77 protein-coding genes, 2 tRNA genes and 1 pseudogene (1 of these 80 only partly in view) are annotated in these 115,343 nt (G+C 33.9%); 37 read left to right on the top strand and 43 right to left on the bottom strand.

Annotation, left to right across the window (positions count from 1 at the left end):
* Both ACJJV4_RS05245 and ACJJV4_RS05240 read right to left on the bottom strand, forming a co-directional pair.
* A protein-coding gene (locus ACJJV4_RS05245) for a PQQ-dependent sugar dehydrogenase (protein WP_405292415.1) crosses the window boundary here: on the bottom strand, positions 1-332 show its beginning. The gene continues 793 nt to the left of window position 1, outside the view; 332 of the gene's 1,125 nt are visible here — the first part of the coding sequence; its start codon is at positions 330-332; its stop codon lies off the left edge, out of view.
* A gap of 25 nt (positions 333-357) precedes the next feature.
* A complete protein-coding gene (locus tag ACJJV4_RS05240; protein ID WP_405292414.1) occupies positions 358-2,601 on the bottom strand; it encodes a TonB-dependent receptor domain-containing protein in 2,244 nt (747 codons plus the stop codon).
* Between the two features lie 218 nt (positions 2,602-2,819).
* Here ACJJV4_RS05240 and ACJJV4_RS05235 point away from each other — a divergent pair.
* A tRNA-Pro gene (locus tag ACJJV4_RS05235) sits at positions 2,820-2,894 on the top strand.
* Positions 2,895-3,107: 213 nt separating this feature from the next.
* On the top strand, positions 3,108-4,907 hold the full coding sequence (locus tag ACJJV4_RS05230; RefSeq protein WP_405292413.1) for a lectin-like domain-containing protein: 1,800 nt from the start codon (positions 3,108-3,110) through the stop codon (positions 4,905-4,907).
* Positions 4,908-5,067: 160 nt separating this feature from the next.
* Here ACJJV4_RS05230 and ACJJV4_RS05225 read toward each other — a convergent pair whose 3' ends face one another.
* The 16 genes and pseudogenes from ACJJV4_RS05225 to ACJJV4_RS05150 form a co-directional block, all read right to left on the bottom strand.
* Positions 5,068-7,437 carry a GumC family protein gene (locus ACJJV4_RS05225; protein ID WP_405292412.1) on the bottom strand — a complete coding sequence of 790 codons (2,370 nt, stop codon included), beginning with the start codon at positions 7,435-7,437 and terminating at the stop codon, positions 5,068-5,070.
* A 7-nt stretch (positions 7,438-7,444) separates the two neighbouring features.
* Positions 7,445-8,212: a polysaccharide biosynthesis/export family protein gene (locus ACJJV4_RS05220; protein ID WP_405292411.1), complete on the bottom strand. Its 768-nt coding sequence runs from the start codon at positions 8,210-8,212 to the stop codon at positions 7,445-7,447.
* Between the two features lie 14 nt (positions 8,213-8,226).
* Positions 8,227-9,315 (bottom strand): MraY family glycosyltransferase, encoded by a 1,089-nt coding sequence (locus tag ACJJV4_RS05215; protein ID WP_405292410.1) that lies wholly within the window; start codon positions 9,313-9,315, stop codon positions 8,227-8,229.
* Positions 9,316-9,351: 36 nt separating this feature from the next.
* Positions 9,352-10,113: a glycosyltransferase family 2 protein gene (locus tag ACJJV4_RS05210; RefSeq protein ID WP_405292409.1), complete on the bottom strand. Its 762-nt coding sequence runs from the start codon at positions 10,111-10,113 to the stop codon at positions 9,352-9,354.
* Between the two features lie 69 nt (positions 10,114-10,182).
* Entirely contained in the window at positions 10,183-11,013 is an 831-nt protein-coding gene (locus ACJJV4_RS05205; protein WP_405292408.1) for a glycosyltransferase family 2 protein, read from the bottom strand.
* A 7-nt stretch (positions 11,014-11,020) separates the two neighbouring features.
* A pseudogene (locus ACJJV4_RS05200) lies at positions 11,021-11,188 on the bottom strand (DapH/DapD/GlmU-related protein); the annotation flags it as partial.
* A 390-nt stretch (positions 11,189-11,578) separates the two neighbouring features.
* The gene (locus ACJJV4_RS05195; RefSeq protein ID WP_405292407.1) at positions 11,579-12,691 is read right to left on the bottom strand and encodes a glycosyltransferase family 4 protein; all 1,113 of its coding nucleotides are present in this window, start codon (positions 12,689-12,691) and stop codon (positions 11,579-11,581) included.
* Positions 12,692-12,700: 9 nt separating this feature from the next.
* The gene (locus ACJJV4_RS05190; RefSeq protein WP_405292406.1) at positions 12,701-13,846 is read right to left on the bottom strand and encodes a glycosyltransferase; all 1,146 of its coding nucleotides are present in this window, start codon (positions 13,844-13,846) and stop codon (positions 12,701-12,703) included.
* On the bottom strand, positions 13,836-14,822 hold the full coding sequence (locus ACJJV4_RS05185; protein WP_405292405.1) for a glycosyltransferase: 987 nt from the start codon (positions 14,820-14,822) through the stop codon (positions 13,836-13,838). The genes ACJJV4_RS05190 and ACJJV4_RS05185 overlap by 11 nt, the downstream gene beginning before the upstream one ends.
* A complete protein-coding gene (locus tag ACJJV4_RS05180; RefSeq protein WP_405292404.1) occupies positions 14,812-15,990 on the bottom strand; it encodes a hypothetical protein in 1,179 nt (392 codons plus the stop codon). Before ACJJV4_RS05180 ends, ACJJV4_RS05185 begins: the two co-directional genes overlap by 11 nt.
* Positions 15,991-16,397: 407 nt before the next feature.
* Positions 16,398-17,405 (bottom strand): glycosyltransferase, encoded by a 1,008-nt coding sequence (locus ACJJV4_RS05175; protein ID WP_405292403.1) that lies wholly within the window; start codon positions 17,403-17,405, stop codon positions 16,398-16,400.
* Positions 17,406-17,435: 30 nt separating this feature from the next.
* Positions 17,436-18,656, bottom strand: a complete 1,221-nt coding sequence (locus ACJJV4_RS05170; protein ID WP_405292402.1) for a polysaccharide biosynthesis C-terminal domain-containing protein — start codon at positions 18,654-18,656, stop codon at positions 17,436-17,438.
* Between the two features lie 54 nt (positions 18,657-18,710).
* Positions 18,711-20,147, bottom strand: coding sequence for a UDP-glucose 6-dehydrogenase (locus ACJJV4_RS05165; RefSeq protein ID WP_405292401.1), 1,437 nt, complete (start codon positions 20,145-20,147; stop codon positions 18,711-18,713).
* Between the two features lie 18 nt (positions 20,148-20,165).
* Positions 20,166-21,116: a GDP-L-fucose synthase family protein gene (locus ACJJV4_RS05160; protein WP_405292400.1), complete on the bottom strand. Its 951-nt coding sequence runs from the start codon at positions 21,114-21,116 to the stop codon at positions 20,166-20,168.
* Position 21,117: 1 nt separating this feature from the next.
* Positions 21,118-22,236, bottom strand: coding sequence for a GDP-mannose 4,6-dehydratase (gene gmd, locus ACJJV4_RS05155; RefSeq protein ID WP_405292399.1), 1,119 nt, complete (start codon positions 22,234-22,236; stop codon positions 21,118-21,120).
* A 129-nt stretch (positions 22,237-22,365) separates the two neighbouring features.
* On the bottom strand, positions 22,366-22,830 hold the full coding sequence (locus ACJJV4_RS05150; protein WP_405292398.1) for a UpxY family transcription antiterminator: 465 nt from the start codon (positions 22,828-22,830) through the stop codon (positions 22,366-22,368).
* Between the two features lie 861 nt (positions 22,831-23,691).
* Here ACJJV4_RS05150 and ACJJV4_RS05145 point away from each other — a divergent pair.
* Positions 23,692-24,291, top strand: coding sequence for a DUF3575 domain-containing protein (locus ACJJV4_RS05145; protein WP_405292397.1), 600 nt, complete (start codon positions 23,692-23,694; stop codon positions 24,289-24,291).
* Between the two features lie 6 nt (positions 24,292-24,297).
* Here the strand turns inward: ACJJV4_RS05145 and ACJJV4_RS05140 are convergent, their stop codons facing one another.
* The 5 genes from ACJJV4_RS05140 to pepE form a co-directional block, all read right to left on the bottom strand.
* Entirely contained in the window at positions 24,298-25,494 is a 1,197-nt protein-coding gene (locus tag ACJJV4_RS05140; protein WP_405292396.1) for an ABC transporter permease, read from the bottom strand.
* Entirely contained in the window at positions 25,485-26,636 is a 1,152-nt protein-coding gene (locus ACJJV4_RS05135; protein WP_405292395.1) for an ABC transporter permease, read from the bottom strand. Before ACJJV4_RS05135 ends, ACJJV4_RS05140 begins: the two co-directional genes overlap by 10 nt.
* 46 nt (positions 26,637-26,682) lie before the next feature.
* Positions 26,683-27,657, bottom strand: a complete 975-nt coding sequence (locus tag ACJJV4_RS05130; protein ID WP_405292394.1) for an HlyD family secretion protein — start codon at positions 27,655-27,657, stop codon at positions 26,683-26,685.
* Positions 27,658-27,665: 8 nt separating this feature from the next.
* Positions 27,666-29,144 carry a TolC family protein gene (locus ACJJV4_RS05125; RefSeq protein WP_405292393.1) on the bottom strand — a complete coding sequence of 493 codons (1,479 nt, stop codon included), beginning with the start codon at positions 29,142-29,144 and terminating at the stop codon, positions 27,666-27,668.
* Positions 29,145-29,484: 340 nt separating this feature from the next.
* Entirely contained in the window at positions 29,485-30,192 is a 708-nt protein-coding gene (gene pepE, locus ACJJV4_RS05120; protein ID WP_405292392.1) for a dipeptidase PepE, read from the bottom strand.
* A 112-nt stretch (positions 30,193-30,304) separates the two neighbouring features.
* On the opposite strand from pepE, the gene ACJJV4_RS05115 reads away from it, so the two are divergent.
* From ACJJV4_RS05115 to ACJJV4_RS05095, 5 genes are all read left to right on the top strand, one after another.
* Positions 30,305-31,102: a hypothetical protein gene (locus tag ACJJV4_RS05115; RefSeq protein WP_405292391.1), complete on the top strand. Its 798-nt coding sequence runs from the start codon at positions 30,305-30,307 to the stop codon at positions 31,100-31,102.
* Between the two features lie 95 nt (positions 31,103-31,197).
* Complete coding sequence (locus tag ACJJV4_RS05110) at positions 31,198-31,986, top strand: hypothetical protein (protein ID WP_405292390.1); 789 nt, start codon at positions 31,198-31,200, stop codon at positions 31,984-31,986.
* A 106-nt stretch (positions 31,987-32,092) separates the two neighbouring features.
* Positions 32,093-32,596, top strand: a complete 504-nt coding sequence (locus tag ACJJV4_RS05105) for a DUF6702 family protein (protein ID WP_405292389.1) — start codon at positions 32,093-32,095, stop codon at positions 32,594-32,596.
* Between the two features lie 110 nt (positions 32,597-32,706).
* On the top strand, positions 32,707-34,965 hold the full coding sequence (locus ACJJV4_RS05100; protein WP_405292388.1) for a M1 family metallopeptidase: 2,259 nt from the start codon (positions 32,707-32,709) through the stop codon (positions 34,963-34,965).
* Positions 34,966-35,094: 129 nt separating this feature from the next.
* Positions 35,095-35,382: a twin-arginine translocase TatA/TatE family subunit gene (locus tag ACJJV4_RS05095; RefSeq protein ID WP_042497928.1), complete on the top strand. Its 288-nt coding sequence runs from the start codon at positions 35,095-35,097 to the stop codon at positions 35,380-35,382.
* A gap of 2 nt (positions 35,383-35,384) precedes the next feature.
* Here the strand turns inward: ACJJV4_RS05095 and ACJJV4_RS05090 are convergent, their stop codons facing one another.
* From ACJJV4_RS05090 to ACJJV4_RS05080, 3 genes are all read right to left on the bottom strand, one after another.
* Positions 35,385-36,059: a DUF2490 domain-containing protein gene (locus ACJJV4_RS05090; RefSeq protein ID WP_405292387.1), complete on the bottom strand. Its 675-nt coding sequence runs from the start codon at positions 36,057-36,059 to the stop codon at positions 35,385-35,387.
* A gap of 148 nt (positions 36,060-36,207) precedes the next feature.
* Positions 36,208-37,839, bottom strand: coding sequence for a phosphoenolpyruvate carboxykinase (ATP) (pckA, locus tag ACJJV4_RS05085; RefSeq protein ID WP_405292386.1), 1,632 nt, complete (start codon positions 37,837-37,839; stop codon positions 36,208-36,210).
* 37 nt (positions 37,840-37,876) lie between these two features.
* Positions 37,877-39,721 carry an SLC13 family permease gene (locus ACJJV4_RS05080; RefSeq protein ID WP_405292385.1) on the bottom strand — a complete coding sequence of 615 codons (1,845 nt, stop codon included), beginning with the start codon at positions 39,719-39,721 and terminating at the stop codon, positions 37,877-37,879.
* 274 nt (positions 39,722-39,995) lie between these two features.
* Between ACJJV4_RS05080 and bshB1 the strand changes: the two genes are divergently transcribed.
* Positions 39,996-40,715, top strand: a complete 720-nt coding sequence (gene bshB1, locus ACJJV4_RS05075; RefSeq protein ID WP_405292384.1) for a bacillithiol biosynthesis deacetylase BshB1 — start codon at positions 39,996-39,998, stop codon at positions 40,713-40,715.
* Positions 40,716-40,830: 115 nt separating this feature from the next.
* Positions 40,831-40,906, top strand: a tRNA-His gene (locus ACJJV4_RS05070).
* Between the two features lie 62 nt (positions 40,907-40,968).
* Here the strand turns inward: ACJJV4_RS05070 and ACJJV4_RS05065 are convergent.
* From ACJJV4_RS05065 to ACJJV4_RS05055, 3 genes are all read right to left on the bottom strand, one after another.
* Positions 40,969-41,973, bottom strand: a complete 1,005-nt coding sequence (locus ACJJV4_RS05065) for a M28 family metallopeptidase (protein ID WP_405292383.1) — start codon at positions 41,971-41,973, stop codon at positions 40,969-40,971.
* 124 nt (positions 41,974-42,097) lie between these two features.
* Entirely contained in the window at positions 42,098-42,613 is a 516-nt protein-coding gene (locus ACJJV4_RS05060) for a hypothetical protein (protein WP_405292382.1), read from the bottom strand.
* A gap of 59 nt (positions 42,614-42,672) precedes the next feature.
* Positions 42,673-43,437, bottom strand: coding sequence for a DUF3108 domain-containing protein (locus ACJJV4_RS05055; RefSeq protein WP_405292381.1), 765 nt, complete (start codon positions 43,435-43,437; stop codon positions 42,673-42,675).
* A 169-nt stretch (positions 43,438-43,606) separates the two neighbouring features.
* Between ACJJV4_RS05055 and ACJJV4_RS05050 the strand changes: the two genes are divergently transcribed.
* The 4 genes from ACJJV4_RS05050 (at position 43,607) to ACJJV4_RS05035 (ending at position 48,846) form a co-directional block, all read left to right on the top strand.
* On the top strand, positions 43,607-43,945 hold the full coding sequence (locus ACJJV4_RS05050) for a DUF4870 domain-containing protein (protein ID WP_405292380.1): 339 nt from the start codon (positions 43,607-43,609) through the stop codon (positions 43,943-43,945).
* A gap of 388 nt (positions 43,946-44,333) precedes the next feature.
* Complete coding sequence (locus tag ACJJV4_RS05045; RefSeq protein ID WP_405292379.1) at positions 44,334-46,289, top strand: protein-disulfide reductase DsbD family protein; 1,956 nt, start codon at positions 44,334-44,336, stop codon at positions 46,287-46,289.
* Positions 46,290-46,292: 3 nt separating this feature from the next.
* Positions 46,293-47,294, top strand: a complete 1,002-nt coding sequence (locus ACJJV4_RS05040; protein ID WP_405292378.1) for a TlpA family protein disulfide reductase — start codon at positions 46,293-46,295, stop codon at positions 47,292-47,294.
* A gap of 49 nt (positions 47,295-47,343) precedes the next feature.
* Positions 47,344-48,846: an aminotransferase class V-fold PLP-dependent enzyme gene (locus tag ACJJV4_RS05035; RefSeq protein WP_405292377.1), complete on the top strand. Its 1,503-nt coding sequence runs from the start codon at positions 47,344-47,346 to the stop codon at positions 48,844-48,846.
* Between the two features lie 83 nt (positions 48,847-48,929).
* Here the strand turns inward: ACJJV4_RS05035 and ACJJV4_RS05030 are convergent, their stop codons facing one another.
* The 5 genes from ACJJV4_RS05030 to ACJJV4_RS05010 form a co-directional block, all read right to left on the bottom strand.
* Positions 48,930-50,453, bottom strand: a complete 1,524-nt coding sequence (locus tag ACJJV4_RS05030; RefSeq protein ID WP_405292376.1) for a hypothetical protein — start codon at positions 50,451-50,453, stop codon at positions 48,930-48,932.
* A 7-nt stretch (positions 50,454-50,460) separates the two neighbouring features.
* A complete protein-coding gene (locus ACJJV4_RS05025; protein WP_405292375.1) occupies positions 50,461-52,299 on the bottom strand; it encodes an alpha-L-rhamnosidase C-terminal domain-containing protein in 1,839 nt (612 codons plus the stop codon).
* A complete protein-coding gene (locus ACJJV4_RS05020; RefSeq protein ID WP_405292374.1) occupies positions 52,292-53,494 on the bottom strand; it encodes a Gfo/Idh/MocA family protein in 1,203 nt (400 codons plus the stop codon). The genes ACJJV4_RS05025 and ACJJV4_RS05020 overlap by 8 nt, the downstream gene beginning before the upstream one ends.
* 90 nt (positions 53,495-53,584) lie before the next feature.
* Positions 53,585-54,934: a Gfo/Idh/MocA family protein gene (locus tag ACJJV4_RS05015; RefSeq protein WP_405292373.1), complete on the bottom strand. Its 1,350-nt coding sequence runs from the start codon at positions 54,932-54,934 to the stop codon at positions 53,585-53,587.
* A 26-nt stretch (positions 54,935-54,960) separates the two neighbouring features.
* Positions 54,961-56,337: a DUF1080 domain-containing protein gene (locus tag ACJJV4_RS05010; protein ID WP_405292372.1), complete on the bottom strand. Its 1,377-nt coding sequence runs from the start codon at positions 56,335-56,337 to the stop codon at positions 54,961-54,963.
* 247 nt (positions 56,338-56,584) lie between these two features.
* On the opposite strand from ACJJV4_RS05010, the gene ACJJV4_RS05005 reads away from it, so the two are divergent.
* From ACJJV4_RS05005 to ACJJV4_RS04945, 13 genes are all read left to right on the top strand, one after another.
* Complete coding sequence (locus tag ACJJV4_RS05005) at positions 56,585-59,650, top strand: SusC/RagA family TonB-linked outer membrane protein (protein WP_405292371.1); 3,066 nt, start codon at positions 56,585-56,587, stop codon at positions 59,648-59,650.
* Positions 59,651-59,668: 18 nt separating this feature from the next.
* Positions 59,669-61,312 (top strand): RagB/SusD family nutrient uptake outer membrane protein, encoded by a 1,644-nt coding sequence (locus ACJJV4_RS05000; RefSeq protein WP_405292370.1) that lies wholly within the window; start codon positions 59,669-59,671, stop codon positions 61,310-61,312.
* A gap of 176 nt (positions 61,313-61,488) precedes the next feature.
* Positions 61,489-63,522 (top strand): glycosyl hydrolase 115 family protein, encoded by a 2,034-nt coding sequence (locus ACJJV4_RS04995; RefSeq protein ID WP_405292369.1) that lies wholly within the window; start codon positions 61,489-61,491, stop codon positions 63,520-63,522.
* 12 nt (positions 63,523-63,534) lie between these two features.
* Positions 63,535-65,859, top strand: a complete 2,325-nt coding sequence (locus ACJJV4_RS04990; RefSeq protein WP_405292368.1) for a GH92 family glycosyl hydrolase — start codon at positions 63,535-63,537, stop codon at positions 65,857-65,859.
* Between the two features lie 14 nt (positions 65,860-65,873).
* A complete protein-coding gene (locus ACJJV4_RS04985) occupies positions 65,874-67,175 on the top strand; it encodes an alpha-L-fucosidase (protein WP_405292367.1) in 1,302 nt (433 codons plus the stop codon).
* Between the two features lie 35 nt (positions 67,176-67,210).
* Entirely contained in the window at positions 67,211-68,629 is a 1,419-nt protein-coding gene (locus tag ACJJV4_RS04980; RefSeq protein ID WP_405292366.1) for an alpha-L-fucosidase, read from the top strand.
* Positions 68,630-68,657: 28 nt separating this feature from the next.
* A complete protein-coding gene (locus ACJJV4_RS04975) occupies positions 68,658-71,219 on the top strand; it encodes a glycoside hydrolase family 3 C-terminal domain-containing protein (RefSeq protein ID WP_405292365.1) in 2,562 nt (853 codons plus the stop codon).
* A gap of 15 nt (positions 71,220-71,234) precedes the next feature.
* The gene (locus ACJJV4_RS04970) at positions 71,235-72,857 is read left to right on the top strand and encodes a sialate O-acetylesterase (protein WP_405292364.1); all 1,623 of its coding nucleotides are present in this window, start codon (positions 71,235-71,237) and stop codon (positions 72,855-72,857) included.
* Between the two features lie 106 nt (positions 72,858-72,963).
* Positions 72,964-75,960, top strand: coding sequence for a glycosyl hydrolase 115 family protein (locus tag ACJJV4_RS04965; RefSeq protein WP_405292363.1), 2,997 nt, complete (start codon positions 72,964-72,966; stop codon positions 75,958-75,960).
* An 8-nt stretch (positions 75,961-75,968) separates the two neighbouring features.
* Complete coding sequence (locus ACJJV4_RS04960) at positions 75,969-77,810, top strand: metallophosphoesterase (protein WP_405292362.1); 1,842 nt, start codon at positions 75,969-75,971, stop codon at positions 77,808-77,810.
* Positions 77,811-77,833: 23 nt separating this feature from the next.
* Positions 77,834-81,868 (top strand): two-component regulator propeller domain-containing protein, encoded by a 4,035-nt coding sequence (locus ACJJV4_RS04955; RefSeq protein WP_405292361.1) that lies wholly within the window; start codon positions 77,834-77,836, stop codon positions 81,866-81,868.
* 106 nt (positions 81,869-81,974) lie between these two features.
* Positions 81,975-82,853: an inositol oxygenase family protein gene (locus tag ACJJV4_RS04950; RefSeq protein ID WP_405292360.1), complete on the top strand. Its 879-nt coding sequence runs from the start codon at positions 81,975-81,977 to the stop codon at positions 82,851-82,853.
* Positions 82,854-83,010: 157 nt separating this feature from the next.
* Positions 83,011-84,591, top strand: coding sequence for a solute:sodium symporter family transporter (locus ACJJV4_RS04945; RefSeq protein ID WP_405292359.1), 1,581 nt, complete (start codon positions 83,011-83,013; stop codon positions 84,589-84,591).
* A gap of 79 nt (positions 84,592-84,670) precedes the next feature.
* Here the strand turns inward: ACJJV4_RS04945 and ACJJV4_RS04940 are convergent, their stop codons facing one another.
* The 3 genes from ACJJV4_RS04940 to kduI are packed head-to-tail and all read right to left on the bottom strand — an operon-like array spanning position 84,671 to position 87,505.
* On the bottom strand, positions 84,671-85,846 hold the full coding sequence (locus tag ACJJV4_RS04940) for a DUF4861 family protein (protein ID WP_405292358.1): 1,176 nt from the start codon (positions 85,844-85,846) through the stop codon (positions 84,671-84,673).
* 16 nt (positions 85,847-85,862) lie between these two features.
* The gene (locus ACJJV4_RS04935) at positions 85,863-86,657 is read right to left on the bottom strand and encodes a gluconate 5-dehydrogenase (RefSeq protein ID WP_405292357.1); all 795 of its coding nucleotides are present in this window, start codon (positions 86,655-86,657) and stop codon (positions 85,863-85,865) included.
* Between the two features lie 5 nt (positions 86,658-86,662).
* The gene (gene kduI / locus ACJJV4_RS04930; RefSeq protein WP_405292356.1) at positions 86,663-87,505 is read right to left on the bottom strand and encodes a 5-dehydro-4-deoxy-D-glucuronate isomerase; all 843 of its coding nucleotides are present in this window, start codon (positions 87,503-87,505) and stop codon (positions 86,663-86,665) included.
* A 128-nt stretch (positions 87,506-87,633) separates the two neighbouring features.
* Here kduI and ACJJV4_RS04925 point away from each other — a divergent pair, with 128 nt between their 5' ends.
* The 10 genes from ACJJV4_RS04925 to ACJJV4_RS04880 all read left to right on the top strand — a co-directional run bounded on the left by ACJJV4_RS04925 (position 87,634) and on the right by ACJJV4_RS04880 (position 109,740).
* A complete protein-coding gene (locus tag ACJJV4_RS04925) occupies positions 87,634-88,650 on the top strand; it encodes a LacI family DNA-binding transcriptional regulator (RefSeq protein ID WP_405292355.1) in 1,017 nt (338 codons plus the stop codon).
* An 18-nt stretch (positions 88,651-88,668) separates the two neighbouring features.
* A complete protein-coding gene (locus tag ACJJV4_RS04920) occupies positions 88,669-89,640 on the top strand; it encodes a type I phosphomannose isomerase catalytic subunit (protein ID WP_405292354.1) in 972 nt (323 codons plus the stop codon).
* Between the two features lie 285 nt (positions 89,641-89,925).
* Positions 89,926-94,122, top strand: a complete 4,197-nt coding sequence (locus tag ACJJV4_RS04915; RefSeq protein ID WP_405292353.1) for a two-component regulator propeller domain-containing protein — start codon at positions 89,926-89,928, stop codon at positions 94,120-94,122.
* Between the two features lie 543 nt (positions 94,123-94,665).
* Positions 94,666-96,969, top strand: coding sequence for a fasciclin domain-containing protein (locus tag ACJJV4_RS04910; RefSeq protein WP_405292352.1), 2,304 nt, complete (start codon positions 94,666-94,668; stop codon positions 96,967-96,969).
* A gap of 21 nt (positions 96,970-96,990) precedes the next feature.
* Complete coding sequence (locus ACJJV4_RS04905) at positions 96,991-100,245, top strand: SusC/RagA family TonB-linked outer membrane protein (RefSeq protein WP_405292351.1); 3,255 nt, start codon at positions 96,991-96,993, stop codon at positions 100,243-100,245.
* Positions 100,246-100,268: 23 nt separating this feature from the next.
* Complete coding sequence (locus ACJJV4_RS04900) at positions 100,269-101,723, top strand: RagB/SusD family nutrient uptake outer membrane protein (RefSeq protein WP_405292350.1); 1,455 nt, start codon at positions 100,269-100,271, stop codon at positions 101,721-101,723.
* 10 nt (positions 101,724-101,733) lie between these two features.
* Positions 101,734-103,386, top strand: a complete 1,653-nt coding sequence (locus ACJJV4_RS04895) for a fasciclin domain-containing protein (protein WP_405292349.1) — start codon at positions 101,734-101,736, stop codon at positions 103,384-103,386.
* A 26-nt stretch (positions 103,387-103,412) separates the two neighbouring features.
* Positions 103,413-104,936, top strand: coding sequence for a fasciclin domain-containing protein (locus ACJJV4_RS04890; RefSeq protein ID WP_405292348.1), 1,524 nt, complete (start codon positions 103,413-103,415; stop codon positions 104,934-104,936).
* 37 nt (positions 104,937-104,973) lie between these two features.
* Positions 104,974-108,090: a SusC/RagA family TonB-linked outer membrane protein gene (locus ACJJV4_RS04885; protein ID WP_405292347.1), complete on the top strand. Its 3,117-nt coding sequence runs from the start codon at positions 104,974-104,976 to the stop codon at positions 108,088-108,090.
* Positions 108,091-108,129: 39 nt separating this feature from the next.
* Positions 108,130-109,740: a RagB/SusD family nutrient uptake outer membrane protein gene (locus tag ACJJV4_RS04880; RefSeq protein ID WP_405292346.1), complete on the top strand. Its 1,611-nt coding sequence runs from the start codon at positions 108,130-108,132 to the stop codon at positions 109,738-109,740.
* 222 nt (positions 109,741-109,962) lie between these two features.
* Here the strand turns inward: ACJJV4_RS04880 and groL are convergent, their stop codons facing one another.
* The 6 genes from groL to ACJJV4_RS04850 all read right to left on the bottom strand — a co-directional run bounded on the left by groL (position 109,963) and on the right by ACJJV4_RS04850 (position 115,323).
* Entirely contained in the window at positions 109,963-111,594 is a 1,632-nt protein-coding gene (gene groL, locus ACJJV4_RS04875; protein ID WP_405292345.1) for a chaperonin GroEL, read from the bottom strand.
* A gap of 105 nt (positions 111,595-111,699) precedes the next feature.
* A complete protein-coding gene (gene groES, locus ACJJV4_RS04870; RefSeq protein WP_042498021.1) occupies positions 111,700-111,975 on the bottom strand; it encodes a co-chaperone GroES in 276 nt (91 codons plus the stop codon).
* A gap of 150 nt (positions 111,976-112,125) precedes the next feature.
* Positions 112,126-112,476, bottom strand: coding sequence for a preprotein translocase subunit SecG (secG, locus tag ACJJV4_RS04865; RefSeq protein WP_405292344.1), 351 nt, complete (start codon positions 112,474-112,476; stop codon positions 112,126-112,128).
* Complete coding sequence (locus ACJJV4_RS04860) at positions 112,476-113,423, bottom strand: hypothetical protein (protein WP_405292343.1); 948 nt, start codon at positions 113,421-113,423, stop codon at positions 112,476-112,478. The genes secG and ACJJV4_RS04860 overlap by 1 nt, the downstream gene beginning before the upstream one ends.
* Before the next feature lie 66 nt (positions 113,424-113,489).
* Positions 113,490-113,996, bottom strand: coding sequence for an LptE family protein (locus tag ACJJV4_RS04855; protein WP_405292342.1), 507 nt, complete (start codon positions 113,994-113,996; stop codon positions 113,490-113,492).
* A gap of 58 nt (positions 113,997-114,054) precedes the next feature.
* On the bottom strand, positions 114,055-115,323 hold the full coding sequence (locus tag ACJJV4_RS04850; RefSeq protein ID WP_405292341.1) for a sigma 54-interacting transcriptional regulator: 1,269 nt from the start codon (positions 115,321-115,323) through the stop codon (positions 114,055-114,057).
* Positions 115,324-115,343 lie beyond the last annotated feature (20 nt).

Raw genomic sequence — 115,343 nt, 5'->3', positions numbered from 1 at the left:
GTTATATAAATCCAACCATTGTTAGTATAATCAGGATGGATTTTAATATCTAATAAACCACCTTGACCACGAAGATAAACCTTTGGCATGCCTTCAATAGCTGTTTTTGTACCGTTTTTAAAATGAATAAGTTCACCAGTTTTTTCTGTAATAAGCATGCTTCCGTCAGGCAAAAAATCCATGCCCCAAGGAATGTTTAACTCAGGCACAACAACTTCCGTTGTGTAATTTAAAACCGTAGGCGGTTGGGCCTTTACTTTAGATTCGCTTTGTTGCGCGCAAGCACTTAATGAAAGCGCCAAAATTATAAATAGGATATGAAAATGTTTCATTTTTCTGTTTTTGTTATAAATTTAGTTAAAACATATAACTTAATTTTAATCCAGCGTAATAATTTAATGGTTGCCCCGGATAAAAGTATCTCGGTGCGGCACCACCAAAACCTGTGGCATTAATAAGTATCTGTGAGGCGTATTGGGTATTAAAAATATTATCTAGACCAAAATATAAATTGAATTTAAGATGCGCATTAAACTCATGTTTAAACCCCATTTTTACATTTGTTAAGCTATAATGATCGGAAAATAGGGTATTGGCATCAGTCATGGGTATGCGTCCCACGTATTGGTAATTTACAGTGGAGTATAGGCCTAAAGCGGTATCAAAATCTATACCCGTGTTCAATATATTAGACGGGACACCGGTTAGTTTATTACCCGAAAAATCACTTCCGTCATCCACAAAATCTTTAAATTTAAAATCATTTAGGGTATAGGTCGCGTATTGATGCAGTGCCATTTTATCTTGTTTTATCCACTGGTATTTTATCACGGTTTCTAAACCATTATGCAACGTTCTCCCTGCATTAACCCCAATAAATTGATCGTTTCCTGTTCTTCTAGCCACTAAAAGGTTACGCACATCTAAGCTATATAGTGCAAGGTTCAGTTGTAAGCGATTATTAAAAAATGCACTTCGTGTTCCTACTTCAAAATTCCAACCTGTTTCAGGTTTTATATCGGTGTTTATTAAACCATCGGGTAATAAGGTTTCTTGAGTAGACGGCGGAGAGAATCCATGACTTATATTGGAATATAGACTTATATGATCTGTGAATTGATGCGATATACCAAACTTTGGAGATAACATGGGTTTAAAACTGTAGTCGCCTGATTGATCGGGATTTTCATCTGAAATAAAACGGTCTGCTATAGTGTAAGCTGTTTTGTTGATATTTAAACCAAAAGACAGTAGGGTACTTGCTGAAGCTTGAAAATTAGTCTCAAAAAAGAGGTTGTAATAGGTTCTGTTTTCTTTAAAATCGGAAAATTTATCGCCTTCCACACTTCCTGCTCCTTCGGGAGCATCTTGATACAAGTTTTCGTAGTTTTTTGAGATGTATCGGTCTTTAAAGAATTCACCACCCAAAGTGTAATTAAATTTTTTCCATTGGCCCAAAACACGACTTCTTACTCCAAAAGCCAATGTGTTTTCAGTTAGAATATCAAAAGGTCTCGGTTCGTAAGCTTTTCTAAAGGATGTAAAAATACTAGTGGTTTGTTTTAAGTTGTCATGATATTGATGGTTCCACGCGGCTCCAAATATTCCACGTTGCGTATCTTCATAACCTTGCGCTTGTGCCCAAGTAAATGCTGCAGATGTGGGATTATTGTTGTATGCATCTTCATTTAAAGAACTCGGTATAAAAGCATTCAAATCAACATAACTAGCTAAAATGTTGAGGTCGTCTTTTTTACTTAAAAAATGATTGGTGTTAATGGTAAAAGTTTGTCTTTGGTAAGCATTATTATCTCGGTATCCATCACTTTCCGTATCACTGTAAACAAGGTTGTAGCTGTTTTTTTTAGTTCCATGCTTTAAGTGTATAGCACTTTTTACTAAACCAAAAGATCCTATCGTGATGTCACTTTCTGCTGAAGTTTTATTGAGGTAAGCCTGTTCTGGAACTAGGTGTATAGTGCCACCCAAACCTGCACCGTAAATGCTAGAACCTGCACCTTTTACTATTTCAAAACGAGATAAAGCACTTAGTTCGAAGTCTTCAATAGTAGTTTCTCCATTGCCCGAGGTTAGCGGAATATCTTGAAAATAAGCCCGTATTTTAGAAGTTCCATATAAATTACGAGAACCAATACCACGTATTGAAATTTTGTTGGTGTTTAAAGCGCCAGATTGCATAAAAACTCCCGGTACGCGATTCAATGCTTGTATGGGCGAGGTGGAATTGCTTCGCTCTAAATCTTTAGGTGAAATAACGGCAATGGTTGTATTTGCTTTTTTCAGTTCTAAAGGCAATTGGTGAGCATTAACAACAACGGCGTTTAATACATCTGGGTTTAGCTCCAGTTGAATTATGAGATTTTCAGATTTTACACCTTCTGTTTTTGTTTGATAACCCGGTTTTATAAATTGATATACTCCCGAATTTGGTACTTTAAAATAACCCAAATCATCAGAAATTGAAACAATAGTACCATCCTGGTTTTTAATAGTTACATTTTGAAGGGCTGACCCATTATCTTTCTCAAGAACGCGCCCTGTAATTATTTGCTGTGCATTTGCAAGCGTAGTGCTGAACAATAAAACAAGTATTAAGCTTATTTTGAGGGTAATAAAGTTCTTGTCCTTGGGGTTAATAAACTTTAGAGACAATATAGATTGAAGCCGTTTGAGCATGTAAAAAAGATGGCGTTTTAGTGCTTTAGAAGTTAAAAGTAATTTTTTTTAAAATTACTAAAAAAAATAGTGTCTATGTTATAGAAAAATGTATATTTGCATCCGATTAGAGATAACCAATTCGGGGTGTAGCGTAGCCCGGTTATCGCGCCGCGTTTGGGACGCGGAGGTCGCAGGTTCGAATCCTGCCACCCCGACAAAAAGTAAGCCTTATAAATGATATCATTTATAAGGCTTTTTTAGTTGTGATATTTTAATTTTTTCGTAGGTATTTTTAAGGATTTACTATTAATTAAAATACATAAGCAGCCAATATTAAATTAATGATATTAATGCCCTGTTTTGTAGGAAAAAATAAGTAGTTCCTATGTAAAACTTGTATCTTTCGGGCAGTAATTAAACCAAGTAGAATGGCTTTTTTAAACAGCTCCATAAAAAAAGTATTCTTTATAACCCTTCTTGTTTTTTGTTGCCAACTCGCTAAAGCGCAGTTGAAAGCGACTACAGTTGGTAGTGCTTCAGATTTAGGTGATAATTGTTTTGAAATTACGCCAGATTTAAGGGGGCAAGCCGGAGGCGTTTGGTTTGATCATCCCATTGATTTTTCAAGTGATTTTATTATTTCATATCAAAATTATTTTGGGAAGAATAATGGTGGAGCCGATGGTATGGCACTTGTTTTTAAAACTACAACAGATTTTGAAATTAGACCCAATGGAGGAGATTTAGGATACGAAGGTATTCCGAATTCTTTAATTGTAGAGTTCGATACTTATCAAAATATTAATAAAGGAGATCCTGGGTCTGATCATATAGCGCTTGTTACAAATGGGGTTTCAGATCATAGCTTAGTATCAAATTTGGTGGGACCTATTAGTACTGATAATATTGAAGATGATACTTGGCATAATGTTAAGATTGAATGGGTTGCTAGTTCTCAAATCTTTTATGTCTATTTCGATTGTGAATTGATATTATCAAAAACACAAGATTTTAAAACTACCATTTTTAATAATGAGAATGCTGTATATTTTGGTTTTGTTGGAGCCACCGGAGGAGCTTCTAATTTACATGAAGTTTGCCTCAATCGGGTGTCATTTATAGATAATTTAATAGCGAGTAATGAAGTAATTTGTTCGGGTGAAACTATAGAAAAAGATGTTAGTATTTCGAGTGGCGTTACCTATTCTTGGTCACCAAATCAAGGAGTTAGTGATCCTGCTAGCGCTAAGCCAATATTATCACCGAAGATTACCACAGAATATAGCGTGACTATTACAGACGAATGTGGTGATGTTTTTGTGGAATTTCTTACAGTAACGGTTCTACCTATTGTTACGCCTACTTTCGATGATATAGAAAATGTGTGTTTAGGTAATCCGTTTTATAATTTGCCTACGAAATCCAATGAAGGAATTATCGGTTTTTGGTCACCAGAGATAAATTTAAGTAAAACAACAACTTATACGTTCATCCCGAATAGCGAGGAATGTGCGGAGTCTATTAGTTTAACCGTAACGATACCTACCTTTGATATCGTAAATAATTTGTGTGAAGGAGATGCAATCACTCCTTTACCAAGCATATCGAATGAAGGGATTGAAGGTGTCTGGTCGCCAAAATTAAATAATAGGTTGTCTACAACGTATACGTTTACACCTAATAGTGATGAATGTGCGCAATCTATAACCAAGTATATAGAGGTTTTCTCGATAACGCCACTGGCATTGTTGACAGTCTTAGAACCTGATAGTTTTAGTGAAAATCAAAGAATTGAAATTGGAGTAACAGGAGGTAGTGGCTTTTATGAATATCAATTAGATGATGGTGATTGGCAAAATGATGCTGTTTTCGAAAGTGTATCTCGCTGCATTCAACATGAAGTTGGCGTTCGTGATGTTTATGGCTGTGCCGCTGAGATTAGAGAATCAGTAGATCTTATTTTTCATCCCAAATTCTTTACACCCAATGGCGATGGTTATCATGAGTTATGGAATATTAAATGCTTAGAAGCACACCCTGAGGCTGTTATCTTTATTTATAATCGCCATGGCGGATTATTACAACAAATCAAGCCTAATCAAAGCGGTTGGGATGGGACGTACAAAGGTTCTAAATTGCCTGCGGGAGGCTATTGGTTTGTAGCTTATTATTTAGATGAAAATAATGTCAACAAACAGAAACGTGGCTATTTTACACTTAAGCGCTAAACCTTAATTCGTTATTATTAAATCAAAGCGCTTAAACTAATAGAAAAAGAACCTTCAAAACTCAATTGTTAAAAATGGATAATAAAAAAAAACTATGAAGTGTGGCTTCATAGGTTTTTCTTATTAAATGTAGTGCTCAAAACAGAGCGTGATAATTGCTTTAACTACGGTTTTTTAATCTATTAAACCAAGATTTCTTTTCTTGTTCGTGTCCATAACCATAGCCGTAACCGTTACCATAGCCGTAACCTTTTTTAATATCGGTTCCGTTAATTACAACCGTCATATTTGGTATTCTTTTCTCGTTGTATAATTTTTTAGGAATTTCTAACAAACGTTTGTCTAAATAATTTGCACGTACCAAATAGATAAATAGATCGGCTTTCGAGGCAATTTGTAAGGTGTCGGTCACCATATTTACTGGTGCGGTATCTACAATAACATAGTCGTAATGTACTTTTCCATAATTGAGTACCTCATCAAATCGGCCGTTAATCAATAACTCCGATGGGTTCGGCGGTACCATTCCTGATTGAATGAGGTCGAATTCGCCATTATTTGCAGTTTCTATAATTTCATTGATAGCAATGCTTTTATCAGCCAAAAACACAGTCAAGCCTTTATCTGCTGTGCTCATATCTAGATACTCAGCCACCTTGGGTTTTCTCACATCTGCCCCAATAAGCAGTACTTTTTTGTTAGACATAGCCAGTACCGTTGCTAAATTAATAGCAACAAAGGTTTTGCCTTCGCCTGGAACTGTAGAAGTAATATAAATCGCTTTAGATTGGTCTTTCAGATTACCAAGCATAAAGTTCATGTTGGTTCTTAACATTCTAAAGGCTTCTGCAACATTACCTCGATCCGCTTTTGATAGTATTTTGTTATCATCTAAAGTCTTTGGTATATTTCCGATAATAGGTGTTTTTAATGCGTCTTCTAAATCTTCTTGGTTGTGTATTTTATTATCTAATAAAAACGATAAAAATATAATACCAAAAGGAACAAGTAAGCCTAAAAGTAAAGCCATGCCATAAACCATTTTTCGTTTTGGACTCACTGCTATATTACTACCATCTGCCGCATCAATAAGTTTAGCATTCGGTACGGTTACGGCAAGAGAAATTGAATTTTCTTCTCGTTTCTTTAATAAAAACAAATAGAGGGTTTCTATAATTTGTTGTTGACGTTGTATATCTCTAAATTCGCGTTCTTTTCGTGGCGCTGAGGTTATTCTGCTATCAATAGAGCGTTCCTGAGATTTGGCCTGGTCTAAAGAAACGGATAAACTACGTTTTAAATTGGCTAAACCTTGAGACATACTGCTTCTTAACTGCGTTAGTTGTGCGTCTAAGTTTAACAAAACCGGATTGTTTTTTCCAGAACTTTGTGCAATTCTATTACGCTCCAAAAGTATGGTGTTGTATTGGGTACTGTTTGAATTTACCTCATTCGAGTTAATGCCTAAATTTTCTGGAATTAAGTTATGTGTACCAGAACTCATGTGTTCCGTAACATAATTTACTAGTTTTAATTGGGTGTTTAGGTCAATAATTTCTTTTTCAACGATCGAGTTTGTTTCTAAGACGATACCTGTTTCTAAAGGAATATCGGTGAGCTGATTGGTTGTTTTAAAGATTTCGGCTGTTTTATCTACTTTTTTGAGGTCTTCCTCAATCAACTCTAATCTTTCATTAATAAATTTATCAGTGTTATTACCTATTAAACTTTTATACTCGATAGCATCCTTATTATATTGACGGATGAGTTCATCTAAAATACGTTGAGCTTTTAATTTTACGGGGCTTTTTAATTTTAGCTCTAAAATGCTCGCTTTCTTATACAATAAACTAACATCAATGCTATTTCTATATTTATTTGTTACAGATTTTAGAGGGTTTATATTTAGTATATAGGTCGTGTTAATTTCTCTAGAAGACATATTGAGAGGAGTAACCATCATGTCTGCATTAGAGATTTGAACTTTGTCACCATATTTAAGCAAAGCCCCAGAGTTATCTTCAGAATTAGCGAGTTCAAATGTTGAATCGGAAATAATTTTTATGGTAAATGTGGTGTCACGTTCAAAAAAAATAGAATCTTTTACAAAAAAAGAAACTTTGAAAGGAAGTTCATCTTTATAAACCTCAGTATCTCTGATACTTCCTTCTTTAAAGTAAGAAATATTAAGGTCTAGCTTTTTAACAACACGAGTCATTAAACTTCTAGACTTTAAAATACCCATTTCATTTTCAATGTTTTTTTTGCTGCCACCACCGATACCTAATTCTTCAAAAGCAGCTAATTCAGAAGGTATCCCACCGTTCGATTCATCATCGATCAAAATAGTCGTGGATACCTCATAAGTATTTGGGGTATATTGTAAATATGCATAAGCAGCTATTAACGATAAAATTGCGCATAAAGCGAACCATTTCCAATAAAAGGCATATTTTTCAATTTCCTGACGAATATTAATACTTTCTTCCTCAACAAGCATATAATCTTGAGATTTATCTTTATTCTGCATGTTCTTTTTATTTTATTATTAAAGCTAAAACAGTTATTAGTAAAGAGGCTGAGGAAATAATCACGCCTGTGTTCGGCCCAACAGCGGAAGAATTTACTTTAGTCTTATTTGGTGAGATGTAAATAATATCATTTTGCTTTAAATTATAGTAAGGCGAATTAAAGAGATCTTTATTTGTTAAATCTAGTGTTGTAAATGTTTTTTCTCCATTTTCTATACGCACCAATAATATGTTATCTCTTTGACCGTAAATGGTAAGATCTCCAGCTAAACTGATGGCTTCCATTACAGAAATACGCTCATTAAGTACTTGGTAAGATCCTGGTTTGGCTACTTCTCCCAATACAGATACCCTAAAGTTGGCGAAACGAATGTTTATGGTGGGTTTGGTTATATATTCTACCAAATCAACTTCTAGTTTTTTAATCAGTTGTTTAGTGGTGAGTCCAGCAATCTTTAATTTACCTAAAACAGGGAAGTTTATATTGCCATCATCATCTACTAAGTAAGGAATAGGTTTGGCTCCTGATACAGCTGTTTGAAGCATAGGTGTTTCATAAAGATTAAATGGTAAAGCGGCTTCGGCATTAATAGCCGATACGTTTATGAATAAAAGATCTCCACTTTGTATTTTGGCTCCAAAGGCTGAAGTTGAATCTTTTAAAACACCGTCTTCTACATTCTGGAAGTACTGAATGTCTTTTGAAGAGGCGCAACTGTTTAAAAGGAACAAGGTTATAATCGCTATAATTAGAACTTGGTTAAATTTTTTCATATTTGAGAGGTTCATTAATTTTTTATTTTTTTTAAAGAGAGCAATTTAAGTTTATGAAATAATGCCAATAATAAAATAAAGATTAATGGCAATATAAACATCATTTGAAAAGAGTTAAAAATTGACGCGAAAAAAATAAGAATAATCGCTAAGGTGTAATTTAATAAGCCTAAAAGTATGGCTATTTTATAATGCTCTAAGCCTAAGTCGGATAATATGTGATGAATGTGGTTTCGGTCTGCCATAAATGGGCTTTGTTTTTTTAATAGCCTTACCCCAATAACACGCATCATATCAAACAACGGGACTGCTAAAATAGCGGCAACAATGAGCAGTTTGTTTTGTGGCGCAAAGGTGAAGCGTTTAAATAGTGCCGTGTCTAGGGTTAAAAACTTTAAAGTTAATATGGCAATGCAAAAACCAATCACCAATGAGCCTGTATCGCCCATAAAGATTTTTTTCTCATGAGAAAAATTATAACGCATAAAAGCCATCAATGTAAATATTAGGCTGGTACATATTAAGAAATAATAATTTAAACCCATAGTTAAAAATATAAGTCCGAACATTGAGAAAATCGATATGCCTAAGGTCGAGGCTAAACCATCGACACCATCAATTAAATTGTATGCGTTAATTATCGTTAAAGCAATAAGAACATGGAATACATCTAAAATTACTGTTGGCACTTCATGAATACCCATAAAACCAGCTAGGGAAGCCGTATGGAAATCAGAATGCAAAAATACAATGCAAATAGCGAAAATTTCAACAATAACGCGCGCTTTAGGTGTCGATACGGCTAAATCATCTTTTAAGCCTACAATAAATATAATAGTGAATGCGGCGGCTAAATTTAATCCAATATACTCTGTGTCTAAAGGTTTAAACAAGAATAAGTTGAGTACCAAAGTTACAAAAAAGGCGAGCCCACCCATAGTGGGTGTTGCTCTCGTATGCGAACTGCGTTCGCCTGGCACTTCGTTTAAATTATGGAAATTGACCATAAAAATAATTTTCGGAATAATATAACTTACCAAGCCAAATGAAAATATGGCGCTTATAACGGCGAGAAATATTAAGCTTGAGAGGGGATCTTGCATGTGTTTATGTTTTGGTTAGCAGGTTTGGAAAATGGATTAGCCTTTTTTATAAAACTGATTCAGTTTAGAGACGTTTTTTTGTATAATAGTCCCCAACGAACCAACATTGTTAGAGGTAATCGCTTTATAATCTTCCTTCGATTTTATAATGATGTTTTTTAAACTCCGGTTACTGGCTCCACCAGCTCTCATTTTTGTAATTACTTCGGGTAAGTAAGCAAAACTTAAAGATTCATCTTTAAAAACGCGTAAAATAAAATCGTAGTCCGCAGCAATTTTATAGGTTAAATTAAAACCTATGTGTTTGTTATAGACCTCACGGGTTAAAAACAAGGTTGGGTGTGCTGGCATCCAACCTTTCTTTAGTAGTTTTTTATTAAAGGCACAGCTTTCCCAATGGCGAATTACTTTACTTGGGTCAATTTTGTTCACATATTGTAAATCACCATACACACCGTCGGTTTTTTCGACTTTAAAGGTGTTTACCAAGTGTTCAATTGTCGTAGTTTGTGCCAACATATCATCGGAATGTACAAAACCAATAACATCGCCTGTAGCGCGATTAACACCTTTGTTTAAGGCATCGTAAATCCCTTTATCTGGTTCCGAAAGTATACTGACTTCGATATTCGGGAATTCGGTTTGTAATTGCTTTACAACATCTAAAGTGCCATCGCTAGAGTTACCATCGATAATCACATATTCAATGGATGTGTAGCTTTGTTCTATTACAGAACGCATGCAACTTGCAATGGTGGCTTCGCTATTATATGTGGCGGTTATTATTGATACTTTCATGATTTTATAAAAAAAATATTGTGATTAGGACTTTAAAATGATCCTTGTATACTAATTATTTTTGGTTGGCTAAGCTTGTTTAAGTGCTTTACGTTGTTGCCTTTTAAATTCTTTAAACTTGATATCAATCATCGTTTCATACATATACCTCAGCTTACAGAATGTATAGCCCGCTTTTCCGTTAAGAAAACCAAGTTTTAAGATGTAAAACGCTGTAAAAACAAAAAGAGGTCTAAATGGTAATTTATAGCTCAGTCTTTTTTGGGTTTTACGTTTAAGTACGGGGTCGTTAGAAAAAAGATCGGATAAAACCAGTTTATCATTAACTTCCTGTAACATTTTTTGAGCTTCCATTTCAGAATACTTGTTGTGTTTGTCAAACCACCAAGTTAAGCCCTTGTTAAAAGGGTAATGTATTAAATGTTCTTGCAATACACCTTCTGCACCGGTTGTATTGTATTCTTCATTTATTTCTCGTTCAACTGTAACACAGCCATTTTTAAACAGTCTCGGAAACCAAGTCGGGTAGCCACTACTTTGTTTAATCCATTTATCCTGAAACATGTCTTTACGCCTAACGCGATACATAGTTATATCATTGTTAGCATGAGTTGCTTCAGTTATTTCATTTTTTAAGGGCTCAGTAATTATTTCATCTGCATCCACCATTAATATCCAATCGTAATCTTTAGAAATACTTTCCAAAGCCGCATTACGTTGTGCGGCGTAATTATCAAATGTTCTTTGAATAATTTTTGCATCATGTTTTTTTGCGATTTCAAGCGTGTTGTCGGTGCTAAAAGAATCAAAAACAATAATTTGGTCAACAAAATTTAAAGCGGATAAACATTGATCTAAAATGTTTTCTTCGTTATATGTTAGTATGATCGCACTAGTCATTTAAAACTCTTTTTTTTATGAATTTAGCAGGGTTACCTCCAACAACATCATAAGGGTTAACGTCTTTTGTTACTACAGAACAGGCTCCAATAATGGCAAAATCACCAATAGAAATACCTGGTAAAATAAATGCTTTAGCACCAATAAATGCGCTCTCGCCAATGACAATGTCACCTATGGTTAAAGGCAAATTTGGTTTTGCGAAATCATGAGAGCCATTACATATATATGCGTATTGCGAAACGGTTGCATGTGCATTTATGTGTACAGGTCCTAAATTATAAACTTCACTAAAAGGCCCTAGGCAAGCTTTGTTTTCCATAGTTAATAACCATGGTACATATACTTTTGCTGATGAGTATATAAACACATTTTTATCTAGTTTTGCTCCAAAAAGCCTTAATAAAAACAGCCTCCAAAAGTTGAGTTTTTTAGGGGAATATCTAAAAAATAGAACCCATACTATATGCCATAACCTAATAAATATGGTTTCTTTAATGCTCCACGACGATGTAAAAGCATCTTTTTGGTGTTCTATTTTGTATCGTAATTTACCCACGGTATGTTAATTTAATAGTTCTTGAAAATCAGATAAATAAAGATTAGAAATTTTTTGTACACTAAAGCCTAAGGCAGTGTCTGCACCGTTTTCGGCAAGATTATCTCTAAATGTTTTATCTTCAATTAATAATTTTAGTTTTTCAACCAAAGCATGTTCTGGGTGTTCTTGCCTATGGTTAAAGATGAGACCATTTCGGTTGTCTACAACAAAATCTTTAAAACACTCCAAGTTAGATACAATGGTTGCTCTACCTGCAGCCATAGCTTCTAGAGGAGCAACACCAAAGGTTTCGCCTTTTTCAGCAATTGATGGGTAACAAAAAATATCTGATTTTTTTAGTTGCTCACTAAGCTTTAAATTGTCTGATACTGGAGGGTGCCATTGAATTTTAAAATTTTCAGCTAAGGCATTTAGCTTTTTTTTATACTTATCACCACCTCCACCTTGCGCCGTTGTATAAGGTCCTAATAAATGAAGTTCTATAGGGGCTTCCTTTTTTATTAAAGATTGTGTTGCTTTTATTAAAATATCTAAGCCTTTTTCAGGATGAATCCGTCCAAAATATAGAATTTTTATGATGCCATCGTCTTTTCTAGGCGGATTAAATTGATAACAACTGGTGTTAACAGGGTTGCTTATGCAAGTTATTTTAGATTTTAAATGCGGTAACTCTTTTTCTAAAAGTGATACTACAGCACTTGAAACGCAATAAAAACGATCTAAGTTTTTGTACAATTTAAAATGACCTTTAGGAGCTCTAGCTACATTGTATACCACTTTTTTACTTTTCCAAAAGAAGAGTTTCATTAAAATTGGAGACCAAAATGTGTTTAACATTAAAATGTCCGATTTGTCAACCTTTAACAAAGTCTTAAAGGAATAAATTAAATCTAAAATTAAATCGAGATAGATGCTTTTAGTTCTCTCGTAACCAGAAACAGGTTTTATGTTTAAAGCCGTGTTGGTTGGATGTAGCTTGCTTTTTTTAGCAATTATAGTTAAGTCATGTTTTTGACTAGCTAATTCTACAGCAATATCATACCATAACTTTTCTACAGCACCATAACCTTCAGGAGGTAATAAGCCAAAAGGACTTGTAATAATAGTGATTTTCATAAATTAGGTCTATAAATGGATAAAGCTTGGTGTTTCGGTATCGTTCAATATCCAATCATAGAGTTCTAGCATTTGTTGTGCTACAGCTTGCATGCTATACTTATGTTCAATTAAGCGTCTACCATTAGCACCCATTTCAATAAGTACGTCTGGTTGCTTAGTCATTAAGTTACTTAGGGATTTAACTAAAGGCTCTACTCCAATGTCAATCCAGTCGCCACAATTATAACTTTCTAAATCTTCCCATGGTGCTCCTTTTGTTGTGATTACAGGTGTGTAGCTCGCTAATGCTTCGGCAACTACAATACCAAAGTTTTCACTAAAAGTAGGAAGTACAAATAAACTAGCATCTCTAAAAACTTTAAGTTTTTCCTTTCCAAACACGGGCGTTTTAATATGTATTTGTTGGTCTAGATTTAGCGTTTTTATGGTTGTTTTTAATTGGTTTATATAGGCGGCATCTCCATTGCCATAAATATCAATAACCCAATTTTGTTTTGTGTTGAGATCAAGTTGTTGCCATGCCGTAATTAAATTTTCTATACCTTTTTTGGGATGTATACGAGATAAAAAAAGCATGCGTCTTGGTTGGTTTGGTTTTACTGGAATAGTATCTGGGAAACTAGCTAAATTAACTCCGTTAGGTATCATAGCTATAGGGTTTTTAAAGCCTAATGCTCTAATACTCTCAACTTCCATAGGTGCAGTAGCATGTAAACAAGTTGCGTTTTTTAAGTCTTTACGTTGAAATAAACTTAAAGCTACTTTCTTTTTAAGTGGTCTTTGGGTTAGTGACCAAGGCTCTAGCATACCTCTGGGTGTTATAATATATGGTATGTTTTTTTGTTGGGCTACTTTTGCCATTTGGTGTACAGGCATTTGCCACAAACCATGACCATGTAACAAATCAATATTCGAGTTTTTTAAACTGTTTTTTAGACTTTTAGAAAGGCCTAGTTGTTCGAATTCATGAAAATTAAGACCACCATTTGCTGTCTTAAAGGAGTTTATTATAGGGTTTTGACTTTTTAATGTGTCTAAGCAAATATTTATACCATTATTTAAGTATAACATTTCTTCAATCAAATGTGTTACGCTTCTTGCTGGGCCTCCTGTTGAAATATCTATGGAAGTAATTACGTGATTAATACTCATTTAATAGTTGTTTGTAAATAGTTAAATATTGATTTGAAATGTTATTAATATCAAAGCGTTTTACATTTTCTAGCCCTTTGTTTATTAATAGATTTCTGTACTGGTTGTGGTTAATTATTTTTGTGAAAGCCGCATTAATGTCTTGAATATCTAATGGGTCTACATAATGTACAGAGTCTTGTGCTATTTCTGGTATTGCAGCCATTTTTGTTGTTATTACAACTCGACCTACTTTTTGTGCTTCAATGATTGGCATTCCAAAACCTTCGTAAAGTGAAATAAAAGATACTATATCACAGTTTTCGTAAAGGGTTTTAATTTTATTGAAAGATACATTTGTGTAGTTTGCATATTCCGTTTCACAAATATTTAATAACTCTATATGTTTTGAGCTTAATGGCCCTACAATAATTAATTTAGAGTCTATATCTTGTAATCCTTTAATGGTGTTTTCTAAGTTTTTATTGTTTTTAGTGCCTAAATGTAAAACAACAGGTTTATTATTTAATAGTGGTTTTAACTGTGTTTTTAAAGCAGGATTAACAGGGTTGTATACCACTTCTATTTTAGAGGATGCCCAAGGTATAATATTTAATACTTGTTGTTTTGTGAAATTTGATATAACCGTTATTTTTTTTACAAAAAGGGCTGGTAACCAAAACCATATTATTTTTTTTGCAAATTTACTTAGCTTACCTCCTTTTATAATGGAGTTAACATCGTGTATGGTTAATATGGTTTTTTTAAATGGAATTATAGAAACATAATGGACATCGCCCGTAATATGAATGATACCGCGTTTTTTTAAAACAAACTTAAGGTTAGAAATAGCACTTTTTATGCTTAGGTTGGAGTATGGAAGTTCGTAAAACTTTATATCTGTTTTATTTATTAATATGCTTCCAATGCTATTGAACAATTCCTCAATACTGAAACCGCCTTTATCTTTATTTCGAAAAATATAATTAATTAACATTTTTTATAACTTTTAGTTTAATTAAAAAGGCTTTTTTAAAAAGGAAAACAATAAAAAGAAGCTGAAGAATTGAGTTTATTCTAAAATAAATATCCGATTCTATTTTAATCATACTTGTTAATAGTATTGTATATGTTACTACACCAACTAGGTTCGTTAGATATAACTTGCGTTCTAAAGCACATATTATTAATGCGTAAATAAGAAAAGACATAAAAAGCGGAATATAGCCTCCTTCCAAATAGCTCCAACCATATGTTGTTGGTGTTATTGAAACATTATCTACGTCTGTATCTCTAACTATTCTATATAATTCAGTCCCAGCTGTACTTGTAGGTTTTCCTGGGAGAATAAATCTAGGAGCAAACCAAGCAAAGGGTAAGTAAATATAGCGATTTAAGTATTTGAACGATTTCCATTCTTCTTCAATCGATGCTCCATATAAAAATGGTAAAAAACCTTGAAACCGACCTGTCAAAGAATGTTCATCCTCTTTTTTGTCAAAAATTTCACTAGAAAAAGTTTGGTTCACTGCGGCATAAAATGCTGCAGGTTTACTATTATATATACTTAGAGCTGTTCTGTAATTATTATTTAAAGGATATAAAAAAACTAAAAGCACAATGGGTATTAATATTTGCTTTAATTTAGGTTTGTTTCCTGCCAAGAAATAGGGGACTAATACAAGTATGATAGGTACAATAACATTCTCTTTCATTCCTGATAAAAAGCCAAGAAAAAGACTAATTGAGAGGCATATATATGTAAGAAAATTTATGTTTTTTTTCGGATAAACTTTAAAAAATTTAAAATAAGCTATGCTGACTAAAAAGATGTCAGACAAAATGTTTATTATTTGTACTAAAAAGCTAGCATTGAGGTTAACTCCATCATTACCAAAACCAGTTAAATTACCTAATACCAATGTTAAGTTTATCAATATTACCAACAAAGAGGTTATAAAGAAAATGGAGTAATTTTTTAGTTTGTAAAATGATTGTTTCTTTTTCTTAACCTTATAAGGGTAATATTTAATTATCAATTCAGCAGAAGAAATGGATAGTAAGCCTGTTAAAACTATTAAGATGCAGTCTAAAGCATAAATATTTAAGATAGGAATTGTTTCAAAAACAATGGTAGTTTCTGTTGAATCTAAGATTAAAAGCATGCTCAAAAAAGGTAACACTATGGATAACAACGTGGCTAAACGAAACCAATCTACTAATTTAGGATAACTAATTTTTTGTATTTTGTTTATAAATTCAATGGCTGTTAGTCTTATAATTGGAAAACATAAAATAAGAGCTAATTTTAGATAAGTTTTGTCTAAAACAAGTAAGCAATATAAAGCATAACACACGAATATAAACCAAATTATAGATTTAGTATAGAGATATGTTTTATTAGTTAGTTTCAATTTTATTTTGTGATTTGTTTTAGATTGATGAATTATTTATACTATTAACCAACACCAAAAATAGCTTTGATTATACTTAAATTATTTTAGCATCATTTTCTTATTTTTTGATACTAATTAAGGGGCTACCTTTGGTATTTAAAATATTTTCATCTTCTCTATATTTGATTAAATTCGAGAACTAATTTTTTAGCTAAATCTTGATAGGAATAACCGCTTACCTTACATCTGTTAAGTGCGTTTTTTACTATTTCACTTCTTAGAGTGTCATTTTCTAAAAGATTTTGAATTTTTTGAAGTAGTTCTGGGTCGCTCTCAAAATACATGGCTTCTTTGTTTTCTTCAAATAAAGACAAATGCTCAACTGTTCTTTCCGCAAGCATACAGCCTCCGCATGCAGGGATTTCAATACTTCTACTCGTTTGTAAATCTCTATTGATTTTTCTCAAAAAACAAAGAGTTATTTTAGAGTTAGTAATAGCTTCGGCATATTCTTTGCCAAAAAGGCCGCCTTTATGAATTATTAGGTTTTTATGATGTTTAGCAAATTTAGAATCGTTAAAAGAGTTTGTGTAAATATTAACGACAATACCTTTTTTAGCTAAATAATTCATAGATTCAAACCTTTCTGTTTCTAGTGTGCCTATAAATACAACATCATGAGAATATTTGCTTTTTAAATTATGTACGGGAAAATGTATGTGTTGGGAGTAAGCTTTATTGTGAAAATAAATTTTTTTTGCTCCTAATTTTTTTAGTTCTTTTATATTATATGTTTTAGTTGTTGTTACCAAATCGTAATGTTTTAATCCTAAAGTGTAATAAATACTTCTATTATGCCAAGCATACATGTCATCTTGGGACCAACTTATAATCTTTAAATTTGGGTATTTATTTTTAAGTTTTTTAAGTGTTTTTGATTTTAGAGCGATACCTTTTACAATGAAGACAATGTTAAATTCCGATAAGTCGACATCAATTAATAATTGATTATAAGAGTATAAATCTGTTGGTAACTTTAGCTTAAACCTAATTTTGTCTAAAAATGAAAATTGTTTACCTTTTTCAATTGAGAGTAGTTTTATCTTACAATTAATGTTTTTTTTAAATGCTTTAAATAGTTCGTATGCGTTTCCTTCTGGTGGATGTACGAAAAGTATATTCATTTTTAGTTTATCTTAATTAGTACGGATTTTTTAAAGTCTATGGAATTTAATATTGATGTATATAAGGTGTAATAAAAAAGCACTTAATGTTGCTAAAAATGCTCCAGTTAAACCTAATAAAGGAATTAGAATAATATTAAGAATAATATTAAGAGATGCAGAAAGAATATTTCCGTAGAGTATCACTTTCGTTTTTCCTTCCGCATAAAATATAGATTCGTATATATAAGTTAAAGTAATTATAAAAAAAGCTAGTGCTATCCAAAAAATGAGATAAAACCCATTACTGTATAGATCTGACAATAGTAAACTACCAATTATATCTTTAAATATATATATAAAACTTAATAAAAGAAGACCAATTGCAATGTAGTATTTAACATATTTTATTATTATCGTTTTTTTTATCTGTATTTTTTTAACATCATAAATTAGTGGTCTTATTATAATCATGAATACTGGACTTAACATTAAAAAAAATTTAGATCCTAAACCATAATTGGCGTTATAAACACCGACATTGTCTGTTGACATATAATAATCAATGGCATATCTGTCAAAAAAATTATTAATCCACGACCAAAAGGCTAGTATCATTAATGGCCATGCAAACTTAAAATACTTTTTGTAGAAGGTCCCATAATTAATTACGAACCGTTTTCTGAATATTTTGTATGTTCTAAAAAAGAAAATAAAACTAAAAAGTAAACCAATTAATTGCATAAACCACAGTGATTCAGGCTGAGTTAAAAAAGTAAAACCAACAACAAAAAATATTATTATAAAGCAAAGGCTAGTTATGCTCTTTAAAACGCTCATTTTTAAAAAGGACTGTATTTGGTTGTTGATATTCAAAAAGTCAGAAATCGAACTATTAATGGCTGTTAATGGTATGAAAATCAAGAATATAAAGATTAAGCTGAGGTTAAGATAGCCTGAGAGAAAATAAATTGACAATAGTATAACTAAGGTTGCAATTAGAAGTATGGGAATGAAGGCAATTAAATATATTTTTGTGCCCAATCTAGGGAGTAATGTTTTGTTTGTTGATTTTAAATATTGTAAAAATGGAGTAATTAATAATGAAGAAGCAAAGGTAAATGTAGCGAACTGAATATTATATATTCCAAACTCTTCTGGTGCGACATACGTAGCTATGACTTTTCCTGAAATTATTCCAATAAAAGCATTAATAATTTGTGTAATTATTACGTGAATTTTATTTTTATTTTTTAATAAATTTTTAATCAAAATAATGCTTTATAAAACTAACTATACTATTCTTTGCTTCCCGATTTTATTAAATTACTTACCAATACTTTGCACTCTAAACCCAATAGATTCTAAAGCCGTTTTATCCAAAACATTTCGACCATCGAAAACGAAAGCCGGTTTGCTCATACTGCCGTAAATACGTTGCCAGTTGTAGGTTTTAAACTCATCCCATTCTGTAAGCACAGCAATAGCGTGAGCGCCTTCTAAAGCTTTGTATGCATCGGTTTCTGTCTTTACATAGTTTTTATTTTCAGCTTCCGATCTGGTATTTAAATAATTTAAATCGGCCTGCATTTGTACTGCGGTTACTTTAGGATCGTAAACGCTAATTTGTGCTTGCTCGTCAATTAATTTATCGGCGACGTAAATGGCAGCAGATTCGCGCGTATCGTTGGTGTCTTTTTTAAAGGCCCAACCTAAAAAGGCTATTTTTTTACCCGATACGGTATTGTAAAGTGTAGATACAATATTTTTTGCAAAGCGATCGCGTTGGTGGTTATTCAGGATAATAACCTGCTCCCAATAATCGGCTACTTCATTTAAACCTAAAGATTTAGAAATATATACGAGGTTTAAAATATCTTTTTGGAAACAAGAGCCTCCAAAGCCCACAGAGGCTTTTAAGAATTTAGGACCAATACGTGAGTCCATACCAATAGCTCTAGCCACTTCTTCTACATTAGCTTCTGTAGCTTCGCAAAGCTCGGAAATGGCGTTAATAGACGATACACGTTGTGCTAAAAAGGCATTGGCTACTAATTTAGAAAGCTCTGATGACCAGATGTTGGTGGTTAAAATTTGTGCTTTTGGTACCCAAGTGGCATAGACATCGACCAAAGATTGAATGGCTTGTAAACCTTCTGGGGTTTGATCGCCACCTATTAACACACGATCAGGAGACGCTAAATCCGTCATGGCGGTTCCTTCGGCTAAAAACTCAGGATTTGATAATATTTGAAATTTAACACCGTTGCCCGTATGGTCTAAAATAGATTTTATGGCCTGTGCTGTTTTTACGGGTAAAGTCGATTTTTCGACTACAATTTTATCGGTAGTTGCAATTTGTGCAATTTGTCTGGCACACAATTCGATATATTTTAAATCGGCTGCCATGCCTTTGCCAGAACCGTAGGTTTTAGTAGGTGTGTTTACCGAAATAAAAATCATGTCGGCTTCACGAATAGCATCATCAACATTGGTAGAGAAAAACAAGTTGCGTCCTCTAGCTTCTGCAACCACTTGGTCTAAACCAGGTTCAAAAATAGGTAGTTTAGATAAATCGCTATCGTTCCAATCGGCAATACGCTGTTGGTTTAAATCGACTACGGTTACCTTAATGTCCGGATTTTTTTGAGCCATTACGGCCATCGTTGGTCCGCCTACATAACCCGCACCAATACAACATATTGATGTGATTTTTTTAGGTTTTAAAATAGTGGCAGATGTGTTTTCTAGTGTCGCGAGCATGATGTATGTGTTGTTGATTTAAAATTTTACTTGTTTATAAGAAGCTTCATTAGATAGAAACCAATTATAGGTGTTTTCTATACCTTGATCTAAAGGTGTTGTGGCTTGCCAACCTAAGGTTTTCATTTTAGAAACATCCATAAGTTTTCTTGGTGTACCATCGGGTTTAGTATCGTCCCAAACAATAGCACCTTCATGGCCTACAATACGTTGTACGGTTTCGGCTAAATTTTTAATAGTCACGTCGGTACCTGTACCTACGTTGTATAAATGCTCAGGCAGTTTGTTTTCTAAAGCAAAAACTACGGCTTGTGCCATATCTTCCACATGAAGAAACTCACGCATTGGCGATCCGCTGCCCCAAAGGGTTACGGTAGCGTTATTGTTAAGTTTGGCTTCGTGGAATTTACGAATCATGGCTGGTAATACATGCGATGATTTTAAATCGAAATTATCATGCGGACCATATAAATTAGTAGGCATTAAGCTTACAAAATCTTTTTGATATTGGTCGCGAATGGCTTTGCATAAACGTACCCCAGAAATTTTAGCAATGGCATAACCATCGTTTGTAGGTTCTAGTGGGCCTGTTAGTAAATATTCTTCCTTTAAAGGTTGTGTAGCCAGTTTAGGATAGATACAAGAACTACCTAAAAAGATGAATTTTGAAATGTTTTGTTTGTGAGCGGCATCAATCAGGTTATTCTGAATTTGCATGTTCTCTAACAAAAACTCAAACTGGTATTCGCTATTTGCTAAAATACCACCCACTTTTGCAGCTGCGTCTATTATAACGTCTGGCTTAGTGGTTTCTATAAAGGTGTTTACGGCGCTTTGGTTACGTAAATCGAGTTCTGCGCTAGTTTGGCCCACAAGGTTATTGTAACCTGAAGCTTCTAAAGCGCGCCAAATAGCAGAGCCGACCATACCTCTATGACCGGCTATATATATTTTACATTGTTTGTCCATACTATTCAAAATAATTTAAGGTTTGGTAGTTGCCTTCTTTTAAATAGCAATCTTTTTGCATTAGGTGTAAATCACTTTGCATCATATCTTTTACTAAGTCTGCAAGTTCGTATTGACATTCCCATCCTAATTTTGTGTTTGCTTTAGTAGCATCTCCTATTAATAGTTCTACTTCTGTTGGTCTGAAATATTTAGGGTCTACAGCTAAGACTTCTTTACCTATTTCTAATTGATATTTTTCATTAGAACACGATTTTACGAATGCTTTTTCGTTAACACCTTCACCTTTAAATTCTAAAGTAATACCTACTTCTGCAAAACTTAAGGTTACAAAGTCTCTAACGGTTGTTGTTTTTCCGGTAGCGATTACCCAATCTTCAGCTTCTTCAGCTTGAAGAATCATCCACATCATGCGTACATAATCTTTAGCATGGCCCCAATCACGTTTAGCATCTAAATTTCCTAAATAGAATTTATCTTGTAAGCCTAAAGCAATTCTTGATGTTGCTCTAGTAATTTTGCGGGTTACGAACGTTTCCCCTCTAATAGGTGACTCGTGATTAAATAAAATACCGTTACAAGCATAGATACCGTAAGCTTCTCTATAGTTTACAGTAATCCAGTACGCGTACATCTTTGCTACGGCATAAGGCGAACGCGGGTAAAATGGTGTCGTTTCCGATTGTGGTACTTCTTGAACTTTACCATATAACTCTGATGTTGACGCTTGGTAAATTCTAGTTTTCTTTTCTAAACCTAACAACCTTACAGCATCTAAAATTCTAAGCGTTCCAATACCATCGGCATTAGCAGTGTATTCCGGGATTTCGAAAGATACATGTACGTGACTCATAGCGGCCAAGTTGTAAATCTCGTCTGGTTGAATTTCTTTTATTAAGCGGATTAGGTTGGTACTATCCGTCATATCACCATAATGTAATATGAAATTACGCTTTTCTACATGAGGATCTTGGTATAAGTGATCGATTCTATCGGTGTTGAATAATGACGATCGACGCTTTAAGCCATGTACGGTATAGCCTTTTTTTAACAAAAATTCACTTAAATATGCTCCATCTTGACCCGTTACTCCTGTTATAAACGCTACTTTGTTTGCCATGATTTATGGTTTTTTTACTTTTTTATTATAAGTTTAAATATACTCTTTTAATCACCGCTTTACACGGCTCCGCCGCCTGAGTCCCATTTTGAGTTCAGTGCTATGCAAAAAAAAATACTTTAAACAGGCTTAATTTCTGTCTAAAGTAATTTTCATATCTAAATCCAATAGTAATAATTGAATTCTATTTTTTCCTATTTCTTTTACCAGTCCCTTTTCTCCTTTAAAAGGTCCTGTTTTAATATCTATTCTATCGCCTGGCTTAATACCTTCTACAACAGGTTGTATGTTGGTAGATGCTGTTAGCCAATTTTGCATGGTTTTAATTTCGTTATCTCTGACTACGGCATGTTTGCCGAGCCAAAAAAGATAACGTACTACATGAGGGACTTGAAAAACCATATCAAGCTCCTGATCAATGGGTTGCACAAAAACGTAAGATTTAAGTATGGGAACTTGTACCTTCTTTTTTCTGTCCGACCATTGATGAATTTCTGTAACCACAGGGCAGTAAGCTTTAATTCCCATTTTTAACAATGCGGATTCCACTTTTTTCTCTGTTCTAGGCTTTACGTATACCACTTTCCAATCCATTTTGTGCATATTTTATAATGACCAACTAATTTTGGCTAAAAGGAAAGGATTTGTGGAGTAAGGCTCCCTATGTTTAATAGTTTTTTGATGTATTAAGAAATTATGATATAACTTAATAAGGTTAAAAACATGTAAGACACAGTTAAGGATAAAAACACTAACGAAACTAATTTACTTTTTTTCATAATAAATTGTATTTAATTAATAAATATTCCCCAGAGGGATGGTTAAAATATTTTATATAGATTTAGTAAAACCAGGATTAAAAGTTTTAATAATCTATCATTAAATGTAATTTATGCTAAATAGGGAGTAAGAAACCCACAAATGAAAAGTAGATGTCAAAAACACAGATTAGCAATTAAAAATTTCAATTGTTTTATGGCTTAAATTGTATTTCTAAATAGGGGTCTAGAAAACGCTTTTTTTAAACCATTCAACAAATACGTAGCTATTAATCAGTACTGTTTGAACACTGTAAAATTAGAAATTGTTTTGATAAAATAACTATGGGTTGAGAGTATTTCGCCCAAAACGGCATTAAACTCGGTTAAAAACATTTGACTTGATTTTGATGCTAAAAAACGTGCGTTTCGTCGATGATTTTCTTTATAAACTGTATTTTCTTACATATGGTAAAATCTTCGTAAACCCTTATAAACACTGATTAAAACGGTAATATTTTTGCTTAATTATTGCGAAATTGTAAGAATACGAAGCGAATATTGATAATGTCATAATTTTATGTAAAATGACTGTTTTATTGTGGGAATTAACCTTTAGTTTACATTAAAATTGTAATGTGCATAAAATTTGACTATTATGTTTTTTAAATTACTAAACCCTTCAAAATAAATAAATATGAATTACAAGAATTGTGTTTTTTTACTCATCATGATTTTGGTGTCTGTTAAAATTAATGCCCAAAATGATACCGAAATAGTTGTAGAATCTCAAAGTAAAAAAGCAACCTATATAAAAGGTAATGCTTTAAGTATTTTGGCAGCTATGCCACAGATTGGACTTGAAACAGGTTTGGGTAAGCACGCCACGTTTCAAATTGATGCTATTGCTTCTTTTTGGGAATCTCTAGATGGATCGCCTTTAAAGTTTTTAATTGTTACGCCAGAATATCGCTATTATATTAAGGAGAGCTTTAAGGGGTTTTATGTTGGTGCCCATTTGTCTGGAACCACTTTTAAACTTTCGAAGTTTTTTAGAGGAACTAATGGTTACGAACAAGGTTTTGGTTATACTGCCGGAATGACCATAGGTGTGCAAAAAAGATTGAGTGATAGACTTAATATCGATGTGTTTCTTGGTGGTGGTACGCATCAGGCTTTTTATAAAGGTTACAATAAAGCTTCTGGTAATCGAGTAGATGGTGCTGTAAAATATAATAAGAGTGGCGAGTGGTTGCCTTACAGAGGTGGTGTTATGCTTGCTTACAAGTTAAACTAGTTTCGGTTAGCTGTCTTTAAAATTTATAACTGTTATGGTTTTGTTTACGGTTTTCCTTTGTAAATGGCGAAATCTTAAAAATGCCAATGCGTAACCTATAAATAATAATAGGAGAAGGTGCACGATATCCTTATTATATAGATTACTGTCGACATCCATTATAGCTAGTTTTTTTATGACAACAAAAAATGGTCTTAGCGGCAGGAGATTCGCTATATATTGTATAAACATGGGCATTTGGCTTATGGACCAAGTGACACCTGTAATTAAGAATATAGGGTAGGAGGTAAAGGCAATAACTTCCATAGCGCCTATTTCTGTTTTAAAAAACGAGGCAACAAACCAACCATACAATATTGTGGTGATTAAAAATATTGAAGATGCTACTAAAAGCATAAACAGATTTCCGTGAATTTGTAAATGGAATAAAGGAAACACTACTAACAGAACTAATAGGGTATAAGCAAAAAATAAAACGAAGTAGATAGCGGTTTTACCGATAATGTAATTTAAAAAGTTGTTTTTACTTGCTGTAAAGTGTGTTAGTGTAAGTCCTTTTTCTCTATCGGAAGCAACGCTTTCTGCAAGGCCAATAAGTAAGGTTTGATTTAGTATGAGAAATAGAACAAAAGGCAGTAAAAAATTGCCGTAGTTATTGGTTGGGTTATAAACAGCGTGCACTTCTATGGATACAGGGTCTGCATAGGTTTTTGCTAAGGTTGGGCTTACTCCTTTAGATTGAAAAAAAGTACTTCGGGAATCTAAAGCGTATTCTAAGGCCACTAAGTTTACGGCTTTATTAATATCATTGGAAGGTAAAAAACGCGTATTGTTTAAAATTAAACCAATGGGCGAGGCTTCTTTCATTTTTAGTTTTTTTTCAAAACCATGAGGAATATTTACATAGCCTTGAATATCAAAATTTGAAAGGCCGTCTTTGGCTTCTAAAAGATTGTTATAGGTTTGAGTGATTTCTACTTTTTGAGTGGCGTTTAGCTTATTCAAAAATGATCGGCTGCTTGTGGTATGATCTAGGTCTACGGCGCCAATACTTACTTTTTCTTCATCTTTTTTTATGTAAGTTGTGCCTATTAAAAATAGATATAAAAAGGGAGCCGCAAATAGTACTAAAAAAATACTCTTGTCATTAAATATAAGGAGGGCTTCTTTTTTTATAAGGCGCCAAATTAGTTTTAGTTCCATAGCGCAGCTTCTTTTTTAGCAGGAAAAATGAGTGTCCTGTTAATGGTTAATCCTATTAAGATGAATAAAAAGGCTACGAGCATAAAAACAAGGAGTTTCCATACTTCTGGCCAAATAAAATGAATAGGTGTGTTTAATTGATAAATTTTGAGAAAACCGGTTAAAAAATGAGTAAACGGAATCATTTGAGCGTAGGTTGAGTTTAGCCATGGCATCGCCCAAATAGGAAAGGTAAAGCCACTGAAAACGAAAGCTGGAGAATTATAAAATATGGCTAGGTCTAAGGCTATTAGTTCCTTTTTAAAAATTAATGATAGTCCGAACCCTAAAAAAATATTGACGGTAATTAATAGAATAATCAATGCTGAAAGACTTAATATATTGCCATAAATAGGAATCCCTAAAAGAGGAAACAACATGGCTAAAACACCAGCGGATAAGCCTAAACTATAAATTAAAAGCGCAGCATATTTACCGAATAACATGGCAAGTACGCTACCATTTGCCGTGCTGTATAGTTCTTGGTAGGTATTTGCTTTCCATTCCGTATTAAAAGCTCTAGATGCGGCTATAAAAACAATCATTTGTAGTAGTACAATGGATAAGCCCGGAATGAAGTAGTAACTGTAATTGTATTGCGGGTTGCCTATCACTTTGGTGTTGACTTGTATTGGGAGTACAGTTCCCGAAATTTTACTGGGGTTTATACCTAAAGGAGCCATGCGTTTTACGACCACAGAACCACTAACCAATTGCGTAATTTGTATCGCTGATCTGTAAATAAGATTTCCTAAAACAATATTGGTGGAGTTGGTGTATACTTTAATTTGTACTTGGGTTTTTTTTAAAACATTTTTATGGAAATCTTTTGGGATGTAAAAAATGCCATCTACGTTGTTGGCTACAAATACGTTTTCAATAGCGTCGTCTGCAGTGATGTAGTGTGTAATTTTAAATGTAGGCGAGGCTTCTAAAAAGCGTATGTACGTGCGGCTCAATGTACTGTTGTCCTGGTCGTATACCGCGATAGGTACTTCTCTTAGTGCGCCTTTGGAATATATACTGCCTAGTATAAAAAACACCACAATAGGCACCGAGATAAATAAGTTGCGTGTAGATTTCTGCTTAGCTAATCGCAGCATTTCTCTCTTAAAAACTTTATATACACTCCAAGTGTTAAGCATCGTGCTATTTGTAAATTTGAATAGACATACCTGGTTTAAGCTCGGTAATTCGGTTTTGAGGTGTTAAGTGAATTTCAAAGGTTTTTAACTCGTATTCTCCTTTGGCTTTTACCGGTACCCAAGTTGCAAAATCGGCCATTGGCGCCATGTAGCTTACTTTAAAATCTACAGATTCATTATTTAACCCGGGTACTACAGCGGTATATATTTGGTCAATTTTAAAATCTGCCAAATGATCTTCTCTTACATTTAATATAGCATAGATGTTTTCAGGTATTTGTATGGTTACTATGGGGTAACCGGCAGCCATAACTTCGCCTTCTTCAGCAATTTGGTTGCTTATAATTCCTGACTTTGGAGCTGTAATTTGAAGCTCGTCATAAAAGGCTTCAACCTCGTTGTAAGCACTTTGAGCGCTTTCGTAACTTCCGTAGGCTGCGCTTACATCTTCTTTTCTGGCACCTGTTTTAGCCATGCTCCATACCGATTTGGCGGCGTTCATTTGTTCTTTTGCGGCATCGTATTTAAATTGAATTTCGTCCATTTCTTGCTTAGAAATAATACTGTCAGCATAAAGGGCTTGAAATCTTTTGTATGTTTTTTCGGCAAATTCAAATTGACTTTTTGCCATTTGATATTGATTTTCTAGCGCATTAATTTCTTCTTTACGTGCGCCAAATTCTGCTTTGTTATATAGGGAACGCGCGGCGTTAACCATACCTTGAGCTTGGCCTTTTTTGGCATTTAAAATGTCGGGTTCTAATGTGGCTAGTATTTGTCCTTTTTGTACGGTACTGCCTTTTGCCACTAAAACGGTGTGTACTCTCCCAGATATTTCTGATGCTACATTAATTTCTGTAGTTTCGAGCATGCCAGAATATACTATAGGTTTTTTACTGTTTGCTTTAACAATAAAGAAGACTATCGCAAAGGCAATAATGAGTATCGGGATTATTAATGTGATATATGCTTTTTTCATGATGAGGCTTATTTGTTGATAAACGGTATTATATTTTCGGGTTCTCCAATAGATGTATAGAGATTGGTAACGGCTTGATAATAGGCGTTAAGAGCTACTAATTGTTCTATTTTAGATTTTTGGTATAATAGTGAGGCATCGATTACATCTATAGATTTACCAAGGCCTTCTTCAAAACGCCTGGTGTTAATTCTTAAATTTTCTTTGGCTAATGCCACTGTGCTAGAGAGGCTCAGGTAATTTTTTTCCTCGTTTTTTGCTGTGGTGTAGTTAGATTGTACTAATAAATGAATTTGTTTTAAGGCATATGCTTTCGCGTTTTCGACTTCTTTTTTTAAATGCTTTTTAGCTTTTAATTGGTGTATATCTTTAAAGCCATTAAAAATATTGATTTCGGCTTGTACGCCCACAATAAATTTTGGTGGTACCACAGGAAGTTCGTCTCTTAGCATATTATAGCTACCGAAGGCTGCTATATTGGGCATGAATTTCGATTTTTCGATGGCTAAGGCTTGTTTTGCAATTTCTTCTTTTTGGTTAATAAGGCCCAAAACAGGTTGCTTGATATAGGCTGTGTTTAATAAGTTATCGAAATTTAGGTCGATAGCTTTATAGGTGATACTGTCTGAAATTTTAAAAGGTACATCATCTTCAATATTCATTGTAGATCGCAACGCCATTAGGGCTAAGGTTTCTTTGTTTAAGTCGTTATTTAAATCTTTTTGGGCATTTGCAACGGCGACTTGAGCTCTTAGCAGTACATGTTTAGGTAGAATTTCTAAATTTATGGCGCGCTCTGTTTGCTCTTTGTGTTTAAGCATTCCGTTATAAATGTCTTCGCGGGTTTTTACAATTTGCTTAATGAGGATGAGGTTTAAATACCGCTCAATAAGTTCGTTTGCAATCTGGTCTTTTACTTCTGTGAGTTCTATGTTTGCGGATTCTAATTCGGCTTTAGCGTACTTTTTAGCTGCAATTATTTTTCCTCCGGTAAATATGGGTTGTGTGGCAACTAATGCGGCTGTTGGAAATTGTTGGTTATTTATTTCCATATTTGGATATGCGGGAAACTGACCTAAAACACTAACAAGTGTGGTGTATGCGCTTTCTGCACTAACACCCGAAAGGCCTATTTGCTCTCCATAAGCGGTTACAAATGCAGCGCCATATTTTCCTCCTAAATCGTCTAATGAGCTTGAAATTTGAGAGGTGTTTACTTCTATATTTTCGCTGAGGTATGTGTATCCGCCTATTAAACTTAATTTTGGTAAAAAGTTGCCTTTTGCTGCTTTATTTTCGTAGCTTTTTTGTGCAACGCGCTCGTTGTATTGCTTAATTTTATCATTATTTGCGTAGCTGAGTTCTAAGGCGTCTTGAATACTTATTTGGCGTTCTTGTGCGTATGTATGTGAAGTAATTAGAAGAGCGAGAAGAACAGTAATTTTTTTAAACAGCCTTATCTGTTTTGATTTAGCTTGATATTTCATCTGATTATAATGTTTAACCTGATTAACACACAAAGGTCAAAATCTTTTAGATAAATAAACATGACTTAAATCATTTTAAGAGAAGCGATTTTAAGTTTTTATGAAAGCGGATGGTTGAATTTTTGAGGCGAAAAACGATAGTTGGCGGTTACTCGCGGGAGCGATAGCAGTGGCATCCTTTTTGCGACTTACAAAAAGCATTGAAAGGGCGAGAGGTTTTGTTTTGTATTAAATATTGCGAAAAAGCCTACGCCTTGCGTCGCAAAAAGATATAACGGATAGCGCGGTTTTTATTTTTCTTAAAAACCCGCCCAAAAAAGAGTGTTAAGCTTTATTGTTCTTATTTTAAATGGTTTAGTTGGGTGTCTGGAATAACTTCATAGGGTGGTTTGTTGTACTCGAAAATTCGTGCAGGGAGCTCACCTTTTAATAGTATCGATTTTCCTGAAACTGCTAACCAACTACCTTCTCGTAAGCCAACTACGGGATTGGTGTTAAAGTTGTGGAATTCTTTTATTCGGGTTTCTCGAGTTTCGCCCATGTGTTTGCTATCGGGCAACGGATCTAAATAATGTGGATTAATATTGAAGGGAACTAAGGCTAAGGCATTGAAACTTGGTGGGTAGACAATAGGCATATCGTTTGTGTTTTTTATGGTAAGACCACAAATATTGCTGCCTGCGCTAGTGCCTAAATATGGAGTGCCGGTTTTAACAGCTTTTTGTATGGCATCGATGAGGTTGTTTTTGTACAACTGGCTAGTAAGCACAAAGGTATTGCCACCGCCTACAAAAATAGCTTCGGCTTGTTCTATAGCTTCTATAGGATTACTTTTTTTATGAATACCAATAACGCTTTTGTCTATTTTAGCGAGTGCTTTTTGCACGGTTTCTGTATATGCATCATGACTTATGCCGCCGGGTCTTGCGTAGGGAATAAATAGGATTGTATCGGCGTTTTTAAAAAATACGCTTAAATAGTCTAGTAAATATTCTAAATATCCCGACCCGTGTAGGGTAGAAGTGCTGGCGATAGTAATTTGTTGCATGATGGTTTTTGTTTAAAGGGTAAAACTAAATAAATTTATTTTTTTAACGTATTTTTTTTCTGTTTTACTTGAAGAATCCTTGATTAAAACGTATTTTTAATAAAAAAGAAATATGAGATTAAAAATACTTTTTCTAGTTTGTTTAATGAATGGGTTCGCTTTTTCGCAAGATTTTCAGCGTTTAAATGTTGATGGTAAAATTATTGTAGAAAGTAGTGATCTTGGTGGTATTACCGTTTTTAATGCTTCCGCCAATGCGGGAACTATTACCGACGACCGTGGTGAATTTAAACTTGCTGTGAGACTTAATGATATTATTGAAGTTAGCGCATTGCAGTTTCAGAATATTAAATTCACGGTTAATGAGGCTATTATGGGTTCTATGAGTATGAAGGTGTTTTTAATCATGGAAATTAATAAGCTAGATGAAATTATTTTGCTACCTCAAAAACTATCGGGTGTTTTAGCGGAAGATATGGAGGTCGCTAAACCTTTTTCGCCTAAGTTGGATGCTTTGTACTATGGTATAAAACATAAGGACGAATTTGAGTTTACTAGAGATTACAGTAGCCGAACGGTTAATGATGCTATTAGCAGAGAACATATGCCTATGGTAAATGGTTTGAATGTAATAAATGTGGTAGACCAATTACTGTTGCCATTATTTAGGTCTAAGATTAAAAATAAAGCGGAAATGGGTATTCCTGAAGTGCCTATAGAATCGGTTAAGTATTACTTTGGATCGGAGTTTTTAGTTGATAACTTTAATATCCCGGAGCATCGTGTTGAAGAATTTATACACTATGTAGAGCGCAATAATTTCGATTTTAGTTTACTTAATGAAGGTAAAGAAATGGAGTTTCTAGAGCTGCTAAACACTAGAAGTATCGCTTTTTTAAAGTCTAAATAGAAATACGGATTGTATTAGCTTTAACAAAATATTACATGCGTTTTGTAATTTCTTTAAGAAATTAACATCGTTATTCGTAGTTCTAAAATTAAAGCGTGAAACAAAAACTACTTTTTCTATTCTTTTTAATGTCTCTTAATTTTTACGGACAAACCATTGAAATCCTCGGGAAGGTTGCGGGTATTAGCGACGTTGAAAATATACATGTTATTAACAACACAGGGCAGGCTTATACCATTACTGATGCTAATGGTGAGTTTAGACTCCCTGTAAGACTGAATGATACCATTGTATTTACTTCTATTCGTTATAAATTGCAAGAAATTGTAATTACAAGCAAAACTTTAATAAACAAAGCTGTTTTAGTGCAATTAAATGAGCATGTTAATCAGCTCGATACGGTTATTGTTGGTAAAATATTAACGGGCGATTTACTATCGGATGTTAAAAATGTAAAAGGCGATAGACCGCTTAATTTCTACGATGTTGGAATACCTGGATATACGGGTAAGATTGCTACCGTTAATGAAAGGATGCTAAGTGAAGCCTCTAGTTTTAGTCCGAGTTTAGGAAGTTCTGGTTATGGTCTTGGAGCTTCTGTTGGCTTTACGCCTATACTGAATGCTATTTCTGGACGCACTAAAAAGCTTAAACAACGCGTGAAAATTGAACAGAAAGATAATCTTATGCACAGTATAATTGGGCGTCTTGGAAAAGATTTTTTCGCGTCTAACCCTTTGGATGAAGCCAAGCGAATGGATTTTTTCTATTTTTGTTCCGATGATGTTCACTTTTTAAAATACTGTAAAAATCAAAACGATTTTAAAGTGCTTGTGTTTTTAAGAATGAAGTATAAGCAGTATTTAGAAAATATAGAGCCGTAGTTTTCTGTTTTAAAAACATATTAATTATCAGGTTTTTAAGTGCAACTTATATTTCGGAATGCTTTTTGAACTTCTAAAATAATTACTTTAGCAAAAAAATAGATTAATGAATCGTTTTAAAATAGTTTTACTCCTCTCAGTATTTAGTTTTTTTTCATTTACAAGCCTTCACAAATATTATATTAGTGTTACGCAAGTTGAATTTGTGAAAGACAAAAAATCGGTTCAAATTATTTCTAGAGTATTTATTGACGATTTAGAGAATGCTTTGCGTTACGATTATGACAAAACCATCACTTTAGATGAAGCAAATGAAGCCGAATCTGTAAATGGCTACTTAGAAAAATACATTAACACCAACTTAAAGGTTTCTATAAATAAAAGGCCTGTTCCATTCCAATTTGTAGGTAAGGAGTATGATGGTGATATTGTGCGTTTTTACTTAGAAGTTATTGATATTCAAAGCATTGATTCTTTTGAGGTGTCTAATAAATTACTTTTCGATGTTTGTCCCGATCAGCAGAATATTGTTAAAACTAAGATAAACTCTAAGCAGAAAAGTTTTATACTTACCAATAAAAATAGTTCTGCGTTGTTAAATTTTAATTAAATTAGTGTTAATTAGCTTTGAGATTTATTATTTTCGAGCGTTTTTAGTTTTAATAAGTTAATACTATAGAACTAAAAGCTGAAAATTTGTTAAATCTATTTATAGCTAAAATGAGAATCCTAAAGTATTGTTTCCTATCAGTAATTTTTATTTCCACGAGTCTTTTTGCCCAAGAATCTACATCGGCTAAACAGCAAGGTCATACCGATCAAAACAAGTTTAGACAAATGAAGGATTTGTTGGCTACTCCCAACGAGACTAGAACCGCCTCTGGTGCGCCAGGGTATAAGTACACACAACAGCAAGTTGATTATGTTATGGATATTCGTTTAGACGAAAATACCAGCCAAATTTTTGGTAATGAAAAAATAACATATCACAACAACTCTAAAGATTATTTACAATATCTGTGGATTCAGCTCGATCAAAACATGAGAGCTAAAGATTCTAAAACACCAGATGTAAAGGCTGAAAGTTTTAGAACAGCTTATAATAGTGCAGAGCGATTTACAAAAAATAATCTTCAAGATAAGTTTGATGGAGGATTTAACATAGAACATGTGAAAAACGATAACGGATCGGATTTATCATATACAATTAATCAAACCATGATGCGTATTAATTTGGCTAAACCTTTAGCGCCAGGCGATACGTTTAAATTTGAAATAAAATGGTGGTATAATGTTAATAATCACGTTACTCAGGGCGGACGTTCTGGTTACGAAGCTTTTCCTGATGGAAATAACACCTATGTTATTGCACAGTTTTTTCCAAGATTGTGTGTTTATAATAACGTTGAAGGATGGCAAAATATGCAATTCTGGGGCAGAAGTGAATTTGCTTTAGAATTTGGAAACTACGATGTAAAATTAACCGTTCCTGCAGACCATAAAATGGAGGCTACTGGTGATTTGCAAAATCCTAAAGATGTTTTAACTAAAGAGCAGTTAAAGCGTTTTGAGTTGGCTAAAAAATCTTTCAAAGATCCTGTGTTTATTGTAACACAAGAAGAAGCTGAAGCTGCAGAGAAACAACGTAGTACAAAGTTAAAAACATGGCACTTTAAAGCCGATAAGGTTAGGGATTTTGCTTTTGCAACGTCTAGAAAATTTTTGTGGGATGCTATGGCTGTAGATATTAATGGTCGTTCTGTAATGGCCATTTCATTATATTCTAAAGAAGGAAACCCCTTATGGGAAGAACATTCAACACGTGTTGTTGCAAACACTTTAGAAGAGTATTCTAAGTTAACTTTCGATTATCCTTATAATAAAGCCGTTTCTGTACATGCAGAGATGGGGATGGAATATCCTATGATTTGTTTTAATTACGGGCGTCCTAATCCTGATGGAACTTATTCCGAACGATTAAAGCGAGGCATGATAGGTGTTATTACACACGAAGTTGGGCATAACTTTTTCCCAATGATTGTAAATAGTGATGAGCGCCAATGGACTTGGATGGATGAAGGTTTAAACTCTTTTGTAGAAACATTAGCAGAGTTAGATTACGATCCAAATTACATTACAGGAAACTTACCAAAAGATATTGTGCCTTACATGGGTGGCGATCAAAGTAATATTTCTCCAATTATGTCTCAAGGTGATTACGTGCACCAATTTGGTCCAAATGCTTATACTAAGCCTGCTGCTGCATTATATATGTTAAGACAAACTATAATGGGGCCAGAATTATTCGATTATGCATTTAGAACTTATTCGCAACGTTGGATGTTTAAACACCCTACACCAGCAGATTTCTTTAGATCTATGGAAGATGCTTCTGCAATGGATTTAGATTGGTTTTGGAGAGGATGGTTTTATACTACCGATTTTACTGATATAGGTGTTAAAGGTGTGAAGCAGTTTTACTTAACGGATAAGCCAACTGAAAACGCAAGAGAAAGCGCAAAGCGTTATAATATGAATCTTGATGATTACCAAGGACGATTTATTTATTATGCTGAGGCTGAAAACGGAGTAATACCTCAAGACGCGAAAAGTGCAACGGATTTTCCTGAACTTAATGCGTATTTAGCGACATTATCTGTTGAAGAAAAAGCGAAGTTGAAAGAGGCTCCAAAGCATTTTTACGAAGTAACTTTTGAAAAGCCAGGCGGACTCGTAATGCCAATTATTTTAGAAATTACTTATGAAGATGGTACTGTAGAAAGAAAAAAATATCCAGCTGAAATATGGAGATATAATGAGTTTGAAGTAAAAAAGGTATTTAAAACTAATAAAGCTATAACAGGTTTTGTTATAGATCCAGATTTAGAAACTGCCGATGTTGATACATCTAACAATGCTTGGCCAAAAGACACTAACGCTAGTGCATTTAATAAATTTAAAGAAAAAGTAAAGGGCTGATTGATAGCGATTGAATTCTTTACTATAGCCGACTTGAAAAAGTCGGCTTTTTTTTACTATAAATTGTAATTAGAGTTAAACAAATTAAAAAATCTTTAAACTAATAAAACAAGTTACTATATTTGCGATGTGATACAACTAGCAACATTTTTATTTATTAGCGGCGCAGAAATAGCTTTCATTCTATTTATAGTAGTGATGGTTTTTGGTGCCGATAAAATACCCGAAATAGCGCGTGGCTTGGGTAAAGGTATGCGTACTCTAAAAGATGCAACCAACGATATTAAACACGAAATAACTAAAACTGCGGAGAAAAGTGGTATTGATACTAGTGTAACTGGAGATATAAAAAAAGAACTCGATAAAGTAAAAGACGATATCGAGGACTTTGCTGGTTCGGTTAAACGAAAATTATAAAACTATTTTTCTTTTTTTCTTAAATCGGTTTTTATAAATAACCCGAGTTGGAAACGGTTTAGGTTAGATTTATTTATTTCATGATTTAAATAGCCTACTTGTATATTATTGGTTTTAGAAATGTTAAAGCCAAGTGCAGCATAAAAACGATTTTCTGTAAATACTTCATTTTTTAAGTTTGCAAAAACTTCATTTCTTATATTAAAAAACAACGTTTTATTCAGGTTTATTTTAGTGCCTAAACGGTAGCGTAATCTATGCAGTGTTGTATGCGTGTGGTTAAAGTTTAAAAACCTGTGCTCCAATCTTAATCTATGATATAAAGGGAGCTTAAATGTTTCTTGTTTGTAGCTAAGTTGCTCGTATGGGCGGTTTTCGTATAAATGACTTTCACCTGCAATAGAGTAACTTCTATCAATATCTAAATAGCAGTGCGCTATTGTTAAAGTTGTTTTTTTATTTAAATGATAATTAACTCCTAAATAATAAAATAAGAGGTTCATGTTATCAAAAACTTCAAATGTTCTAAACTCGCCTCCCACTTTAACGCTCCATTTATCTGCAACACGATTTGTAGCATCGAACATATACCATGCCCCTACTTTATCTTCTGCAGATTGAGAATAGCTGTTAGAAATTGAAATAATAAGCACTATTGTAGTTAATAAGTACTTCATAATATTGTGATTTAAGTTAATCAATTAGATTTTAAATATACTGTGAAATTAATGATATTTAAAATCGAAAACAGTTTCAAAAAAATAGTTGTAATATAAAAGGAGCCCTTTTTGTGAGCTCCTTTTATTGCTATTAATATTCACTTAGTTAAAAACTCTCGTTTAAGTGGTGGTGTTCGTCAATTAGTGGCCCACCTTCAATAATTTGGTCTGAAGCTTGAGCTGCAAATTTTTCGAAGTTTAAGTGGAATGAGTGTGCTAATTGAATAGCTTTTCCTACATAGTCACCTTTTTTCAACCAAGTGTTCATTGGGTCTAAAATTTCAGTTGGTACGCCTGGGCAGTATTTTGGCATATGTAAACCGAAAATAAAGTTTTGGTCGTAATCTACACCTTCTAACTCTCCGTTTAAAATGGCAGTAATCATGGCTCTTGTATATTTTAATTTAATACGAGATCCTACACCGTAAGGTCCTGCACTCCAACCTGTATTTATTAACCAAACATTTACGCCTGCTTCTGTCATTTTTTTACTTAGCATTTCTCCATAAACTGTTGGGTGTAATGGCATAAATGGTTCACCAAAACAAGCAGAGAATGATGGTACTGGCTCTGTAATTCCAGCTTCTGTTCCTGCAACTTTAGCAGTATATCCAGAGATAAAGTGGTAAGCAGCTTGACCAGGAGTTAATTTAGATACTGGAGGTAATACACCAAAAGCATCACAAGTTAAAAAGAAAATGTTTTTTGGGTTGTTTGCGTAAAGTGTTTCTTGGATATTATCGATATGATAAATAGGGTAACTTACACGTGTGTTTTGAGTAATGCTACTATCTAAATAATCTGGATTTCCGTCTTCTTTAATTTTTATGTTTTCAAGTAAAGCACCTGGTTTAACAGCTCTAAAAATGTCTGGTTCTTTTTCTTCAGATAAATCGATAACTTTTGCATAACATCCACCTTCAAAATTAAAAATTGTGTTATCGGCAGTCCAACCATGTTCATCATCTCCAATTAATTTTCTTTCTGGATCTGCTGAAAGTGTTGTTTTTCCAGTTCCTGATAATCCGAAGAAAATAGCAGTATCACCTTTTTTACCTACGTTTGCAGAGCAGTGCATTGGTAATACATTTCTTTCTACTGGTAAAACCATGTTCATCGCAGAGAAAATACCTTTTTTAATTTCTCCTGTGTAAGCAGAGCCACCAACTAAAGCTATTTTTTTAGTAAAGTTTATAATAGAGAAGTTGCCTTGACGAATTCCGTAAGCTTTTGGATCTGGACAAACGTATCCTGGAGCACAAAGTACTAACCAATCTTCATCAAAATTTTCTAGTTCGCTTGCACTTGGGCGTAAAAACATATTGAAAACAAACATACTAGACCAAGAGTACTCAGTTACTGTTCTAATATTTGTTCTATATTCTGGTTCTGCACACACATAACCATCTCTTGCATAAATTTCTTTTCCAGAAAGATAGTTTGTTATTTCTTTTTCAAGTTTGTCAAAGTTTTCTGGAGATACGGCTTTGTTTGTTTTTCCCCACCAAACTCTTTCAGATGTATAATCATCTTTTACAATAAAACGATCTTGAGGAGAACGACCAGTAAACTTTCCTGTTTTAATTACTAGAGTTCCGTTAGCTGTTTCTTCACCAGAACCTTCAGCTACTGAGATTTTTTGAAGTTCTTCAGGAGATAAGTTCCAGTTGACTTTTGCAGCGTCAATTCCGTATTGTTTTAAGTCGGCTTGTTTTGTCATGGTTTCTGTCGTTTTCATAATTATTGATTTAAAAGTTCTTAATAATATTTTTTGTTTAAAATGGCCAAATAATTGGCACAAGTATTAATGATATAATGAAAAATAATAATAGTAAAGGCGCTCCAACTTTTAGGTAGTTCATAAACTTATAACCACCAGCCGTCATAACCATGGCGTTTGTTGTTGTGCCTATAGGTGTTAAAAAGGCTGTTGATGCACTTATGGCAACTATAATCATAAACGGCTCTGGCGATAGGTTTAATGATGTTGCTGCAAGAATGGCTATTGGTGCCATTAAAACCGCTGTTGCTGAGTTGTTAATAACCTGACTAAAGGTTGTAGTTAGTAAAAACACACCACCTAGTAATAGAATAGGGTGGATGGCGCCTAGATAGTCTACTAAAGCACTTGCTATAAGTTGCGCTGTTCCTGTTTTTTGTAATGCAATACCCATTGGTATCATAGCAGCAATCATAACAACACTGGTCCAGCTTATACCTTTGTATGCTTTTGAAATAGGTACACAGCCTGTTAATAAAACAACACCTGCTGAGATTAATGCAGCAATAGAGCCTGGTACAATTTTAAAAACCATGAATATGATCATCAGGATTAAAGCGCCTAAAGCAATGTATGATTTTGGACTTAAGCTTTCCACGTTTTTAGCCATCCCTTCTGGACTACCAATAATAACAAGGTTTTCGTTTTGTTCTTGTAAATCTTCAATGTGTGCCCATGTTCCTCTAATTAAAAAGGCATCACCAACTTTTACTGTTATTTCTTTTTCCAATAAAGGTTTATTGTTTCTAGAAGCGGCTAAAAGTTGAATACCGTATCTTTTAAAGTAATCTCCTACTTTATATTTTCTACCTACTAGAATAGAATTTGGGTTAACAATTACTTCTGCCATTCCAACTTCTTGATTAATTAAGTTGTGTTTTAATTCATCGGTTGTAATAGGTTCTAGAGGTAAAAGCCCTAATCTAAACGTGATCATTAATTTGTTGATGTCTTTAGCGTCACCTTTTATTGTAAGAATATCGTGGTATAGTAAATCTGTAGAAGGTACTGGGAATTCTTCAAACTGAGGAATGCCTTTTAATACATTTGGGTGTCTTCTTTTAATTCTTATTACAGATACGTTAAAGTCTTTTTCAAAGTTCCATTCTTCTAATTTTGTATTAATTAATGGAGATATAGAGCGTACACGTAGTCTATAATATCCATCATGTATTTTATAAGCTTCAATCCAATTATATAGGGTAGATTCTATATTTACAGGTTTGTTGTTTGTTTTATTACTTGGTAATAATTTATAACCAACATATCTAAAGTAAACTAAAGCAACAAGTAGTAGTGGTATACCTATTAAAGCAAATTCGAAAAATGAAAACCCATCGAAGCCAGCTTCAACTAAAGCATTACTAGCAATAATATTTGGAGGCGTTCCTGTTAAGGTTAGTAAACCACCAGTATTAGACCCAAAAGCAACGGGCATAAGCATTTTTGATGGTAATGTACCAATGCTCCAAGCTGATGATATGGTAAGTGGCATTAAGGTTGCTACCGTACCCGTGTTACTTACAAAACCAGAAAGTACACCTGCACCAAGCGTGATAATTACTAGTAGTTTAGGGACACTTTTTCCGGCCCATTCTACAAACTTTTTACCTGCTAAAGCTGTCCATCCGGTTTGTGCAATACCTTCTCCTATTATAAAGAGTGCGGCAATCATAATTACTGTTGGGTTACTAAAACCGCTTAAGGTTTCGGTGGGGGTTAAAATACCTGTTAGGTACAAACTCAGCATAGAAATTAGCGCAACAATATCTGGTGTAAACTTTCCCCAAACAAAGAGACCAATAGTTATAATTAAAATGATAAGCATTAAGTAGATCATAATTTGTAATTGTTTATTAGCTTAGCGCTATAAGTGTCTTGTTATAATTATATGGTAAAATTACAGTAGATACAGAAGAGTAATTATGACGAAAGTCATACTTTGAATTTGGGTGCTATTTTTTCATTATTGTTATATTTGGGTACTATTAAATGCAAAAAATACTTACGAATACGTTTGCGAAGTCTGTAGTTTTACGATATTTAAGATTTTCGCTAAAGTATTGTTATTTTGTAAGTTAAAGGAATGTTATAAAAGTTTAAAAAAAGTTAAAATGAAATTAGATATTCTAGCCCTTGGAGCACACCCTGATGATGTTGAGTTAGGTTGTGGTGGTACTATAGCGAAAGAAATTGCCAATGGTAAAAAAGTAGGTGTAATAGATTTAACTCAAGGAGAATTAGGCACACGTGGTACGGCAGAAACTAGATTTGCAGAAGCTAGTGAAGCTGCAAAGATTCTCGGTATTGCGGTACGTGAGAATTTAGGCTTCGCTGATGGTTTTTTTGTAAATGATAAAACGCATCAATTAGAGGTTATTAAAATGATACGTAAGTATCAACCAGAAATAGTATTGTGCAATGCTTTTGATGATCGCCATATAGATCATGGAAAAGGAAGTAAGTTGGTTAGTGATGCTTGTTTTTTAAGTGGGCTGATAAAAATTGAAACAAAAGATGAGCAAGGTAATGTTCAGGCACCTTGGAGGCCAAAGCAAGTATACCATTATATACAATGGAAAAATTTGGAGCCGGACTTTGTTGTTGATATTTCTAATGTTATTGATACAAAAATAGAATCGGTATTGGCTTACAAAACTCAATTTTATGATCCGGATAGTAAAGCGCCTGTAACACCTATTTCTAGTAAGAATTTTACAGACAGTGTAGCGTACCGTGCTCAAGATTTAGGACGATTGGTTGGTGTGGCTTACGCCGAAGGTTTTAATGTGGAGCGGTTGCCAGCAGTTGGTAGTTTGTTCGATTTAAAGTAGTTAGAATTATATGAATCTTTTTTTTAAAATTTTTATATAAAATTTTAAAAAAGTCTTTGTAGATAACGTTTAAATCGTTTACATTTGCACACGCATTACAAAATGCAAGTTACATGGTGGTTGTAGCTCAGTTGGTTAGAGCATTGGTTTGTGGTACCAAGGGTCGCCGGTTCGAATCCGGTCTTCCACCCAAAAAGTAAAAGCCTTTCAAGAAATTGAAAGGCTTTTTTTGTGGTTGTAAGTTAACTGGGTTTTAATCCAGTTTTAAGCGTTCCTCACGATTAGCAAGTTCCCAAGCGGTATAAAATATAAGTCTTGCACGAGTTTCTAATAAATCGTATCTAATTTTATCTGGAGTATCACTTGGTTTATGGTAATCGGCATGTGTACCATTAAAATAGAATATTACCGGAATATTGTTTTTAGCAAAGTTGTAGTGATCCGATCTGTAATAGAAACGGTTCGGGTCGTTTTCATCATTAAAAGTGTAATCAAAATCGATTTTGGTGTATTGCTTGTTTATAGATTCCGAAATATCGTGTAATTCTTTACTTAGCTTATCTGCACCAATTAAATAGAGGTAGTTCTCGTTACTTTCGTGCTTTGGGTCTACACGCCCAATCATATCTATGTTTAAATTAGCAACTGTGTTTGCTAAAGGAAAAATAGGGTCTTCGTCGGCATAATAGCGAGAGCCATAAAGTCCAATTTCTTCACCTGTAACGTGTAAGAATAAAATAGAACGCTTTGGTCCAAAACCTTTATCGGCAGCTTGTTTAAAAGCTTCAGCAATTTCCATTACTGCAACGGTCCCGGAGCCATCATCATCGGCACCATTATTAATATCTCCATTTTTTGAGATGCCAATATGATCCAAATGTGCTGAAACAATAATAATCTCATCTGGTTTTTCAGATCCTTTTATATAAGCTAAAACATTTTCCGAAGCTTTTATATCACCTTTAAAGAACGAAGCAGGAATTTCCTGAAAGTAATCGCCTTCTGCAATAGGAGAAGGAATGCCGTTGGCTACATAGCCTTGCTTTATAAACTCAATGGCTTTTTTTTGTCCTGGTTCGCCTGTTCTTCTACCTTCAAAATCGTCTGAGGCATAAGTATACAGCATATCTCTTAATTCGGCAGCCGTAATGGTTTTGGCATAAGTTTCGGCGTTAGCGGTAGTTTTAGATTTGTTTTGAGAGCTACTGCAGGCCATTATTGTAAGAGCCATTAAGCATAGCGGAAAGTATTTTTTCATAGGAAATAGAATTTATCGGCTAAGATATTACAAAAATAAAAATGAACACAGCCCAAGCTAAATAATTTAACTTGGGCTGTGTGGGGCTTTTTAAGAAAAGCCTATTATATATAAGGATAGGTTTTTAAAATTCAATATCTTCTAAATCCGATTCGTCTATTTCAATATTTTCCTCAATGCTTTTTAAATCAGCCTCGTTAATTTCTAAAGCTTCCGGCTCCACTTCTAATGCAGGAGTATCCATTTCCAATTCTTGCGCGTCAACCTCCAATTCTGAGGCATCGAATTCTAACTCGGCATCATCAATTTCTAATTCTTCGATTTCTAAGCCTTCCAAATCGTCCAAAGCCTCTTCTTCAGATTCCATTTCTTTAGCATCAATAACCTCTGTGTTGGCAATTTCTGTAGCTGTAAAAACAGATTTATAGGTTACAATAGCTAATGCAGCAATGGTTAAGAAAAACGAAAACTGAATAGTCTTTTTAATTTCGCCTGTTTTTTTAGATAAGTAAAAAGCAATTAACCCAAAAATAAGTGCTGCTACTGCAGGAATAATGGCTAAATTAGAAATGGGTAATACCGAAAAAATGATAGCAAAAACAGATGCTATTACGGCTAGTATGGTGAACGTTTTCTTCATAAGTCTGTATTTTATTTAAGCTATAGTTATTAAAGAAGTAAGTTGTTAAATAGTTGAATCTAGTTTTTTAAACCAGAAGCCGATTTTATTTTTAACTCACCATTTCCAACAGGAATTTTAAATTTCCCGTAAACAGGAATTTTATTTTCGTCTGCAGTTAACCACAAAAAGTTACTAGAGCCTTGCAATCCACTAGCGGTATCAGCACCAATAGATAACTTGTAGCATTCTTTAGAGCCAATAGCAGTAGAGATGGTTTCTTTACCTAAATAGGTTACTTTACCGTTAAATTCTTTTCTGTCAAAAATAATATTTAAGCTTTTGCTACTGCCTTTGCTCATGCTAGCATAATCGAACAAGCGGATATAATATAATGCGGAAACAATATCTTTTGTACCGCTACTTATAGATACTGTTTTATTTTCTACGTAGTTATTCTTTTTAGTTTGCACCGTTTTAACCGTATTTGTTTTATGGCTAAAGGTGTATTTCATGGCTTTATAGTAGCCGCCTTCATTAATATCACGCTTATATAAGTATGGTGTTAATGTTTTCGGACTTACATAACTCTCGTATAAATCTCTGATTTTAAAAAAGTTATCCCATTTGCTATAGGTTAATGCAGTAATTTTTAAACGCATTAATGTAGCTTTAGAAGTGTTTACTTTAGTGGTTTGCATGGTAACTTGAGCGATATCGTTTAAAATACCGGACATGTTATAAGAGGCCGTATAAACAAGTTTTTCGTCTGGGGCAATGGCGTTATTTTGGGCTTGTAAGGCAACCGAAAAAAATAAAGCTATAAGTAAGGTGAAACGCATCATATATGTGTTTGTTTTTATGTTATAACGTGGCAATAATCATTTATTGTGCCAAAAGTACAACATGCAAAATATTCTAGAGCATTTAATTTATAAATAATTAATTGTAGCGCATGTAACAATTTAAAGATATAAGCGTCATATAAATACATCAATCAAAATATATAAAATCATGAGAAACGACAACCAATTATTAGTTATTACCCATTTAAGTCAATTAATAAGTCTAGTAACAGGCTTCGGTAGTTTATTGCTACCTTTAATTTTGTGGCTTTCTAATAAAGGAAAGGTAAGTCAAATGGATGCTCACGGAAAAAACATTATTAACTTTCAGTTAAGCCTTATGCTTTGGTTTGTAATCTGCGTGCCTTTGGTTTTGTTTTTTGGATTAGGCTTACTTGGTTTTGCTGCATTAGGCGTTATTTCAATAGTTTTACCTATAGTAAATGCTATAAAAGTAAGTCGTGGAGAAAACCCAACTTATCCGCTAACATTTAATATTATCTCTTAATTTTTATTAGTTATTTTAATTCGAGATCTTAAAACGTTCACTTAAATAGTGAGCGTTTTTTGTTTTCAATATTAATCTTTGATTTTTTTTATTAATTAAAACCACCAAACGCAGGGTTTTGAAGGTAGTGGTGTTAAAGTTTTACAATCTTTTAAGCATCCTTTAAAATATGTTGTAAATTTCGACCGAAAATCAATTTCATGATGTTTTGTCTAACCTATTTATTAATTTTTAACATAATTTAACTAGGGGTATTTGCTTAATTTTTGGTCATTATAGGGAATACAGGTTTTATCTTATTTTAAAAAGTACCATATAAAACATGATGCTTTTTTGAAAGAAATATAAAAACTAGAGACTATTACATAATTAATAATAAATTTGAGGAATGAAGAGAGTCATTTTATTTTTAGCACTAATATCCTTTTTATTTGGTGGAGCCCAAGTTTTAGAACCAGTTAAATGGGAAACTTCTGTTGAAAAAATATCAGATACCGAGTATCAATTAATTTCTAAGGCTACTATTGATGACGGGTGGCATTTGTATTCTCAGGTAGTACCACAAGATGGGCCAATACCAACAACTTTTACTTATGATGATAGTGAAGGTCAATTTAAAATAATTGGAAACACCTCTGAAGAAGAAGGCCATACGATAGACGATCCTGTTTTTCAAATGGAAATTAAATTCTTTGAAAAATCAGCAACCTTTAAGCAAAAAGTAACTGTTTCTGAGGATGTGGCATCAATAGATGCTTTTGTAGAATTTATGGTTTGCGACGATTCTCGTTGTTTACCGCCAACTGAGGTAGATTTAAGTTTTAAAATTTCAGAAAAAACAGATTTAACAACAGAAGCGGCTATAGAAGATAATGCAGTTAAATCTGCAGATTCTAGTCCTAAACAAGGCCTTTGGGGTATCTTTTTTATAGCGTTTTTATCAGGGTTTGCAGCGTTGTTAACACCATGTGTTTTTCCAATGATTCCTATGACGGTGAGTTTCTTTACTAAACAAAGTAAAAATAAAGCGATTGGAATTAAAAATGCCATTATTTATGGGGTTTGTATTATTGTAATTTACGTTTTACTTGGTACAGCTGTTACTGGAATATTTGGAGCAGATGCTTTAAATGCACTGGCAACTAACGTTTGGTTTAATATTATTTTCTTTATACTATTAGTTGTTTTTGCAACCTCATTTTTGGGAGCTTTCGAAATCATGCTACCAAATTCTTGGGCGAATAAAGTAGATTCTCAAGCTAATCGTGGCGGACTAATAGGCATATTCTTTATGGCATTAGCTTTGGCCATTGTATCCTTCTCGTGTACAGGTCCAATTGTTGGAACTTTGTTGGTAGAAGCAGCTTCCAAAGGTGGTTTAGCACCTATAATTGGTATGTTTGGTTTCTCTTTGGCTATTGCATTACCTTTTGCTTTATTTGCGGCATTCCCAGGTTGGTTAAATTCTTTACCAAAATCTGGTGGTTGGTTGAATACAGTAAAAGTAGTTTTAGGATTTTTGGAGCTAGCATTAGCCTTTAAATTTTTGTCGCAGGCCGATTTAGTTATGCAAGCTCATTTATTGGAACGAGAAGTTTTTATAGCGATATGGATTGCCATTTTTGGAACCTTAGCATTGTATCTTTTTGGGAAAATTCAATTACCGCACGATTCGCCTTTACCACACATTTCAGTAGGGCGATTAAGTTTAGGTTTAGTAGTTTTAACTTTCACTATTTATATGATTCCTGGACTCTGGGGGGCTCCACTAAATTTAATAAGTGCTTTTCCGCCACCACAAGATTATAGCGAATCGCCATATGGTGTGGGCTATACACGATTAGGTACAGGCGCTTCAGCGCTTAACAATCATGGCGATTTGCCTGAAGGAGCTCATTTATTAGCACCGCACGATATTTTAGCTTTTAACGATTACGATCAAGGTTTGGCTTATGCTAAAAAAGTGAATAAACCGGTAATGATAGATTTTACAGGTTGGGCTTGTGTGAACTGCCGAAAGATGGAGCAAAATGTTTGGCCAGAACCAGAGGTTTTAAATATTCTAAAAAACGATGTAGTTTTAATATCTTTATATGTTGATGATAAAAGGCCTTTAGAAGCTGGTGATGTTGTGGACTCTAAATTAAAACCGGGTAAAAAATTGAAGTATATTGGTCAGAAATGGAGCGAACTTCAAACTATAAAATATAAAGCGAACACGCAACCGTTTTACGTATTAATGGATCATAACGAAGAGAATTTGTTAGATCCGGTGAGTTATACACCAGATGTAGAAGTGTATCATAATTGGTTAGAAACAGGAATTTCAAAATTTAAAAAATAACAGATGAAAAATTTTATTTACTTATTATTAATAGGTTTAGTATTTACAGCTTGTAAAGAAGAAGCGCCAAAAGATTATGTTACATTTTCTGGAAAGATTACAAATCAAAACTCTGATTCCTTATTAATAAGAAGCCGTACAGTTTCAAAAGTTATTAAGGTGAAAGCAGACGGGACATTTTCAGATACTTTAAAAGTTGAACCAGGTGTTTTTTTAGTTTACGACGGAGCGGAACAAGCCCGTGTATATTTAAAAAATGGTTACGATTTAACGATGAAGTTAGATACTCAATCTTTTGATGAAACTATTAATTTTGAAGGTGAAGGCGCTCAGGCTAGTAATTATTTGGCTAAAAAAGCCTTGCTAATGGAAGAAATTCTAGATGTTGAATCTTGGTTTGAATTAGATGAAGCAGCTTTTAATGTAAAAGTAAAGGAGAGTAATAAAACGTTTAAAGATTTACTTGATAATACTGAAGATTTAGATTCTTTACTAATTGTAAGTGAGCAAAAGGATGCTGTAAGTTTGGAAAATCAGTTACTAAGTATGTATAAGGAAAAGCAGGGACTAATGACTTTAAACGGTAAAGAATCTCCTGAGTTTGTAGATTACGAAAATTACAAAGGCGGTAGTACATCACTAGCCGATTTAAAAGGTAAATATGTGTATATCGATATTTGGGCGACTTGGTGTGGGCCTTGTTTGGCAGAAATTCCATCGTTAAAAGCTGTTGAAAAAGAATATCACGGTAAAAATATTGAGTTTGTAAGTATTTCTGTAGACGACCAAAGTGCACACACTAAATGGCGTACTATGATTGAAGAAAAAGAATTGGGAGGTATGCAGTTATTCGCTAAAAATGATCGCTCTTTTGTAACCGCTTATAATGTAACAGGTATTCCAAGATTTATATTAATCGATCCGCAAGGTAAGGTGGTTAAGGCCGATGCGCCAAGACCATCAAATCCACAGTTAAAGAAATTGTTTCAATCTTTAGAGATATAAACGCTACAGTTTAAAAAAAAATCAATCTAACTCATTTTAATTTTCAACAATGGATATCTTAAAAACTGTTATTAAAGCTAAGGATAAACACGGAAGTTTAGAGGACTATTTTGAACCATTTAGAAAAAATGTAGTTGGTGTAGATTTGTATTTTGAATCGCCTTATGGAAAGAAAAAGATAATTTATGCCGATTGGACAGCAAGCGGACGATTATACCGACCTATTGAAGATAAATTACTAAATGATATAGGCCCTTTTGTTGCCAACACACATACCGAAACCTCTATAACGGGTAGTGTTATGACGCATGCGTATCATGATGCAAGAGCGATTATAAAAAAACATGTAAATGCCTCTAAAGACGATGTATTAATTACCGTTGGAACTGGGATGACGGGTGCTATTAATAAATTTCAGCGTATTTTAGGTATTAAATTAAATGAAAATTTAAAAGATAGTACAGAGGTTCCCGAGGAAAAACGACCAATAATTTTTGTGTCGCACATGGAGCATCATTCCAATCAAACATCATGGTTAGAAACCATTGCTCGGGTAAAAGTAATACCGTCTAACGCTAATGGTTTACCTTGCTTAGAAGGCTTAAAGAAGTTGCTGGTAGAATATAGCCATGTTCCTGTGAAAATAGCAGCTATTACAGGCTGTTCTAATGTTACAGGTATAAGAACGCCATATTATGATGTTGCTAAAATAATGCATCAAAATAATGGGTTGTGTTTTGTAGATTTTGCTTGTTCCGCACCTTATGTGGATATTGATATGCACCCTGTAGATGAAGAACAATATCTCGACGCTATTACATTCTCTCCTCATAAATTTTTAGGAGGTCCAGGAACTTCTGGTGTATTAGTTTTTAATAAAAAACTTTATAAAAATTTAGTGCCAGATAATCCCGGTGGAGGCACAGTAAGTTATACTAATCCTTGGGGAGATCATGATTATATTGACGATATTGAAACTCGCGAAGATGGTGGAACTCCAGGGTTTTTACAAACTATAAAAATTGCTTTTTCCATTCAGTTGAAAGAAAAAATGGGCGTTCAAAATATATTAGATCGTGAGCATGAACTCAATGCTATTATTTTTGAAAGACTCGCCACAATAGATAATCTAAAAATTTTGGCGCCAGATCATACCGATAGGTTAGGGGTTTTTTCTTTTTATATTGAAAAAGCACATTACAATTTAATTGTGAAGCTTTTAAACGATCGGTTTGGTGTGCAAACTAGAGGCGGTTGTTCTTGTGCGGGAACTTATGGACATTACTTATTAAATGTTGACGAAAACACATCAAAATCTATAGAAGTTAAAATATTAGAAGGTTGTTTAATGGAGCGGCCAGGTTGGATTAGAATGTCTATTCATCCAACATTAACAAATGCTGAGGTTGCTTTTATTTGTGATGCTATTGTTCAAGTTGCAGAAAATCACGAGAATTGGAGTAAAGATTATGAGTATAATGCTATTAAAAATGAATTTATTCATAAGGATAATCCGAATATCGAAAAGACGATTATCGAAAATTGGTTTTGAAAATAAAATCGATTTTGTCTTTAAATAAAAAAAAGCACTATTATCTATTAATAGTGCTTTTTTTGTTCAAGTTTAGTTGAAATTTAAAAATCTGTTCTAAAAGGATACGCTGGTAAATCGGCGCTATTAACTAAATTAACATCTGGTTTTCCTGCGAAAGCATATCTTATAAATTCAGGATTATCAATGTCTTTATTTTGCAGAGTAACGGTTTCGCCTTCTATTTTAGCTTCAGCTTCTTTCCAATTTAACGATTTGTCTGCAATCCAAAAACCTTCAGGTGCTTTTCTGTTGTTGGTTTTTAAACCTTTACTGTTTTTGAAATAAACTATTAAGCTATTATTTTCTATTTCAATTTTATCCAAAACAGGACCTTCTGCAACTATATTTTGATTTAAGGTATGTTTAGCTGCGGAAAGTGCTAAACGTTGGCCAATAGGGAATTTATCGGTTGGATGAATATTGGTTTCACTTCCTAAATCTATGGTGTTTATAACGCTCGTATTTGGTAATTCTAAAACTTTTAATTGAGATTCGCGCATCCATGCCCAAGATTCTGCAGTAGGACTTTTAGAATCAATATTTGAATTAGCATGTGTCCCTTTTCCATAACCTGGCAGCATTACTACAGCGAAGTGCATATTATCATTTTGCCATGTTTCTCTGTAATTCTGAATCCAAAGTTTTAAAATATCGCCATACTCTTTCATACCGGCAACCCTATGAAACCAGTTGGCTTCAGTCACTTCTGGTACACCCGAAATATAACGTGTGTTACGCTCACCTTGATACCAAACGAGTCCACGGCATGCGTAAGGCGCTAGAGGTTTCATCATGGCATTATATACCACGTTAGGTTGGCGTCTCATAAAAATATCTTCTTTTAAGCTCCATCTTTTTGCTGAGTTTATAGCTTCTAAAAGTCGGTTTTGAGTTACTGTATCTTTATCAAAATCGTCCATTATGTTTTTAAAATATGGTAACTCTGCAGTCATGCTTCTTGGCATCCAAGCTTCTAGAGAAGAACTTCCCCAAGACGATAAAATTATTCCAACAGGCACATCACCAATACTTTCTAAAAAGTAAGCAAAACCAAAAGCAACAGCGCTACTTGGGTTTGTTTCTTCCCAATGGCCGTTAACGTCGTCTTGTTCTTTTAGTGATACTATGTTTTTTACTTGAAAGGTTCTAATGTTTTTCTTAAACGGAATAAGTGATTTTATTTCAGGAACATTATTCACATTAAACTGCATGTTAGATTGTCCAGAGCAAATCCATACTTCTCCAACTAAAATATTAGATATAGTAACTTTAGAATCACCGGATATTACTAAGTTTCTGGCGATTTTAGACGCTTTTAACGGATCTAATTTTAGCACCCATTTTCCGTTGTTATCAGCTTTTGTTTTCTGTTTTTGGTTTGCAAAAGTAACCGTGATTTTAGAGTTAGGTTTTGCTGTTCCCCAAACAGGAACTGATATGTCGCGTTGTAAAACCATACCATCTGAAAATAAGCTCGCAGGTTTTAATTCTTGTGAAAAGCTTGTAGAGAATTGAAAAAAGGCTAATAATAAAAAAGGAATAAATAGATGTTTCTTTATTTTCATAAGATACTTAGTAAGTTATTTTTATACGATGCGTTCCGCTTTCAAGTGTTAAAAAAGAGGTTTTTATTTTTACTTTTTTGTTATCTAAGGAAACCTTTTTTATGCTTTTAGGAAGTGTGAATTCGGCCGTCATGTTCTCCGGAATCGTTACGGAGTAAACATCGCTTTTGTCTGATATTTTTTTGTAATTGGCTAAAATGAAACCATGTTTGGTTGGCACTTTAATAGACGTAAAGGTTAGACCAGCTAATTGCGGATTAATTTCAGCCACTTTAAAACCTGCTGTTTTAGGTTTTATGCCCCACATGTATCTGGTAATAGCATTAAGTGGTGCGGTTCCCCAAGCGTGATTCCAGTCGGAGTTTGGTTTGTATTTTACATCCCAAGCTTCCAAAGTCATTGTAGAACCTATTTTTATCATGTTCCACCAATTTCGATCGCCGGTAGTACTTGATATTAGGCTCGACGCGTATTCGGCTTCGTTATTTTTATACAAACCTTCTAATAAATATTGCGCGCCATAAACACTACAAGCCATGCCTCGTGATTTTACAAATTTAGTAACTGATGAAACATGTTCTTCTGGAACTAAATCGAAAGCTAAGGGTAACATGTTGGCGTGTAAAGCTGAGTGTGTAGAGCCTTCACCATCGATATAATAACCTTTTTCGGCATCGAATAATTTGCTATTTATTGTTTCTTTTACAAGTTTGGCTTTCTTCTTATAAAATTCGGCATCATCAGTTTTATTAAGTACGGTTGCAATTTCAGTCATTAACTTTAAATTGTAATAGTAAAACGCATTAACTGCCGTATTTATATCTACAATTTCGTAGCCATCGCGTTCGCCTTCTGGTGTTGCAAGTTTCCATCCCGTATCTTTTTGTGCAGGTGGCCAATCGATAATATCTTTAAGTTTATCGTTTGCTTTTTTGAAACCTAATTTCGACATTAAATCTTTGGTTAGGTTGGGCGATTTAGAGCTTATTAAACCATCGGCACGTTCTAAATCCATTAAAGTTTTAAGCTTTAAGTTCTCGTAGTTTTGTTTAAGCGGCTCAATATCTCCGGTGTACATATAATCGGCATGAAACATAAGTACCGTATGCAGTAACCATTCTGTTGGCCAAGTTGGATTGTCTATAAAGTAAGCATTTGTGCGGCGCGCCATCGAATACTCGTTATCCACACTATAATGACTTAGTTGATTAATATAAGCATCGGCCTCGTAAGGAATACGTTCGCGATCACCATCAACATAGTATCCTGTAAAACTCGTGGCTTTTATGGTGTGTTTACATAGTTCCCAAATAGAATCCATTATGGGGCTAGAGGAAGAAAAAGAACTGGCGTTATCATTAAATTTAAAGTGAAGTGCTTTTTGTTTAATTACAATCGATTCTATAGGGATTTTTAGATTTTCAATTTCACAATAACGGAAAGGAATAATAACTCCAATACTATCGGGTAACATAATAGCTGCGCCCGTTGTATTTCTTTTATACGGTTGCATTTTTGGTGTAGCCGATTGATTTGCGACTAATGAATTTAGCTTCGAGGTTCTGTAACGAATAGTTGCACCAGGATTTCTATCAATATGAAATTCATCATCTAACTTTTCACCTAAATGAAAAATTAAAGAATCGTTTTGGCTTGTTTTTGATGTGATTTCGATATTGCCAAAAAAGGACTTTCCAAAGTCTATGAAATAGTGCGAATCACTGATTTTAATAATCCGCTGTGGTTGAATTAAAGATGTTTGTAAATCGAGATTTTTAGTTGAGTTTTGAGCATCTAAGCCTGAAAATGTAATTAAAGTGAAAAGAAGTAAAATGTATTTATTCATAAAATTTGAAACCTTTAAAGTTTTCTTGTTTAACAATGGAATTGGTGTACATGGCTTCTAAGCCCATTTGAACGCAAATGGCCGTATTGGCACCCGTTTTAATATCTGAAATTGGTTTGCTATTATTTACAACACTATTTTTAAAATCGATTAAGGCTTGCAAGCTAGGTTCTTTATGGTCTACGGTAATTGGAATGCCTTGTCCTTTTTTCCAATTTACAGTAGCTCCGGATACACCGTCCACGATACCTAATTCTTTTTCTTTAGTGCCCTCAGGAAAAAACCAAGCTTTGGTGTAACTCAAAATAATGGTGCCTTTGTCGCCTATTACTTTTATTTGGTACCCATCTTTTGCATTACTCGTTAGGCAGGTAAATTTGGCTTTTACGCCACTTGGGTAGTTGTATATTAAATGAATATTGTCGTAAGTTTCTCTCCCATCTTTATAATAGTCTACACCACCAGTACCCATAACTTGGTTTGGCGTTTCTCCTAAAACCCAATTGGCAAAATCTATTTGATGCGAGCAAAGTTCGGCTACTAGTCCACCGGAAAACTCACGATACATGCGCCAGTTAATTTGTTTTTCTAATTCTGGACTAGGTAAAGGTCGTCTCCAGTTTCCGTGTCGGTTCCATTGGCATTCAAAAGCAGAAATCTTTCCTATTTTACCTGCTTTTATTAAATCTACAACATGGGTGTAAAGTCTAGAGCTGTGGTATTGATGTCCCGTTTGAAATATACTATTGGATTGATCGACTTTGGTGACTAAGTCTTGAATACCTTCAAACCCTTTCGCCATGGTTTTTTCGCAATACACATGCTTGCCTGTATCTAGCGCGTCTATGGCAATTTTAGAGTGCGTACTAAAAGGTGTGGATACCAAAATAGCATCAATATCTTTATTCTCTAATAATTTGCGGTAATCGGCATAGCCTTTGGCGGTGCCATTTGCAGCTTTTAAGCCGTTTTCTAATCTAAACGGTAAAATGTCACAGCACCCGAGAATATTAAAGTTTTTGATAGAATTAATATTAGCAGAAAGGCCAGTGCCTCGGTCTCCGGTACCAATAATTCCTATATTCAAAGTATCATTTGCATATTTAAAATTAAATACATTAGTCATGGCAGCAGCGGAAGTTGTTACAGCTGCCGAAGCCATGGCTCCTTTGATTATAAAATCTCTTCTTTTCATTTTTAGATTTTTTAAAAATCTTGTTATCACAAGAGGTGTAATTTAAAAATAAACCTCGAGGCAAAAGACCCGAGGTTTATTTTTTTTAAATTATACAGGTTTAATTTCCCAACCTGGCTCGTAAGTTCTAGACCACAGTTTCATAGCCTCTCTATTGAAAATGCGTCCGGTAGTTTCATCTACTTCGAAAGCATCATCAATTCTGTGTGCAATATTTGCATAGTGCGTTAACATCTGGCTGATAGCGCCTTGCTCTATTGGAGAGGTTAGAGGAGCTTTACCTCTTATGGCATCAAAAAAGTTAATAGTATGTGCTTTAGAAAGTTGACCGCCACCACCAAGTGCATTTCCATCTTCGAAGCCTAGTTTAACATTGTTTTTTTGTTCTTTTCCTTTAATATCATAAAGTTTATAACCATTACGGTCAATGAAAGCAGAGCCGTTAGAGCCATAAATTAATGTGCCACGACCAGCGCCATATTTATTATAACCATTTCTGCTGCGGCCATCCCATTGAATAGAACGATTACCTGCAAAACGAAATGTAGCTTCCATAGTATCGTACATTTCCCAACCATCATCTTTATATTGGAATTTGCCAGATTTTACTTCTACATGTTCTGGGTATTTTACATCTAATGCCCAACGTGCAATATCTAGTTCGTGTGTGGCATTATTTCCCATTTCTGCAGTTCCATAATCCCAACCGTACCAGTGCCAGTTGTAGTTCCAAGTATCATCTGTGTATTCTCTTCTTGGTGCTGGTCCTTGAAATAATTCCCAATCTAAACCTTCTGGTGGAGCCATTTTTTTCTGATGTGGTACTGGGCCACGCTTACTCGTATAAAAAGCAATAGCGTTATAGACATCACCAATAACACCTTCATGAATAGCTTTTATAATTTCTTGAGATTGTAACGAGGAGCGTTGTTGATTCCCCATTTGTACAATTTTATTATATTTTTGTTGATAGGCAACGAGTAATTCACCTTCTTTAGGGTTATGGCTACAAGGTTTTTCTAGATAAACATCTTTACCAGCTTGCATGGCCATACAAGCACCAGGAGCATGCCAGTGATCTGGAGTTGCCATAAAAATAGCATCTACATCTTTATCGTTTAGGATTTTACGAATGTCGTTTTCTAATTTAGGTGTTTTACCAATTTTTTTAGATACTTCAATAGCAGCTTTATCACGTTGACTTTTCATGACATCGCATAAATAGCTCAATTCAATATTATTGCTTTTATCCGCGATGGCAGGCATATAAGAGCCATATCGACGTCCTAAACCTTGTATAGCTACATTAATACGGTCGTTAGATCCAATTATTTTAGAATAACTTTTTGCCGACATGGCATTTAAGCTGTTTGAAGCTAGTGTTACTCCAACGGCTCCTAAAGCTGTTTTTTTTAAAAAATCTCTTCTGTTAGAACTCATAATATTATAGTTGTGGTGGTTATAGTTTAGTTGATTGGACGAATTTTTACATTTTTAAAGGATACTAAATCGCCATGATCTTGAAGTAATATTTCACCTTTGTCTAACTCGCCAAAATTAGGCCATTTGGCATATTTACTTTCCGATACTAACTTTTTGTAGTCATCGCTTTTTCTTTCATATTCTAACACTTTTGTTCCATTTAGCCAATGTTCTACATGGTTGTTTTTAGAAATAATATATGCTGTATTCCATTCGCCAATTGGGTGGATAGGTTTGTTTGTATCTGCTTGAATTAAATCGTATAAAGAGCTTACGGTTCTACTACCATCATGATTTCCTAGTTTAGCATCAGGATGTAAGGCATCGTCTAAAATTTGATATTCTAAACCAATTGAAGATCCTGCGCCTTTGTTCATATTAGTATCTACATAATACTTAATACCGCTGTTTGCGCCTGGTGTTAGTTTAAAATCGACTGTTAATTCAAAGTCACCAAATTGTTCGGTAGTTACAATGTCGCCACCAGCATTAGATTCGGCTCCGCCAGAAGATAAAACACTTAGAACTCCATCTTCAATTTTCCATCCATTTTCAGGGAATTCTTCAAGTTTAGCACCGCGCCATCCGTTGGTAGTTTCACCATCCCAAAGTAACTTCCATCCTTTTTTCTTTTCGTCTATAGATAATTTGTTTTTAGTGATAATAGGTTCAAGAGGTGATTTTTTTGAATATTTTCCAAGATTTTCGGTCAGTATGTTGATGTTTTTCCAAACAATTTCTGTGCCTTCTTTTTTATCACCATGTATGCTATGGACTTGTAAACAAATAAATCCGGTAGCCGTTTTATCATCTATTAAATAAGCTGCGGGAACATCGTTTATCCAAGTTTTTAGTGTGTCACCAATAGCTTCAATGCGGTAGTGATTCCATTCGTTTTGTTTAAATGCGTTTTGAGCATCAGGATTGTTTTCCATAGTGTTTAGCCAACCACGTCTAGACTCGTCGTAAATACCAGCACTCCAAGCTCTTTTAGATGGGTCGATTTCAACTTGATAGCCATGAACACGTCCGTCTCTATAAGTAGGTATGCTATTACTTCTAATTTGAATACCCGAGTTCATTGTAGAGTCTACTTTATAATCAAGTTCGAGTATAAAATCACCATACATTTTATCTGAAGTTAAAAATGAATTTGGTGTTTTATGTACCGTAGTCCCTACAATGGATTGATCGCGAACAGAATATGTCGCTTTTCCTCCTAATTGATGCCATCCATTTAGGGTTTCTCCATCAAATAAAGGCTGCCAAGGTGCGGTGTCTTTTGGCGTTTCTTTACAACTAAATAATACAGATACTATAGCAACAAGAAATACTCTGCTATAAAAAAAGTTTTTTTTCATTTTAATTAGGCTTAGTTATTATTTTACTAAGATACTTTTTTCTGTGGAATTTGTAATGGACAGTTTTTTCAAACTAATGGACATATCCATCAAGTCAACACATGCTTGAATACCTGTGTCTATTGGTTTGTTTGCAAAATGAAACATTTTTTATTTGATGATTGTATCCATAATTTGGATCAATAAATCCATCTATTAACAAATGTTTAACTATAAATTAGCGGTATAACTAATACTAAATAATAATATGGAAAAACTAAAACTCTTATTAGTAACCTTATTGATAGGTTATGCGAGTGCCTCTTGGTCGCAATCAAAAGTGTCTGGCGTAGTAACCGATGGTCAAAACGTGCCTATTCCGGGAGTGAACGTCATTATAAAAGGAACATCGAATGGAGCCGCCACAGATTTTGATGGGAATTACCAACTTAATACAAAAAAGGGAGATGTAATTACTTTTTCGTTTGTTGGGTTTGTAACAAAGGACATTACTTATAATGGTCAAGCGTCTTTAAATGTGAAGCTAGAAGAAGATGCAGCACAACTGGATGAAGTAGTTGTTATTGGATATGGTTCTGTGAAGCGTACCGATTTAACGGGAGCTGTTGAGTCTTTAGATACTAAGGCGCTTACAGAACAAAAGAAAACAGATATTGGCCAGGCCATGCAGGGTAGAATTGCTGGTGTAGATGTTAGAACTTTAAGTAACAAACCGGGTGCTCCATTATCTATAGATATTAGAGGAAATACGGTAATTAAAAATACCGATGGAGGTCGTGATGGTATTAGTGATAGTGCTGCAGACGATTTATCTAAACCTTTATATGTAGTAGATGGTATCTTTTTCGATGATATTAATATTTTAAATCCTGCCGATATTCAACAAATGGATGTTTTAAAGGATGCTTCTGCAACAGCAATATATGGTGCAAGAGGTGCTAATGGTGTTGTGATTATTACAACTAAAAATGGTATTGAAGGAAAAACAGTATTTACTTACGAGGCTACATTAGGTGTACGTTCTGCAACTAATGTGCCTGATATGTATAATGGTGATGAGTATGTAGATTTTGTTGATAAAGCATTAAGAAGTACTGCTTGGAAAGGTCTTTTTCAAAACGGAAATGTACCAACAGTCGAAGATTATAATAATGTTGCTGTAGATTTAAGCAGAGAATTAAGAACTACCAATGAAGAAGCAAGTAACGCTGCAAATGGTAGATATACAGATTGGGCTGGAGATTACCGCCATGCAGGAATACAAACAAGTCATAATTTAGGTATGTCTGGTGGTGAAAATGGTTTAACTTATAGTGGTTCTATAGGATATTTAAGCGATGAAGGTGTTGTAGGTATAGAAGGTTATGATCGTTACAATTTAAGCGCATCTTTAACTAAAAAAGTATCTGATCAGTTTACAGCAGGAGTTAAAGCATATTTAGCTTTATCTGAAAGAGAAGAAGGAAGTAGAGAATTATTTAGAAGTACATTACGTTTAGCGCCAACCGTTAATTCTATCGACCCTGATGGAAATGTAATTTTGTTTCCAGACGATCAAGATGGACGTTTTACAAACCCATATTACGATGCACAAGGTGCTTGGAAAACGAATACAAAGTCTTTAGATGTAATTGCTAATGTATTTTTAAATTATGCACCAACAGAATGGTTAAGCTTCAAAACACAATTTGCTCCAAATATTAAGAATACTAGATTCGGTGAGTACAGAGGTTTGTATACAAAAGCTGCAAGAAATGAACCAGCCAGAATACAATCTCATTACGATTCTTCATTTAAAACATCTTATACATGGGATAATATTATAAATTTTGATTTCGATATAACAGAAACTCAAAACTTAAAAGCAACATTAATTTCCTCTGTATACTACAATCAATTAGAGTGGAGTAATATTGAAACAAGAGATTTTGATACCGATTCTTACTCATTTTATAATACATCAGCAGGATTAGATGTTAGAGATTATGATACTAATTATAGAAAGGAAACTTTATCATCATTTGCAGGCCGTTTAAATTATAGCATCGCCGACAAGTATTTATTTACATTCACAGGTCGTTATGATGGGTCTTCAAAATTAGCGGTTAATAATAAATGGGCATTTTTCCCATCGGCAGCATTTGCATGGAAAGCCAGTGATGAAGATTTTTTACAAGACGTAGATTGGTTAAGTAATTTAAAAATGCGTTTAAGTTATGGTGAATCTGGTAATGATAGTCCAGTGAGTTCATATAGCTCGTTAGCCTTTCTATCTGGTTCAGATTATGTGTTTGGAGATACGCATACCAATGGTGTTGGTGTAGCAGGTTTACCTAATTATGAATTAACTTGGGAACGCTCTAAAGAGGTTAATATAGGTTTAAACTTAGGCGTTTTACAAAACAGAATAACTTTAGGTTTAGAATTATATAGAAAGAAAACCATAGATGCTATCTTGGATAAAACATTATCGAACATAACAGGCTATTCTACGGCAACGGGTAATTATGGTTCTGTAGAAAATAAAGGTATCGAGATTACTTTAAGCACTGTAAATGTTAAAACAGAAGATTTTAAATGGTCTACAAGTATCAATTTTGCAAAAAATAAAAATCAGATTCTTGAACTAGATGGTGATTTAGATAAAGAAACTTACGGAACTCATGGCGTGCTTGAGGTTGGACAACCTGTAGATGCTATTTATAATTATCAAGTAGATGGTATTTGGCAATTGGACGAAGCAGCAGCCGCAGCAGTCTATGGTGCTTTTCCTGGTCAGTATAAATATAGAGACGTTGATAATAGCGGAACTATTGGTGCCGAGGATAAAATGGTTCTGGGTCAAGTATCTCCCGATTGGATTGGTGGTATGACGAACACCTTTACTTATAAAAACTTAGACTTATCTGTACAAGTTTATACAAGACAAGGATCTTTCGGTCACTCAGAGTTTTACTCTCACTTTGCACCATATAATGGTGATGATGCTACATTTAATAAAATAAAATTGGATTATTGGACACCTAATAATACGGATGCTAAGTATCCTGCGCCAGAATATGGTCACCCAGGTGAGTGGTATTACGAAGATTTAAGTTTTGTTAAAATCGGTAATATCGGTTTAGGATATCAGTTTAATGATGCTATTTTAGAAAAATTAAGAATGTCTAGTTTAAGATTAACTTTAGATATACAAAATCCATTTGTATTTACAGATTATAAAGGTCCAGATCCTGAAACAGGATTACAGAACTCTTATAATTCAGGTTATTTAACAAAAACGATATTATTCGGACTTAAGTTATCTTACTAATTTAAAATTTTATTAAAGATGAAAACAATAAACAATATAAAATACTTTGCACTTATTTTAAGTGGGGCGCTTTTGCTTAGTGGTTGTAACGACTATATAGAAGAAGATATATACACACAAATAACAAGTGAGAACTTTATTGATGAGAATACTGCAGATCAACTTATAGTAGGGGTTTATACGTCTACAAGATCGGTGTATCAAAATTACGGTTATAAATTTGAGGGAACTGATATTTTTACAACTCAAGGAGAAATATTCTCTACCTCAAGCACTAACGATTATGTGGGACTGAATGCACCGCAAACCAATGGGGTTTGGAGTGCAAACTACGATGTGATTTCTAAAGCTAATACGGCTATTAATAGATATGAAACCCAAGTAAATTGGAGTGATGCTAAGTTAGGTGAAAAAGCTTACGGTATAGCGCAAGCAAGAGCATTAAGAGCGTTAGCCTTTTTTAACTTGGCACAGCAGTACGGCGGAGTTGTTTTAGATTTGGATGAGCCTCAAAGTATTCGTAACAATTATACAAGATCAACAGAGCAAGAAACTTATGCTCTAATTATAGACGAGTTAGAAGCTGCAATTCCAGATTTACTAGATAGCCCAGATACCGGACGCTTTTCTAAAAGAGCAGCACAACACGTGCTATCCGAAGTATATTTAACGCGTGCATATTCAGATTTTGGTGAAAGTACAGATTTTCAAACAGCTGCTAATTTAGCAGTTACAGCTATAGGTTCTTACGATATTAGAAGTCAATCATTTGAAGAGGTTTTTGCTTATGATAATCAAGTAAATGATGAAATTCTTTTTGCAGGACAATGGAGTGATACAGGGATTTCAGAAGACAGTAATAATAACAAACATTCTCTTTTTATGTATCAAGTGTTCGATTTACCAGGAGTAAGTCGTGCTAACCCATATGGTACAAAAGGAAACAGTTTAATGCCAACACCATATTTCTATTCATTATTTGATGATAATGATAGTAGAGAAAATGTAACCATACATAGAACTATTATGGCTGATGAAGTTAGTGGTCTTGGAGATGAGGTTATTAATCCTGGTGATACGTTGGTTTATTTTCCAAAAAACACTTTAGATATTGACGAACTTAAAGATCGCTTAGATCGCTATTGGGTATATCAACCAGATCAATATTTATTTGGTGTTCCTGCAGATATCGACGATGTAAATTATAAATATTCTTTAAATCCTTCATTTATTAACTTTCCTATTATGAAAAAGTTTGATGATGAAATTTTTGCTGCAGAAACTAGTGGAGCTAGAGATACCTTTATTTTTAGAATTGCAGAAACGCATCTTATAGCTGCCGAAGCCTTTTTGGGTGACGGAAACACAACTCAAGCTTTATTTCATTTAAATAGAGTAAGAGAGCGTGCTACAGGTGTTGCAGATCATTACACAACAGTAGATTTAGATAACATTTTAGTAGAACGCGCTTTAGAATTAATTGGAGAGTCTAATAGATGGGCCGTATTAAAGCGTATGGGAAAATTGGAAGAGAAACTTGCTAATAATCCGCATTATGCAGATCACGGTGCTTTCGATGCTTCTAAGCATTTGTTGAGACCAATTCCAATTAAGGAAATTGAGATTTCTCCGAACACTATGACTCAAAACCCTAATTATTAATTAATAGCAAGTTAAAGAATTTAGTTGTTTTAAGTTAGTTTTTATAGGCAGGCGAGAACATGTCTGCCTATATTTTATTAACCAAAAGTTAACCTAGTTTTAGCTTTGCAGGATAATAAGGTTGCAAGTCTTTATTTTAAATTAGTTGCCTAATTAAGTTGAACACCATTTTAAATATGAAAAAAAAATACATTTTAAGTATTCTATTAATTGTTGTTTTATGCTTGTCATGTACAAAAACAGTCGATGAATCTTTCTATTTGGTGGTTGGCGATAACTTATCAAAAGTAGAATTAAACATTATAGATGATTTAAAAACAGATTTACAAAAAGTAATTAATTCCAAAGTTAATATCGTTTCAGAAAAAGAAGCTTTTCCAGAACATGGTACAGTTTTTATTTTAGGAACACCAACTTCAAATGCGTTAATCCAAGAATTAGCCATTCAAAAAAATATTAATTTGTCCATTGAAATACCTGGAAGTCGTGGTGGAATTTGGGCAAAAGTAAATCACAAAAATCATAAAAACACGATTGTAATTGGAGGCTCAGACGTTCAAGGATTTCAGTATGCGATTTACGATTATTCAAAAGATGTTTTAGGAATTGATCCTTTAGAATATTGGACAGGTAAAACGGCCCGTAAAATATCTCACGAAGCCGTCTTTAACTTCACAGCAAAAACTATAGCACCACCAAAAGTTCCCGTTTTGGCCTATTTTGAAAACGATGTGGACGAGCTAGCAAATTACCGAGGTAAATTACTAGAGTACGATTGGGAAACTTATACTGAATTAATAGATGCTTTAGTACGTATGCGCTACAACGCCATACAGTTGTTCGATATGTTAGGGAGACCAGAATTCTATGTTCGTCCAGAGTACAAAAAACTAAAACCAGACTACCAAGTAGACATTAATTTTATAGATAAAATGATCGATTATGCTCAATTAAAAGGCATGAAAGTGGCTATAGATTTTGAGTTAGGGTACCAAATACACCCTATGTCGGCCGATAAAGCCGATTGCTGGAAAACTTATAAAGAAGATTGGTTAAGCGCTTGGAGATACTATTTAGAAGATACACCATTGGCTAAAACCGATATTTTTATTCTGCGTCCGCGTCATCAAGTTTGGGACTGGAAATACGAAAGCTCATGCGGCGAGAATAAAATAGATGTGTTTAATGAAGTATATGTAGAATTCGGAAAATTAATAGACGAATATAAGCCTAATGCTTCAAAAGTTTTGGTGTGTTATTCCGATGGGATGGAAATGTGGAACGAAGGTTTTAGACCACCAACAGACTGGACAGTACTTTGGTCCGATCATGGTTTTGGCGATTTTGAACATCTACCAAATACTACCGGTAATTATGAGTTTGGAACCTATATGCATGCGGGATATTGGTTAAACCATACCGTTCACAATCCTTATCCAAACAAGGTGGAAACGATAATGAAAGACATGTTTGAAACCTATAAGGCCGATAAATTTTGTTTAGTAAATGGACAAAATTTTAGACCATTTTTATTAAATCTAGAAGCGTATAGTGCCGTTTGTAATAATCTAGAAACTTTTAACGGCGATGAGTTTTATAAGGATTGGACATCTCGATATTTTTCAGATGAAGTATCAAAGCATGCTATCGCTTCCATGAAATATTTACATGAAGCGCAAGAAGGACGTAAAGGTTATGTAGAGCACTTATGGGAAATTCGTGAGGCTGTTTCATATTTATCAAACGCACCCATTAGAAGGCCAGGAAAAACTCCAATTCCTTTTGATTATAAACGTGTTATTGGAGATTATAAAACTACGGCACATGTTGCTACAAATGTTCAAAAAGCCTTAATGGAAGCAGAGCGAGGTTATCAAATAGAACCTACAGATTTCTATCACGCTTACATTTTGTTACCTACGCAATTATATAGTGATTTAATAGCTTTTGAAAGAACGCTTCATAACATGGCAAAACTTAAAAAACAGTTCGAAGCCTCTAAAAATACTACCTTTTTAAACGAAGCTAAAGCATTGATTCCTTCGGCTAAAGAACAATTAGAAGCTATTTACAAACGTAGAGCATCTGGCGATTTGGATGGTAAATGGAAAGATTGGTACGCTATAAAAAACAGAAGACAAAATAATGGTTTTCCTACTAACGATATGTTATCGGCTATTGAAGAAAACTTAAATAAAATTACGCCTTAAAAACCTATAATAATGAAGTTATATCCCCTCATAAAGAACAGATTTTACATTTTAAGTGTTGTATGTGTTGCCATGTTTTCTTGTAAACATGAGGTAAATCAGGATTTAAAAACAAATACGGAATCTACTGTAGACTACACCGAAAAAGTATACCCGCTATTAGATACCGAAAATTCTAGGTGGTTTTTCTTTTCGTCTGCAAATCGCCCGTTTGGTATGGTTAATTTAAGTCCCGACACACAAATTGGTGGTGCTTGGGGTAGTGGTTATCGTTTTAAAACAGATACTATTAAAGGGTTTAGCCATATCCATGCATGGCAAATGTCTGGTGTTTCTGTTATGCCCGTTACCATTTCCGAAGAAAATAAAAGCAATATTTTTAAAGATTTTTATTCAAAATTCAATCACGACAAAGAGCAAATAACACCAGGTTTTCATAGTTTAGAATTAGAGCGTTATAACATAAAAACAGAACTTACGAGTACAAAACGTGTTGGTCTTCATCAATATATATATCCAGAAAATAAAAAAGCTTCTATTCTTTTTAATTTAAACACTTTTTTAGGACCGTGTAATAACTCAGAAGGCTTCTTAGAACAGAATAGTGCAAAAGAACTTTCGGGGAAATTGGTTATGGATGCAACTCACAGGCGTCCAAAACCGTTAACTGTTTATTTTAAAGTGAAGTTAAATTCTGAAATTGATACTTTAGAAAAAGATGATGAAACAGGTAATTACTTGGTTAGCCTAAAAGAAACGAATAAAGAAGTGTTGATGAAAGTCGGGGTTTCATACACTTCCGTGGAAAATGCGAATATTAATATCAGTAAAGAATTGCCAAGTTGGGATTTCGATGAGGTTGTAGAAGATTCTAAAGATGAATGGAATGATTTGTTAGGACGAATTGATGTAAAAGGAAACACCAAACAAGCTCAAAGCCGTTTTTATACCGATCTATGGCACGCACTTCAAGGTCGAAGAATTATAAACGATATAAACGGTGCTTACCCTGATAATACGGGAGCGGAATTTAGAATTGGTCAATTGCCTTTAGATAAAAATGGGGAGCCGAAATTTAATCATTTTAATTCCGATTCGTTTTGGGGAGCACAATGGACTATTAATACACTTTGGGGAATGGCGTACCCTGAAATCATGGCCGATTTTGCACATTCATTAATGCAATATTATAAAGATGGAGGTTTAGTGCCACGTGGACCTTCGGGAGGAAATTACACTTACGTGATGACGGGAGCATCATCTACACCGTTTATGGTAAGTGCTATTCAAAAAGGAATAATTACCGAAGATGTAGAAGGCATTTATCAGGCTTTAAAAAAGAACCATATGCTTAATGGTATTATGGGTAAAGCAGGTTACGAGCATGATACCAATCTAGGTGGAGGTTTAAAATATTATATAGAAAACGGTTATGTGCCATACCCAATTCCGGAAGGGAAGTTTGGTGGGCATCAAGATGGTGCCAGTATGACTATGGAATACGCGTATCAAGATTGGACTTTGGCTCAATTGGCTAAGAAATTAAAATATAGAGACGATTATAATTATTTTATAAAACGATCTAATAATTATAAAAATGTGTTTGACACTGAATCAACTTGGATGCGTCCTAAAAACCTAGCAGGTGTATGGAAAGAAAACTTCGATCCTTATCAACCAGAACATGGTTTTATAGAATCTAACGGCGCACAATCTACATGGTTTGTACCTCACGATTTACAAGGTTTGGCAAACTTAATGGGCGGAACAGATAAAGCAGTAGAAAAATTAAACACTCAGTTTAAAACGGCGGAAGAACTTGGGTTTACCGCAGGTAATTCACATGCGCAAGAGTTGCATCCAGAATACAGCCGAATTCCTGTGAATTATGGTAATCAGCCATCAATGCAAACTGCTTTTGTATTTAATAAATTAGGACGAAATGATTTGTCTCAATACTGGTCTCGTGCCGTTATTAATAAAGCTTTTTCGGGCTTGTCTCCAGCTACAGGTTTTAATGGTGATGAAGATCAAGGTCTAATGGGAAGCCTTTCTGTACTTATGAAAATTGGATTATTTCAAATGAATGGAGGGACGGAAACCAACCCTGAATATCAAATAGGAAGCCCTATATTCGACGAGGTTACTATCAAATTAAATCCAGATTATTATTCAAATAAAACATTCAGCATAAAAGCACATAATAATGGTGATGCCAATGTTTATGTTAGTAAAGTGAGTTTAAATAATAAGCCAATTGAAAATTATAGTATTTCTCATCAAGACCTATTAAACGGTGGCGAATTAATATTAGAAATGTCTAACGTTTCTAAATAATAATATTTATAATTATGAAGTTGAAATTTTCTATACTACTCATTTTACTAACAACGTTTTCAGCCTTTTCGCAACTTAAAAACAAGCCCGAACTTAATGAAGATTTCATGGATATGGGCTTTGGTATATTTGTGCATTGGAGCATGGATTCTCAATTAGGGAGTGTTATAAGTCATTCGTTAGTTGGGGCTTCAAACGATTACGTAAATAAATATTTTAACGAGCTTCCTAAAACATTTTATCCCAATAAATTTGATGCTGAAGAATGGGCGCGTTTGTTTAAAGTAGCAGGAGCCGAGTATGTTGTGTTTACAGCAAAGCACCATAATGGTTTTTGTATGTGGGATACTAAAACTACCGATTTCAATATCATGAATACGCCTTACGGAAAGGATATTGTTGGTCAATTAGTAAAAGCATTACATAAATTCGATTTAAAAGTTGGGATTTATTTTTCTCCAGAAGATTTTAGTTTTATCCATAAACAAGGGCATTTAATTTCTCGAAAAGGCGCAATGACACAAGTAACTGCCAATAAAGAACTTTTTGAATACGATAAAACTCAGGTTAAAGAGATTATTGATAATTACGGCCCTATAGATGTGATGTTTTTCGATGCCTTTCAGGCGAAGCCTATGGCGCAATATGTTCATGAAATCGCACCAGATATTGTAGTCACTCGCGGTGAGATGAATACACCAGAACAAAAAATTCCAGGAGGCGCCATGCCAGGACCATGGGAAACTTGCATGACAATGGGTACGCAATGGCAATACAAACCTACGAATGAAGATTATAAAGATGGCTCTGAGTTAATCGAAAAACTGATTGAAATTCGAGCAAAAGGCGGTAATTTTTTAATGAATATAGGTCCGAAACCTAACGGAGAAATTCCGATAGAGCAAGAAGAGCGTTTGCGAGAAATTGCGTTATGGATGTATATTAATGAAGAAGGCGTGAAAAATGTGAGAACCGTGCCAACCATTGTTAAAGATGGCGATATGTGGTTTACAAAAGGTAAAGAGGATAACACCGCTTATGTTTTTATCACAGGGCAAGAAAACTGGTTTAAAGGCTTTAGACGAAACTTCCTTTTGAAAAATATGCGATCCACTGAAAACACTACAATTTCCGTACTTGGACAAAGTGATTTAGTTGTGGAGTATTGGCCAGAAAACACACCAACGTCTCGATTTATTCAACATGAAGATTTACTTGAAATATCTATAAGTAGAGCGCAAAGACTTTACAACGATAAAGTTTGGCCAAACCCAGTGGTGGTGAAGTTAACCAACATAGAATTTATTACCAAGTAAACGTTTATTGTTAGAAAATATTCAAATTAGATAAAATGAAGCAGAACACATTCCGAAGAAATTTTTATTACAGTTTAGGTTTTTTACTTGTTTTTATGACGAATGCTTTTGCGCAGTCGCCTGATAAAATGGAGTGGTGGAAAGATGCCAAATTTGGTATGTTTATGCATTGGGGTTTGTATTCTCAAACGGCTGGATACTGGAAAGGGCATGTGGCAAAAGGGAATGAGCATTTCATGATTCATGAAAAAATATCTTTAAAAGAATATGCAACTATAGCAGACGATTTTAATCCGGTTAATTACGATGCCGAAAAATGGGTGCTTACTGCTAAAGCGGCAGGAATGAAATATATTATCATCACGTCAAAACATCATGATGGTTTCGCCATGTTCGATTCACCATCCAACGATTATAATATAAAAACCAGAACACCTTACGCTAAAGATCCTATGACGGAACTCGTTGCGGCTTGCCATAAACACGATATGAAATTTGGGTTTTATTACTCATTGGGTCGTGATTGGGAAGATCCAGATGTGGCTACCGATTGGCCTTTTAAAGGTGGTAGAAGTAATTTGGTAGATTATCCAGATGAAGATATAAAAGTATATAGCCGTTATTTTGAAAGAAAGGTGAAGCCACAAATAAAGGAGTTGCTAACTCAATACGGTAAAATTGATGTGATTTGGTTTGATACACCAGAATTAATTAGCCCAGAGGAAAGCAAAGAATTAAGAGAATTGATTCTTGAACTTCAGCCGGAATGTATTATAAATAGCCGTATTAAACATGGTTTTGGTGATTATAAAGTTAAGGAGCAAGAAATTGTCGAAGGTTTAGAAGTGGAACCTTGGGAAGCTTGTATTACTATGGGGAAAAACTGGGGTTATATTGAGTACGATACTATTTATAAACCTTCAGAATTAATGACACGTCAGTTACTAGAAATAGTAAGTAAAGGCGGAAATTTATTACTGAATAACGGACCAACGGCTAAGGGTGAAATCACAGATTTAGCTCAAGCACGATTGGCAGAAATGGGAATATGGATCAAGCAAAATTCAGAAGGAATCTACGGTTCTAAACCATGGAGGGTACAAGGGGAGCGTCTTGTTGCTACACCAAAAGAGAACGGAAAGGTTAAGTTTTCTGAAGAAAAAAACACTATGAAAGATAACGAACACGATGGCACATCTAAAGTTATTTTTCCTGAAGTTAGGTTTACTTCAAAATACGGAGCTGTTTATGCTTACGTTTGCAGTGTTACCGATAAGGAAATTGTTATAAAAGCATTGGCTTTGGAGAACGGCGATAAGATAAAGTCGATAACACGATTAAATACTACAGATAAAGTAAAATGGAAGCAAACTAAGACGGGTTTAACCATTAAAGTTCCGGTTTATACTGCTACAGAAATTCCTATTACAGGATTTAAAATTGAGTTAAAATAATAATCATTCACAGAATCTCGATTTTTAAATGGTATTAAAAAGAGTTATCATATTTGTTTTGTCTGTCATGCCTATTCTAGGTTTTGGCCAAACTAAATATACGTTTCAAAATCAAGACTTACCGATTGAAATGCGTGTTCAAGATTTATTGGAACGATTAACTGTTGAAGAAAAAGTATCGATGCTAGTGTCTACAGCAGAAGCGATTCCGCGTTTAGATGTCGAAAAATATTATCACGGTAACGAAGCTTTACATGGTGTTGTAAAAGGTGGTCGATTTACCGTGTTTCCTCAAGCTGTAGCTTTAGCGGCGACTTGGAATTCCGATTTAATTTATAACGTGTCTTCAGCTATTTCAGATGAAGCCCGAGCAAAATGGAACTTCTACAACCAAGGTAAAGATCAAAAAAATGTGTATAGCGATTTACTAACCTTTTGGTCGCCTACTATTAATATGGCGCGAGATCCGCGTTGGGGAAGAACACCTGAAACTTATGGTGAAGATCCTTATTTAACCAGTAAAATAGGTGTTGCTTTTGTAAAAGGATTACAGGGAAACGACGAGAACTATTTAAAAGTAGTGTCTACGCCCAAGCATTTTGTAGCCAATAATCAAGAAGATAATCGGTTTGCTTACAATGCTAATGTTTCTGAAAGAGCACTGCGAGAATATTATTTCCCAGCTTACAACGCAACCGTTCAAGAAGGCAATGCACAGTCTATAATGAGTGCTTACAACGCTATTAATGGTGTGCCAAGTACAGCAAACAATTGGTTGCTAAATACGGTTTTAAGAGACGAATGGGGTTTTAAAGGTTATGTGGTAAGTGATTGTGGAGCACCAACGTATTTAGTGAAATCGCACAAATATGTAGATACTAAAGAGCTCGCAGCAAAAGCAGCAATAGAAGCGGGGTTAGACCTCGAGTGCGGTAATGATATTTATGCAAAACATTTACTTTCGGCTTATAAAAAAGGTTTAGTTTCCGAAGAGAATATTGATAAAGCAACGGTTAGAGTGTTAACCGCACGCTTCAAATTAGGGGTTTTCGATAGTACAGAAAACAATCCGTATACCAAAATATCACCAGATGTTATTGGTTCAAAAAAGCATCAAGATTTAGCTTTAGAAGCTTCAAGAGAATCTATGGTGCTTCTTAAAAATGAGAATAACATTTTGCCTTTAGATCTTAATGCTATTAAAAAAATAGCGGTGGTTGGTTTCAATGCCAATCAGGTTGTTTTTGGAGATTACAGTGGGTTACCGGTTATTAAACCCATTTCTCCATTGGAAGGGATAATCGAAAAGGTTGGAGATAGAGCTGAAGTTACTTATGTGAAATGGAAAACGGCCGCTAGAAATTTAAACATTATTGAGGCTGAAAACTTACGTAATGATCATAATGATGAAACTGGCTTATACGGAGAATATTATGATGATAAGTTTCTAGAAGGTACACCGCAAACTCGCGTAGATAAGGTGGTGAATTTCGATCCTGTAAACAATCCACCAGATCCGTATACTAATTACAGACATAAATCAATAAGATGGACGGGCTACATAACGCCTAATTTTTCGGGAACTTATAAAATTGGTGTTAATTCGGATGATGGTGTTCGACTGTGGCTAAACAATAAACTTGTCGTAGACGAATGGCATAATCGCGGAATGACTACCGATCAAGTTGAAATAACGATGGAAGCTGGTGAAAAATACGCTATTAAATTAGAGTATTTTGATAATGGCGGCGACGCTATTTGTCAGTTATTATGGGAAGTCCCAACTTTAACCGATGATTTATATGCGGAAGATAAAGCCATTGCCCGAGCAAGTGATTATGTGATTGCTGTTATGGGAATTAATAAGTCAATAGAAAAGGAAGGTCGAGATCGTACAGATTTAAAATTACCCGAAGATCAGGTTAATTACTTAAAAGAGATTTATGCAGAAAACAAGAATGTTGTAGTTGTTTTGGTTGCAGGAAGTTCTTTGGCTATTAATTGGATGGACGATAATATTCCTGCTATTGTAGATGCTTGGTATCCGGGAGAATCTGGTGGAAAAGCCATTGCCGATGTGCTTTTTGGTGATTATAATCCTGCCGGAAGATTGCCGTTTACTTTTTATAAATCAATCGCAGATCTACCTCCAATGGACGATTACGAGGTTTCTAACGGTAGAACTTATATGTATTTTGAAGGTGAAGCGCTTTATCCGTTTGGTTATGGTTTAAGTTATTCTGAATTTGAATACAAAGGCATTGAGATAATAAAGAAAGACGACACATTAACAATCACGACAACCATTGAAAATATTGGGGATTATGATGGTGATGAGGTGGCTCAATTATATTTCAAAGCACCTAACACTTCTGTTAAAAGACCTTTGAAGAAATTAGTCGGTTTTAAAAGAGAATTTTTACTTAAAGGAAAATCAACTAAGATAGAATTTGAAGTTTCGAAAAAAGAGTTGCAATTTTGGGATGTAAAAACGAAACAGTGGGCTTTTGCAAGTGGCGAATATCAATTTATGATTGGCGGATCGTCTCAAGACATTAAGCAACAAAAAAGTTTTCGTTTAAAACCATAAAACCCTTTTTGCATTATGAAGTTTGCTTTATTAACTATTAGTCTTTTTTTTACTTGTTTGCTTTCAGCTCAAACGGAAGACGTCATTACGTTGTGGCCAGATAAGGTACCCAACGAGTTGAGACCAAAACAATTACCAAGGCAAACGGATAACACGAGTAATAATGTTATTAGGTTAACGGATGTTACTAACCCAACGCTTACTGTGTTTAAACCAAAACATTCCAATGGGTCTCAGGCAGGTATTATTGTTTGCCCTGGTGGCGGTTACAGTATCTTGGCTATTGATAAAGAAGGTTATGAGGTAGCCGAATGGCTAAACAACCTGGGTTACACCGCTTTTGTATTGCAATATCGAGTTCCTAAAAACCAAAAAGGAGCAGCTCAAGATATTCAACGTGCTATTAAAGTGGTGAGAAGTAAAGCTTCGGAATTTAACTTAGATACCGACAAAATTGGGCTTATTGGTTTTTCAGCTGGAGGTCACCTGTCTGCTTTAGCTTCAACAAATGAGGGCACTAGTTTTTACGAACATAAAGATACTATCGATGAATTTTCAAGCAAGTCGAATTTTACAATGCTTATTTATCCAGCTTATTTGGATAAAGGTGAAAATCAAACAATAAATCCCGATTTTTCTTTAGATAAAAATACACCACCGTTTTTTATATTCGGTACGGCAGACGACCGTTTTGGTAATAGTAGTTTTGTTATGGGGCAAGCTTTGCGTAATAATAAAACACCGGTAGAGTTGCATGTTTATCCTGACGGCGGACACGGCTATGGTTTACGTAAAGGGAATGTGGCTGCCGAAATCTGGCCAAAATTAGCCGGAAAATGGTTAAAGAGCATGGCAAAACCTGCCAAAAAAGAAAAGCTAGACCGAACTTATAATTTTCCGAAAGCTGAGGTTAAACCAAAAGCGCTTCCTAAAAAGAAAGATGTTTGGGTTTTTATAATGGCGGGACAATCTAATATGGCTGGTCGTGGTTATGAAGAACCGCAAGATACTATAACATCGAGCCGTGTACTGACTATAAATAAGAAAAATGACATTGTTTTGGCTAAAGAGCCGCTTCATTTTTACGAACCTAAAATGGGAGGTTTAGATAGTGGTTTGTCTTTTGCCAAAAATCTGTTAGCAGAAATTCCAGAAAACACATCCGTATTATTAATACCAACTGCTGTAGGCGGAAGCTCGATAAGTCAATGGCTCGGAGATGCTAACCATCGTGATGTAAAATTACTATCAAATTTCAAAGAAAAAGTCGCGCTTGCTAAAAAGTACGGTAAGGTAAAAGGCATTTTGTGGCATCAAGGCGAGAGTGATGCCAATTCAAAAAAAATCGCTAAGCATGATGATAATTTAACAGCACTTTTTAAGACTTTTAGAAAATCTGTTGGAAATAAAAAATTACCCATTTTGGTTGGTGAACTTGGTAGTTATTCTAAAAAAGATGCGTTATGGTCACAAATGAATGCTATTATAAACGAGCACGCCAAAGGTGATAAATATATGTCGGTTATTAATACAGCCGATTTTATTGATAAAGGCGATGCGGTACATTTCAATTCAGAAAGTCAGAGGTTATTAGGCAAACGCTATGCGGAAGCTTTTCTAAAAACAATCAAAAAATAAGAAGTTCTAAAGCGGGTAAGCTTTTATAAAACAGATTGTTTTAATAAGTTTTTATGGCGTCAACTTTATTTGAATTGAAATCTAAATAGATGTTGAAAAAGAACTTATGAAAAAATTAAAATATAAAAGCATGTTTAAATATTTAGGATTGTTTTTGGCTTGTTTTCAAGTGTTAGTGTTAACAGCTCAAGAAGATAAGACGTCGGAGTTTTCAATTGTAGAAGGCGATAAAACCATATCGATTTTAATTGATAAAAAAGATGCCAAAGTGGTATCTATAGCTTCGGATATTTTTGCCAATGATGTTTTGAATATTACCGGTTTAAAGCCGACAATAATTTCGAAAGCGAGTACTGCTTCTTCTGTAATAATCGCAGGGACTATTGGAGAAAATACGATAATAGACAAATTAATAGCTTCGGGTAAATTAGACGTTACTGCCTTTAAAAATGGTTGGGAGCGTTATGCTATTCAAGTTATAGAAAACCCTGTAAAAGGTATTGATAAGGCTTTAATTATCGCGGGAAGTGATCGTAGAGGTACAGCTTATGGTATTTTAGAATTGTCTAGAAAAATTGGTGTCTCTCCATGGGAATGGTGGGCCGATGTTACGCCAGAAAAAAGAAAAGAGTTAAAGGTTGCAGTTGAAAATATAGTATCCAAAAGTCCTTCAGTCAAATATAGAGGTGTCTTTTTAAATGATGAAGATTGGGGCTTACAACGTTGGGCAGCATTAAATTTTGAGACAGAAACCGGTGATATTGGTCCTAAAACCTACGCTAAAGTTTTTGAGTTATTATTACGTTTAAGAGCCAATACTATTTGGCCAGCTATGCATTCGAGTACTAAACCGTTTTACTCGTATCCTAAGAATAAATTTGTTGCAGATAATTATGCTATTGTTATAGGAACTTCTCATGCAGAGCCTATGTTGAGTAACATCAATACAGAATGGAAACATGATACCATGGGCGAATATCGTTATGATACCAATTCAGAAACCATAAAAGATCTATTTACTAAACGAGCTAAAGAAACCGCGAAATACGATGGTATTTATACGGTTGGCATGCGTGGAGAACACGATTCGCCTATGATTGTTGGTGAAGATGATACCGATGCACAGGTTAATTTATTAGAACGTGTTATTACCGATCAACGTGACATATTGAAAAAGGAAACCAAAAAGAATCCAACAGAGATTCCACAAGCTTTTGTGCCTTACAAAGAAGTATTGAATTATTACCAAAGTGGACTAAAATTACCGGAAGATATTACACTTGTTTGGACAGATGATAACTACGGCTATATGCGTCAATTAAGTAATCCTGAAGAACAAACCAGACCAGGCGGTGCAGGTGTGTATTACCATACCTCATATTGGGGAAGACCGCATGATTATTTATGGTTAAACTCTACTAATCCTGTTTTAATGTGGGAAGAAATGTCTAAGGCTTATGAGTTTCAATCCCGTGATATTTGGATTTTGAATTGTGGAGATATTAAACCACATGAATATAACATCGAGCTATTTTTAGAAATGGCTTGGGATATGGATAATTTTGAAAAAAGTACCGCTGTAAAAACACATATGAGTACTTGGGCAGTACGTGAATTTGGAAAAGAATCGGCTTCTGAAATTACGGATGTTTTATTTGAAAATAACCGCTTAGCATATATTAGACGTCCCGAGTTTATGGCTTGGAGCCAAGTGGAACCGGTTACCAAAGAAGGCGAAACAGAATTAACCCAGTATCATTATGGCGATGAGGTTTCAGAACGTATCAATAGCTATCAAAACATCATTGAAACTACAGAACATTTATATGATGGTATACCGGAACACAGAAAAGATGCTTTCTATCAATTGGTGTATTATCCAGTAATTGGCGCTTCAAAATTAAATCAGAAATGGTTGTATAGCTTTAAGAATACATTTACAGCTAAGCAAGGTAGACAGAGTGCAAATGAATTTGGAGCTTTATCAAAAGATGCTTTTAATCGTATTGAAAAGGAAACATCATATTATAATACAAAACTTCAAAACGGTAAATGGAATCATATCATGACCATGGCACCTCGTTTTTTACCCGTCTTTGCACAACCTACGATATCTAATGTTCAAACTGATGATAAAGCTGAGTTAGGTTTGGCTTTAGAAGGTTACCAAATGGAAGTGAACGATGAAATTATAAACAGTTATGCAGATGTGTTGCCTGTGTTTAATCGATACACAAATAGTAGTTATTTTATAGATGTTTTTGTTGAAGGAAACGGAACCGTAAACTGGGAAGCAAAACCAAATGCCGATTGGATAAAATTATCTGAAGTAAGCGGTGTCTTAAATACAACTTCAGGTCAGGTTGAAAAAAGAATTTCGGTTAGTATCGATTGGGATAAAGTGCCAAAAGGCGAGAACAAAAAAGAAGCACCGTTGGGACATGATTTTCAATTAATTCCACCAAGTTTTAAGGTGAATAGTGCCATCGATTTTATTTCCGATGGAAAAACAACAACGATAGGAGTTTCAGTTTATAACCCTAAATTAGAAGTTTTAAAAAACTACAAAGGCTTTGTTGAAGATAAAGGTTATGTTTCTATAAATGCTGAAAATTTTACAAGGAAAAACGCAGGAAAAGATGCGGATTGGGAATTATTTGAAGGTATGGGCTATACCAATAAAGTGATTACAGCTTTACCACGAACGGCAGCACCAAATGTTAATATTGATGAAATAAAAGCCAATAGCCCTGTTTTGGAGTATGATTTTTATACTTTTAATTTCGGAGAAGCTCAAGTGAATTTACAAGCAGTGCCAACACATGCACCACATGCAGGTATTGGCGTACGTTGTGCAGTTGCCATTGATGATGCTGATCCTGTAGTTGTAGATTTTCAAACACAAGGTCGTAGTGATGCATGGAAAGAAAATGTGCTTAAAAACGCCACCGTAAAAGGGGCAAAGCAAATAGTGAATAAGGCGGGAGCGCATACTTTAAAAATTTGGATGGTAGATCCGGGTGTTATGATAGATCAGGTGTTGATAGATTTAGGAGGATGGAAAGCCAGTTATGCTTTTCCGAAGGAAACCGTTAAAAAATAATTGGGATTTTGAATAAATTGTATAGTAAGTACATTGGTATCGTGCTTTTAATGATATTGTTTTCTTGTGAGGAAAAGATAAAAGCTGAGGTGACTCCAATTCAAATAGCATTTATTGCTGATGCTCATTTTCAGGATATTTATGCTCATTTTGAAGATACCGATTATAAAGGTATCGAGAATCCGGAAACAGGAAATTTTGTTAATATCAGGACTATGCAAGCGCAATTGCAATCCACTAGAATATTCAACGAAAACTACTTTGCATTTATTGAAGCTTTAGATGATATTGTTGCGAGAGGTATTAAATATGTGGCTTTACCTGGTGATTTTAGTGACGATGGGCAACCGGTTCACGTCAAAGGATTGCGAAAAATATTAGATAGTTATTCTAAAAAGTATGGTATTTTATTCTTTGCAACTACCGGAAATCACGACCCCGTAAAACCATTTACTCAAGAAGCGGGAAAAACTGATTTTTTAGGCGTAGGCGGTCAGGAACAAATTATAGTCAGTTCGGTTAAAAATTTAAAAGACACTGTTGAAGGGCAGTTGAAACCTATAATAACTTCAGAAATAAAAAAATGGGGTTATAAAGATATTTTGAATGAAATGTCTTCATTCGGGTTTTATCCTCAAAAAGAATATGTGTACTGGGAAACGCCGTTTTCTTCTTATGGTTATAATGAATATAGTTTTGAAAAAGCCCAAGAAGCTTCAGATTTAAACAAAAGAACCTATCAAATTGATGCATATAATGCGCATCCGGATGCTAGTTATTTAGTAGAGCCAACCGATGGTGTTTGGCTTTTAGCAATCGATGCTAATGTGTATATGCCTAATAAACCATTATCGGGAGCATCAACTAATGCAAGCGATTTTTCTGGAGCAAGTATTGGTTATAATAACGTGCTTTTACAGAAAACACATTTAATAACTTGGGTGAAAAAAGTAGCTGTGCAAGCCAAAGAAAAAGGGAAGGTTTTAATTGCGTTTAGTCATTACCCTATGGTTGAGTTTAACGATGATGCTTCCGAAGAGATGAAAGCATTTTTTGGAGAAAATAAAATGCAATTGCACCGTGTGCCTAAAGAAAATGTTGCTGAGGTTTTTGCCGATGCTGGTATTCAAATACATTTTGGTGGCCATATGCACATTAACGACACTGGTGTGCGAACCAGTGAAGATGGTAATACACTTTTCAATATACAAACGCCATCTTTAGCTGCTTATGCCCCGGGATATAAAGTGTTAACCATACTATCGGAAACCGATTTTGATGTGGAAACTGTAATTATTAATAAGGCTAAAAATTTTGATAGTTTGTTTCCGTTGTACGAGGAAGAATACGCTTACTTGAGTGAAACAGATTCGTCTATTATTTGGAATAAGGATATATTAACTACTGAAAATTATAAAGATTTCACTAAATTTCACTTGAAAGAATTAGTGCGTCTTCGGTTTTTACCCAACGATTGGCCTAAGACTTTTGCTGATAAATTTTTAATCGCTTCAGGGAAGGATTTACTGTTAAAAAACAATATATCTCTCGAATTGTTAAATACTCATTTGTTGGATAATCACTTGACTCTGGAAGCTTTCGAAACGTGGACAGGTTTTGATATGGTTAACGATTTTTACAAATTGAGAAGTGCAGATCAATTAGCTTTCAATGATATAGGAGAAAATCGATTAAAAGAATACGAATTTGTTTGTGAGCAATTAAAGAACGTAAAAGATGAAGAACTGAGATTGTGGTTCCATATTTTTAATAAAAGTAGAAAAGGAGCGCCTTCAAATCATTTCAGAATAAATTTAGAAGAAGATACTGTTAAAAGTATCATACCATAAATGCACCAAATAATACCTATTTAATGACGAATCGTTTTATTATATTTTCGCTTTCTTTTTTGTTTGTTTTAAGCAGTTTTGCTCAAAACATCAAATTTGAACATTATAATGATAACGACGGCTTATCTCATAACTCGGTACGCCATGTGGTTCAAGATAAAAGCGGATTTCTATGGATTGGTACGTTTTCTGGGTTAAATAGGTTTGATGGTTACGAGTTTCAATCGTATTTAAGTACTTCTGGAGGTGAAAATAAAATTAATGATAATGATATTACAGCCTTAGAACTGGATGAAAAAGAAAGGAATATCTGGATTGGTACTCGAAAAGGACTGACATTATTTGATTGTGATACTCAAAAATTTACCACTTTTTTAAAGGATGACAACAACCCAAATAGTTTGCAAGACGAAGAAATTCGATCTATTCATGTTGATAATTTTAATCGTGTTTGGGTTGGTACAAAAGACAATGGCGTATTCTTATTTTATGCAGACGATAAGAGATTCGAGAAAGTAAATCTTCCAAATTTTAATTACGTAAAAGATATTTTTGAAGATTCTGAAGGTCATATCTGGATTGGGAGTTATGGTACAGCATCAATAGCAAAAATTAATTTAGATTCTGTTGGGAATATCCAGCAAATAAGCACCTATTTATTAACTATACCTGATTCTATTGAAACCAACCCGTATGTGTATTTTATATATGAAGATGCCAAAAATGATATTTTTGTAGGTACTCGAAAGGGGCTTTACAAACTAGATAAAGGGTTAAATAAATTTAAGAATTTATATATCGAAAATAAAGAAACCCGAGAGTCTTTAGGTCCTTATTTTTTGTCTGTAGTGCAAGGTCCTGATGGTAAGTATTGGTTGGGTACGCTTGGAGGTTTAATTGTGTGCGATAGTTTAGAGGCTATTACAGAAGGTGATTTTAAGCGTTATTACTCGGTTTTAACAGATCAAACGTCTTTAGTAGATAACTTGGTTTCTGCCTTATATTTTGATGCTTCAGGAATTTTATGGATTGGTACCGAAGATGGTTTGGATAAGTACGATCCTTATGAAAATCAATTTAATTTAAACAAAGATATTTCGGAGTATATAGGGAATCAGGCGCCTAGAATTCGTGGTTTTTCTAAAACATATACCGATGAAATTATTGTCGCTACCCGACATAACGGGCTCTTCATATCAAAAGAAGATCGTTTTTTGCCTTTAGAAATAGATCAAATAGATATTGCCAGTATTTATTCCCCGGACGGGAAAGTGTTCTATTGTGGGTTATGGAATGGTAAAATATTGATTTACGATTTTGAAAAAAAGACTTCAAAAGAGGTATATATCGGTTTTGAAGAATCTCCGATAGTCACTTTCGAAAACTTAGGCAACAACAAGCTGGTTGTTGGCTCGTTTGGTGAAGGAGCATTAATTTTAGATACTGAAAATATTGATGAGAGTGCTCAACGGACTAAACTATTAGTTGGTAGTGAGATTAACGAAATTATAAAAGAAGATCATGATGTTATTTGGTTTGCAACAGAAACGGGCGCTGTAAAATACAATGCGAAAAATGGAGATCAAACCGTTTACACCTCTTCTTTAGATACAGAAAAAGGTTTGGCTCACGATAATGTAAGTGATATTGTTTTCGATAAAACGGGTAAACTTTGGGCAGCTACGCGTAATGGAATATGTTATTTTGATAACGACAAAAACGACTTTTATCCTTTAAAACAACCTGCAGAATTAGCGGGTAAATGGGTTACAGATTTGCTGGTAGATACCAACGGCGATTTATGGTTAAATGTAAATAATAACAGTGTTGCAAGAGTAAATGGAAGTAGCTTAGATTATAATATTTATCACGTAAACAGTGGTAATAGATTAGATTATTTTAGCTCTAGAGGGTTTTATAAATTTAGAGATTCTAATATTTATTTGGGAGGAAAAAATGGGGTTATTTATTTTTCTCCATATACTATTAAAGAAAATAAACTATCTCCAAAACCAATAATAACCGAAATTAAAATACAAAATGAAATATTGATTCCAGGGATGGAAATTAACAAAGAAATCCCGCTAAAAGAAGATTTTAATCAAATAAAAAGTATTGACTTAAATTATAAAAACAGGAATTTTTCCCTTGAATTTTCTTCGCCCTCTTATGCTAATGAAAAACTTAATAAGTTTGAATATCAATTAGAAGGTTTTGATAAAAAATGGATTGCCACTAATAGTAATTCAAGAACCGTTCAGTATACTAATTTATTTCCGGGCGATTATGTTTTTAAAATGAAATCTTGTAATAGCGATGGACATTGGAGTGAAGTTGTATCGTACCATATTAAAATAAAACGACCATTCTGGCTTACGTATCAGGCTTTATTTTTAGTCGCTTTGCTATTAGGTTTGGTGCTTTATTTTGTGAGGCGCGATTTTAAAAACCGTATGCGTTTAAAGCAAGAATTGGTTACCGAGAAGGTAAATAGAGAGCGTGATATTAAATTAAATAACGAGAAATTAAGATTTTTCACCAATATATCTCACGAGTTAAGAACACCGTTAACACTTATTATTGGCCCTGTAAAACAACTTATTGAAGAGAGTAAGGAATATAGTAGTGATTATCAAAAAAGCCGTTATCAATTAATTCATCAAAATGCGAGCCGACTTTTAAACTTAGTAAACCAAGTACTCGATTTTAGAAAAGCCCAAACGGGAGAATTAAAGCTAAAAGTATCGAGTACAGATATTTTACAATACACGCAAAATACCTTCGATTCCTTTAAGGAGTTTGCATATAATAAAGAAATTCAGCTTAATTTTAATTCGGAAAACGATGTGCTTTTCGGTTGGATTGATCGTGATAAGTATGATAAAATTTTATACAATCTTTTATCTAATGCGATTAAGTTTACCAATAAATATGGGCATGTCGATTTATTTGTGCGTTTAAAAAGTGATAGTAGCGATTATTTAGTTGTTGAGGTTAGTGATGATGGTATTGGGATTCCTGAAAAAAGCCAAGAAAAAATATTTAAACGCTTTTATCAAGCCACAAATAGTAAGGAAAACAATACGGGGTCGGGTATTGGTTTATCACTTGTTAAAGCTTTGGTAGATTTGCATAAAGGCACTATTTCTGTGCAGAGTACGCCAAACAAAGGGAGTGTGTTTTCTTTTGAAATCCCAATAAGTAGAGAACTTTACAGTAAGAATGAAGTTTTTGAATTTGTGACTAATATTGAAGAGCAAGAGCAAATTCCGAAAGTGCCATTGAAAAAAACAACAACGAATACCGAAATTAAAGAGAAAATATTGGTCGTTGAAGATAATACCGAACTCCGAAAATATTTGATAGATTATCTATCTAATTATTACAAAGTTTACGAAGCGGAAAATGGAGAAGAAGGTTTGCAGATTTGCCGACAAGTAAAACCTATTTTGTGTGTGGCCGATGTTATGATGCCTGTTAAAAATGGTATTGAATTTTGCGAAGAACTTAAAAATGATGAGTTTATAAGTCATATTCCTGTAATTTTATTAACTGCGCTTTCGGAAAATGAAGACAAGGTAAAAGGATATAATGTTGGTGCCGATGGGTATTTGGTAAAACCTTTTGATCCGTCGTTATTAAAATCTATAATGGTTAACATTATAAAATCTAGATTGGAATTAAAAACTAAATTTTCTGATGATGCAGATAGTGAAATAGGTTTGCTTACACACTCACCGGTAGATGAAGTTTTAATGGAGAAAATCTCCAAACTGATAGAAGATAATATTAGTAAACCCGATTTAACCACTAGTTTTTTATGTGAAGAATTAGGTGTGAGTTCTTCTAAATTGTATCGAAAAATTAAAGAATTGACAGATTTGGCCCCGAATGAGTTTATTAGAACCATTCGTTTAAAAAAATCGGTGCAATTACTTAAAACAAAAAAATACAATGTATCGGAAGTAACCGATTTAATTGGGTTTAACGATCCGTTGTACTTTAGTCGTTGCTTTAAAAAGCAATTTGGTTATCCGCCAAGTAAGCTGCTTAAATAGACTTTTTACTTTAATCTCTCCATGTTTTTGATTTATAAATCCATTTAAATCCATCCATTATCTTTTAAATTGCGATTAGAAAGTTAAACTAATTCAGATTAAAGCAATGAAAGATTCTTTGAACAAAAATCTCCAAAATCCAATGGAGAACATTGACGATTGGGAAGAGAACTTAATAGATAGATATCCTGATCCGGAAGAGCCTAAAAAAGAGAAAGAGGAATTTAGGAATTACGTAGATTCTGAGAGATTAGATACCGTACGCGAATTTTATAAAATTAATCATGAACTTCAAACTTACGATTTTGTTTGTAAGAAGGAAACGGAGTTTTTAAAGTTCGATAAAAAGGAAATGTCTATTTGGGGTGCCGTAGATTTTTTAAATACTTTGATTGATGATAGTGATCCGGATATCGATTTAGATCAATTACAACACCTTTTACAAACCTCAGAAGCCATTCGAGCCGATGGTCATCCCGATTGGTTTGTGCTTACAGGTTTTATTCACGATTTGGGTAAAATTCTATGTCTTTTTGGAGAACCTCAATGGGCAGTTGTTGGCGATACGTTTCCAGTAGGTTGTGCGTATTCAGATAAAATTGTTTACCCAGAATTTTTTAAAGCAAACCCAGATTATACAGATACGCGCTACAATACTAAATACGGTGTGTATTCGCCTAATTGCGGATTGGATAACGTAAAAATGAGTTGGGGGCACGACGAGTATTTGTATCAAATAATGAAAGACTATCTGCCAGATCCTGCGTTGTATATTATACGCTATCATTCATTTTACTCGCAACATAGAGAGAATGATTATACGCATTTAATGAATGAAAAAGATGTTGAAATGTTTGAATGGGTAAAAGCATTTAACCCATACGATTTGTATTCTAAAGCACCTGTGCCACCAAATGCAGAAGAACTTTTACCATATTATAAAGATTTGGTATCAAAATATTTACCCGAGACCTTAAAGTTCTAGTAGCTTTTAAAACTAAAACCAACCAAACGCTAAGTGAGATTAGCGTTTATAATTAGTTTGTCGAATTGTGAACACGCATCAACAATTTGGCAAATTAATTTTTGTTGAAATTAACGCTTGTTAAACTTCAACACCAACTAACCACTAAACTAACTTTATGTATACTGCGCTTACGTTTATAGGCTTTACACTCTTTGTTGCCTTTTATTCTTGGTATAAACTTCGGAAAGAAAAATTAAACTCAAAAGATGGCTATTTCCTTGGCGGAAGAAGTTTAACAGGAGTCGTTATTGCGGGATCTATGTTACTTACCAATATCTCAACAGAGCATTTGATAGGTATGAATGGATCATCATACAAAAACGGATTTATTATAATTGCTTGGGAAGTAACTTCGGCTTTAGCCTTAGTAGTGGCTGCCATTTATTTTGTGCCTAAATATTTAAAAATGGGCTTAACAACCATACCCGAATATTTAGAAAAACGATTTGATAGTACTACGAGAACGTTAGTCGCATTGTTTTTAATGATCTCCTTCATTGTAACCTTGTTACCTATTGTTTTGTATACGGGAGCTATTAATTTAGAAAGTATTTTTAACGTATCGGAAGTATTAGAAGTTTCTAAAAAAGAAGGGCTTTGGATTACTGTAGTTGCCGTGGGTATTTTAGGTTCTGTTTATGCCATTTTTGGCGGATTAAAAGCTGTAGCAGTTTCTGACACTATTAATGGTTACGGACTACTTATTGGCGGTTTGGCTATTCCGTTAATTGCTTTAGTTAGTATTGGTGATGGGAATCCATTAGCGGGATTAACTAAGGTCTATAATCATAGCCCTGAAAAATTTAATGTAATTGGTGCTAAAGATTCGGTTTTACCGTTCGAAGTGTTGTTTACTGGATTAATTATCAATCAGCTGTATTTTTGGAGTATGAATCAAACTATAATTCAGCGTGCCTTAGGTGCGAAGAATTTGGTTGAAGCCCAAAAAGGATTGTTGTACACTGGTGTTTTGAAAATTTTAGTGCCAATTATCATTATTTTGCCAGGCGTTATTGGGTTTTATTATTTTGGAGATTCTATGTATGAAAACCAAGATATGATCTACCCTGAATTAATTAAAAAAGTGTTGCCTGTAGGCCTAGTAGGTATATTTGCTGCTATTGTTATGGGGGCCGTTTTAAGCACCTTTAATAGTGTTTTAAATAGTGCGGCTACTATTTTTAGTATTGATGTTTTTAAGCGTCATTTTGGTAAAAACTGTAGTGATAGAAAACTAGTAAAAGTAGGGAAACTTACCTCTTTAATATTAGCAGTTTTCGCAATTTTGGTAGCACCAATGGTCGCTAATGCACCAGATGGCTTGTATCAATTATTACAACAACTTAATGGTATTTTCTTTATCCCGATTGCTTCTATAATGTTAGCTGGTTTTTTTCTGAAGAGTATTTCGGCTATGGGAGCAAAGGTGGCTTTGTTTGTAGGCTTAACATTTTATATTTTAACGACTTTCATCTTTAAAGTAGATATTCATTTTGTGCATATTTGGGGAATAGAATTTATTTTAAACCTTATCGTGATGTTTGTGGTATCTTACTTTTATCCGCCAACTCAAGCAATGCAGCAAGATAATATTGTATTTGTAGACATGAAGAATTGGAAGTACACAAAACCAATGGCTATTATGCTTTGCGTAGTCACCGTTGCTATCTATATTTTATTAGGGAACGCCTCATAAAAAAAGTGATTGTTTCATTCTTTAGATAAAAGAGTAGAAACAATCACTTTAATAAAATGATTTAGAAATAGTGTTGAATTTATTTATTCAAAACCACTTCTAAAGGTGTGTTAATTTGTTTAGAAAACATATCTAAATAAGCTTCCCATTCTTGGCTGTTTTTAAATTGATTGCTTTCGCTCCAAGTAAAGCCAGCATAATAAACCACTTCGTTATTCGTTACTTTTAATTCCGCGTAAGCGTTACTTAAATCCTTTTGTTCAGTATCATAAGTTTCGTAACCTAAAAATGTATCTTTAGGTGCTACAATGGCTGTTGCTAATTCAGTTTCAAAATGTGGTTGCCAATAGCTTACCCAACCATTTTCATTACTTCCGGTAACTTTACCATCTTTCTCATGTAGCGTTAAGCCAGCATAAATAGTATCGGTTCCTTCAATGCTTGTTGTGAATTTCGTGAAGTTGTTTCCTAAATCTAAACTAATAGTTTTAGATTCTTTTATCAACTTGCCGTTAGCATCCCAATTTGCATATTCTAAGTGAAAACTAGTTCTAAGTGACCCCGTAGTAATGGTACGCCATTTGGTGTAGTTTTTAGAGAAGTAGTAAGTTGTATCTGTTTTTACAGCTATACCACCAACACCTCTACTAACACCAACATGGAAGTTATCGCGACCTTCTGGTGAAGCTTCGTGATAAGCGCCAGGACGCTCCTCATTCTTTTTATACCAGTTGTTGATAATTGGATATTCTACTTTTTTTAACCAAGCATCTACACCACTAGAAAGTGTGCCACCAGGTGTATCATCTTCAACCATTTTTTGAGCAACAGGGCCATAAACACGAAATGCTACTTTGTTGTTTTCCCAAGTATAATCGTCTGTACGTTCTGGTACAAAACGCGAATAACAAAGTTCCTCAGCTTTTGGTTTTTCAGCTTCCGTAATGGTAACAATTTCAAACGTTTTTTCTGAATTTGCAGCTATTTTAGGTTGAAATAAAATCTCGTCCATTGTGCCGTCTCCATCATTATCTACCGTTTGCGTTACTTGTAAAGTTCCATCTTTGGCATCACGAATTCCAACCGTTGTAAGATCGGTAACGTTTAAAAATGTTTTAGATAATTCAACAGTTTCAAAAGTTTTTTCAAAATCTAAAGTGTTTTTTACAACAATAGATTTTGTGTCCTCTTTTTGATTACATGAAGAAAGTATAGCAGCACAAAAAATACCGGCTAATATTTTATTTCTTTTCATAAATACTGAATTTAAATTAATCTTCGTTTGAAGGTTTTCCGATGGTCGCTAAAATACCACCATCAACATAAACCACTTGTCCGTTAACAAAATCACTAGCTTTTGAGCTTAGAAATATAGCCGCACCTTGTAAATCTTTTGGGTCTCCCCAACGAGCAGCAGGTGTACGGTTAATAATGAAATCGTTAAATGGATGACCATCTACACGAATTGGAGCGGTTTGCGTAGTTGCAAAGTAACCAGGTCCAATCCCATTAGTTTGTATGTTATGTTTTGCCCATTCGGTAGCCATGTTTTGCGTTAGCATTTTTAAGCCACCTTTTGCAGCTGCATAAGCACCAACAGTACTTCTACCAAGCTCACTCATCATGGAGCAAATGTTGATTATTTTTCCTTCTTTACGTTTAATCATGCCTTTTACAACATGTTTAGACATAATAAACGGACTTACTAAATCTACTTTAATTACAGCTTCAAAATCTGCAACTTCCATGTCTTCAAGAGGCGTTCTTTTAATAATACCTGCATTGTTTACAAGAATATCAATGTTGCCAACTTCTTTTTCTATAGCTGCTATGTTTTTAATAACCTGAGCTTCATCTGTAACATCAAAAAGATATCCAGAAGCTTTAATGCCAAGAGATTTGTAATGTTCTACAGCAGTGTTTAGTTTATCTTGAGAGGAAGCTCCGTTGATTACTAAAGTGGCACCAGCGTTACCTAAACCTTCTGCCATGGCTTGTCCTAAGCCGTGAGTACCACCTGTAATAAGTGCTACTTTACCTGTTAAATCAAATAAGTTTATAGACATTTTTATTATTTTAATTCGGTTATTTTACAATGATCCATATCTCCGTAATCTAAATTTTCACCAGCCATTCCCCAAATAAAGGTATAATTGCTCGTTCCTGATCCTGAATGTACAGACCAAGCTGGAGAAATAACAGCTTGGTTATTTTGCATCCAAATATGTCTTGTTTCTTGTGGCTGTCCCATAAAGTGGCATACAGCTTGCTCTTCTGGCACATCAAAATAGAAATAAACTTCCATACGTCTGTCGTGCACGTGTGCGGGCATGGTATTCCAAACAGATCCTGGCTTTAACTCTGTCATTCCCATTTGCAATTGGCAAACATCAACAACACTATTTACTATATATTTTCTAAGTGTTCTTGCATTTGCTGTTTTTGGGTCTCCCAATTGTACAACCTCTACATCGTTAATTCCAATTTTTTTGTTTGGATATGCTTTGTGAGCAGGAGTAGAGTTTAAGTAAAATAAAGCAGGTTCGTTGGCTGATTTGCTTGCAAAAACAACTTCTTTATTGCCTTTACCAACATAAAGAGCTTCTTTATGTCCTAATTCGTAAACGTTACCATCTACAGTAACAGTACCAGCACCACCAATGTTTATAATACCTAATTCACGACGTTCTAAGAAATAATCGGCTTTTAATGGATCTATCGATTCTAATTTTAATTCCTCTTTTACCGGAACGGCACTTCCTGAAATAAATCTATCGTAGTGAGAATACACTAAGTTTACTTCATCTGGAGACATTAAGTTGTCTATTAAAAATTCATCTCTTAGTCTAGTCGTGTCGTACGATTTAACATCTTGTGGTGATGCAGCATAGCGTACTTCATAGTTGGTTTTCATGATATTTTGTTTTTTATATATGGTTGTGTAATTTTTATAACGATGTAAATATAATAAATAAAATCCAAATACAATCGATTGGATTTTGTTATATTTGTGAACACTAAACTTAACCCGTCAATTTAATATTGAATAATAAACCAACCATACACGACATTGCCAAGGCATTAGAAATTGATAGTTCTACGGTATCAAGAGCCTTGAATGATAGTCCGCGTGTTACTCGCGCCACAAAAGATAAAATTTTAGCTAAGGCTGAAGAATTAGGGTATCAACGGAATATGTTGGCTTCTAATCTTCGGAAAAATATTACAAAAACGATCGGTGTTGTGGTACCTAGAATATCTCGACATTTTTTTTCATCTGCTATTCAGGGTATTGAAGAAACCGCATATTTGGCTGGATATAATGTAATTATTTGTCAGTCTTTAGAACAATTAGAACGTGAAAAAAAAATAGTTGACGGTTTACTTGCAAATAGGGTAGATGGTTTATTAATTTCGGTGTCTATGGAAACCATGAATTACGACCATTTACAGGCTTTAAAAAACAGTAATATTCCGCTTATATTTTTTGATAGGCATTGCGATATTCCTGGCTTTAGTAATGTGTTAATTGATGATTTTAAAGGAGGTTACGATGCTACACAACATTTAATTTCAAAAGGCTGTAAGCACATTGCACATTTATCTGGACCGCAAGAGTTGGAAATTTATAAAAATAGATTTGAAGGCTATAAAGCGGCTTTAAAGAAAAATAATTTAATTTTTAATGATGAATATGTTATTAGCTCGCGACTTATGGAGCAAGATGGTTATATTAGTATGCAGAAATTATTAGCAAAAAAACTACCAATTGATGCGGTATTTGCTGCTAACGATATATCTGCTATTGGAGCCATGAAATACGCAAAGGAACACGATGTAAAAATACCTGAAACCATTGCTTTTGTTGGTTTTAGTAACGAACCTGTTTCTAGTGTTATTGAGCCATCTTTAACCACCATAGATCAATCTGGGTTTGAAATTGGTAAAGTAGCTTCGGAATTAATACTAAAGCAAATTTTAACTAAAGGAGTTTCAAAAAAAGAACAAACCATATTAATAGATACTCAGTTAATAGAAAGAAATTCATCTAAAAAATAACATTTAAACACAACAACAATGAAATTATATCCATTAAAATTCGAACCACTTTACAAATACAGATTATGGGGTGGCGAAAAATTGAAAACACAACTAAATAAGGAATATACGGAAGACAGTATTGGTGAATCTTGGGAAATATCGGATGTAAAAGGCGATGAAACTCAGGTGTTAAATGGCGAGCTAAAAGGGCAAACGCTTAAACAATTAATTAATACTTATAAAGGTGATTTTGTTGGTGAAGCTGTTTATAAAGCTTTTGGTGAAGATTTCCCGTTACTTATTAAATTTATTGATGCAAAAACACCATTATCTATACAAGTACACCCAAGTAATGAGTTAGCAAAAGAGCGTCACAACTCTTTTGGTAAAAACGAAATGTGGTATGTTATGCAGGCAGATAAAGATGCAGAACTCATTGTAGGCTTCGAGAAAGAAATTAATAAAGAAGAATATCAAAAACATTTAGAAGATGATACCATTTTAAATGTTATGCATCATGAAACGGTTGCAAAAGGCGATACGTTTTACATTCCTACGGGAAGAATTCATGCTATTGGATCTGGTGTTTTATTAGCTGAAATTCAGCAAACTTCGGATGTTACTTACCGTATTTACGATTATAATAGAGTAGATGCTACAACGGGTAAAGAGCGTGATTTACATAATGATCAAGCTTTAGATGCTATCGATTTTACTTACCACAGTGAGTTTAAAACAAGTTATGAAACTAAAGCAAACACAGCTAACAAATTAGTGCATTCTCCTTATTTTAAAACAAACTTTATAAAGGTTGAAAATGAGTTAGAGAAAGATTATTCTAGCTTAGATTCTTTTGTAATTTATATGTGCGTTAGTGGCAGTTTAGAAATTAGCCATGCCGATGATACTTATACATTAAACACAGGAGAGACTATATTGTTGCCAGCAACTGTTAATACTGTTAAAATTAGTGCTTCACAAGCCGATTTATTAGAGATCTATCTTTAATATTTCGAGACATTAGTTAAAAATAATATTAGTAAAGCAAAGTTTTTTATATTAGTGAAAAACTTTGCTTTTTGCTAATATCCAAAAAAATGTTATCACCTGTGTTTAAGATGGATTAGGTTTAGTTCTGTACTCCTAAATAACAAGGTGATATTACATACTTAGCGCGCCTAAATGGATATTGCATAAGTTATCTATATACTTTATTTAAGCTTGAATGCGAATTAATTAATTTTTTGTGTTCAATAAATTAATATCATATAATTGTTGAAATTTCGGATAAAAATGAATTTTAAAAATAATTTTTTTGCTTTATTCTGTTTATTAACCAATATTATTGTTGGGCAGAAAAATAATATAAAGTTTGAAAATTTAGATACATTTAGCGGACTTTCAAGCAGTACATGTACCGAAATATTTCAGGACAAAGCCGGTTTTTTATGGTTTGGAACTATTGATGGACTTAATAAATACAACGGTTACGAATTTGAGATTTTTAGATCGGTTTTAAATGATAACACATCTATTAGTAACAATAGAATTAATGCTATTGAAGAAGATAATGAAGGTAATTTATGGGTTGGAACCAATAATGGGCTTAATTTATTCAATAAACAGACTAATAAGTTCATTAGAATAAAACTTTACAAACAGCTTTCTTTATCAAATAGCTCGCAAAAAGTAATAAACGATTTACTTTATGATGGTATTAATAATACACTTTGGGTTGCTACAAATATTGGTGTTATTAAAATTCAGCTTTACGATTATAACACTAATGAAGATAATTTTAAATTTTCATATTATATAAGCGATCAAAGTAATTTGAAATCTATTGATAATAATAAGGTTAATGTACTTTTAAAAGATAAGAATAACACTATTTGGGCAGGTACCAATGGCGAATATTTAAACCGTTACAATAGAAAGAATGATAATTTTGATAGAGTTTTAATTGATAAAAAAGAATCTTACGAGTTAAACCACATTACTAAAAAAGTATTTATTGATGCCGATGGCGATTTTTGGATTGGTAACGATTTATCAAATTTAATACTTTGGAATACTAAGAAAAACACTTTTAAACATGTGTCTTTAGTAGATGAGAGTATGCCTGTTTACGATATTTATCAGGATAAAAAGGGTTTGTTCTGGGTGTCTACAGATGTTTTTGGTTTGTATTTATTTAAAAAAGAAAATGACGATATTGAGTTGCAGAGACATATTGTAAATAATTTTTCTGATCCTTTCTCGCTGCCAAATAATAAACCTACCAAAATATTCGAAGATAGAAAGGGTATTTTTTGGATAGGAAGTTATGATGTTGGTGTTAGTAAATTAAATCCGTCTAGTTATTCATTTCAACATTACTACTATAAAGCAAATAAAACCGATGGTTTAAGCCAAAAAACGATACAATCTGTTTTACAAGATTCTAAAAATAGAATTTGGATAAGTGCATACAACGGAGGACTTAACTTGTTTGATGAAAGTGAAAACACATTCGAACATTTTAGTAATTTGCCTAATGATAAAAGTGCTCTTAGTTCGAATAAAATATTATACACCTTCGAAGATCATGCAGGTTTTATTTGGGTCTGCACATTAGATGGTGGCGTTAATAAGTTTAATCCAGAAACGGGCAAGAGCGAAGTGTTTATGCATCATGCAAACGATGACTCTTCTATTGGTCAAAGTTCGGTTTGGAGTGGTGTAGAAGATGCAGAGCATAGAATTTGGTTCGCTTTAAGAAATGAAGGTGTAAGTTTGTATAACCCAAAAACCAAACGATTTAAAAATTATAAAAGTAATTTTAGCAGTGATAATAGGCTTGTAAGTAATTCTATTATTAGCATGTTTATAGATTCTAAAGAGCGATTATTGGTAGGAACCGTGCTTGGATTAAATGTTGTAGAATTAAATAATATAGACAATTTTATTCCAGATGAAATTAATTTTACACATGTAAAAGTTAAAGGCTTAGTCGAAGAAGGTATTAACAATATTACCGAAGACCATTATGGAAATATTTGGGTAGGCTCGGATAGTGGTGTATATAAATTAGATTCAAATTTAAATTTAATTCAATCGTATTCTTCACAAAATGGATTGCCAAACAATTTGGTTGTGGGGATTAAAGAAGATGATAATTTTAATATTTGGATTACAACTAAAAGTGGCTTGTCATTACTAAATCCAGATACTAACCAAATTATAAACTATAATACACACGATGGTTTACAAGGCGCAGAGTTTCAAACGCAATCTATCGAGAAAACAACAGATGGTCGAATTATTGTAGGTGGTTTAAATGGTTTTAATATTTTCAATCCAAATGATATTGCAATTCCTGCATCTGTAGATTTAAAACCACAAATAAGTAAGTTAAAACTAAATAATAAAATAGTTTTTGCTGGAGATTCTATTCACAATAGAGTACTTCTAAACAAAGGTATTTCCGAAACTAAAGATTTAACTTTAAAGTATAAAGAGAATTACGTATCGTTAGAGTTTGTGGCACTTTATTTCGATAATCCAGAGCAAGTTAAATATGCTTACAGAATGCAAGGTCTAGATAGCGACTTTATAAACTTAGGTTCTAATCGTGTTGTTAATCTTTCTAATTTAGAATCTGGAACATATAAGTTCGAAGTAAAAGCTACCATTAACGGGCAGTGGGAAGCAGCTAAAATAACTTTTTTAAATATTGAAATACTACCACCTATTTGGCGTAGTTGGTGGGCTTACCTAATATATATTGTTATTGGCGCATTAATTATTAGATTCTTAATGTATTACTACGAGCTTAAAGTGCAAGAAGAACAAGAGCATGAATTGGACCAAATGAAGTTACAGTTTTTTGTGAATGTATCTCATGAGTTTAGAACACCGCTAACTTTAATTTTGAATCCGGTAGATAAAATATTGGCAAATTTTAATGATAATCCTGAAGTAGTTAAAACATCGGCCTTGTCTATTCAGCGAAGTGCAAGACGTTTATTGCATTTGGTAAATCAATTACTCGATTACCGTAAAATGGATGTTGGTATGGCCCCACTTCAATTAGAAAAAGGTGATATTGTTAAGTTTAGTGAAGATATTTTTTCCCTTTTTAAAGATTTAGCCTTTAAAAAAGAGATTCATTATAAATTTATAAGTACCTCCGATAAGGTTGTTTCCCTATTCGATTTTGATAAAGTTGAAAAAATAATTACAAATTTAATTTCAAATGCTATAAAATTCACAAATAGCGGTGGTGATATCACCATAACAATTAATAAAATTAATACAGGTAAGAGCAAATCTAACATGCTAGTTTTAGGGAAACCTAAAGCCACCGAGTACGTCGAAATTATAGTAGAAGATACTGGAGTAGGTTTAGATAAGGAGCAAATGCGTCGTATTTTTTCTAGATTCTATAATTTAGATGCCTCGAAAGCCGGAACAGGTATTGGATTAAACTTTACAAAAGGTTTAGTTGAATTGCATGGAGGGGAAATAGATGTTGAAAGTAAGCATAAAAAAGGGACTAAGTTTATTGTTAAACTTCCTTTAAATATTGATGCTAAACCAGATGATGTAGAGAATGTTAAAAACGAATTTTTAATAAATTCTATGAAGGCTGTAGAGTACGATATGTTAATTTCTAACGATTTGCCAAATGTAAAGCATGATTCGGAAGACGACTTTAAAGGAGATGATGCCAATAAACCCATACTTCTTATAGTTGAAGATAATAAAGAGCTTCGTGTGCATTTAAGTAGTGATTTAAGAGAACAGTACGTAATAAAAGAAGCGGTTAATGGCGTTGATGGCCTAAAGAAAGTACATAAGTATTTGCCAGATTTGGTGATAAGTGATGTTATGATGCCTAAAATGGATGGTTTTGAAATGTGTAATGCCATAAAAACCGATTTAGAAACCTGCCATATTCCAGTAATTTTGCTTACGGCTAAAACGTTGGTTGAAGATAGAATAGAGGGGTATGAGCACGGTGCCGATGGTTATATTTCTAAGCCTTTTGTTACTGATGTTTTAAAGGCTAGAATTAGCAATTTACTGGAGGCTAAGAAAAGGCTGCGTCAACGCTTTTCTGAAATTGGTGGTATTTTTCCGTCTAGCGAAGTAACTTCTAATAACTTAGATGAAGCATTTTTGGATAAGGCAACTAAAGTGATTATCGAAAATATTAGTGATATAGACTTTAAGCAAGGAGATTTACTGGCGGAAATGGGTATTGGTAGATCTCAGTTTTATAAAAAGATAAATACCTTAACCGGTAGCAACCCAAGTAATTTTATTAGAACTATTCGTTTACGTTATGCCGCCGAGTTGTTGGTGAAAAACAATTACTCTATTAAAGAAATCTCGCATATGTCGGGCTTTAATTCTACCGCATATTTTAGTAAAACCTTCAAGGAGTTGTTCGATGTTACACCAAGTCAATTTATAGAGCAAAAAGAAAAGGAAGCGGAGCAATAGCTTTATCTATTATAAAATCGTTGTTTATAATCTCAGATTAAATTTAATTTGGGATTTTTTTTGTTCAAAAATGGCAGAATATCGTGTTTTAAATTGGTGTAAAATTGATGGAAAATCTAATTATTTTGACCTTGTTGTTGATGCGAAAATTAAAGTGAAATGCTATTTTGTTAAACGTTTAAGCAAAATTAAATACGGTAAAATGCTAATTTGATAATTAAGCTTATGCTTTTTTAAGAATAAATAAATTTGCTTGTAATTTATTTGTAAGAAATCACTTAAAACCACGTGTTTATTGGGCTAAAACCATGTAAATAAGCAATAATTTATCTCTAAGTAACTATAATTTATATACTTGAAGAGCATTCTTTTATAAGTTTGTATTAACAAATGGTTAACATTAATTAACACAATTTAGCATTTGAGTTTAAATCACTTTTAGCTCTAGAAATTGATTCGAAAACTAATTATACACATAAACCGAAACTAATTAAATAACTAAACAATAATTCTAAATTAACTACAATTAATATGGTACAAAAAATGAAGCATAGAAATGGTATAATTATATTATTTATAATTATGGCCACTTTTGGGTGTAAGCCCGACCCGCTTGAGTACGCGCGTCCCGACAATTTGGCTGGTACAATTTACCAACAATTAGAGTCCATGGGAAATTTTACTTATTACTTACAAGCATTAGATCAAACGGCTTATAAAGAACCATTGATAAAAGGTGGCTCTTGGACAGTTTTTGCTCCAACAGATGAGGCGTTCGAAGCTTATATGGCCGCTGAGGGAATATCTAATATAGAATCCATTTCACCACAGAGAATATTGGATATCGTAGAATATTCAATCGTTATTGATGGTTGGAATACTACAACGTTAACTTACTTTCCAAACCGATTTTATTTAGGTCAAAGTTTTAGACGTAGAACGCAATATCAAAGGCCTAATAGAATATATAATACAGATACTTTACAACATATATTAGATTGGGATCAATTAGAGCCTGGTCAATATGTTGTTGAAGAAAATAATGGTAGGTTAAAAACAACCAACTATTTTATTCAATCTTATTTAGACAATTGGGATATTCAACATTCTGATTACGAGTTTATGTTTCCAGATGAAACTTTTAATGATGGAGAAATGAAAGTGTTTGGTGCTAATGTTACAGAACAAAATATTGTAGCAGAAAATGGGATAATCTATGCTTTAGATAAAGTATTTGAGCCTAAAAGAAGCATGTACGAAAATCTTTCTTCTTCGGAATATGGCGATAAATATTCTGGTTTTAAAAGAATATTGGAACGTTTTGCTTATTTAAGATATAATAGAGACGAGCTAAATGAAGAAACAGGGGAAACAGAGCAAATTTACAGATTTGTGTTTTCAACAGGAATAGAAAATGATTACTTGCCATTTAATGTCGCAGATGAGAATTATGCAACCAATATCGATGGAACTTTAGCACAAGCTTGGGGTTTATTAGTACCAACCAATGAAGCTTTAGAAAGTTATTTAACTAGTAATAGCATTTTAGGAGAGTTTTATAGCTCTTATGATGATATGCCTTTAGATGTTTTAGGGAAATTTATATCGCCTTTTTTCTTTAATAACTATTGGGATATATGTCCAAGTTATTTTGGTCAAAGTTATGATACAAGCTTAGGTTTAGTAGATTATAAAGCGGAAGATGTTGTCGACAAAAAGTTTTGTAGCAATGGTTTCTTTGTAGGCGTAAATACAGTGTACACAAATAATAGTTTTGGAACTATAATGGGGCCTTTGTTATTAGATCCTAATTACTCTATCATGCTTCAGGCAGTTCAAGATCTTAGAATTGATACGGCTTTACAAAGTAATGCAGTCCGTTTTTCTATTTTAGGTGTAAGAAACGATCAGTTTGTAGATATTGCAGATCCAAACAGTGCAACTCGAAGAATTACAGTGCGTACAGATCTTGATTCTTACGATCCTACTGATGTATCTGTAATTTATATGGATGTTGAAGGCGATCCAGACGGTAATAACAACCGTACATATCCAGATCCTGATGCAACCTCTCCAAGTGCGGCAGATATAGCTTATGTTAGAAAAACAATAGCCGATATTGTTCTTAATCAAATCATTGATGAGGATATAGATTTTAATGCTAATAATTATTTTCAAGCAAGAAGTGGTGAGTTTATCTATGCATCTGCAGGTAACTTAGCACAAGGTGGCGGAGATATTCAGGATATGGAAGCTGCTCAGGTTGAGAATATCCAAGTTACAGATAATGGAAACTTTTATGAAATGAGTGCCATTATGGATATGCCGTTAAATTTCACTTACGGTACTTTAGTAGAGAACTCTGCGAGCTTTTCATCTTTTATAGAGGTTTTAGAAAGTGCAGATGCATTAATTACCATTGTGGGTTCAGATGATAAGTTGATTAACTTCTTAAACTTGCAAAGAACGTTTACATTATTTGCGCCTAACAACAGTGCTGTTGCGCAGGCTATTAGCGATGGAGTTATTGTGGATCCGAGTATAGTAAATGGGTTGGATGATTTAGATAGAGCTATAGCAAAAAGAGATCTTTTAAACTTTGCTAAAAAGCACTTTATACAACAGTCGTTACCTACCGATGGTAAAATTACAGGAACTTTTCCTTCGATGTATTTCAGTAAGATTGTCGATTTTGCTCCAGTTTACGATCAGTTTTCTGTTGTAAATACAACAACCTCTGTTTCTATTACAAACGAAGAAACAGGAGATACTGTAACAACTGGTAGTATGACTAATATATTATCAAAGAGAATTATAATACACGAAACTAATAATTATATAAAATAATAAAACTAAAAGTTTTTAAATATGAAGGATAAATACAGGTCATATTCATATGTCTTAATAATAGTTTGTGTATTGTTTTCAGCGTTCAGTCTGTCTGCACAAACGCAAATAAGCGTATCAGGAACCGTAATCTCAGAGTCAGATGGTCAGCCATTAACCGGTGCAACCATCGCAGAGAAAGATAAAAACAACCGTATAATTAATGGTGTTGTCGCCGATTTTAATGGTAATTATTCTATTAAAATGCTAGATGCTAATAACGTTCTAACCTTTTCTTATATTGGTTTTATTACCAAAGAAATTACTGTTGGAGGTAGAACAACAATAGATATTGGATTAAAAGAAGATGTAGCAGAGTTAGATGCTATTATCGTAAGAGGAACAAAAAAAGTGTTTACTGGTGAGTTCGAAATGGATAAGCGAAGAATTGCTACAGCCATGGAAACTATCTCTACCAAAGAAATTAGTGAAACAGCATCATCAGGTATTGTAGATCAATTACAAGGTAGATTAAGTGGTGTAGATATTGTAGCTAATTCGGGAGATCCAGGTGCTGGTTTATCTATCCGTATTCGTGGTACATCATCATTAAATGCTTCTTCAGAACCATTAATTGTTATTAACGGTGTGCCTTTTGAAACACAAATTGATACTGGTTTTGATTTTTCTACAGCCGATGAAGATCAATATGCATCCATGATTGGGGTATCTCCAGATGATATTTCTGAAATTTCAGTTTTAAAAGATGCGGCAGCAACGGCGCAATATGGGTCGCGTGCGGCAAACGGAGTTTTACTTATTAAAACTAAACGTGGAGCAAAAGGTAAAGCAAGATTTTCTTATAGCTTTAAAGGGAGTACATCAAAACAACCCGAAGGAATTCCAATGTTAAATGGAGACCAATATTCTACGTTAATTAAAGATGAGTTGATTGCTACTAATACAAATTTAGCAGATAGCAATCCAATAGCATACAATCCCGATTACGAGTTGTTTAATTTGTATAACAAAAACATTAATTGGATAGATGAAATTACACAAAGAGGACACACTAATGAGCATTTCTTAAGTGTATCTGGTGGTGGAGAAAAATCTTCATACCGTGTTTCCGGAAGTTATAAAAATCAATTAGGTACAACGGTTGGTAGTGGTTTTAAATTATTCACAACACGTGCTATTTTAGATTACAATATTTCTGATAAAATTACTATTGCTTCCGAGCTTTCTTATAGTCACGGGTCTTTAGATCGTTCTTACGCAAAAGATAATAGTTTAGGTCAAGCTAACTTAAGATCTTTAGCTTTAATTAAAATGCCAAACCAATCTATTTATCAAGTGGATGGAGATGGTAATTTAACAGATGAATATTTTACCCCAGAAAATTCTTTTCAAGGTAATGGGGTTACTTATTACAATCCAGTAGCAATGGCTAGGTTGTCAAGAAATAATACTGAAAACAATAGAATAACGCCAGTTTTTAGATTTAGTTATAAACCTAACAAACATTTCGATTTTAGATCCATTATTTCATTTGATATTAATGTAGATAAAAAATCTCAATTTGTGCCAGAAGAAGCTATTGGAGCAGCATGGACAAACTCAGCAGCCAACAGGTCAACTTTTGATGATGGTGAGTTTTTTGTAATGCGTACAGATAATAAATTAATTTGGATGCCAGAATTAGGCGAGAAACATTCATTCTTATCGAGCTTCTCTTTTCAAACATTCGAAAAAACAAGTCAAGGTTATGTGTCTGTTGCTAGTAATAGTCCAACCAGTGATATACAAACACCTATTGCAAATATTAGAATTGAAGGGTCTGGAAATTCTTTAGAATCTACATTTGAGCAAAACACAACGCTCGCGGCCAACTTTGCTTTTAACTATCAGTACCTTGATCGCTATATTTTAAGTGGAGGTATTAGATCGGAAGGAAACTCTAAATTTGGTAGCAATTACCGAAATGGTACATTCCCAAGTGTTGCCGCAAAATGGATTCTGTCTTCAGAGCCTTTTATGGAAAGTGCAGATTTTGTAGACGAGATAGGTATTCGTGCTAGTTATGGTGTAAACGGTAACTCGCCAGGTACAAACTATGGTTCGTACAATACGTATACAACTTATAACTATACTTATTTAGATGAGCCTGCAGTAATACCAAGTAGTATGGAATTAACAGATTTACGTTGGGAAACTGTTATTCAGAAGAATTTAGGGGTTACTTATTCATTTTTTAATCGTAGAGTTAGTGGTGATTTGGAATTCTATCAAAAGGATACAAAAGATTTATTAACTAAAAATACGGCAATACCAACTACTTCTGGTTTTTCTAGAATACCTTATTTAAACTTAGGTGATATTAGTAACCAAGGTATTGAGTTTAGTGTAAGAACTAAAATAATTAATAACGAAGATTTTGGATTAGATTTTAATTTTAACGTAGCTCGTAATAGAAACGTAGTTAAGCGTATTACAGAGGCTCAGGTAGCAGAATCTGGGAACCCATTAACAACAGGACCCGGTGGATATTTAAAACGAATTCAAGAAGGCAACCCAATCGGTTCTTTTTATGGCTACCGTTATTTAGGTGTATTTAGTTCTCAAGAAGATTTAGTAGCACGCGATGGTAATGGAGATATTATTTACGATCTTAATGGAGAACCTAAAAATCTAGTTTTTAATAATAGTAAAGAGTTTCAGCCAGGTGAAGCGATGTATGAAGATGTTAACAAAGATGGAAATATAAACGAACTAGATGTGGTGTATTTAGGAAATGCAAACCCGTTATTATTTGGTGGATTTGGACCTAATATTCGTTATAAAAACTTTCAACTTAATGCGTTTTTCAACTTTAGATATGATCAGAAATTAATGAATATTGCCCGTATGAATACGGAAAGTATGGATGATTTTGATAATCAAAGTACAGCTGTATTAAGACGTTGGAGATTTGAAGGTGATGAAACAGATATACCAAGAGCTATCTTAAATAGTACTGTTAACACTTTAGGGTCTGATAGATTTATGGAAGATGCTTCATTCTTAAGAATGAAATACATAACACTTAGATATAATTTACCAAAGCCCTTTATTAATAAGTTGAATTTTACGAATGCTTCAGTTTATGTTACAGGAACCAATTTATTAACTTTTACTAAGTATTCGGGAGTGGACCCTGAAGGAGGAATTAGTAACGATTGGCAAGAGTTAGGTTATGATGCGGAACAAACTCCAAGGTCGCAACAAATAACGGTAGGAGTAAATCTATCATTTTAAATAGCATAAAAAGTTAAAATATTATGAAAAGAAACATAATCAAAATATTTATAATGGTTCCGATGATTTTTGCAACACTATCATCGTGTAGCGATTATCTAGATCTAGAACCAAAAGACAACTTAATTCAACAAGAATTTTGGAACAATAAAGAACAAGTAAGTTCTGCAGTAGCTGGGTGTTATGCCTCTATGAATCAATCTGGGTTTACCGATAGAGTGTTAAAGTGGGGAGAACTTAGAGCAGAAATGATGGTTTCTGGTAGTGGAGGTTTAGAAAATATAATGAGAAATTATATGATACCTTCAGATGGATTAACAAACTGGAGTAACTTCTATGCTACTATTAACTACTGTAATTTAGTTTTAGAGTTTGCCGATGGCGCTCAGGAACAAGATAAAACTTTTTCTGTAGAAGAATTAAATACATTTAAAGCGGAGGCAACTACTATTCGTTCTTTAGCATATTTAATTTTGGTTAAAAACTTTAAAGAAGTGCCGTTAGTGTTAACTGCAACATCAACCAATCAAATCGATTTTTATCCAGCAAAAAATACAGAAGAGGAAATTCTTACTCAAATTATTAATGATTTAACTTTAGCAGTAGAAGATTTAAATTTGGCGTATGCACAATCTGCAGCTCATGATAAAGGTAGAATGACAAAAGGAGCAGCACTTGCTATTCTTGCAGATGCTTATTTATGGAATGAGCAGTACACAGAATGTGTAGATACAGCTCAGGAATTAATAGATTTAGGTCGTTATAGTTTAGTTAACGGAGAAGAGTGGTTTAATAGTATCTTTTTTGAAGGAAACTCAGACGAAGGTATTTTCGAACTTCAGTTTAGCGATATTTCAGCAACACTAAGAAACTCATTTCAAGTAAGTAATCTTAACTATGTCGCTTACCAAGGGATTAACGAGTTGTACAGGGAGTTTCCAGATGACATTCGCTCGCACTTAGGAACGTATGATAGAGAAAATTTTGCTGTTTTTAAATATGCAGGTGTAGATGAAACTGGCGAATACCGCGGGAGTGATGAGTATTATAATAATTTTATATTCTATCGTTATGCTGATGTTTTACTAATGCAAGCTGAAGCTTATATTTTATCAGAAGATAGAAAGAATTTAGATATGGCTTACCAACTTATTAACGATGTACATATGCGTGCAGTTTCTGCACCTTTAGATGTTTCTCGAGATGAGTCTAGTTTATTAAATGCTCTATTATTAGAACGTCAAAAAGAATTTGCATTCGAAGGCAAGCGTTGGTACGATTTACTGCGTTTTGCACGTCGTGATAACTTTGCCAATCAAGAACTTATTTTAAGTCTAGTTGATTTTAAAGCTGGTGCAGATGATTATGAGCAGATTTTGAGTTATTACTCAGATCCTGATTCTTACTTTTTACCAATTTATCAAAATGAAATTAATTTGAATGATAATTTAGTGCAGAATCCATTTTACGAAAACTAAAACTAAACTTATGAAAACTAAAAAAATAATTAATTGGCTTGGAGGGCTTTGCATGTTTATGCTAATATTAAATAGCTGTAATGATCCTCTCGATGGAACCACCTTTTTTACCACAGATGGTGAAACTACTGACATGACAATTTCAGAGGTGTTAGAAGCTAACCCAGACAAATTTTCTATGTATGTTGAAATTCTTCAAAAAACAGAGTTTTACACCGCATTAAGAAGTTACGGAAGCTATACCTGTTTAGCACCTACCAATACAGCTATAAAGGCATTCTTAGAAGAGCGGTTTAATGTAAGCACTGTTGCGGAGTTAACTTCGGAAGAGCAAATAGAATTTTTAAAAATACTAGTAAAGTTCCATACGTTACCAACGAGTAGAACTACAAGTAGCTTTATAGAAGGACGATTGGCCGATACAACTTATACCGGAGATTATCTTACAACCTCGTACTTATTAGGTGGAGGTATTGCTAATGTCCAAATTAATAAAGAAGTTGGTTTAGATCAATACGATATTCGTACAAATAATGGAACTATACATGCGCTTACAGGAGTTTTAAATCCTTTTGTAGATCCAGTAACTGTTGTTATGGAAAAAGCAGGTAAGCATACTATTTTTATTGAAGCTTTAAGGCAAACAGGATATTATGATATGTTTTCTCAATACTTTAGTGAAACAGGTTCTAAAAATAACTTTACAATTTTAGCAGAATCAGATGCAGTTTATGCTGAATTTGGTATTAATTCTTTTCAAGATTTGGCAGATTATATTTCTCCAGGAGATGCTGATTATACCGACGAATTAAATGAATTAAACAGGTTTATGGGGTATCATGCAACAGAGAGTTTCTTGTATTCCGCAGATTTTCCTGAAAATTCTTTTATCAGTACAATTTTACCTAAAAATGCTATAAAATCTTTTAAAACAGATACGGAACTTAGAATAAACGAAACAGAAACAGGCGTAGATGATACATGGACGTCTTTAATTTCTGAAGACAGTAATTTCCCTGCAAAAAATGGTGTATACCATACAGTAGATAAATTATTAACCATATTTATTCCTAAAGCAAAACATGTAATCTTTGATTTTGGAACAGGTTTGCCAGAAGTACAAGCAGGTAAAATTGGTTTTAATTCTTGGTTTGATTCTACAGAATTCGAATCGGTTCGAGTTTTTCCAGCAACACGAATTAGAATACTTAGGCAAAGTAGAAATGCTGCTTATGATGCAGGAACTGTCTTGAATTTAGGTTCTGTTACATGGATTGAGTTTGATACACCTGTACTTCCTAAAGGAAAATATGAACTTAGAGTATGTGGTAACCAAGGAAATAATGGTAGACCAATATTTCAAACGTATTGGGATGGACAGCCAATAGGATCGCAATGGGATATGAGATCTAACCCAAGTGAACTAGGTATAGGATGGCCAGATGAAGATTCTCTTGAGTTAAGAGAGCGTGGTTATGTAAGAGGGCGTTCGGATATTTTTGATAATAGCGGTAATTCTGCTTATGATTTAGCAAACTGGGCAAGATTTATAGTAATTGATGATTTACTTATGCCAGAACAACAAAGCCACGTTTTACGTTTTGAAACAATACGATCAGGAGGTATTCCTATTGATTATATTGAGTTTGTACCAGTTGATTAATAAAAATAAATAATAAAGAACTTATAATGAATAAAAAACATAATTTCATAATTAATCTAGGTCGAATATGTGCCGTTCTTGTTATCCTTGTAACATTTAGCTGTAAGGAAGATGCATTGGACGATCATTATGGACAAGAAGATCAAAGGTTGGAATCTACCATTTTAGAGACCTTAGCAACCGATGCTAACTATTCAACCTTTTTAGAATTGGTGAAACAAACAGGCTTTGAAGAGCTACTAAGCTCATCGCAAGCTTTTACAATTTGGGCGCCAAGCAACGAAGCTTTAACGTTAGTATCTGCCGATGTTTTAAACGATCCAGATGCATTAACGCAATTAATAGGTAACCATATTTCTAGGTTCTCTTACGGTTCAACAATAAATGAAACCCCTGTATTTGTAAAAATGCTTAACGATAAGTATATCGAGTTTTCTAATGTAAATGGTCAAATAACTTTTGGAGATGTTGATTTGTTAGAGGCAGATTTGCTAACATCAAATGGTATACTTCATAAGGTATCAAGCGTATTAAGCGTAAAACCAAACATTTGGGGGTTCCTTAATGACAATGTAGAAGAGTTTCCGGTTTTAATGGAATACTTCTCTCAGTATAACGAAATTCTTTTCGACGAAGCAAGAAGTGTTAAAACAGGGACTAATACTTTAGGTCAAACGGTTTACGATTCTATTTTTAGCGCATCAAATACACAGTTTAAAACAATAGGAGATTTAAGTTCTGAAGAAGATCGTTTTACGTTTATTGGTTTAGGCGATGAAGCTTACACAGGAATTTACGATCGTTTTAAGGAGTATTATAAATTCCCAATTGAAGATTCGGTAAAGAGTAATACAGATAGAACAATATTTAGCAATTTAACATTTCCAGCATTTGAACAAGAAGATTTAGACGGGTCGTTACTTTTAAATACTGTTGGTAATTTTGTAACGCTAGATGCTGGTTCTATAATGGATAATGAAGCATTAAGTAATGGCAATGTGCTTTTAGTAAGTGATTTAGATTACACACCAGAAAATGTTATGTATAAACCTATAGGATATGAGGTTGAAGATAATAAAAGAAGAACTATTGGTGATTTATCAGACTTTACAGTAGTTCAAAATTTTGATAGAACCGCTTCAGGTTCATTTACAAATACGGTAAGTTTATTAGCAAACCCAGATGCGAGCAATAGTAATAACTATTTTGAAGTAGCATTTAGCAATGTGTTATCTGCAAGTTATAATATTAAGTTAAGATTCACTCCTGTAGGAGCATCTCAAGAAACAAAGTTGAGGTTTGAATTTAGTTATACAGATGCTGATAAAAACGTAATAGTAAACGAAATTGGCCCATTAATAGTAAGTAATCTTGAAGATGGTGTTATTACCATTGGCGATACTTATGATATTCCTGTATTTATTAATGAGGAGGTTGATAATGAATACTTTGTAAAACTTAAAATTATTGTAGATGTTAGTGAGCCAGAACTTCTACTGTACGATCGTAAGTTTGGTCTTGATTTTATAGAATTAACGCCAGTAGAGTAAGTATTTTAACTAAAAAACAAACATGAATTATCTGATTATGATGAAAATAAAAAATACATATTCCCTGCTTTTCATTCTATTTTTCGGAATTACTTTTGCATCGCAAGGACAAGAAAAATCGAATAAAATAGTTACGGGAACGGTACTTAACGCTACTAATAAAGAGCCTTTGGCCGGCGTTAATGTTCGAGCGGGTAAGTTTTCTTCTGTTTTAACAGACGAAAAAGGTACGTTCTCGATAAAAGTTCCAGACGGTAGAGCTACACTTACGTTAAGTAGCCAAGAATTTCAAAATAAAGAGTTTGCCTTAAAAGGAAGGTCTAAAGTTGAAATTAAAATTAATAAGAAGGATTTCAATACGTATTATAGAGACATAAATACACCACTTAGAGCTAAAAGCAATTCATCTGTAGTGGGCGCTGTTTCTGTAAGAGAAGGTAATATTGCTACGGCACGTGAGTCTGCTGCAAATATGATTACCGGCAATGAGGTAAGCGGTATGCGCAGTATAATGCGTTCCGGAATTCCGGGTATTGGTTCTAATAACTTTATTAGAGGGTACAATACTTTAAACAGTTCTACACAGCCTTTAATAGTTGTAGATGGTATGATGATTGAAACTAATACATTTAATAATAATTCTATTATTAGAGGGTATAGTTACGATCCGTTATCGGATATAAACCCAAAGGATATTGCAAATATTACAGTAATTAAAGATGCGGCTTCAATCTACGGATCTAGAGCTGCAAATGGTGTAATACTTATTGAAACTAATAAAACGGATGATGTTACAACTAAAATAGATTTCTATGCGCAAGCAGGTTTAAATATTTCTCCAGATAATATTAGAATGATGAATGCAGATCAATACAAAACGTATTTATCTAACCAATTAAATAGTTCAGGGCTTTATACTAATAGCGAAATAAGTAATTTGCCTTATTTTAATGAGAGTACGTCGTTTCAAGATTATGAAAAGTATCATAATTCTACCGATTGGCAAAAACAAGTATTCGATGATAACTATGTTAATGAGTACTATTTAAAAGTAACCGGTGGTGATGAGATTGCTAAATATGGTTTATCTGTTGGTTATTCTACTAACGGTGGTGTAATTTCTAATTCAGATTTCGAGCGTTTTACAACACGTTTTAATGCTGATACAAACATTACAGATAAATTATCTTTATCAACAAACTTAAGTGTAAGTTATACAGATAGAAGTTTGTATGACGATGGTTTGTTAAGCACATCTCCAATATTTTCTGCTCTTAATAAATCTCCGTTTTTGGCACCTTATACAGAGAATGCAGATGGTGTAGTAACCGATGTTTATCAAGATGTTGATGATATTGGTGGCTTTAGTAACCCTGTAGTTATTACCGATGTTGCAACCTTTGTAGCTAAAGATTATAACCTTTACGGACAATTAAACTTCGGTTATAAAATTTCGGATAAATTAACATTGAGTTCTTTATCGGGTGTTAATTATATTAAAAACAGACAAAATGTATTCTTACCAGATTTAGGATTGTCTGAAGAAACCAACGATTTCGGTGATGCTTTTTACCGCACATCAAAAGTAAGTGTAGAGAGTTTATTTTCTGTTTATAATGATACACGATTAAACTATAAATTAAACGTTGATAATATTCACGATTTCTCAATAAACTTAGGAGTGCGTTACAACCAAAATGATTATGAGAATTCATACTCTATTAGTGGTAACTCTGGAGACGATCAATTTACATCACTTAATAATGGTAATAGAGATACGTTTGTTACTTCTGGTAATATAGGTAACTGGAAATACGCATCACTTTATGCTAATGCAGATTATTCATTTTTAAATAAATACTTTGTTAGTTATAATTTAGCTTTAGATAGTTCATCTCGTTTTGGAGATGCTAAATCTACCGGTATTTTCCCTGGTCTAGGAGTGGGGTGGTTAATTTCTTCAGAAAACTTTATGGCTAACAACAATCTTATCGATAAATTAAAACTTAGAGCAAGTTATGGTTTAACAGGTAACGATGGTATTGGAAACTACAATGCAGAATCTTATTTTGTTTCTACTAGATTTTTAGAAGGAACAGGACTTATTAATGGTAACATTGCTAAAAGTTCTATCCGTTGGGAAGAAACAACTAAAGCTAACATAGGTTTAGATTTAGGATTGTTAAACGAACGCGTATCTGTAAACTTAGATTATTTTAACAATGTTACAGATGGTTTATTAAACCAAACAAGTATTAGCCCTGTTTTTGGTAGTGAAGGATTCTTATCTAATGATGGAAAACTTAAAAATAGAGGTTTCGAATTAGGGATTAATGCACGTGTTATTAATACAGATAACTTTACGTGGGATGTTGGAGGAAATATTTCTCAATACAAAAACAAGATTATCTCATTACCTGGAGATCAACAGATATATGAAATAGCTGGTGTAAACGCGACAATAATTAATAAAGAAGGCAGTGCGCTAGGTTTATTTTACGGGTACAAAACAGATGGTATTTATAATAATGCTACAGAAGCTTCAGCCGAAGGTTTAAATTGGGTAGATTTTGCAGGATTCGAGCAACCATTTGTAGCAGGTGATGTTCGTTTTGTGAATAGTGATACTTCAGATAATGTGATTAATGAAGACGATCGTGTAGTAATTGGTAATCCTAATCCAGATTTTACAGGTATGGTTTACAATACATTTACATATAAAAATGTATCCTTATCGGCTATCTTTTCATTCAGTCAAGGAAACGATGTTTACAATGCACAACGCTGGCAAACAGAATCTATGTCTGGTTTAGCTAACCAAAGTGAAGCGGTAGCAAACCGTTGGACGGTTGCAAATCAAAACACCAATATACCTCGTGCAGTTTATGGAGATGCTGTTGGTAATTCAAGGTTTTCAGACCGTTGGATAGAAGATGGATCTTACATTCGTTTAAAAACCTTATCATTATCTTATAGTCCAAACTTTTTTAATGCAACAGTTTTTCTAACGGCAAATAACTTATTTACAATTACAGATTATTTAGGGTTTGATCCAGAAGTAAGCTCGTCTCAAACAAGTTATTTACAAGGTATCGATGCCGGTTTAACACCTCAATACACTTCAGTTTTAGTTGGAGTTAGAGTAGGACTATAATTTTTGTATAATAGATTCAAAATAAAAAAATAGATATAAATGAAACAATATAGAAATATTACGTTCAGCATACTTTTCGGATTAACGCTCTTAACCTCTTGCGAGAGTTTGTTAGAAGTAGAACCTGAAGAAGTATTGCTTGCCGAGGATTACCTTGGCGACGATCAAATAGATGCTAGATCGGCATTGTTTGGAGTACTTTCTCAATTACAAGACGTTGTAGGGCAATATGTAGTGCTAGGTGAGTTGCGTGCAGATTTAGTAAATGTCAATGCAAACTCTATTGATGAGCTTCAAGAAGTTAACAACCACAACATAAGTGAAGATAATAGTTATGCAGATTTAACGACTATGTTTTCTATTATCAATAACTGTAATTTTGCTTTAGAAGGTATTGATACCGATGCTTACGAAAATCAATTATTAGATGATTACGCTTCTATTTTAAGAATTAGAACATGGGCGCAAATGCAAATTCTAATTAATTACGGAAAGTTACCATACATTACTAAACCAATTAGAACGAGTGATGAACTGGACGATACTTACCCTTTATTATCAGTAGATCAAGCTTTAGATCAATTAATTTCTAATCTAGCTGAGGTTGAAGGTGTAGAGAATGTAACAAAATATGCAGGCTCTTTAGGGTTTTCAATTTTTGATATGATTCCTGATCAAGATATTCTTTTGGGAGACTTACATTTATGGAAAGGAAACAATGCACTAGCAGCAACGAGATATAAAGCATTTTTTGATAAAGAGGCTTTACAAGGTGTTTTATATTTATCTGGATCTAATTCGGTAACGGTTACAGAGTCAGGAGGAGTTTATAGCACAGTAAGCCGTTGGTTAAATATATTCGGAGAAACCGTTAGAACCAGTGAGGTTATCAATTATGTTGGTTTTAGTGAACAATATAGACAGCCTAACAATAGCTTTACAGTGGTCACAGATCAATTATCAGCTTCATTATCAATTATATATAACTGGGCGGATCAATCTGTAGGGTTTGAAGGTGAGCCAAAGATTGAAGGAGTAGATACACGAGTTAGCAGCTCAGTTGATGCTTTTAGTGATTTACTTCCAATTAAAAAATATCAATACGATTATTTTACATGGAATAGAGCAGCTAAAGTATATTTAAGATATGCAGAGGCTATTAATTACGCAGGACATCCAGAACAGGCATTAGCTATTTTAAATGGTATTTTTAATAATCCTGATGTAGACCCTGTTGATGCTCCTATTTTTGACAACGCGGAAGCTTATTTAAACTTTGATATAAACACTTATTATGCTACTAATTCTAGTGATGAGCCAACTTCTGGATACTTAGGGGTTCGTGGTCGTGTAGGTATGGCTCCGGTAGGTTTAGATATCGATGTAACAAGTAGCGATGCTATCGAGCAAGTAGGTGCCTTAATTCTTAATGAGGCTGCCTTAGAGTTGGCTTTTGAAGGAAACAGATGGGAAGATTTAGTTCGTTTTTCAATTAGAAGTAACGATCCAACAATATTAGCGGATGCTGTTGCAAATAAGTTTGTAACTGCAGGAGAAAGTGGAGCAGCAGCAACTGTTGGTCAAAAATTATTAAATCCAGAAAACTGGTATTTACCATTAACCATTCCTGATAATTTCGAGTCGAAATAGTTAATGTAAGATTATAGTATTAGTTTAATATTATTGTTATTTTTAAAAGGAAAAAACTCCAAGCGTTAGGCTTGGAGTTTTTGTTTAACACCCTTTTATTTAAGATAAAGAATAACTAAAATTTCAATTCTAGTCCGAAGTAAAAGTGAAATTTGAAGTATAAAAAAACGCTTCTTCCTTTAGTTTTGGAAGAAGCGTTTTTAATATAGTTTAGTATGGTAATTACATCATGCCTGGCATACCGCCGCCGCCCATTGGAGGCATTGCAGCTGCATCTTCTTTAATATCTATTAAAGCACATTCTGTAGTTAAAATCATTCCAGAAACAGATGCTGCATTTTCTAAAGCCACACGTGTTACTTTTTTAGGATCGATAATACCTGCTTTAAGCATATCAACATATTGATCTGTTTTAGCATCGAAACCAAAATCTTTTTTACCTTCTAAAACTTTAGAGATAACAACACTACCTTCACCGCCTGCATTTTCAACAATAGTACGTAAAGGCGCTTCAATAGCACGAGCTACAATTTGCACACCAGTTGTTTCATCTAAGTTTTCTGTTGTAAGTTTCTCTAAAACAGATTTAGCTCTTACTAATGCAACACCTCCACCAGCAACAATACCTTCTTCTACGGCTGCTCTAGTTGCGTGTAATGCATCATCAACACGGTCTTTTTTCTCTTTCATTTCAACTTCACTTGCAGCTCCAACATAAAGAACAGCTACACCACCAGCTAATTTAGCTAAACGTTCTTGTAGTTTCTCTTTATCGTAATCTGAAGTTGTAGTTTCAATTTGAGATTTAATTTGATTTACTCTATTTTTAATAGATTCAGCATCACCAGAACCATTTACAATAGTTGTGTTGTCTTTATCAATAGTTACTGTTTCAGCAGTACCAAGCATTGTTAAATCTGCATTCTCTAAAGTAAAACCTCTTTCTTCAGAAATAACAGTTCCACCAGTTAAGATAGCGATATCTTCTAGCATAGCTTTACGACGGTCACCAAAACCAGGAGCTTTAACAGCTGCTATTTTTAATCCACCACGTAATTTATTTACAACTAAAGTAGCTAACGCTTGTCCGTCAACATCTTCTGCAATAATTAATAATGGACGACCAGATTGAGCAACAGGCTCTAAAATTGGAAGAATTTCGTTTAAGTTAGAAATCTTTTTATCGAACAATAAAATATACGGATTTTCTAAATCAGCAATCATTTTATCAGCATCGGTAACAAAATAAGGAGAAAGGTAACCTCTATCAAACTGCATACCTTCAACAACGTCAACATAAGTTTCCATCCCTTTAGCTTCTTCAACAGTAATAACACCTTCTTTACCAACTTTACCAAAAGCTGTAGCGATTAATTCGCCAATAGTGTCATCGTTATTTGCAGAAATAGCGGCAACTTGTTTTATCATTTCTGATGAGTTACCTACTTTTTTAGCTTGCTTTTCAAGATCGGCAACAATAGCATCAACAGCTTTGTCAATACCACGTTTTAAATCCATTGGGTTAGCACCTGCAGCAACGTTTTTTAAGCCTTCTTTTACAATAGCTTGAGCCAATACAGTTGCAGTTGTAGTACCATCACCAGCTAAATCGTTGGTTTTAGAAGCTACTTCTTTAACCATTTGCGCACCCATATTTTCTAATGGGTTTTCTAATTCAATTTCTTTAGCTACAGATACACCATCTTTAGTTACTTGTGGTGCTCCAAAACTTTTACTAATAATTACGTTACGTCCTTTTGGGCCTAACGTTACTTTTACTGCGTTTGCTAATGCATCAACACCACGTTTTAATCCGTCGCGTGCTTCAATATCAAATTTTATATCTTTTGCCATAATATGTTTAATTTTTTTATTCTCACTAAGGAGAAAATCTATTTAATGAAAATCTAGTTTAAATTGATGAGGTTTCCGCTTTCGCGGAAAATAAAAAAAGAGTTATTAAATAATTGCAAGAATATCGCTCTCACGCATAATTAAATAATCTGTACCTTCTAATTTTAATTCTGTGCCAGCATATTTACCATATAAAACAGTGTCACCAACTTTTACAGTAATAGGTTCGTCTTTGGTACCTTTTCCAGCAGCAACAACAGTCCCTTTTTGTGGTTTTTCTTTAGCGTTATCTGGAATAATAATTCCTGATGCTGTTTTAGTTTCAGCGGCAGCAGGCTCAATAAGAACGCGGTCTGCTAATGGTTTAATGTTTAAGCTCATTTTTATATTATTTTTTAATTAATTAAATTATGATTAACGCTTTAGTAGTACGCGAAAAATATGCCAAGAGCAGTAGACTGACAAACTTGCAGAAATAAAAAATGCCAACTTATACAGTTGGCATTTTTTATTTAATATGTTTTGAGAATCTTAGTTCACGCTATCTTTTATTGTAGCAGCATCGGTTGCTGTATTAGCAGGAGTTGCTAAAGGTTGAGTGCTTGGTGCATCTGCATCTAAAGCTTTAGACTCTAAAGAAGAATCTCCTCTGTTAATTGCTATGTTTGATGCTAGTATTAATACTAGTAAAAATGTAGCTAAGTACCATGTGCTTTTGTCTAAAAAATCGGTTGTCTTTTTTACACCGCCTAATTGCTGTGTTCCACCACCTCCAAATGAAGAAGATAATCCACCACCCTTAGGGTTTTGAACCATAATTACTACAATTAGTAAAAATGCTACCACAACTATTAATGCTAAAAATATTGTAAACGTACTCATTATTTCTTGTTATTTTGTTCTTGTAATTGTTTTACTGCCTCAATTTGGTTTGCAAAGAAACCACTTTTTTCTGGATATTTCAAACTTAAAATTTTATAAGATTGAATGGCCTTAGAATAATTTTTTTGTTCTACATAAATACGCGCTAAAGTCTCTGTCATCAAGGCTTCCGGCTGTATCATTTGCGCTTTTGCTAAATTTCCTTTTAGAGCAAGGGGCTTTGTAGGGTTTATTTTTGGGTTTTTAATGATAAATTTATCTATTAAATCGAACTTTTTCTCTTTTTTTAGCGCTTTTTCGGTTTTCTTTTTTGCTGTTTTTTTTGAAACTTCTGGCTGACGCTCAATAGGTTTAAATTGAGTAAGTTTTAACCATTCGTTAAAGGAATGCGATTCTTTTTTATCAAAAGGAAGAGGTGCACCTAAACTTAAAATGGCTTCTGGTGTTCTTTTTTCGGGTTCAGTAATAACTTTCGTTGCGCTTTCGGTATTTTCAAGAGTGTTTAAAACAGGTACTATCTCTTTTTGTGGTCGTAATGTTTTAGGTTCAAATAAAGACGGATCTAAAACACCATTAGTATCTTGTATTTGCTGTTTTAAAGTATCATCGATAGTTACTTTTTTATAAACCGTGATATCTTCAACATCTATTTCTATATCATTAAGAGGTGAGATGTTTTTTTTGATGTATTTCGAAATTTCATTCTGAATAAAATGTTCCGAAGTAATAAAATCGAATAAAATACTACGGTCGGTGGTGTAAGCGGCAGTTGTTTTAAGTGCTCGATTATACTCTAAACTACTTTGATCTTTTAACCCTTTTAAGTGAATAGCACGCGCCGATTGAAAGTAGGGGTATTGATCTAAAATAGATTTTATAGCCTCGGTTTGTTCGTGCGTTATGGCATGAGGGTTTTGAAGTAGATATGTGAAATCGGTTCGATTCATTGGCTGAGCCAAATTTTTATAATTATTAATATAAAGCGTAAATTAGCATTATGGATAATTTACTTATTACCATTTTGCTAGTGTTGCATTAAAAATATCTTGAGTTAAACGCTCAAATATTTCTTCATGTGCTGTTGTTTTTGTTGTTCCAATAAGTTGTGCTGTTCCGTCGTAATCATAGAAAAAAGAAAAACTTTGTTCCAAATCATCATCTTCTTTTTTTCTATTAAAAAATCTCAACTTTACACTTATTGTTAATCTATTCTGAGCTGCAACATTTTCTGATGTTGCTGTTGTTGGCGAAACGCGGTACCCTGTTATTTCTCCTTCGTATACTAAATCGCCGTTAGAAGGTACAAGGCTTAGGTTAGTTTGGTTCTGAATTAAATCTTCTAAAGCTAATTTAAAATCCCGCTCCAATCCTGGTTCTACTAATAGCGCATTATTTTCAAAACGATTTACTTGGTAAGTTTTTATATCGGAAGAAATAGAGGTTCCCGTAAATGAGTAAATACCACAACTTGTTAGGGTTGCGATAGTTAATATTATAATTATATATTTTGCGTGCTTCATTTTTTTTGTTGAATACGTACCTGTTTTATAGAGACTTGTGTGTTATATAAACGTACTATTATAAATCGTATTGTTTTATTTTGCGATATAATGTACGTTCGCTAATACCAAGTTCTGCGGCTGCTAATTTACGTTTTCCGCTGTGACGTTCTAACGATTTTTTAATTAATTCTAATTCTTTATCGTGAATAGATAAAGTTTCTTCTTCTTCAATTTCTTCTGCAAAGTGGTATTTATCTTGGGTGTTGATAGGTTCTTCAATGTTTGACGTGTGTTCTGGAATTGAAAGCAGCTCGGTATTGTTTACGCTTTCTTCAAAATCAAGAATGTCATCATCGTCATCTCCGTATATTTTTTGAATTAAACTTTCATTTTTCTTCTCAACATCTTTGGTGTTCCCATTTTTCATGAGTTCCATGGTGAGTTTCTTTAAATCACTTAAGTCACTTTTCATATCAAAAAGAACTTTATACAGAATTTCGCGCTCGCTACTAAAATCACTTTTAGATTTCGATGTTTTAATTACGGCAGGCAAATTTGTTCCCGAAGCGGGTAAATAACCAGTTAAAGTTTCGGCGCTAATGGTTCGGTTTTGCTCTAAAACAGATACTTGTTCTGCAATGTTACGCAATTGTCTAATATTACCGTTCCAGCGGTGTTTTGTAAGTATATGCACAGCCGAGTCTGTAAGTTTTACTGTGGGCATTTTATATTTTAATGCAAAGTCGCTAGCAAACTTTCTAAATAATAAATGTATATCGTCTTGGCGTTCACGAAGTGGCGGTAAATTAATGTCTACAGTGCTTAATCGATAGTATAAATCTTCTCTAAATTTTTCTTTTTCAATAGCTTCAAACATGTTCACGTTTGTTGCAGCTACAATACGAACGTTGGTTTTTTGAACTTTACTAGAGCCTACTTTTAGAAATTCGCCATTTTCTAAAACACGCAAAAGCCTAACTTGTGTTGTAAGTGGTAATTCGCCAACTTCATCTAAAAAAATAGTACCGCCATCGGCCACTTCAAAATATCCTTCACGCGTTTGTGTGGCACCTGTAAAGGCTCCTTTTTCGTGTCCGAACAGTTCCGAATCTATTGTGCCTTCTGGTATAGCTCCACAGTTTACTGCAATATATTTATTGTGTTTTCTGTGTGATAATTGATGTATTATTTTAGGAATACTTTCTTTTCCAACACCACTTTCTCCTGTTACTAAAACCGAAATATCGGTAGGGGCAACCTGAATAGCTTTTTCTATAGCACGGTTTAGCGTTGGTGTATTGCCAATAATACCAAATCGTTGTTTAATTGCTTGGATTGATTCCATATTCTTAATTAAAAATTAAA

The organism is Algibacter sp. Ld11 (assembly GCF_045066735.1).
In the GTDB taxonomy this organism is placed as follows: Bacteria; Bacteroidota; Bacteroidia; order Flavobacteriales; family Flavobacteriaceae; genus Algibacter.
Note: the sequence above shows the minus strand (reverse complement) of the source record. Positions and strands in the feature narration are given on the sequence as shown.

Coding starts and splice junctions, on each gene's coding strand:
- ACJJV4_RS04880 (WP_405292346.1), top strand. CDS start 108,130: ATGAAACAATATAGAAATATTACGTTCAGCATACTTTTCGGATTAACG.
- ACJJV4_RS05045 (WP_405292379.1), top strand. CDS start 44,334: ATGAAGAGAGTCATTTTATTTTTAGCACTAATATCCTTTTTATTTGGT.
- ACJJV4_RS04945 (WP_405292359.1), top strand. CDS start 83,011: ATGTATACTGCGCTTACGTTTATAGGCTTTACACTCTTTGTTGCCTTT.
- ACJJV4_RS04850 (WP_405292341.1), bottom strand. CDS start 115,323: ATGGAATCAATCCAAGCAATTAAACAACGATTTGGTATTATTGGCAAT.
- ACJJV4_RS05165 (WP_405292401.1), bottom strand. CDS start 20,147: ATGCTCGCGACACTAGAAAACACATCTGCCACTATTTTAAAACCTAAA.
- ACJJV4_RS05005 (WP_405292371.1), top strand. CDS start 56,585: ATGGAAAAACTAAAACTCTTATTAGTAACCTTATTGATAGGTTATGCG.
- ACJJV4_RS05060 (WP_405292382.1), bottom strand. CDS start 42,613: ATGAAGAAAACGTTCACCATACTAGCCGTAATAGCATCTGTTTTTGCT.
- gmd (WP_405292399.1), bottom strand. CDS start 22,236: ATGGCAAACAAAGTAGCGTTTATAACAGGAGTAACGGGTCAAGATGGA.
- pepE (WP_405292392.1), bottom strand. CDS start 30,192: ATGCAACAAATTACTATCGCCAGCACTTCTACCCTACACGGGTCGGGA.
- ACJJV4_RS05025 (WP_405292375.1), bottom strand. CDS start 52,299: ATGAATAAATACATTTTACTTCTTTTCACTTTAATTACATTTTCAGGC.
- ACJJV4_RS05215 (WP_405292410.1), bottom strand. CDS start 9,315: ATGCAAGATCCCCTCTCAAGCTTAATATTTCTCGCCGTTATAAGCGCC.
- ACJJV4_RS05210 (WP_405292409.1), bottom strand. CDS start 10,113: ATGAAAGTATCAATAATAACCGCCACATATAATAGCGAAGCCACCATT.
- ACJJV4_RS04975 (WP_405292365.1), top strand. CDS start 68,658: ATGGTATTAAAAAGAGTTATCATATTTGTTTTGTCTGTCATGCCTATT.
- ACJJV4_RS04920 (WP_405292354.1), top strand. CDS start 88,669: ATGAAATTATATCCATTAAAATTCGAACCACTTTACAAATACAGATTA.
- ACJJV4_RS05175 (WP_405292403.1), bottom strand. CDS start 17,405: ATGAATATACTTTTCGTACATCCACCAGAAGGAAACGCATACGAACTA.
- ACJJV4_RS04915 (WP_405292353.1), top strand. CDS start 89,926: ATGAATTTTAAAAATAATTTTTTTGCTTTATTCTGTTTATTAACCAAT.
- ACJJV4_RS04950 (WP_405292360.1), top strand. CDS start 81,975: ATGAAAGATTCTTTGAACAAAAATCTCCAAAATCCAATGGAGAACATT.
- ACJJV4_RS04985 (WP_405292367.1), top strand. CDS start 65,874: ATGAAGTTGAAATTTTCTATACTACTCATTTTACTAACAACGTTTTCA.
- ACJJV4_RS05080 (WP_405292385.1), bottom strand. CDS start 39,721: ATGATCTACTTAATGCTTATCATTTTAATTATAACTATTGGTCTCTTT.
- ACJJV4_RS05000 (WP_405292370.1), top strand. CDS start 59,669: ATGAAAACAATAAACAATATAAAATACTTTGCACTTATTTTAAGTGGG.
- ACJJV4_RS04935 (WP_405292357.1), bottom strand. CDS start 86,657: ATGTCTATAAACTTATTTGATTTAACAGGTAAAGTAGCACTTATTACA.
- groL (WP_405292345.1), bottom strand. CDS start 111,594: ATGGCAAAAGATATAAAATTTGATATTGAAGCACGCGACGGATTAAAA.
- ACJJV4_RS04885 (WP_405292347.1), top strand. CDS start 104,974: ATGATGAAAATAAAAAATACATATTCCCTGCTTTTCATTCTATTTTTC.
- ACJJV4_RS05115 (WP_405292391.1), top strand. CDS start 30,305: ATGAGATTAAAAATACTTTTTCTAGTTTGTTTAATGAATGGGTTCGCT.
- ACJJV4_RS05105 (WP_405292389.1), top strand. CDS start 32,093: ATGAATCGTTTTAAAATAGTTTTACTCCTCTCAGTATTTAGTTTTTTT.
- ACJJV4_RS05010 (WP_405292372.1), bottom strand. CDS start 56,337: ATGAAAAAAAACTTTTTTTATAGCAGAGTATTTCTTGTTGCTATAGTA.
- ACJJV4_RS05140 (WP_405292396.1), bottom strand. CDS start 25,494: ATGGAACTAAAACTAATTTGGCGCCTTATAAAAAAAGAAGCCCTCCTT.
- ACJJV4_RS05125 (WP_405292393.1), bottom strand. CDS start 29,144: ATGAAATATCAAGCTAAATCAAAACAGATAAGGCTGTTTAAAAAAATT.
- ACJJV4_RS05065 (WP_405292383.1), bottom strand. CDS start 41,973: ATGAAAAAATACTTTCCGCTATGCTTAATGGCTCTTACAATAATGGCC.
- ACJJV4_RS05160 (WP_405292400.1), bottom strand. CDS start 21,116: ATGGACAAACAATGTAAAATATATATAGCCGGTCATAGAGGTATGGTC.
- ACJJV4_RS05015 (WP_405292373.1), bottom strand. CDS start 54,934: ATGAGTTCTAACAGAAGAGATTTTTTAAAAAAAACAGCTTTAGGAGCC.
- ACJJV4_RS04965 (WP_405292363.1), top strand. CDS start 72,964: ATGAAAAAATTAAAATATAAAAGCATGTTTAAATATTTAGGATTGTTT.
- ACJJV4_RS04855 (WP_405292342.1), bottom strand. CDS start 113,996: ATGAAGCACGCAAAATATATAATTATAATATTAACTATCGCAACCCTA.
- secG (WP_405292344.1), bottom strand. CDS start 112,476: ATGAGTACGTTTACAATATTTTTAGCATTAATAGTTGTGGTAGCATTT.
- groES (WP_042498021.1), bottom strand. CDS start 111,975: ATGAGCTTAAACATTAAACCATTAGCAGACCGCGTTCTTATTGAGCCT.
- ACJJV4_RS05035 (WP_405292377.1), top strand. CDS start 47,344: ATGGATATCTTAAAAACTGTTATTAAAGCTAAGGATAAACACGGAAGT.
- ACJJV4_RS04860 (WP_405292343.1), bottom strand. CDS start 113,423: ATGAATCGAACCGATTTCACATATCTACTTCAAAACCCTCATGCCATA.
- ACJJV4_RS05030 (WP_405292376.1), bottom strand. CDS start 50,453: ATGAAAATAAAGAAACATCTATTTATTCCTTTTTTATTATTAGCCTTT.
- ACJJV4_RS05040 (WP_405292378.1), top strand. CDS start 46,293: ATGAAAAATTTTATTTACTTATTATTAATAGGTTTAGTATTTACAGCT.
- ACJJV4_RS05150 (WP_405292398.1), bottom strand. CDS start 22,830: ATGGATTGGAAAGTGGTATACGTAAAGCCTAGAACAGAGAAAAAAGTG.
- ACJJV4_RS04905 (WP_405292351.1), top strand. CDS start 96,991: ATGAAGGATAAATACAGGTCATATTCATATGTCTTAATAATAGTTTGT.
- kduI (WP_405292356.1), bottom strand. CDS start 87,505: ATGAAAACCAACTATGAAGTACGCTATGCTGCATCACCACAAGATGTT.
- ACJJV4_RS04940 (WP_405292358.1), bottom strand. CDS start 85,846: ATGAAAAGAAATAAAATATTAGCCGGTATTTTTTGTGCTGCTATACTT.
- ACJJV4_RS05190 (WP_405292406.1), bottom strand. CDS start 13,846: ATGAGTATTAATCACGTAATTACTTCCATAGATATTTCAACAGGAGGC.
- ACJJV4_RS05100 (WP_405292388.1), top strand. CDS start 32,707: ATGAGAATCCTAAAGTATTGTTTCCTATCAGTAATTTTTATTTCCACG.
- ACJJV4_RS05180 (WP_405292404.1), bottom strand. CDS start 15,990: ATGCTTTTAATCTTAGATTCAACAGAAACTACCATTGTTTTTGAAACA.
- ACJJV4_RS05205 (WP_405292408.1), bottom strand. CDS start 11,013: ATGACTAGTGCGATCATACTAACATATAACGAAGAAAACATTTTAGAT.
- ACJJV4_RS05225 (WP_405292412.1), bottom strand. CDS start 7,437: ATGCAGAATAAAGATAAATCTCAAGATTATATGCTTGTTGAGGAAGAA.
- ACJJV4_RS04895 (WP_405292349.1), top strand. CDS start 101,734: ATGAAAACTAAAAAAATAATTAATTGGCTTGGAGGGCTTTGCATGTTT.
- ACJJV4_RS04990 (WP_405292368.1), top strand. CDS start 63,535: ATGAAGTTATATCCCCTCATAAAGAACAGATTTTACATTTTAAGTGTT.
- ACJJV4_RS04955 (WP_405292361.1), top strand. CDS start 77,834: ATGACGAATCGTTTTATTATATTTTCGCTTTCTTTTTTGTTTGTTTTA.
- ACJJV4_RS05185 (WP_405292405.1), bottom strand. CDS start 14,822: ATGTTAATTAATTATATTTTTCGAAATAAAGATAAAGGCGGTTTCAGT.
- ACJJV4_RS05050 (WP_405292380.1), top strand. CDS start 43,607: ATGAGAAACGACAACCAATTATTAGTTATTACCCATTTAAGTCAATTA.
- ACJJV4_RS05135 (WP_405292395.1), bottom strand. CDS start 26,636: ATGCTGCGATTAGCTAAGCAGAAATCTACACGCAACTTATTTATCTCG.
- ACJJV4_RS04900 (WP_405292350.1), top strand. CDS start 100,269: ATGAAAAGAAACATAATCAAAATATTTATAATGGTTCCGATGATTTTT.
- ACJJV4_RS05020 (WP_405292374.1), bottom strand. CDS start 53,494: ATGAAAAGAAGAGATTTTATAATCAAAGGAGCCATGGCTTCGGCAGCT.
- ACJJV4_RS04890 (WP_405292348.1), top strand. CDS start 103,413: ATGAATAAAAAACATAATTTCATAATTAATCTAGGTCGAATATGTGCC.
- ACJJV4_RS04910 (WP_405292352.1), top strand. CDS start 94,666: ATGAAGCATAGAAATGGTATAATTATATTATTTATAATTATGGCCACT.
- pckA (WP_405292386.1), bottom strand. CDS start 37,839: ATGAAAACGACAGAAACCATGACAAAACAAGCCGACTTAAAACAATAC.
- ACJJV4_RS05230 (WP_405292413.1), top strand. CDS start 3,108: ATGGCTTTTTTAAACAGCTCCATAAAAAAAGTATTCTTTATAACCCTT.
- ACJJV4_RS05130 (WP_405292394.1), bottom strand. CDS start 27,657: ATGAAAAAAGCATATATCACATTAATAATCCCGATACTCATTATTGCC.
- ACJJV4_RS04980 (WP_405292366.1), top strand. CDS start 67,211: ATGAAGCAGAACACATTCCGAAGAAATTTTTATTACAGTTTAGGTTTT.
- ACJJV4_RS05220 (WP_405292411.1), bottom strand. CDS start 8,212: ATGAAAAAATTTAACCAAGTTCTAATTATAGCGATTATAACCTTGTTC.
- bshB1 (WP_405292384.1), top strand. CDS start 39,996: ATGAAATTAGATATTCTAGCCCTTGGAGCACACCCTGATGATGTTGAG.
- ACJJV4_RS05195 (WP_405292407.1), bottom strand. CDS start 12,691: ATGAAAATCACTATTATTACAAGTCCTTTTGGCTTATTACCTCCTGAA.
- ACJJV4_RS05090 (WP_405292387.1), bottom strand. CDS start 36,059: ATGAAGTACTTATTAACTACAATAGTGCTTATTATTTCAATTTCTAAC.
- ACJJV4_RS04995 (WP_405292369.1), top strand. CDS start 61,489: ATGAAAAAAAAATACATTTTAAGTATTCTATTAATTGTTGTTTTATGC.
- ACJJV4_RS05055 (WP_405292381.1), bottom strand. CDS start 43,437: ATGATGCGTTTCACCTTACTTATAGCTTTATTTTTTTCGGTTGCCTTA.
- ACJJV4_RS04970 (WP_405292364.1), top strand. CDS start 71,235: ATGAAGTTTGCTTTATTAACTATTAGTCTTTTTTTTACTTGTTTGCTT.
- ACJJV4_RS05145 (WP_405292397.1), top strand. CDS start 23,692: ATGAATTACAAGAATTGTGTTTTTTTACTCATCATGATTTTGGTGTCT.